This window comes from Roseburia sp. AM59-24XD, from assembly GCF_003478445.1.
Taxonomy (GTDB): domain Bacteria; phylum Bacillota; class Clostridia; order Lachnospirales; family Lachnospiraceae; genus Jutongia.
The window spans coordinates 1-82,724 of the sequence record NZ_QUET01000017.1 but is presented as its reverse complement, the minus strand read 5'-3'; the positions used below and the strand labels follow the sequence as shown (position 1 = coordinate 82,724).

General features: G+C 45.5%; 92 protein-coding genes and 6 pseudogenes. 7 read left to right on the top strand and 91 right to left on the bottom strand.

All coding sequences use genetic code 11. The annotated features are described in order from the left end of the window. On the top strand, positions 1 to 230 hold a 230-nt coding region (locus DXA20_RS16500; protein ID WP_207664220.1), incomplete at its 5' end, for a hypothetical protein. A gap of 108 nt (positions 231 to 338) precedes the next feature. Here the strand turns inward: DXA20_RS16500 and DXA20_RS09725 are convergent. The 48 genes from DXA20_RS09725 to DXA20_RS09505 form a co-directional block, all read right to left on the bottom strand. Then, positions 339 to 1,874: a leucine-rich repeat domain-containing protein gene (locus tag DXA20_RS09725; protein ID WP_022305898.1), complete on the bottom strand. Its 1,536-nt coding sequence runs from the start codon at positions 1,872 to 1,874 to the stop codon at positions 339 to 341. A 335-nt stretch (positions 1,875 to 2,209) separates the two neighbouring features. Beyond that, positions 2,210 to 2,911 (bottom strand): hypothetical protein, encoded by a 702-nt coding sequence (locus DXA20_RS09720; RefSeq protein WP_118560425.1) that lies wholly within the window; start codon positions 2,909 to 2,911, stop codon positions 2,210 to 2,212. A gap of 2 nt (positions 2,912 to 2,913) precedes the next feature. Next, on the bottom strand, positions 2,914 to 3,984 hold the full coding sequence (locus DXA20_RS09715) for a siphovirus ReqiPepy6 Gp37-like family protein (protein ID WP_207664222.1): 1,071 nt from the start codon (positions 3,982 to 3,984) through the stop codon (positions 2,914 to 2,916). A gap of 2 nt (positions 3,985 to 3,986) precedes the next feature. Then, a complete protein-coding gene (locus DXA20_RS09710) occupies positions 3,987 to 4,838 on the bottom strand; it encodes a phage tail domain-containing protein (RefSeq protein ID WP_118560421.1) in 852 nt (283 codons plus the stop codon). 11 nt (positions 4,839 to 4,849) lie between these two features. Next, positions 4,850 to 8,464: a hypothetical protein gene (locus DXA20_RS09705; protein ID WP_118560419.1), complete on the bottom strand. Its 3,615-nt coding sequence runs from the start codon at positions 8,462 to 8,464 to the stop codon at positions 4,850 to 4,852. Positions 8,465 to 8,700: 236 nt separating this feature from the next. Next, positions 8,701 to 9,021 carry a hypothetical protein gene (locus DXA20_RS09700; RefSeq protein ID WP_118560417.1) on the bottom strand — a complete coding sequence of 107 codons (321 nt, stop codon included), beginning with the start codon at positions 9,019 to 9,021 and terminating at the stop codon, positions 8,701 to 8,703. A 59-nt stretch (positions 9,022 to 9,080) separates the two neighbouring features. Further along, positions 9,081 to 9,773: a major tail protein gene (locus DXA20_RS09695; RefSeq protein WP_118560415.1), complete on the bottom strand. Its 693-nt coding sequence runs from the start codon at positions 9,771 to 9,773 to the stop codon at positions 9,081 to 9,083. Positions 9,774 to 9,785: 12 nt separating this feature from the next. Then, positions 9,786 to 10,064: a hypothetical protein gene (locus DXA20_RS09690; RefSeq protein WP_118560413.1), complete on the bottom strand. Its 279-nt coding sequence runs from the start codon at positions 10,062 to 10,064 to the stop codon at positions 9,786 to 9,788. Between the two features lie 82 nt (positions 10,065 to 10,146). Further along, positions 10,147 to 10,560, bottom strand: coding sequence for a hypothetical protein (locus tag DXA20_RS09685; protein ID WP_118560411.1), 414 nt, complete (start codon positions 10,558 to 10,560; stop codon positions 10,147 to 10,149). Further along, complete coding sequence (locus DXA20_RS09680; RefSeq protein ID WP_118560409.1) at positions 10,560 to 10,898, bottom strand: phage head closure protein; 339 nt, start codon at positions 10,896 to 10,898, stop codon at positions 10,560 to 10,562. Before DXA20_RS09680 ends, DXA20_RS09685 begins: the two co-directional genes overlap by 1 nt. Positions 10,899 to 10,910: 12 nt before the next feature. Then, the gene (locus DXA20_RS16410; RefSeq protein WP_199877068.1) at positions 10,911 to 11,063 is read right to left on the bottom strand and encodes a hypothetical protein; all 153 of its coding nucleotides are present in this window, start codon (positions 11,061 to 11,063) and stop codon (positions 10,911 to 10,913) included. Positions 11,064 to 11,200: 137 nt separating this feature from the next. Next, the gene (locus DXA20_RS17175; protein ID WP_279222366.1) at positions 11,201 to 11,335 is read right to left on the bottom strand and encodes a hypothetical protein; all 135 of its coding nucleotides are present in this window, start codon (positions 11,333 to 11,335) and stop codon (positions 11,201 to 11,203) included. Between the two features lie 53 nt (positions 11,336 to 11,388). Further along, positions 11,389 to 12,723 carry a phage major capsid protein gene (locus DXA20_RS09670; RefSeq protein ID WP_118560407.1) on the bottom strand — a complete coding sequence of 445 codons (1,335 nt, stop codon included), beginning with the start codon at positions 12,721 to 12,723 and terminating at the stop codon, positions 11,389 to 11,391. 12 nt (positions 12,724 to 12,735) lie between these two features. Beyond that, the gene (locus DXA20_RS09665; protein ID WP_118560405.1) at positions 12,736 to 13,383 is read right to left on the bottom strand and encodes an HK97 family phage prohead protease; all 648 of its coding nucleotides are present in this window, start codon (positions 13,381 to 13,383) and stop codon (positions 12,736 to 12,738) included. Beyond that, positions 13,367 to 14,599, bottom strand: a complete 1,233-nt coding sequence (locus DXA20_RS09660) for a phage portal protein (RefSeq protein WP_118560403.1) — start codon at positions 14,597 to 14,599, stop codon at positions 13,367 to 13,369. Before DXA20_RS09660 ends, DXA20_RS09665 begins: the two co-directional genes overlap by 17 nt. 1 nt (position 14,600) lies before the next feature. After that, the gene (locus tag DXA20_RS09655) at positions 14,601 to 16,322 is read right to left on the bottom strand and encodes a terminase large subunit (protein WP_118560401.1); all 1,722 of its coding nucleotides are present in this window, start codon (positions 16,320 to 16,322) and stop codon (positions 14,601 to 14,603) included. Next, positions 16,312 to 16,620: a hypothetical protein gene (locus DXA20_RS09650; RefSeq protein ID WP_118560399.1), complete on the bottom strand. Its 309-nt coding sequence runs from the start codon at positions 16,618 to 16,620 to the stop codon at positions 16,312 to 16,314. The genes DXA20_RS09655 and DXA20_RS09650 overlap by 11 nt, the downstream gene beginning before the upstream one ends. 3 nt (positions 16,621 to 16,623) lie before the next feature. After that, positions 16,624 to 18,147, bottom strand: coding sequence for a hypothetical protein (locus DXA20_RS09645; RefSeq protein WP_118560397.1), 1,524 nt, complete (start codon positions 18,145 to 18,147; stop codon positions 16,624 to 16,626). A gap of 10 nt (positions 18,148 to 18,157) precedes the next feature. After that, positions 18,158 to 19,084 carry a hypothetical protein gene (locus DXA20_RS09640; protein ID WP_118560395.1) on the bottom strand — a complete coding sequence of 309 codons (927 nt, stop codon included), beginning with the start codon at positions 19,082 to 19,084 and terminating at the stop codon, positions 18,158 to 18,160. A gap of 122 nt (positions 19,085 to 19,206) precedes the next feature. After that, complete coding sequence (locus DXA20_RS09635; RefSeq protein WP_158577193.1) at positions 19,207 to 19,863, bottom strand: HNH endonuclease; 657 nt, start codon at positions 19,861 to 19,863, stop codon at positions 19,207 to 19,209. Between the two features lie 44 nt (positions 19,864 to 19,907). Next, complete coding sequence (locus DXA20_RS09630; RefSeq protein ID WP_118560391.1) at positions 19,908 to 20,306, bottom strand: hypothetical protein; 399 nt, start codon at positions 20,304 to 20,306, stop codon at positions 19,908 to 19,910. 11 nt (positions 20,307 to 20,317) lie between these two features. Further along, positions 20,318 to 20,851: a hypothetical protein gene (locus tag DXA20_RS09625; protein ID WP_118560389.1), complete on the bottom strand. Its 534-nt coding sequence runs from the start codon at positions 20,849 to 20,851 to the stop codon at positions 20,318 to 20,320. Between the two features lie 3 nt (positions 20,852 to 20,854). Beyond that, complete coding sequence (locus tag DXA20_RS09620; protein WP_118560387.1) at positions 20,855 to 21,565, bottom strand: SH3 domain-containing protein; 711 nt, start codon at positions 21,563 to 21,565, stop codon at positions 20,855 to 20,857. Beyond that, complete coding sequence (locus DXA20_RS09615; protein ID WP_118560385.1) at positions 21,555 to 21,776, bottom strand: hypothetical protein; 222 nt, start codon at positions 21,774 to 21,776, stop codon at positions 21,555 to 21,557. The genes DXA20_RS09620 and DXA20_RS09615 overlap by 11 nt, the downstream gene beginning before the upstream one ends. Positions 21,777 to 21,778: 2 nt before the next feature. After that, the gene (locus DXA20_RS09610; protein WP_118560383.1) at positions 21,779 to 22,015 is read right to left on the bottom strand and encodes a hypothetical protein; all 237 of its coding nucleotides are present in this window, start codon (positions 22,013 to 22,015) and stop codon (positions 21,779 to 21,781) included. A gap of 132 nt (positions 22,016 to 22,147) precedes the next feature. After that, the gene (locus tag DXA20_RS09605) at positions 22,148 to 22,693 is read right to left on the bottom strand and encodes a hypothetical protein (protein ID WP_118560381.1); all 546 of its coding nucleotides are present in this window, start codon (positions 22,691 to 22,693) and stop codon (positions 22,148 to 22,150) included. 3 nt (positions 22,694 to 22,696) lie between these two features. Beyond that, positions 22,697 to 23,110 carry a hypothetical protein gene (locus tag DXA20_RS09600; RefSeq protein WP_118560379.1) on the bottom strand — a complete coding sequence of 138 codons (414 nt, stop codon included), beginning with the start codon at positions 23,108 to 23,110 and terminating at the stop codon, positions 22,697 to 22,699. After that, on the bottom strand, positions 23,104 to 23,373 hold the full coding sequence (locus DXA20_RS09595; RefSeq protein ID WP_118560377.1) for a hypothetical protein: 270 nt from the start codon (positions 23,371 to 23,373) through the stop codon (positions 23,104 to 23,106). Before DXA20_RS09595 ends, DXA20_RS09600 begins: the two co-directional genes overlap by 7 nt. A 12-nt stretch (positions 23,374 to 23,385) precedes the next feature. Next, positions 23,386 to 23,838: a single-stranded DNA-binding protein gene (locus DXA20_RS09590; RefSeq protein ID WP_118560375.1), complete on the bottom strand. Its 453-nt coding sequence runs from the start codon at positions 23,836 to 23,838 to the stop codon at positions 23,386 to 23,388. Further along, entirely contained in the window at positions 23,831 to 24,091 is a 261-nt protein-coding gene (locus DXA20_RS09585; RefSeq protein ID WP_118560373.1) for a hypothetical protein, read from the bottom strand. The genes DXA20_RS09590 and DXA20_RS09585 overlap by 8 nt, the downstream gene beginning before the upstream one ends. Further along, positions 24,088 to 24,372, bottom strand: a complete 285-nt coding sequence (locus tag DXA20_RS09580) for a hypothetical protein (RefSeq protein WP_118560371.1) — start codon at positions 24,370 to 24,372, stop codon at positions 24,088 to 24,090. Before DXA20_RS09580 ends, DXA20_RS09585 begins: the two co-directional genes overlap by 4 nt. Before the next feature lie 12 nt (positions 24,373 to 24,384). Then, complete coding sequence (locus DXA20_RS09575) at positions 24,385 to 24,690, bottom strand: DUF551 domain-containing protein (protein ID WP_118560369.1); 306 nt, start codon at positions 24,688 to 24,690, stop codon at positions 24,385 to 24,387. Positions 24,691 to 24,778: 88 nt separating this feature from the next. Further along, positions 24,779 to 25,474, bottom strand: a complete 696-nt coding sequence (locus DXA20_RS09570) for an SPFH domain-containing protein (protein WP_158577192.1) — start codon at positions 25,472 to 25,474, stop codon at positions 24,779 to 24,781. Continuing rightward, positions 25,471 to 25,650 carry a hypothetical protein gene (locus DXA20_RS09565; protein WP_118560365.1) on the bottom strand — a complete coding sequence of 60 codons (180 nt, stop codon included), beginning with the start codon at positions 25,648 to 25,650 and terminating at the stop codon, positions 25,471 to 25,473. Before DXA20_RS09565 ends, DXA20_RS09570 begins: the two co-directional genes overlap by 4 nt. 32 nt (positions 25,651 to 25,682) lie before the next feature. Beyond that, positions 25,683 to 26,063 (bottom strand): hypothetical protein, encoded by a 381-nt coding sequence (locus DXA20_RS09560; RefSeq protein WP_118560363.1) that lies wholly within the window; start codon positions 26,061 to 26,063, stop codon positions 25,683 to 25,685. 4 nt (positions 26,064 to 26,067) lie between these two features. After that, on the bottom strand, positions 26,068 to 26,235 hold the full coding sequence (locus tag DXA20_RS16180) for a hypothetical protein (RefSeq protein ID WP_158577191.1): 168 nt from the start codon (positions 26,233 to 26,235) through the stop codon (positions 26,068 to 26,070). A 22-nt stretch (positions 26,236 to 26,257) separates the two neighbouring features. Then, a complete protein-coding gene (locus DXA20_RS09555; protein WP_118560361.1) occupies positions 26,258 to 26,476 on the bottom strand; it encodes a hypothetical protein in 219 nt (72 codons plus the stop codon). A 139-nt stretch (positions 26,477 to 26,615) separates the two neighbouring features. After that, positions 26,616 to 28,073, bottom strand: a complete 1,458-nt coding sequence (locus tag DXA20_RS09550; protein WP_158577190.1) for a ParB/RepB/Spo0J family partition protein — start codon at positions 28,071 to 28,073, stop codon at positions 26,616 to 26,618. A 25-nt stretch (positions 28,074 to 28,098) separates the two neighbouring features. After that, entirely contained in the window at positions 28,099 to 28,800 is a 702-nt protein-coding gene (locus tag DXA20_RS09545; RefSeq protein ID WP_147403731.1) for a hypothetical protein, read from the bottom strand. 44 nt (positions 28,801 to 28,844) lie between these two features. Continuing rightward, on the bottom strand, positions 28,845 to 29,570 hold the full coding sequence (locus tag DXA20_RS09540; RefSeq protein ID WP_118560355.1) for a rolling circle replication-associated protein: 726 nt from the start codon (positions 29,568 to 29,570) through the stop codon (positions 28,845 to 28,847). A gap of 120 nt (positions 29,571 to 29,690) precedes the next feature. After that, positions 29,691 to 30,029 (bottom strand): hypothetical protein, encoded by a 339-nt coding sequence (locus tag DXA20_RS09535; RefSeq protein WP_118560353.1) that lies wholly within the window; start codon positions 30,027 to 30,029, stop codon positions 29,691 to 29,693. Then, complete coding sequence (locus tag DXA20_RS09530) at positions 30,029 to 30,241, bottom strand: hypothetical protein (protein WP_147403730.1); 213 nt, start codon at positions 30,239 to 30,241, stop codon at positions 30,029 to 30,031. Before DXA20_RS09530 ends, DXA20_RS09535 begins: the two co-directional genes overlap by 1 nt. 16 nt (positions 30,242 to 30,257) lie before the next feature. After that, positions 30,258 to 30,551: a hypothetical protein gene (locus tag DXA20_RS09525; protein WP_118560349.1), complete on the bottom strand. Its 294-nt coding sequence runs from the start codon at positions 30,549 to 30,551 to the stop codon at positions 30,258 to 30,260. 141 nt (positions 30,552 to 30,692) lie between these two features. Then, on the bottom strand, positions 30,693 to 31,109 hold the full coding sequence (locus DXA20_RS09520) for a hypothetical protein (protein ID WP_118560347.1): 417 nt from the start codon (positions 31,107 to 31,109) through the stop codon (positions 30,693 to 30,695). Positions 31,110 to 31,132: 23 nt separating this feature from the next. Further along, positions 31,133 to 31,363 carry a hypothetical protein gene (locus tag DXA20_RS09515; RefSeq protein WP_118560345.1) on the bottom strand — a complete coding sequence of 77 codons (231 nt, stop codon included), beginning with the start codon at positions 31,361 to 31,363 and terminating at the stop codon, positions 31,133 to 31,135. Between the two features lie 45 nt (positions 31,364 to 31,408). Continuing rightward, entirely contained in the window at positions 31,409 to 31,690 is a 282-nt protein-coding gene (locus tag DXA20_RS09510; protein ID WP_118560343.1) for a hypothetical protein, read from the bottom strand. A 135-nt stretch (positions 31,691 to 31,825) separates the two neighbouring features. Next, positions 31,826 to 31,993 (bottom strand): hypothetical protein, encoded by a 168-nt coding sequence (locus DXA20_RS16175; RefSeq protein ID WP_158577189.1) that lies wholly within the window; start codon positions 31,991 to 31,993, stop codon positions 31,826 to 31,828. Positions 31,994 to 32,044: 51 nt separating this feature from the next. Continuing rightward, positions 32,045 to 32,251: a helix-turn-helix transcriptional regulator gene (locus DXA20_RS09505; RefSeq protein ID WP_243100607.1), complete on the bottom strand. Its 207-nt coding sequence runs from the start codon at positions 32,249 to 32,251 to the stop codon at positions 32,045 to 32,047. A gap of 520 nt (positions 32,252 to 32,771) precedes the next feature. Between DXA20_RS09505 and DXA20_RS09500 the strand changes: the two genes are divergently transcribed. The 4 genes from DXA20_RS09500 (at position 32,772) to DXA20_RS09480 (ending at position 36,438) form a co-directional block, all read left to right on the top strand. Further along, complete coding sequence (locus DXA20_RS09500; RefSeq protein ID WP_243100605.1) at positions 32,772 to 33,167, top strand: helix-turn-helix domain-containing protein; 396 nt, start codon at positions 32,772 to 32,774, stop codon at positions 33,165 to 33,167. Between the two features lie 261 nt (positions 33,168 to 33,428). Beyond that, positions 33,429 to 34,337: a BRCT domain-containing protein gene (locus DXA20_RS09490; protein ID WP_243100604.1), complete on the top strand. Its 909-nt coding sequence runs from the start codon at positions 33,429 to 33,431 to the stop codon at positions 34,335 to 34,337. 330 nt (positions 34,338 to 34,667) lie between these two features. Continuing rightward, positions 34,668 to 34,850 carry an antitoxin gene (locus DXA20_RS09485; RefSeq protein ID WP_243100603.1) on the top strand — a complete coding sequence of 61 codons (183 nt, stop codon included), beginning with the start codon at positions 34,668 to 34,670 and terminating at the stop codon, positions 34,848 to 34,850. Positions 34,851 to 35,334: 484 nt separating this feature from the next. Then, positions 35,335 to 36,438, top strand: coding sequence for a tyrosine-type recombinase/integrase (locus DXA20_RS09480; RefSeq protein WP_118560338.1), 1,104 nt, complete (start codon positions 35,335 to 35,337; stop codon positions 36,436 to 36,438). Between the two features lie 193 nt (positions 36,439 to 36,631). On the opposite strand, the pseudogene DXA20_RS09475 reads toward DXA20_RS09480, so the two are convergent. The 28 genes and pseudogenes from DXA20_RS09475 to DXA20_RS09345 all read right to left on the bottom strand — a co-directional run bounded on the left by DXA20_RS09475 (position 36,632) and on the right by DXA20_RS09345 (position 64,097). Next, positions 36,632 to 37,641, bottom strand: a pseudogene (locus DXA20_RS09475) (GGGtGRT protein). 21 nt (positions 37,642 to 37,662) lie between these two features. Continuing rightward, positions 37,663 to 38,370 carry an iron-sulfur cluster assembly scaffold protein gene (locus tag DXA20_RS09470; protein WP_022305900.1) on the bottom strand — a complete coding sequence of 236 codons (708 nt, stop codon included), beginning with the start codon at positions 38,368 to 38,370 and terminating at the stop codon, positions 37,663 to 37,665. A gap of 185 nt (positions 38,371 to 38,555) precedes the next feature. Next, complete coding sequence (locus tag DXA20_RS09465) at positions 38,556 to 39,227, bottom strand: acyltransferase (RefSeq protein WP_022305901.1); 672 nt, start codon at positions 39,225 to 39,227, stop codon at positions 38,556 to 38,558. Between the two features lie 19 nt (positions 39,228 to 39,246). Then, positions 39,247 to 41,325: a DNA topoisomerase gene (locus DXA20_RS09460; protein ID WP_118560336.1), complete on the bottom strand. Its 2,079-nt coding sequence runs from the start codon at positions 41,323 to 41,325 to the stop codon at positions 39,247 to 39,249. A 6-nt stretch (positions 41,326 to 41,331) separates the two neighbouring features. Continuing rightward, positions 41,332 to 41,505: a hypothetical protein gene (locus tag DXA20_RS16170; protein ID WP_022305904.1), complete on the bottom strand. Its 174-nt coding sequence runs from the start codon at positions 41,503 to 41,505 to the stop codon at positions 41,332 to 41,334. A gap of 98 nt (positions 41,506 to 41,603) precedes the next feature. Continuing rightward, positions 41,604 to 42,239, bottom strand: a complete 636-nt coding sequence (locus DXA20_RS09455; protein ID WP_118560334.1) for a lactate utilization protein — start codon at positions 42,237 to 42,239, stop codon at positions 41,604 to 41,606. 108 nt (positions 42,240 to 42,347) lie between these two features. Then, entirely contained in the window at positions 42,348 to 43,589 is a 1,242-nt protein-coding gene (gene glyA / locus DXA20_RS09450; RefSeq protein ID WP_022305906.1) for a serine hydroxymethyltransferase, read from the bottom strand. Between the two features lie 62 nt (positions 43,590 to 43,651). Further along, positions 43,652 to 44,925: pseudogene (gene purD / locus DXA20_RS18415) on the bottom strand (phosphoribosylamine--glycine ligase). 5 nt (positions 44,926 to 44,930) lie between these two features. Further along, positions 44,931 to 45,566, bottom strand: coding sequence for a phosphoribosylglycinamide formyltransferase (gene purN, locus DXA20_RS09440; RefSeq protein WP_022305908.1), 636 nt, complete (start codon positions 45,564 to 45,566; stop codon positions 44,931 to 44,933). 34 nt (positions 45,567 to 45,600) lie between these two features. Further along, a pseudogene (gene purM, locus DXA20_RS09435) lies at positions 45,601 to 46,628 on the bottom strand (phosphoribosylformylglycinamidine cyclo-ligase). 88 nt (positions 46,629 to 46,716) lie between these two features. Then, positions 46,717 to 49,125 carry a DNA internalization-related competence protein ComEC/Rec2 gene (locus DXA20_RS09430; RefSeq protein WP_330420745.1) on the bottom strand — a complete coding sequence of 803 codons (2,409 nt, stop codon included), beginning with the start codon at positions 49,123 to 49,125 and terminating at the stop codon, positions 46,717 to 46,719. Positions 49,126 to 49,151: 26 nt separating this feature from the next. Beyond that, complete coding sequence (locus tag DXA20_RS09425; protein WP_158577188.1) at positions 49,152 to 49,637, bottom strand: GerMN domain-containing protein; 486 nt, start codon at positions 49,635 to 49,637, stop codon at positions 49,152 to 49,154. Beyond that, positions 49,634 to 50,131: a GerMN domain-containing protein gene (locus tag DXA20_RS09420; RefSeq protein ID WP_118560328.1), complete on the bottom strand. Its 498-nt coding sequence runs from the start codon at positions 50,129 to 50,131 to the stop codon at positions 49,634 to 49,636. The genes DXA20_RS09425 and DXA20_RS09420 overlap by 4 nt, the downstream gene beginning before the upstream one ends. Before the next feature lie 33 nt (positions 50,132 to 50,164). Further along, positions 50,165 to 50,752, bottom strand: coding sequence for a sensor histidine kinase (locus DXA20_RS09415; RefSeq protein ID WP_118560326.1), 588 nt, complete (start codon positions 50,750 to 50,752; stop codon positions 50,165 to 50,167). Next, the gene (locus tag DXA20_RS09410; RefSeq protein WP_118560324.1) at positions 50,692 to 51,168 is read right to left on the bottom strand and encodes a HAMP domain-containing protein; all 477 of its coding nucleotides are present in this window, start codon (positions 51,166 to 51,168) and stop codon (positions 50,692 to 50,694) included. The genes DXA20_RS09415 and DXA20_RS09410 overlap by 61 nt, the downstream gene beginning before the upstream one ends. Before the next feature lie 97 nt (positions 51,169 to 51,265). Continuing rightward, entirely contained in the window at positions 51,266 to 51,595 is a 330-nt protein-coding gene (locus tag DXA20_RS09405; protein ID WP_118560322.1) for a hypothetical protein, read from the bottom strand. A 57-nt stretch (positions 51,596 to 51,652) separates the two neighbouring features. Beyond that, a pseudogene (locus DXA20_RS18410) lies at positions 51,653 to 52,341 on the bottom strand (response regulator transcription factor). A gap of 26 nt (positions 52,342 to 52,367) precedes the next feature. After that, positions 52,368 to 52,979 carry a ComEA family DNA-binding protein gene (locus tag DXA20_RS09395; RefSeq protein ID WP_118560320.1) on the bottom strand — a complete coding sequence of 204 codons (612 nt, stop codon included), beginning with the start codon at positions 52,977 to 52,979 and terminating at the stop codon, positions 52,368 to 52,370. Between the two features lie 111 nt (positions 52,980 to 53,090). Then, positions 53,091 to 53,525 (bottom strand): DMT family transporter, encoded by a 435-nt coding sequence (locus DXA20_RS09390; protein ID WP_118560318.1) that lies wholly within the window; start codon positions 53,523 to 53,525, stop codon positions 53,091 to 53,093. A gap of 143 nt (positions 53,526 to 53,668) precedes the next feature. Further along, entirely contained in the window at positions 53,669 to 54,850 is a 1,182-nt protein-coding gene (locus DXA20_RS09385; RefSeq protein WP_118560433.1) for an aspartate aminotransferase family protein, read from the bottom strand. A 67-nt stretch (positions 54,851 to 54,917) separates the two neighbouring features. Further along, on the bottom strand, positions 54,918 to 55,835 hold the full coding sequence (argB, locus tag DXA20_RS09380; RefSeq protein WP_022305918.1) for an acetylglutamate kinase: 918 nt from the start codon (positions 55,833 to 55,835) through the stop codon (positions 54,918 to 54,920). 27 nt (positions 55,836 to 55,862) lie between these two features. Further along, on the bottom strand, positions 55,863 to 56,903 hold the full coding sequence (argC, locus tag DXA20_RS09375) for an N-acetyl-gamma-glutamyl-phosphate reductase (protein WP_118560316.1): 1,041 nt from the start codon (positions 56,901 to 56,903) through the stop codon (positions 55,863 to 55,865). A gap of 284 nt (positions 56,904 to 57,187) precedes the next feature. Then, on the bottom strand, positions 57,188 to 57,772 hold the full coding sequence (locus DXA20_RS09370; protein WP_022305920.1) for a Maf family protein: 585 nt from the start codon (positions 57,770 to 57,772) through the stop codon (positions 57,188 to 57,190). A gap of 32 nt (positions 57,773 to 57,804) precedes the next feature. After that, complete coding sequence (locus DXA20_RS09365) at positions 57,805 to 58,518, bottom strand: histidine phosphatase family protein (RefSeq protein ID WP_118560314.1); 714 nt, start codon at positions 58,516 to 58,518, stop codon at positions 57,805 to 57,807. Continuing rightward, a complete protein-coding gene (locus tag DXA20_RS09360) occupies positions 58,515 to 59,465 on the bottom strand; it encodes a DUF1266 domain-containing protein (protein ID WP_158577187.1) in 951 nt (316 codons plus the stop codon). The genes DXA20_RS09365 and DXA20_RS09360 overlap by 4 nt, the downstream gene beginning before the upstream one ends. 69 nt (positions 59,466 to 59,534) lie before the next feature. Next, positions 59,535 to 60,452 carry an SseB family protein gene (locus DXA20_RS09355; protein WP_158577186.1) on the bottom strand — a complete coding sequence of 306 codons (918 nt, stop codon included), beginning with the start codon at positions 60,450 to 60,452 and terminating at the stop codon, positions 59,535 to 59,537. A 19-nt stretch (positions 60,453 to 60,471) separates the two neighbouring features. After that, positions 60,472 to 63,105: an LTA synthase family protein gene (locus DXA20_RS09350; protein ID WP_022305924.1), complete on the bottom strand. Its 2,634-nt coding sequence runs from the start codon at positions 63,103 to 63,105 to the stop codon at positions 60,472 to 60,474. 89 nt (positions 63,106 to 63,194) lie between these two features. Next, a complete protein-coding gene (locus DXA20_RS09345) occupies positions 63,195 to 64,097 on the bottom strand; it encodes a YhfC family intramembrane metalloprotease (protein WP_022305925.1) in 903 nt (300 codons plus the stop codon). A 150-nt stretch (positions 64,098 to 64,247) separates the two neighbouring features. Between DXA20_RS09345 and DXA20_RS09340 the strand changes: the two are divergent. Next, positions 64,248 to 65,947 (top strand): annotated as a pseudogene (locus DXA20_RS09340) (ABC-ATPase domain-containing protein). On the opposite strand, the gene DXA20_RS09335 reads toward DXA20_RS09340, so the two are convergent. The 8 genes and pseudogenes from DXA20_RS09335 to DXA20_RS09300 all read right to left on the bottom strand — a co-directional run bounded on the left by DXA20_RS09335 (position 65,940) and on the right by DXA20_RS09300 (position 76,163). Continuing rightward, complete coding sequence (locus tag DXA20_RS09335; protein WP_118560308.1) at positions 65,940 to 66,563, bottom strand: HD domain-containing protein; 624 nt, start codon at positions 66,561 to 66,563, stop codon at positions 65,940 to 65,942. The pseudogene DXA20_RS09340 and the gene DXA20_RS09335 sit on opposite strands and share 8 nt — an antisense overlap. 113 nt (positions 66,564 to 66,676) lie before the next feature. After that, positions 66,677 to 67,582 (bottom strand): cysteine synthase A, encoded by a 906-nt coding sequence (gene cysK, locus DXA20_RS09330; RefSeq protein WP_022305928.1) that lies wholly within the window; start codon positions 67,580 to 67,582, stop codon positions 66,677 to 66,679. A 61-nt stretch (positions 67,583 to 67,643) separates the two neighbouring features. Beyond that, on the bottom strand, positions 67,644 to 68,516 hold the full coding sequence (gene metF, locus DXA20_RS09325) for a methylenetetrahydrofolate reductase [NAD(P)H] (RefSeq protein ID WP_118560306.1): 873 nt from the start codon (positions 68,514 to 68,516) through the stop codon (positions 67,644 to 67,646). 216 nt (positions 68,517 to 68,732) lie between these two features. Then, positions 68,733 to 69,680 (bottom strand): DegV family protein, encoded by a 948-nt coding sequence (locus tag DXA20_RS09320; RefSeq protein ID WP_118560304.1) that lies wholly within the window; start codon positions 69,678 to 69,680, stop codon positions 68,733 to 68,735. Between the two features lie 167 nt (positions 69,681 to 69,847). After that, entirely contained in the window at positions 69,848 to 70,504 is a 657-nt protein-coding gene (locus DXA20_RS09315) for an HD domain-containing protein (protein ID WP_118560302.1), read from the bottom strand. 28 nt (positions 70,505 to 70,532) lie between these two features. Beyond that, positions 70,533 to 71,917 (bottom strand): annotated as a pseudogene (locus DXA20_RS09310) (PhoH family protein). An 87-nt stretch (positions 71,918 to 72,004) separates the two neighbouring features. After that, the gene (locus DXA20_RS09305; protein ID WP_118560300.1) at positions 72,005 to 74,605 is read right to left on the bottom strand and encodes a cation-translocating P-type ATPase; all 2,601 of its coding nucleotides are present in this window, start codon (positions 74,603 to 74,605) and stop codon (positions 72,005 to 72,007) included. A 226-nt stretch (positions 74,606 to 74,831) separates the two neighbouring features. After that, the gene (locus tag DXA20_RS09300; RefSeq protein ID WP_118560298.1) at positions 74,832 to 76,163 is read right to left on the bottom strand and encodes an MATE family efflux transporter; all 1,332 of its coding nucleotides are present in this window, start codon (positions 76,161 to 76,163) and stop codon (positions 74,832 to 74,834) included. Between the two features lie 249 nt (positions 76,164 to 76,412). Here DXA20_RS09300 and DXA20_RS09295 point away from each other — a divergent pair, with 249 nt between their 5' ends. Then, the gene (locus DXA20_RS09295) at positions 76,413 to 77,660 is read left to right on the top strand and encodes an AGE family epimerase/isomerase (protein ID WP_330420738.1); all 1,248 of its coding nucleotides are present in this window, start codon (positions 76,413 to 76,415) and stop codon (positions 77,658 to 77,660) included. Positions 77,661 to 77,793: 133 nt separating this feature from the next. On the opposite strand, the gene DXA20_RS09290 is transcribed toward DXA20_RS09295, so the two are convergent. From DXA20_RS09290 to DXA20_RS09260, 7 genes are all read right to left on the bottom strand, one after another. Further along, a complete protein-coding gene (locus DXA20_RS09290; protein WP_022306813.1) occupies positions 77,794 to 78,060 on the bottom strand; it encodes a hypothetical protein in 267 nt (88 codons plus the stop codon). Positions 78,061 to 78,074: 14 nt separating this feature from the next. Beyond that, the gene (locus tag DXA20_RS09285; protein WP_118560296.1) at positions 78,075 to 79,064 is read right to left on the bottom strand and encodes an aldo/keto reductase; all 990 of its coding nucleotides are present in this window, start codon (positions 79,062 to 79,064) and stop codon (positions 78,075 to 78,077) included. A 31-nt stretch (positions 79,065 to 79,095) separates the two neighbouring features. Beyond that, complete coding sequence (locus DXA20_RS09280; protein ID WP_118560294.1) at positions 79,096 to 79,800, bottom strand: 5'-methylthioadenosine/adenosylhomocysteine nucleosidase; 705 nt, start codon at positions 79,798 to 79,800, stop codon at positions 79,096 to 79,098. A 27-nt stretch (positions 79,801 to 79,827) separates the two neighbouring features. Next, the gene (locus DXA20_RS09275; RefSeq protein WP_118560292.1) at positions 79,828 to 80,307 is read right to left on the bottom strand and encodes an S-ribosylhomocysteine lyase; all 480 of its coding nucleotides are present in this window, start codon (positions 80,305 to 80,307) and stop codon (positions 79,828 to 79,830) included. Positions 80,308 to 80,326: 19 nt separating this feature from the next. Further along, a complete protein-coding gene (locus tag DXA20_RS09270) occupies positions 80,327 to 80,629 on the bottom strand; it encodes a Dabb family protein (protein WP_158577185.1) in 303 nt (100 codons plus the stop codon). 137 nt (positions 80,630 to 80,766) lie between these two features. Next, complete coding sequence (locus DXA20_RS09265; RefSeq protein WP_118560288.1) at positions 80,767 to 81,321, bottom strand: GNAT family N-acetyltransferase; 555 nt, start codon at positions 81,319 to 81,321, stop codon at positions 80,767 to 80,769. 106 nt (positions 81,322 to 81,427) lie between these two features. Beyond that, positions 81,428 to 82,576 carry an aldo/keto reductase gene (locus DXA20_RS09260; RefSeq protein ID WP_243100600.1) on the bottom strand — a complete coding sequence of 383 codons (1,149 nt, stop codon included), beginning with the start codon at positions 82,574 to 82,576 and terminating at the stop codon, positions 81,428 to 81,430. Positions 82,577 to 82,724: the final 148 nt, after the last annotated feature.

Below are 82,724 nucleotides of genomic sequence, written 5' to 3'. Positions count from 1 at the left end.
ATGGGGCGTTATGTACCGCTGCGTGGTGCAGTGGTAGCGGGAGCGTGCCGTCCGAAATAGCTGAGCTCACCTACGGAGCTCAGTCGTACGGATGCGTATTTATCAAAGCATTGCAAAGCAAAGACTTTTCAGAAATCCTACTGATCTGCGTCAATTTTAATACCACCAGCTCACGGTTATTCAAAAAATCAAGGCAAAAAACCAAATTAGGCTTCGGACATAAGAAATAGTATGGGCGCAGTGATATATTTTATGTGCGAAGTTTGAGTATGTAAGAAAAGAAGGAGGCTGAACAATTCATGTCCGGTCTCCTTTTTGATGATTTCGTTTTAAAATTTCTATTTCTTTCTGAATACTTCAAACATCCGATCATGTTTTTTTGCAAATTTTGCAGCTTCGGAATGCTTTGGTGCATGGATCACCACATGTCGACAAAAGAGAAATGCCGATCTGCCAATTTTCGTTTGTTTTCCGGGAATGGTAGCATTTTTAAGTTTTTTACAGCCATTAAATGCTCCTTCTCCAATGTGTTTTAGCTTCTTCGGGAAAAACACATTCTCAATATGTTCATTGGCTCGAAATGCTGATTCCTGAATGTGGCGGACAGATTTTGGAACTACAAATGTTTGATCTGTCTTATATTCCGGGTAATTCAGGAGTGTTTTCTTGTGCCTGTCATATAAAACGCCGTCTTTGGAAGAAAATTTCTTGTTATGGGGTGAAACCTGTATGGCAGAGACTCCGGCAATCTGTGATTTTCTAAAGTTGGTAAATTGGGAACCAAGATACAGCGTAAGGGATTTGCATCCGCTAAAGGTATCCCAGTCAATTGCTTTTAACGAATTTGGCAAATGAAGCTCTTTAAGCTTCTTACAGTGTAAAAAGCTCCCGCTATACCAGAGATCATCCGGATACATGCCCATTTCTCCGTAGGGGCTGTCGATTTTGTAAAGCTTTGAGTGATTGCTCAAATGGACATATTCCAGATTACGGCAGTAACAGAAAGCTCCACCTTTGATCCGGCGGACAGAGTCGGGAATCGTCACTTCTTTTAATGGTGTATTGTAGGTAAATGCAAAGGTCCCGATACATTTTGTGTCAGGAGCTATTTCTGCCGTTTTGGTATGTTGATATTGAAAATAGAGACACTTCTGTTTCTTCTGGTACAGACCTCCGTATTTTGTTTCCAAATATTTATTTTCAGAGGAAAGCTCAATGCTTTGTAAGTTTTTACATCCGGCAAAGCTGCCATTTCCGATGGTACGCAGATTTTTTCCGATATGGATCGATCTTAACTGTCTGCAGTAAAAAAAGCATTCTTTTCCCACGGATACTACTTTGTCCGGAATGGTGAGTTCCTGCAGCGACTGGCAATTATAAAATGCATAGTCGTTAATTTTTTTGATGGTATTTGGCAGGGTGATTTTTTTGACATTGCGAAAAGCTGCAAATGCGCCTTTATTGATGACGGTAATTCCCGGTTTTACTACAATTTCTTTTACTTTTCGCTCATTAAAATTTAACTGGATACCATTATGTTCGTCGAATTTTCGTTCATTATCGATCCAGTCTTCTGTTTGTTCAGCATACATTTCCTCGGTTCCTTTAATAGTCAGAACGTGTGTTTTGCGATTATAGATCCATTTTGCATTCTTTGGTTTTGGTGAGGCAGATGGAGTTTTCTGTACCCTAGGAGTTGGAGAAATCGAAGGAGATAATTCATTGGCTGCCGGCGCTGTGCTGGAAGCTGTCTCTTGCAGTGAAGTGTCCGGAGATGTTATTGCCTGCTTTGTAGATGAATTTTGGGCGGATTTACAGCCGGAAATTAACAGCATGACTATCGAAAAAACAAGAAAAGATTTTAAAAAACGCATTATGATCCACTCCTTCCATTCATAATGGATTGTTTCATTTATTATATATCAGGGAGCAGGAAAACTCAAGAATGATCACGGAGATTTTGTTTTGTTGATTAAAAAAAGGAGTGCCCTTCCAATGAAGAGCACTCCCTGTATATAAAAGATTCATTCTAAATATGTCCGACTTCTGCGATTTCTTAGAACTTGCCAGCGTCAGCAGCTCCTGAACAGAAACGGCATATGCCCTATTTTATGTCATTCTCTTCAAAAATGTGTGCAACGTGTGTGCAGTATGAATTTCTTTAGATGTATTTCTACTTATTATATATTGTTATCCGTAGTGGCATTTTTTAATCGGCTATCGATTTCAATACCTCAACGGCAACTCTATTGCCCGGCTGTATGGAAAAATCAAAATCTATCTTTACCACACCACTATCATTATTCACTGTATATGCCGATTTTGCAAGAAGCATACCATTGATGTAAACATCAATAGAGTCTGCTTCCGGATCAACTTTGTTTCCAAGTGTGATTGATGTTGTTGCATCGCTGATCGTGACTTCCTTTCTAAGCTGAACCACATGCACCCCTATCAGCGGATGTATCCAGCTATCTTCTCGCACATCTTCAATATGCACGGGCTTTTTTGCGCCTGCTGCCATCGTGATATTTGCAATACGAATTTCTTTCATCTGTGCATCATCTGTTAGCACCGGAGCGGATGCGGCAGATCCTTTCTTGATTGCAAGTTCAATAAGTCTTGACACCATATCACAACGAAGAATAACGCTGTCAAATCGTGTTGTGCTTTCTTCCGGCGGCAGAGGATCAAGTGACTCGTTTGCTGTGTTTTCGATCCACTTATTTTTTACCATAGCCCGTCCGCTTCCGACAATGATTTTTCCATCGCTGGATATGCTTGTGTCAAATGCCTGTCCAATCTTTTTAAAAATGCCATCGCCGATCACACCCTCAAAAAAATTTGAGAAGTCATCTGCATTATAAACTCTGTCTCCTGATTCTGAATTAAAAAAGCCATATCTGATCATTTCTATCCCTCCACATTTTCAAATTTAGGAATGCATGTATATCCGTTTTCGTCTTCTGACTCAATCACTTCCGTGATTCTTACTCTTGATGTAAGTCCATACTCATTTTCTACTTCTACAATATCGCCCAGATTGTAATCTATGCCATATTGATAATTTCCTTCCGGATCTACCGTACTTTCATATGTCTCGCTTGTGCCATATTCCGCAAGCTTTTCCTCTCCTGCCGTCCGAAGCTGTATCATATAATCAATGTCTGATATTTCGCCATCATTCGAGGACAGGCTGGATTGATCAACAAACACCTCATACCGGCTACGACCACTTGCGTTGCCGACGGCTGCCATTTTCCGAGAAGCTCCCTCACCTTCTCCCGCAACCATTGCAACGTTTTTATAGTTGGTTTTATCAAAGGTATATGTTCCACTCAAAAAATTTCCGTATTCCGGAGAAAATAGCACAATTGGAAGCATGTTTTGCCCGTATGATCTGTCTTTTCCTTTATATAAATTAAAAAGAAGTTTCCCACCTTCAAAATAGATTTCCCATCCAAGCCCGAATGCGGTGCATATTGTTGTGACCGCATCGCTCAGGAGGTCATCTGTGACCTGTTTTTCGATATCCGGATTATCCCCTTCCCACTCGGCAACGATATTCGGACGGATCGCAAGATATTCAATTTTTCTTCCTTCAATCGTGGAATCATCGATAGCATTGTCCACAACAAGCCCAAGCAATATACAATCCAAAAGTGTTCCTTTGAGAATTTTCTGTCCCCAGACAATCCGACGTTTTAAAAATCCCTGATATGTTGAGCCGCTGATGATTATCTTGTCTCCATTTTCTTCGTCCGTGGTCAGCTGCACTTTCTCAACGATCATCCCTACGGGATCACCGGGACGCATTACATACCTCTCTTCGCTTGATTGAAAAAGTTGCAGGAGATACCTGCTTGCCGGAAGAACAATTTCAAAGTCTCCCACAGAAAAATACCTCTTTGTCCATATGACGCTTTCTGCATATGATATAATGTCCAATCTTTTAAAGTCTGAATTTAAAACGTACAGATCCATGATCATACCCCCGTATATAAGTTTTCATGCGTAATTCTCAGCACTGCATTTTCGAAACCCAGCTTCGGATATAATCCAAAGTGAAATGATCCTCGCGGAATTTGCAGCCAGACAGAGTCGTCTGTTACGTCATTGATGACATTGTATGCTATTCCTTGGTGATATAGCGTTATTGATTTTTCGGTTTCATAGGATACAATCACAAGGATATCTCCTTTTACCAAAGAGATTCCGACTGAAAAGCTTTCCAGCGTTTCTACATTTCTGATAACCGGATCAACCACATCACCCAATGCCTCTATCGTAAATACTCCCCCGCTTTCCAAGTCTCCGGCATTCGTTACATATTCACTATGCTTTGTCAAAATTTCTGAAAAAGCAACACCTTCCACGGGGAAAGTTACCGGAAACTCAAACAAACCGGCAATACCACGAATCTCTTCACAGGACTGTTCGATATCATGGAAATAGGGTTTCGGGCATATAATTGATATCTGCACCTCTGTTTTTTGAGAAAACGGGTTCAGCTCACATGTTTCAACATATCCCGGAATGTAAACATTGCGTCTTCCGTTTTCCAGATAAAAGGTAACATCGCGCTTGGGACGTATAATGCGATACAGATCCATTCTATTTTCTTCAACGGGTTCTTCCAGGGATACCGTGATCACAATATTTCTTGTTCCAAGTTTACTGGAATTATATCTGCTGCCATCATGGACTCCGTTTGAGGTCGTATTGATCACGGCAGCAACCGGATTTAATCCGGTTATATTGGTGAGGGAGTATTTTTCACTCCCCACCAGTTCCAGAATATCGCCCCTGTCATTCTTTATCCTGACAGATTTTAACATGACGATCCCTCCTATGCTCTTTTGATGGTTTCCATCAGGTTGTTTGTCTGACGGTATATCTCCAGCCGGCTCAATGCTTTCGGAGAATTGTTTGTCTGATTAAATGTATAATTGTTTGTTACGTTCTTTGACGTGCTTCCTGATCCATAACTGCCTGACAATGTGCCATCTGATTTCACGGAATCCATCGCACTCTTAAGCGGTAAAGTAAGCTGCGATGCCATTTCCGACATCGCGCGGACTGCTGTTTTTGCGTTTCCACGGATTCCTTTTGCCACGCCGGCAGGAAGAAAACGCCCCACCTGCTGCTCCATGACTTTTGAAGGAGAATGGATTCCCATTTCATCCTTGATCTGCTTGATCACTTTCTGCGAAAACTGCTTTACTGCTTTTTTCATGTCATCCGTATCCGCTGTAAAGCCTTTAATAAAACCGGCAACCGCATTTTTGCCGACATTCTTCATTGATTTCTTCAATGATTTCATTTTTTCCTCGACCTTATCAAGGAAATCTTCTTTGATTTTCTTCAGCTCATCTGCATAAAATGTCTTTGCAACTTTCCTGCTGACTTTCAGCTTCTCTGTATATGCCTTATCATATGCTTTCAGCTCTGACTCCGGCAGGGATAACAGCTTATTTGTAAATGCAAGACCTTCATCAATGTCCATCTGTGCGATTTCTTCTAACAGATTCTTTGATATTTTATTTTTCAGTACGCCGAGATTTGTACCAAATCTCCTGATATCCTGTGTCTGTCCCTTGATGTCGGATAATACAATGTTCCCATCTTCATCCGTGGAATATAAATCACCATAGGACTGCGCATTTTCCTGCAGCGTACTTCTCTTTGATAACACCTCCTCATATTTTTCCTGCGCCTTGGATGCCATCTTTTCAATTGCTTTTGTAATTTTGTTTCCGGCTTTTTCAGCCTGTTTTTCATATGCATCAGAAAAAGATTTGATCGCACTCTTTCCCATCTTCTTATACTCGCTGTATATTTTTGATGATTTCGTCTTTTTCACCATGGCATTGACCACTTTGGTGACGCTGGATTCTGCTGCAGACTGCATTTTTTCAACGCCCTTTGTGATTCCGTTTATCATGGTTGCACCGGCTTTTTCAGGAGATCCGCTCTTTAACTCCTTCTTCAATGCTTTCAGTCCATACTGTGCCATTCGAATCAATGAACCGGACATGACATCTCTACTGCCGTCAACGCCTTCAGCCATACCGAGGACAAGCATCTTTCCAACTTCATCCCTCATTACCCGTGAAGGAGAATGAATACCAAAGAATTTTTTGATTCCCTTTAATACTCCATCGCTGAATCCCTTGATCTTATCTGCTATCCAGCCAGACATGTTTGAGATTCCATTCCATAATCCCTGAATAAGCATCTTTCCAACTTTTTTCAAAGATTCCGGTTTAAACACATCAACGATAGTTTTTAGAATACTGCCGGCTTTCGATTTTACCGCCGAAATACCGTCACCCATGGCACCTTTTAAGTTGCTCATGGCATTTTTACCGAACTTTGCAAGATTACCGGGAAGTTCTTTTAATGCACTTGTCGCATTGTCCAGAACCTTTTTACCGGCGCTCTTGACGCCGCCCACCATTCCGACCATTCCATCTTTCAGAAAAGTGATTGCTTTTTTACCAAGACTCAGCCAGTTGAACGCCTCCCACACGGCTACGATCGCCGTAAGAATCTTTGGTATATTCTTTACCAGCACCGGAATGGATTTGATCAATCCTTTCGCAAGTGTCACGATAATATTTACCGCCGATTTTAAGATTGTCGGCATGTTGTCATTGATCAGATTTGCAAACTTCGTGATGATCTCCGGAGCCCGTTTAATAAACGTAGGCAGGCTATCCGAAAGTCCCTGCGCCATGTTCTGAACAAAGGACAATCCTGCTTTGATCAGCTTTGGAGCATTCGTAGTGAGCATGTCTGCAAACTTATCCAGGGCAGTCAGTGCGTAATCCGTCAGCTTTGGCAAATTCTTACCGATTCCCTCTCCAATTTTTGTTACAATGTTCGAGGCAAATTTCACCAGCGCCGGTATTCCGGTCGTTAATGCATTTTGTAACAATCCCCCTAACGATACACCTGCAGATAAAAGTTTAGGCAGCTGCTTTTCTATACCTCCAAGCACTTTAGAAATCACTTTTCCGATTGAGCCGATCAGTGTCGGAGCAGAAGATATTGCCCCCTGTGCCAGACTGCCGATCAAAGATACTCCTGTCTGCAAAAGTGTCGGTGCTGCCTTGCCAACTTCTCCGAGTAATGTAGTCACGATCTTAGAGATAGCCGATCCAGCTTTCTTTTCACCGCCTTCGTCCCCGTTCATGATCATCGTGATTCCTTTTCCGAGCTTCTTTACTCCCGGAATCAGGAGTGTCAGCATTTCTGCACCGGTCTTTTTCAGCCCGGTCATGACCGGCTCTGCAACAGCGCCCATTGATGCCATCGCATCCGTCAGCTGTGACTGAGCTTTCTGCGCATCCATCACATCGCCATTTAATTTCTTATACTTCTTTGCCGCATCGTCATACTGCACATTCAATGCATTGGTAATCAGCCTGGAACGTTCTTTTTCGCCGTTGCAGGCTGCAAGAGCAGCATTAAAGGAATCTTCCGCACTCTCTCCCTTTTGTGCAGATTTCTGGAATGCAGCAAGGGCTTTATCATTTCCCTTCAGAGCTTCGTTCCATTTCTCTGTGTCTGTCGTACACCAGTTAATCGCATCGGCGAGTGGACCCGTGACCTGTCCGACCTTAGCCGTTTCGTTTGCGGCTTCGGTCAAGCCTTCGATAGGAAGTGAATCGCCAAATGTACCCCATACGCCGGCGCAGATGTTAGACCACTTATTAAGATCCTTCTGGCTGTCTGTCAGCTTTGCAAGGTGCGACACTGCCTCAACAGACCGATCCTCTTCTCCAAGTACCGAAAAGAAATCTTTATATGTTTTTTTCGCCTGTTTCGCAGTCAATCCTGCTGACTGATATGCTGTCTGCAGCTTGTTGATATCCTCGCGGTATTCTCTTGTAGCTTCAGCAGTTCCTAAAAATGCGGTAACAACACCGGTCGCTGCAGTTGCGATTGCTGCAAGACCGGTCTTTGCAACACCTGCCAGTTTTCCTGCCAGTCCGGATGCTTTTTCAGAGAGGTTCGAAGAGGAATCTGCGACATCATCCAAACCTTTACTTGCTCCGGCGGAATCCTCTTCGATCTGTTTGGATCCATCCGAGACGTCCTCCAGAGCATTCTCGTACTGCTGCAGGCTTCTTTCCGCTTTTGCGACATTCGCCTTCTGATTGTTGATCTTGATCGCAAGTTCCTGTGCTCCCTTTGAACCCTCTCCCTGCTGCTCTGCGACAAGGGCATATTGTTTTTCTAAGGACTGCAGCTTCGCCTTCTCTGCATCAACCACGCCATTTAACTGTTTGATCTTTGCTCCAAGTCCATCGGCACTGCTGCCCCAGTCATCCATACCGGCGGTTGCTGCTTTAAATTCAGAATTGACCAGACGGATCTGTCGGTTCGCATCAGCGAATTGTTTTTTTAACTCACTGATGTCTACCTTAAATTTGGTGGTGGTTTCCTGCTCTGCCATCGTATCCCTCCTTTAAAACCAATTATCCCCGGCAGGACGCCGGATCACTTTTGTTCCGGTTGACTGTATCTTGTTTTTTCTGCGGTTTCGTTTACTGAGTCTCTTCATCAAAAGAAAAACTTCGTGCGACCGGTATGTCCGCAGCGTGATCGGGTTTAATCCTTGAAAACATTCACATAATGTCATTCCAGTCTCGAACAAAACGTCAAAAAGAGGGAGGTTTTCCCCTCCCTCATCTAGTTTTTTTCGCCGGTACCAATGCTCTTGATCTCATCTACAGAGTATTTAAACAATTCAATAAATACCTGTACCATCTCCTTGATCCTGGTATTTCGCAGCTCTTCGTCTGTCAGTCCCGGAAATACGTCTTTCAGGAATGGCTTTACCTTTGGCAGGATCTGCAGCACCATTTTGGCAAGCTCCATTTCATCATTCATTTTTTCAATGTCCAGAACTTCAAGAAGATCCTCGATCGTCCCAAATTTAATCTCATATGTTTCGGCTTTATATACTTTGGTAATGACTGCGTGATCGTAAATATTAAGTGTTAATTCCATAATGTCCTCCATAAAAACACCGGTGCAGACTGCCCCGGCGGTGCTTTGATCTTGTGCTATTAGTTGACACTCTTGCTGCTCTTAGCACTCTGTGTCTGTGGCTCGGATGCCGTCGTTGCTTTGATGGTATCCGGTGTCTGTACTTTCTCGAAGAAAGTGCTGACGTCTGCCTTGCCGTAACGTTCATCCACGACAATTCCCTTTGCACTGCCTTTCTCCCATTTCTTGGTAGTGTCGTTATATCTACCCTTATCAAATTCATGGGTTGTGTAAATTCCGGTAAATTCAACACTGGTGTTTGTCGTCTCTGTACCATCATCCTCGGTTTTGGTACTTTCCTCCGGAGTACCGAATCTTCCTTTCAGGCGGCTGACATATCTCCATGCTCCGTCTGTACCTTTTGTGCGGTACATGATCGCCCAGTAATCGTTTTTCGATGGTCCTTCAACCATCATTCCGGTTTCCGGATCAAAAGATTTTCCGGTGATTGCCGACAACCGCTCCAGTTCCGGCGGTGCAATCACGATCGTGATCTTGTCATCCGATTCGCTTGATACCACGATCATCGGCTTATTGTCATAATAGTGCGGCTCCGAGCTGGAGTCAGTTGTCTTACCAACTTCAGCAACATACGCAAAGTGTACCGGCTCATCGCAGGTAAACTCCTCCGCTGTATCTTTCAACACTTTTGCAAGATACAGACTGTCAACGCCACGATACTCAAATACTTCCTGTTTGATTTCTTTGTCCATGATCTTTTCCTCCTAATATTTCATAAATAATGCATTGACGCCCCTTCCGGTATGCGTCTTTTCGTCACTTGCAACATCATAACCGTCTCCGGATATGATAAAGCCATGCTCCTTCAGATGGTCAATGGCATCCTGCAGCATGGTATATGTCTTTTCCGGATCTACGGAATAAACATTCACATCAAAATCGTACACTTTGGAGACACATTGATTGTCATAATGACTTCGATCTGTGCTCTCATTGTTCCAAAATGTAAAAAAATGCTCCGGATATTCCTCTTCAGGATCCATTGAACCCTGCCGGATCACCGGGCATCCAAATTCTTCCAGAATTTCTATCAAAGATCTTCCGGTTTTATGTTTTTATTCATCTTTATCCCATCCTTCTGGCTATCATCTTCTGAAACACTTCTTTCTGCGTCTCAGCAATCAGCTTCTTTGTTTTTGATCCATAAACAGAACGATAGAGAGCCGTGTCTTTTTTGACTCGTGGTGTTCCATACATCAAAAATACTGATGGAAGACCTCCATCTCTGATATGAAAACCAATATCAACAGAAGCAGTCGTGCCGGTCCAGTTTACCTGCACCTTCCGGTCAAGAGATCTTGCGGTGTCTCCCGTAAGTTTATGTTTTGAGATTGCTTTATCAATCTCTGGAGTCACAGCTGCCTTACTTGCCTTTAATGCGTTTTCTGCTGCCGGTTTCACACTTCCTTCCAGTGCTTCAAATTTACCGGCAAGTTCTTCGAGTCCTTCAAATTTTAAACCGATTTTATTCTTAGCCATTATGCGCCGCCTTTCACAGCCCGTGCCTTGAACTTCAACCACTGATTTCTCCGATTGATATTCTCCGGCTCGCCGATAATATCATAAAGACACCCTTCAATGTCCAGTCTGCAGTCTGCTGTGATATCCGGGCGATACCATGTCTCTATTACCGCTGTATTTTCAACCACGACAGCACCGTTTGACGGCGATTCTGTTCCACCGAACGTCCGAAATGATACGAAAATATCGTCCTGCTTCCGGTATGATTTCACTGTTGTTCCTTTTACCGTTTTCCTTTCCGGCACCTGCAGCACCGCATGTACATTAAACGGCATATTAGGCTCATAGTCTGCCATTCTATCACCATCCTAAATCGTCAGCTGCATTACCCGCTCTTTAAAATACTGAGACAGCTGCCCCTTTCCTGATCCATAGTTCCAAAGATCCATCACACCTCTGGCAATAACGCCACACGCCTTATTGGAATCAATATACTCCGCTTCCACGCCGGCACCTGCCATATATTCCTTCACTTCGGAATATAGATTATCAGGGGAGCATTCTGATACTCCCCTGTGATACCAATTGCCTTTTTGACTTCTTCAAGAATCTCATCATCGTTTAATGTGATCTTATCCATCACCATCATGCACCTCCATTAAGAACCACCCGCCTGAGCAGCTTTCTCTTTAAATGCATTGATTTCTGCGATTGCTTCCGCAATATTTTCCGCCTCACTGTCTTCACCTGTGATATTCTTCACCAGGCGCTTCAATTCTTCCAACGTTGTCAACGGTCATCCCTCCTTTCAAGGGTGCATGCGTCTTCACACATGCACCCCGTTTCTTATTTCTTCTTAATGATCCAGCAGCCGGATGCATCAAGGATCTTACCATCTACGATCACGATTGCCTTGTTGACATATTCGTTGGTATCATCGTCGAAATACCGCTTCATGCCAAACTCCATGTTCGTATTGATCGCATAATCCGAAGGATTCCAGAACACGCCAACCACGTCCCCTGCAGCAGCGGTCTCAAAGTCCTTGATCGCTCCCGGTTCTACAAGCTGCGCCGGACGTCCATAGAATGATCCTGCAATCGCATCATTCTGCACATTGATTTCCGTTGCCTCCTTAAAGAGCGGGCGGTCGTTGTTATCCTTCATGGTCATGAGATTTGCTTCTAAGGTCGCATTGGTGAATAAGAACTCACCTTTACCACGCTTTGCAAGCGGGATTGCTGCAAACAGCTTCTTTCTCCACTCTGACCACTTTGCAAACTCTGCTGCCGTAAACTCCACCACATTTGTCACGCGGGAATCCTTCAGGATTCCAAGCGGCTGGTTTGTGCCGGTACCATTCAATATAGCCTCATCCATTGCTTTCATGAAAGCTTCTACCATGATCTTGGTCAGCTCTGACTCAAATACATCCAGTGAAGTGACTGACGCCAGAAGAGTGGTGGAAATGCGGATTTCACCAAGGTTGTAAGAAAACTCTACATAGCCATCGGCTTCCCCGGCTTTCACTCTGTCACTGACTTTTCCCTCACCAACCCACTTGAATGATGCGGACAGTTTAGAGATCGGCACCTTAACACCGCCCTTGATATTCAGCTTTCTTACCTTGGAATAGATCTGACCATGCACCTCTGACACTTCGCGGATCAGCTCGTTCAAAACGGTCTGCGGGATGAGTGCACCGATCTCCGTGGAAAGAGTTGTTCCCTTATCTCCAGCCGCTCTTGATGTCACGTCCTCCGGAATCATCTCTCCGGTCTGTACATACTTCTTGAACGCCTGACGGTATTCCATGGAGCTAAACGGCTCTTCGCGGCGCTGTTCCACCTGTGGATTTTTCTGACTGTATGTTGCCAGCGGATTTCCACCTCTCTGCTCTACAGTAACTCCGTCAGGTACATTGCTTCTGTCCTCTCCGTTTCCGGTGTTATCAGCACCATTGTCATCGTCCTTTCCGTCATCCTTTAATGCAGTCAGCTCCTCCTCGATAGCATCAAGCTCTGCTTTGACGTCCTCAATGTCATCGTTGATATCATCAATCTTTTCATTGATGGAACGAATTTCTGCAGCATCCTCGGATGCCTTTCCTCTTGCAATGAGCTTCTCTTTCTTTGCCTCCAGTCTCTGCATTCTTTTTAATAATACTTCTTTTCTTCTCATCTGATTTTCCTCCTAAATTTTTGATTCTAATTCCAGTTTTGCTTTTGCGAGTTCCAGATCAGTCTCCACTGACCTTTTCACGGAGCTCCGTGCCGTCTCCACTGCCCGGCGGACACTCTCCAGTGTCTCCCTGCTCCGTGCGTTTATTTCAGTCGAAGAATAAGCAGGAAACGTCACCGCTGATACTTCGTATACTGCTTTAATTTTTTTGATCCTGCGAAGAGGATGGTCCGAATCCAGATCTTCCCACTCCTCGGAATCAATAATGAACATAAAAGACATCCCGGAGATGTCTCCACGTTTCACCGCCGAATATAACGATCTTGCTTCTGCATTGTTCTCTGTATCCAGCAGCACCTCAATGACCAGTCCTTCTTTGTCAACGGTCAGCTGCATTGTGCTGCTGCCGTTGTTCCTGCGGCTCCTGGCAAGTGGGATCTTACTCACATCGTGATTGACGAGAAACCGGACATCTGTCAGATCTGTTCCTTCCAATGCATCTTTTTCAATGATCTCGTCAAAGTAACCCATATCGGTTTTGGAATCATACACAATGGGACGTCCTGTGATCACGTCACCCTTTTCTGTTTTCTCTGCGCGGACTTCGAACTGATAGCCGCGCTGTTCCATCGGTTTCTTCTTATCAGGTTTCATCTTCATTTGATCCTCCATCCTTTCCTAACTGATATTGCGGTGCCAGTGCGACATCCACATAATTAAGAGACTGCATTCTCTTTCCTTTCAGTTCCTGCAGTGGACGCATGCCAAAGGCAACTCGTTTTTCGTTTTCATATAAACTTCCGGAGTCTCCCAGCAGCCGAACCATCTCAAGCGTTTGGTCGATCGACATAAAGATCAGATCTTTCGGATAAAACACAATTTTATTTCCATAGTATCGTTCTGTCTGGGTAAACAGCGGACGTGTAAACGCTTCCCCGAATGATTTGATCATCGGCTCCAAAGTTTTCTGGTAAAACGCTTCATACTGCTGTTTTGTGTAATCGCCGATAAGGATGCAGAGCGGTACCCCGAAATTTCGTAATATCTTTTCGTCAATGAATTTCAGTGTATTAGAATCCACCAACTGAATGTCTCGCTTGATCGGCGTAAAGTCTGCTTTCAGATCCAGCGGCAGGAATCCGCTTTCTCCTCTGGATAACTTCTGCTCCAGCTCTTTCACATTTTCCAAAGTTTTTCCTTCATCGAGCAGTGTGTTGTACTTCACAACACCATTGATCGCATAAGACGATTTCATTGCCTTGGACACACCGTTTAACAGCTCATGGTTTAACTGCAGTGTTTTCAGCAATGCTTCATTATCCGGCTGACCTGACGCATTCCCTCCCATGAAGTCGTTCACGCTGTATTTATAACGAATATGGATCACATCATCATATGGCAGCGTTGTCTCAAAGTTATTCGCAAAGGAAAGCTTTACATACAATCTGCCTGCAGCGTTTTCCTGAAACTCTACCATTGTCGGCTGGACCGGGTATAATGCTTTATAAGACCGTCTCTCCTTCCCCTTATCATCTGTCCATACATCATAGGTCGGTATGATCCAACTGTTATAATTAAAAAACAGATTCCATGTAATCTTTTCCAGAAAGTCACTTGTGGACATGAATGCATTCGGCTGATTTAATACACGCTGCCGGTTTCCAGAAACCGGAATGACATCCTGTCCATCCTGCCGGATATGAGTCGGTGAAAGCTTTTTCATTTCTGATGTAATACAGACGATACACTGCTGCACGACATCACTCGCATAAATATTCTGGCCAAACTGGCTATAGATCGGTGTGAAGCCGTTTAGCATACTGGCATATCGGTTTCCTTTCGGCCTCAGCCGCTTTAAAGAATCTATCCATCCCATGTTATTCCCTCGCTTTTATCATCTCTAAAAAATCAGTGCGGTACCTTCGATACGTCTCCCATAAGATAATCTTCGTAACCGCACCATCAATCTTTTTCTTCTTTTCCTGCTTCACGCAAAGACACTGACCTCTTGCGTCTACCTGAATGCCTGCGTTTTTGAGACACCACTTATCAACTTCATTGTCTCCGTAATTGACAATCTGGCTCTTAAAATCCGCTTCGAGCAGCTTCATCGCATTGGACAAAGTCTGTGCATTCTGAAGAATCATGATCATATCGCTTTCATCGTCTCCCGTCCGATACCAGCCATAGTCTGACATCCTCTTCAAGAAGTCTTTTGAGAAGCGCTGATCATATCCACACTTCCATAATTTGATCCCGTGGTCTTTATAAAGCCGGTAAAACCAGTCCGCTACAACTGCAAGATCCACTTCATTTCCTTCGGTGATGGTCATAAGACCTGCTGTTGCCCATTTTTTATATTTCGCGCCGGCGGTAGAATCATCGTTGTCCCGCAGTTTTCCTTCCGGAATAAAATACTGTGTGTACACATATTTCGTGTGATCCTCCGGATGCATCAGCAAAATCTTGGCACAGACCAGATCCGTGGTCTCAGCAAGATCTACTGCGCCCAAACAAAAAGAGCCCCGAAACTCCTCCAGGGAGAATGTGGCTCCGTAATCATAATCTTCTAAGTTTAACCAGCTTTCCACGCTGTTCTGTTTGATGTTGAAATCTTTGGCCAGAACATACAGACGGCTGGATTTTGATGCTCTCGCATCATCAACCTGTCCTTCCAGATAGTCCCATCGTTTTACAACGCCAAGCGTTGGATTGCTTTTCATCCACGATGATCTGTTTTGCCAGACTTCCTGCTCACTGTCCTGTGTATAAAACCACGGGAGAAGTCTCTTGCCGGATGAGGTATCATCTTCGCCGCGGATCACCCGGCGTCCTTTTGCCAGCTCGTCATCCAGATAACCATTCACAACAAATCCTTCTGTGGTTATTTCAAACAGCTTTGGATTCTCCTTCAGCGACTGTGACTGTTCAATGGGCTTTCCGATGGAATTGTCCTTCATTTCGTGAACCTCATCCAAAATGGCGAAATCAATATTACGACCTTCTTTGTTACGGGTCGTCTCGGAAAGTTTAAATACCTTGGTGCTGGTATTTTTATTCATAATGAACCGCTGATTACGCTTGCTGTCCAGATCATCCGGATCTACCAACTTTCTCATCGTATCAATTGTGTCATACACAATGGATGCCTGATTGTCATCGTTGGAGCTGCAGACGATATCACTTCCCTCATTTCCAACAAAAAGCTCTGTCGTTGCCAGTCCGGAGCACGTTTCGCTTTTCGTGTTCTTCCGCGCGATCAACAATATGATCTTCCGAAACCGGTCCAGATGATCCTTCGACATTTTAAAGGAATATGAAGTCTCGATAAACGCTTTCTGCCATAGCATCAGCACCATCGGTTTGTTGTAAAACGGTGATTTAGTCAGCCGGACGCAATGCTCCATAAAATCCATTCGCAACAATGCATCCGATCTGTCGTAATAGAACTCCTCATTATGGAAAAGGTCCTCTTCCAAGTTGGAAAGCTCAATAATCAGCTCCTGTCCGGCAATGATTTCTCCGGAACGGATACGCTCTAAATATTCCAATAAAAATGAATTATCCGGCGTCCATATTTTATGTTCTTTAATCAGCATTGTCTGTCCTTTTCCTGAACCACTTTCGTAAAGGTGATTCTTCATCGGTGTCATCCTGTCCGGTAATTCTTGCAATTACCCGGATGCAGCTCGTATATTGCTGCAACATCTCTTTATATTGTCTGGAGGCTGGTGTGGCTCGCTGTTTCATCGGATTCTTGGGATTCACGGCAATGAACGGATACTGCTTTAATTCTTCAAGCCTGTCCTCCAGAAAGATTGTTTCATCCACAAGCTGAATTAGCAGTTCATTACGCTCTTTCCCGATAATATTCAATAATTTTTCTTTGCGATCCATGTGCTACTCCTTTGTTAATTCATAGGTGATCTTCATTGCCTGTTCATCCGTCTTTTCGATTGGTGTGTCAAGGTTATTGATTGTGAAAAACACGAACGGGTAAAGGTATGAGATAGCTTCCTGGTACATCATATATTTTCTATCTTCTGAAAATATTTCATAATCGTAAAAATATCCATATGATCCACTTCCGATTGAACCGTTATTACTCTTTATCTCAATGTTTTTTAAAGTACCGGTGACGCAATCTATGATGAAATATTCGGTTATTTTTGTAGAATCAATATAATTCCCTCTCGTACAAATCATCAAGTTGCCCGTTCGTATGCCATTATCGAAAAATCCATCGTTCTTGAATGGAATTGCACTACCATCCATCAATGTGATATCTTTGCATGCTCCCGAATTTTTATCGATACAACACAGCTTTTGCGTTCCGGTACTTTTGGGAATATACACGAGAATATAGTCATCTAATTCATGAATACAACGGCTGTTTCTGTATCTATAATTATCACTATTTCCGATGATATAACCGGTATTGTTGACGTATGTCTTTACAGTTGAGGTCATTTCATTCAGATTGATTTCCCATACATAAATGGTTCCATCCACGGGCACCGAACATTTTTCCTCAAGCAACAGAATAATCGATAAAATACCATTTTTATGATCCACTCTGGTGGAATAACCTCGACATATATTTGTTGTCGTACAAAGTGCCTGCAATTCTCCCGGCATACTCACTACATAAGTCTTATCCGCTGTCATATTTGCTCTTTCCGAGTAATTGTATGAATCAAATATTGATCGGGTGTTAATCGGCATCCTGTATTCCGACAAGGTTATACTTTTATCCACGAATAAATTTCCCGTAGCTTTTGGATCATCTGTAAATCCGCTCGTCGCTCGTAATAATCTATTTTTTGAAAAGTCAACCCATGTGATATTCTTTTGGTCACCTGTAGCATTGTATTGTGGATAACATGTACCATTGGAATAGTTTGCATTTAGTCTTTTTGACCATAAGGAGACCCCATTATTGTCCAGAACCACATTGCTCTTTCCAAATCCGATTTTTGCCGAATCCGTCGGTGTCAAACAAATACTCTTAATTTTTCCGTTCGCCTGTTGCGTTGTAAAATCCCAAACATAACGATATCCTACATTTGTGCCATCATTTTCGATGACAGATTCCGATGCGTTATAAGATCCGAGCGTGGTGTCCTGACCATTATACGCCGCATCTGTTCCACGTCCGATCATGTTTACTCCCGCCGGTAGTGTGTATTGATCAGGATCATCAGGCAACGCAGAATCAAAAAAAACAATTCCTCTGGTCATTTCTAATAATGTATTTTTAGCAGTTTTTTTGTTCCCGAAAAAATACTGCTGCAGATCTCCATACACTCCACACGGCTGCATTGCATCCCGGAAAAGATTTGTCACAAAATTATCTTTCTCATACGTCTTCTTTTCTCCTGTTTTAACATTCGTCAGTTCAATCTTCGTATGTCCTTTCAGCATGTTATCCCTCCTATGATTCTGTATGCGTCACTGTAACATTCAACGCATCCGTTATATTTATACTATTTTGTACTGCGACCAACAGATTGCTGCTATTAAGGCTCTCTGATAATGCATAACGGCTTGGTGTGAGTAGGTTCTTTTCAACTTTGTCCGTTAATTTATCAATTACTTTCACATCCGCATCAACCAATACCTGCTTGATTTCTTCAGACAACTGTATCTGCAGATCTACCTTCTTCAATTTGCGAATCTGATCGGCATAATCATCGATGTTGTCTTTCGGAAACATCAATCCGCGGCTGGCAATTGCATCATAAATATCTGATAATACCTGACGATAATGATCCAGAGTCTTTGCGACCTCTTTTTCATAATATTCTTTGTATTTGTCGATCAATTCTGCAATAGTCTGGCAATCTAAGGTGTCGATCCCATTGTCCTGCAGCTCTTTTGCCGTTGTATCATATGTAGCGAGTGCTGCATAATAACAATTTTGCTCGGTTGCTTCAATGGAACGTCTGGTCAGCAGTGCAAGCAGCTTCTCGAGCCATGTCGGTTCATGCTTTTCTATCGGGATTCCTTTTTTTACCTGCATGACGCAACCACTTAACTGTTCCAGCTGGATTTCCTGATATGCACTTGCATCACCAATGATATGAATGAACTTGTGCCATGTTCTATCCGTTCCAATTACCCTGCCGGACACTCGAATGTGAAGGAATCGTCCATCCTTCAGATACTCGGACGGGATTTCAAAGGAATCCGACTGCTCCGGCTGGATCTGCAGAGCAAGTTTCTCTGTTTTAAACAATTCGATCAGTCCGATCTCAATCGATTCCTCTGATCCGGTGCGAAAATACATGCATATTACATTGTTTTCCGAGGATTCGTAGTCTATTTTCGTGATTTCATCACGATCACAGTCAATAAACACATTATTTCTCAGTTTTTTCGCCCCCTTTTTCAATTTTTTCGATTTTTCAAATCCAAAAATTTTGATTTTTGACTTTCTGTGAGAACACCCTTCCCCTTAACAGTTCCACAAGCCACAAAAAATCAGCCGACCTCGGGGGGCTCTGAATGAAACTGAAACCATTCGTTGATGAATTTCGTCCAAAGTTTTTCGTCCCGTCCATCTGCTGATTCTTTTAAACGCTGCAAACATTCTTCTTTGCTTGTGTCAATCAGGATACATCTTGCACCCAACTCCCGGCTCATCCTGTCTCGATCAGATATCAACGGATATCCACCGATGATATATGCTCTCTGCCATTTTCCTCGGCGATATCTGATGTCATCGATAAGTTTATCTCTTACGCCAAACACGACACTTTTCAGCCGGTTCGGCTTTACATATCGCTGACAGCCTGATACACACTGCCATATAGCATCGATATCAACGATCAGATCCCCCTCCTCATGAATCTCTTCAACGTATGTATTCTTTCCGGAAAGAGGTGCACCATAGATCAGCCACACGTCTCTATGGTAATAATCATATGACAGCTTATGATGGATCCGATTGTGGCACCTGTGATGAACAAGCTGTATATTGTCCGGATTCAGAGCAACGCACACATCATTGACGTTCTCTTCCGTCAATGGGATTTTGTGATGTCCAATACAATCATAAGCTTTCACGATCGGCTTGCCGCAGTGTTCACAAACAATAAAGCCGTCTTCATTCTGACGATCGAGTTTGATCTGTTGCATTAGTTTGCACCATGCTTTGCTCTGATAAAAATTCTCCAATGTAATCATAAGAAATCCGGATAGTCCTTAATGTCTATGGACTCTTTCTTGTATTTATCTAAGATTGCTGTAAAATCTTTAGAAATTTTCTGCCCATCAGCAATGTCTTTTTCGATTTTAGTTGCGATCTCATTATTTGTATCTTTATCAACCAGCCTAAAAAAATCATATGACGTTGCACTTATGTTTTCCAGCGCCGCCACCATGACGTCCATCATATCCTGCAGGTTACTCATTTTATATTCTATCAGTTCCAGACCGGCAACCTCTTTTATCGGCACGACTTCCGTCCGCTGTCCATGTTCATCGAAACCATACACCGCATTTCTTGGTTTTGTTAAACCGTATACTCCGCGATAACTTGAGCCATCACTGCTGCCCTTGTGGTATGATTCATCTGCCATAATTGCCCTCCTTACCATTCGTTCTGTTCAATCTGCCGCTCTCTCAGCTCAATCTCTTTCTTGCGAAGTTCAAGCATCTGTGGATCATTCGACCAGTTATCCTTATCATAATTCTTTAATGCAAGATTGATCGCAGCCACATCCGGATGTGCCTGCTTATGCTTAACCTCACGTTTGACAAGCTGCGCTGTGCAGAGTTCTTTTAGTTCTTCCTCAGATACGCCGCTCTTGAGCAATTTCATCTGCAGATCTGTCGGAAGTTTTATTTGCGTTTTTGTTTCGTGGATCTCGGTGTAAACATATCCTTCCGCACGTTTGATCAGTGCAGATCTCAGATCTGCTACAAGATTACGTTTTCCCTTTTCCAGCACTTCCGAAAATTCCGGAAATTGGTCTTTGTATTTTGAAAAGGTACTATATGCAATCCCCAGCTTCTCGGCAATCTGGCGTTCGGTCATCGTTCGGCGCATCTCTAAAATAGCCGGAAGAAATGGTTTGATATGTGTTTCATATTTCCCTTTTCTTCCAGCTTTCTTTTTCTGCATAGGCTACACCTTCTTTGCATATTTCAGACTGATCCAGCCCTCGGAATATTTCCCCCATTCATCCTGCTTTTCAGAAATCTTCACTTCTGCGCCTTTCCGTAACACTTTCAGAATCCGGTATTTTGTACCAGGACCTTTCCGGACATTTAACATATCCGCGGTTACTTTATATCTGCTGCCGTAGTCGCTGGCATTCTGGGTCTTTTTTTCAAGCTGCTTACTTCCTTTTCCAAGTGCCATTACAACATGATGACCTTCTGACAGATACACGGCGCCGCGCAGTGCATAATCTGATGTTTTGATATGCGCAGCATCTTCGTATGCCTTAAACTTCCCTGTTGCAAGAAGTGCCTTTCGAAGATTCCTTGTTGTGCAATTCACATTGACATCTAATCCGGCAAGATTATAGCAGGAAGCAATAAGACTGCTGCAGTCAAATTCTCCCTTTCCTTTCGCTACTCCATTCTTTTTAATTGATGTATAGCCGGTTGTTCTCTGTCCCTGATCGTATCCATAATTGTCATTCTTACAGATAGTCTCCATATAGTCTGCTGCTTTATCTGCAATCTTTTCATCTGTGCAGATCAACATCACATTCCAGGACTTTTTATACCATTCGCGGATACAGATCTCTTTGCCGGTCTGATCTCCGACTTTCCCTCCGACAATTCTTCCGTTTTCATCGATTGATGCATGTCCAATTTTAACTGCCATTTTTATCATCCTCCAAATCCGCAATACGATGCTCACATACTTTCAGCTTTTCCTCAACGACCGGTATGCGCTCTGCAAAGTTATTATGCTTATCCACTTTTTTCTCAAGCTGCTCTATTCGATAGCTATTAAGCTTTAATCCGCCCCATGAACCGACACATGTTCCGGCAAATCCACATAAGGCTACCACTACCGTGTTCCAATCTATCATATTTACTCCTCCTTATTCCCTTCACTTGTAAGTTCTGCCACCTCATAGGATGGAGAACTGTCGGCCAGTCCCTCTCCGATCACATATCCGATTACTGAAGCACCTGCCATGATCAAAGCGGCAATTCTCTGTGCTTCACTGTCTGCTGTACCGAAATACACGGCAATCATCGATGCAAAGCTGGCAATGCTCATCCACATTTTTCTGCTGCAAAGTTTTCTTCTCATCTTATCACTCATAGAAATCCTCCTAACAAAAAAAGACGCATTTCCTTCAAAGAAAATACGCCTTAATGAATTATAACAAAAAACTAATTGTAAAAATTTTAACACGTTAAAAAGCATATGTCTAGGGTCGCAATTCGGGCAATATTATATCGCATCGGACCCAAATAAATAAACTGCCATCTCCTTGATCAGCTTATTCTTATATGCCCGGACCGTCTTTTCATTCAGATTCTCTGAATATCCGTCTGATCCGGCCAGCGTCCCGGCAATTTCTTCCCAAGTGTAATTATCGCCACCTGGTTTACGATTAAAATATCTTGCCTCGATGACTTCATAGCCTTTCATGCCCCGGATATGCTCCAACGCTGCTTCTACTCGCTCCACGTCGTTTAGGCTACGCCGGTAGGAATCCATCCTGTCACGCAGCTTCGTATCATCATCAACCTGTCCTCCGCCGTTTTTAATGGAGGTGATTGATTTACTTTTCCCGTGCAGTGCAATCTCAAGGTACTCCTGCTCATTCGAGACATGCTCCTTCAGAACATTGAAACAATACAGGATCTTTTCTGTGTTCTTAAATGCTTCCTTGGACATTGCCTTTTGACGATCAATCCATGAGATGGAATTCATCTTTTGGAATACTTCGTCTATCGTGGCCAAGATCGTTTCCTTTGTCTCCTTACTTACCATTGTCTACTCCTCCATCTGTTTTGTGGTATCCGTCCTTTCTACCCTGATACCGCCTTTTGATCCCGTTTTAATGTCTGCCTTTGTTACATCATCAATCTTGACCGTGATGCTGCTGATGTCTTCATCCGCGATCAATTCCACTGCTGCCTGCAGGAAGCTTTTGACAGCATCAGACTGATCCCGTTCAAATAATGATCTGACTCTCTTCCGTCCTTTTTCTTTCTTGAGCTTGTTCAGTCGATACCAGTCTGCTTCCGGACACTTACACATTTCTGTCGCATATTCGTTTTTCTCTTCGTCCAGCCAGTCCTCTGGTACCTCTATGGCTGTGATCTGTCCACAGAATTTACAAGCTCCCTCTGTCGGTACCAGAGACATATGCTGCAATCTCATCTTCTTTACTTCCTCGCTTAACATCTGCTGCCCTCCTGTTCCCATTTTTCGATAATCACATCTATCACTGCCTGCTGCTTCTTTTCGCCAATACCTTTGATCTTACCTATCTCGTCACGGATCCGATCGATCGCCGGCATTTTGTTGTGTGTTGGATCTACCGGCTCTTCTCTTGCCCCGGCATCATAGCCGGACTGGTAAACACTTTCTATGTAACACTTCATTGCGTGATGATCCATGCGCTTAATCTTCTCGTATTCTTTTCTGGTTAATTCTTTCTTTGCCATGCGACCCTCCTTTTAATTGAATGGCAGCTCCTCCTCGATTGCATCCGGAATATCCATGAAGCCGTCTCCCGGATCAGACGCCGGCGCCTGCCGTGGTTCGTTTCTTGTACTGCTGCCGTTCTGGGTATTTCCATTCTGCGCTGCTTTGCTCTCAGCAAACTCCTGTTCCTCAATCACCACCTCCGTGGTGTATACCTTGTGACCGTCTTTGTTCGTGTAGCTTCCGGTCTGGATCCGTCCACTGGCCACGATCTTGGTACCCTGATGAAGATAATTCTCCGCAAACTCTGCTCCCCTGCCGAAGACAACACAATTGATAAAGTCCGCTGTCTGGTCATCTCCCTGACGCTTATATCTGCGGTCGACTGCAAGGGTATATCTTGCAATCGCTGTTGGTTCATCGCCGGAGCTGTATCTGATCTCCGGATCACGGGTCAGACGACCCATTAAGATTGCTTTATTCATGATTAATATTCTCCTTTACTATCTCAATTGCATCATCTATTGCTTCTATTTTGTAGCCGTATCCTATAAAATCTCTGTCTTTTAGTTTTTGCAATCTTTTATAAAGTGATTTTCTTTCTTCCAACTTTTTCACAACCTTGTCAACATCATAGGCTGTAGGTTGTGCATCCAAAAAATCAAGAATCGCTTTCATCTGGCTTTTATTGTAATGTTGTTCTAAAAAATTCAACTTATCCGCATCAATTAACCTCATTCTTTTTCGCTCCTCTCAATTCTTTTTCCTGTCACTGTGTCAAAAATCTCACGGTATGGATTTTCACTAATCACCTCTCCAGTAGCTTTCCGCTCCCGAAGAACGATGTCGGCAATAGAGAAACGACCGCCTTTTTCTGTAATTGAAAAGCCATTCTTCCTGTTATAATCAGCCATTGCAGCAACAGCCAGTTCTTTATCCTCGTCATAAAAAATACATACGTCAGACCTTGAACTGCCATTATGTCTCTTCAAAATTACATCGTAAATAATATCACTCATTATCCTCACCTCTCAATTTTTCCAGTTATCCGGCAACGGTTTCCATGCGCTTACAATCAGTCCAAACGATTTATAACTTCTTTCCTCATCGCCCGGATAGAATGCGCCGCCATTTTTATCCTCTTCATATCTTGCGATATCAGGCATATTGCAGTTCTCAAAGGACACCAAAATGTATGTGTCCGTTTCTGGCTGCCGCTCATCTATCGGAATCCATCTGCTGCCCTCCAGCTCATCAATAAGCTTCTGCTGCGTTTGAATCGGCATGGTGCTGTTCTTGATTTCCTGTATTACTTCTTTTAATTCCTGATCTGTCATAATTACCTCTCATTTCGTTATTGCAGTTTATATTTGCCGGATCCTTTTCAGGACCCGGCTGTGATTCTCCTGTTGATCTGCTGCCAAATTATTTTTCTTTCACAATGGTATTATCTGCTCCGGAAATTGTAATCCATCCGTGCTTGAGGCGGGCTTCCGCTTCTTTCATTTTAATCAGCTCGTCCGTAATGGAATTACTGAGCTTCTTGTTTGCTTTGGCCTCCGCTTCTGCCGATATCAGCTCCGCATTTGCCTTTGCTTCTGCTTCGGTCTTCTGTACTTCTGCATCTGCCTTTGCCTTATCAATGGCAGTCTGATTATTAATTTTCTGGGTTTCTGCTTCCTGCTGCGCCGTAATCTTAGCGTTGATAGCTTCTCTGGTCTTTTGGTCTACTGTAATATCGATCAAAGACACGTTGCTGATCGTGATGCCATATTCTTCAAACTTATCAGCCAGATATTCAGTCAATGCCGTATTGACATTTGCCCTCTCAGATCCTAAAATGTCCGATACCTTATACCGTGAAATCACCTCTTTGGTCCAGGAAACAATATTCGGCTTGATAAACCTGTCTCGAACATCTTCACCGTTCTGTCCCTTAAATCTGGTAAATACTTCGCTTACCTTATCAGCCTTAAACTGATACGAATATGTAAGATCAATCTGCAGAGCTTTTCCTTCTGAGGAGCTCGCCGAAAAGCTTTCGTCCTTTTTGGAGTCACCTTTCTTCTCCTTCGTCAGGTATGACTGCTCCAGTCCTACGGTATACGTTTTTACTTTCACTGTCGGCGCAGTAATATGCCAGCCTGTCCCAGAACCTTCTCTTCCACGCCTTTGTTAATGTTGTACTGCACGCCCACATATCCGGCCGGAATGACCTGAATATTAATCGCAAACATTACAACCACCAGCACCATAATAATTCCTGCAATAACTCCTCCAGTTTTTGTGTTATTCATTGTTTGTCTCCTTTTCTTTTTCTTTTATATTTTCATCTGCTAACCTCTTTTTCAGCATCAGGTAATATTCCCCGATTGCCGGAAATAAAGGTAACAGGAGAATCCATGTTATCGCCATAATGCATATGACTAATATTCCCAGTGTTAAATACATCTTGTTCTCCTTTCTCTGCTGCCCTTGGCAGCGGATGTACTATTCTTGCATATATTTCGTTTGCCATCACCTCCGGATGACGGTTTTCATACGCCTGCCTTGCCGTTACACTTGCTTCGCAGGCGTGCTGATATTTACTCCATAAAATCAGCTTGTTCAAATACTTACCATCCTCTTTGATCGTTCCGTTGTATTCGCAGTCCGGGCGATCACAATGAAAGCAGTCCGGCCACTTGCAGTCTGTTAATTTTCTGCTCATGTGATCACCTTTTCTTCCTGCTGCCGTCCATGTTGTATTCTGACCGGCTCTTGTAAAAGCTGCATTTTTCCTCGCAGCTGCAATAAAGCTTCTTCAACGCTCTGCACCGGCTCTGGATCGGCTTGTTGCTCATACCGTCATAAGAGATACAGTCCATTTTGATTTTTGCCATCGTTTTTCTCCTCTCAATAATTTCAATAAAGTCTTCCGCCCATTAGCCGGCGGATAATGTCCTCTCTATCCATGGTGCCGTCCGGATTCTTTTGGACCTTCGAGAAATACTTCTCTGCTTTTTTCTTGCTCATGCCGATCCGGTCAGCTACCAGATCCACTGGCTGCTCATTTTCCGGAAGTAACACTTCGTATTCCCGCTGCAACACACACTTCAAACGCTTGTCCAACGCTGGATTCATATGTACCCCTTCCGGAGACATGTTATGATGATACGGGCAAAGCCGTATCAGGTTCATTGTAATGTCCGGTCCGCCCTGGGAGCGGAACACGATATGATGGCTATGGCATCCTTCATGGATGCAGCCGGGGATTTCACATCTATGCACCATATTCCTCCTTCGTGTACAATGGACTGCTGCCATCCAGAACACTCTGTTCGGTTTCGGTAAGGCTGAATCCGTAATCTTTCAGGATGGCTGCCATTTCCAGAAGTCCCCCGGCAGCTTCCTTATTGTATCTTCCGTCATAGTATACGGAGGTAGTATGTTCGAACTCACTCCAGACAAAGATCAGCATCTGTTCTCCTCGCAATATGGGTTCTGTTTTCTCTTTCATCACCTCTGCATATTTATCCGGATTATCCCTGATTTCCTCCAGAATATCCCAGTCAAAGAAATCCTCCAATGCCACATAAGACACGCTTAGTTCTTCTTTCAACAAAAAATTCCAAAGGGCATCCGTTATTTTTCCCGTCCCTCCTATGCTGTTGACCCATCTCTTTTCTGTGATCGTTCTGTAAATAAGTGCTCTCATGCTTTCTACGATCTGCTTGCACTGCTTCCGGATCCGTTCTGTATTCTCCCCCTGGAGCTGTGCTTTTGATCGTGCTGCATTCTGCTCCGCAGAGGTTTCTGTGCTCTGCTCCTGCAGTTCTCTCTTCTCCATCACATAAGCCCATCCATATTCCTCCTTCCACCCCATTTCCTTGTCTGTCTCTAATAACTCCAGCTCCTGCAGTTCCTGTTCAAAGTTTTCGTCTGTTTTAAACTTCGCCGACAGGTTTATGCTCCTTGTAATCTTCCATCCATTGGACCATGCTGCTGTTCCCTTTGGTGCCTTTTCAATGTCAAGTGCCTGCATACACTCTGCAAATCTCTCCAGACGTTTTTCTTCTTTCTCCTCATCTGCTGCCTGATCGGCAAGGTATCGGAGGTTGCTGCTGCCGGTTGCTTTCTTCAGTACCTCATTTCTTTTCTCTACACTCTCAATCTTCTCCAGGGCGTACATATCGGCCATGGTGAGCTGGAAGCTTTCGTCCTCCTCTTTCTCCTGCAGAATGTCCCCGTCCAGCTTGGCGATATTGAGCCGATGGTAGATCGTACTCTTGCTAAAGCCGGTCTTTTCCCTGATATCCTCCACGGAGTCTCCGAGATCCAACATGAGCTGGAAGCTGTCCCCCTGCTCTTTGATGGTCAGATCATTCCTCTGCATATTCTCCTCCAGCATGATGGCGATCTGGTCTTTCTTGGAAAGCCCTGTGACGATCCGGCAGGGAAGAGTCTTAAGCCCCGCCTGCTTTGCCGCCTCCATCCGTCGGTTGCCGATCAGCACATAGAATGTCGCATCCATTCTGATCTGTGACATGCCCGGCTGCTGCTCCACCGGAAGATCTCTGCATTCCTGCGGGATGATCGTCAGATTCTGCATGACGCCCTTCTTGCCGATGCTGTCCGCCAGCTCCGTCAGATCTCCCAGCTCCTTTCGTGGATTGTCCGGATGATGCTCAAGCTGGCTTACCGGCATCTGCAGCACCATCATTTTTATATTTTCTGTCATATGATTTATCCTTTCCGCCCTTCGGCTATCTCTTATCATCAATGGTCTTTTCCCACATCTTCGGGTCACTTTCGCCCTTCTGCCCTTTTTTCCGTTCCTTGCGCATCCAGTCTGTATAGGCGTGATGCTGCTCCGGCACTATGCGAATGGCATGACCTGCTGCCGTTTTGAGAAGCTTATCGATCAGGTCAGCGTTCTTCGTTGCCTGATACTCCCGCTCTGCTGCCGACTGGAACCGGCAGAGGTTAAATCCTCCAGCAAGGTACCCACTGGCCGCATGAATCTCCAGATTATAATTTCCCCTCAGATGGGACAGGGCGATCCTTGAAATATGCAGAATCGCACGGTTTTGGGTGGTGTTTACCACCTCGCCGTGATGGACTGCAGTATAAGTCCGTCCCTTGAGCGTCGTCTCCAGTACGATGGAGTATACAGCACTCCCCTTTTTCAGAGACCCCTTCCATTGCATATCTATGTATATTTTTACTTGTTTCAAATTGCTGTCCGCTTTAGCATTTGCTTTATCGGACGTCGTTTTTGTCTCCATGGTTTTCACCTCTTTCTTTTTCAAACGTGAATATATGTAAAATCCTCCCGTCAGGTCAGATATATAAGTCTTGGAATCAATATACCGGCAGGAGCCCTGAAAGATCTTCTCCATCATCGGACCCATATCGTCGCCGGCAATAACCAGATCCCGCATCTTCCGGCGTGTGAGCTTGGTCACATTCTCCCGAATGACCGGTTTCTTTAAATTCCGGGAATGCTGGATCAGATGTCTGCCGTTCGATTCCAGCTTGCAGATGTATCGGGCAAAGCCTCCAGTCCAAAGTCATCGTCTGGATCGGCATACTTACTCTCTGCTCTGCCTTTTGTCCATTTGCTTTCCGCCACATCTCTGTCCATGGCAGACATGATCAGATGGTGATGGATCCGCACCTTGTTCGTGGGTCCATCCACATACTCGATCACATATATATATTTCAACGGCGTCATCCCCTGCTTTTTACGATAACGGCCGATGGCTGCTAAATAATTCTTGATATCTTTCCGGGCACGATCCAGGGTCGGATACTCTCCATCCTTATATGTCAGTGTGACGATCAGATCACCGGCACGGAAATTGGTGTTGATGATCCGGATATATTTCTTCCGGCGGTTCTTCTGATTCAGACGCTTCTGTGCCTCCCGGCTGGTCCGATACTTCTCCACCCTGGGTACATCCTTCCGGTTCAGATAGACCGGATAGATATTACTCTCCACATAATCCCCGGAAATGATCCTCTGCAGCATAATCCGACAGGATGCCAGCGCCTTCATGCGCCTATCCACCCTCTCTGCTGCCGTCTCTTCTCCCAGCACAGAGCTGTCATAACAATCCTCTATCTTTAACTGCCCGTCTCTGCTGACCGGCAGGGGGCTTATTTTCCATTCCTTTCCATACACATCTTCGAAGTCATACTGATGGTACGTCTGCTTTTTCTTCATACGGCTCATAGAATCCTCTGTGCTTCGTGCTTCGTTTTATAATACTCATTACAAGGTCGCCAAAGGGCTTATAACCCTTGGCTTTCCTTGACTTTTCACCACTTATGCCGTATGATTAACTTGTTGGTGTCATACGACATTTTCCGAGGGCGGCTCTGCGATAGCTGCTCTCTTTTTTCTTGTTCTCTGCCGGACGTGCTGCAGGCTCTCCTCGTCCCGGTACGACAGAATAATGTCCTGCTCCGGGCGGCGGTACTCCTGCCGGAGCTGACCATCAGGCAGGATATAGTAATCAAAGCATATCTGCCCTTCGACCACGGTGCCGACATACTCCAGTTCTGCAGGGATGTGCGGTCGCACTGAAGGGACGTCCTCCTGATCTATTCTCTGCTGCCATTCCGGCGGAAGCTTGTCCGCCTGCTCTGCCGGTTTGGTTCGGGCAGCGTAAAACAATCTGAAATCTTCCATTATCCCTCCTCAAATTCAGGCGGGATCTGTATCTGCAGAATAGCTGCGATCCTGGTTACCTTGGATGCATCGTCACTCTCATCCACCACTACCTTTGCGACTGCCTCAAGCAAGTATTCCTTGCACTGCAGGTTGCTATAATATTCCGCATCGATCTTCACTTTCTTTCCTGTCGTTCTCTCCGCTTTACTATTTCTCAATAAATTCATCATTTTTTCCTTTCTTTGATCAAACTTTCATTTCCTGCAGTCTGCCGGCATAAAACTCCAGATTAAATCTTGTTGCCTCCTGATCAAACTTCAACGCCTCCTGATTGATCTGTTTCACCATTCTCATAAGACGTTTATCGCGGAAACCGAATTGATCATAGAGGACATTGATGATAATGCAGGCAGCCAATGTCCTTCCGTCCATTCTGCCCTGCTCTGCTGCCCTTCTGGCTTCTCCGTCCGGAGCCTTTCGGTGTTCCGCTTTCCGGCGTTCCTTTCTCTCCCGGCGGATCGCTGCTCTCTTGGCGCTCATTACTTTTCCTTTCCTCGCCGGGCACAACAAAGGATATATCCATTTTTGTTTATGGCATTAAACTTGGTCTTTTTGTTGTAAATTGTTGTTAAACTATAGGGAGGTTTTGGATATATCCTCTGTTGTACCCGGCGTCGCATTTTATATTTCTCTTGTCTCCGGATCTGCTTCACCGAACTGAACGCCTGCGCTTCTCTTCACTGCATGAGGATAAAAAATCTCGTAAAGATCCAGCCATTTATCTTCGGTCACATTTCCGATTGTATGAATCCCGCCGTTCATCTCATCCTCTAAGATGCGTACAGCTTTGTTCTCCAGCCAATCCCAGCTGGATACTCCAACCACATCCATGATCCGCATAAGAGCTACCACTCCTCTGGCTTCCCCTTCAAAGATCGTCGCCCCAACATGTCCTCTTCCGAGCGGATAGCCGGTCATTATTTTTGTAAAGTGTTGGTTTTCTCTCCATCCCTGCAGCCACAATTCAAACTGCAGGCGACCGTAATCATCAAACTCAATGACGGCTTTTGTGATAACTGCCATACATGTCTTTTTCATATGCTCTTTCCTTTCCTGCATTATTACTTTTCAATCTGCTTAATGCGCTCACTCAATTCCTTATCTGTTGCACCGATATACTGTGCAAGCAGGTGAGGACTAATATGGTAAGTCCAGCAGGTTGATCCGGAATTTACCCAGGCGCCACCGATTGGCAGCGCTTTCACCTTTAAGCTTTCCTGTACTGTCAACTGCGACAGTCCCAAAATAGCTGCGGCAGTCTGAACAGATACTCGTTCTTTTCCTCCTATCATATTGCGTTCACCTCTTTCTTTTATAACTTCTGACCACCCATATCTTTACTCATGGGGACTTTTTATCAACTTGATATTTCGCTTTGGCTGATCCGGATTTGCAAGTTGTATAAAATGCATCAACATTTCTTCGGGTACCAATATGCTCCTTGTACTCTCGTCATACTCTAAACGAAATGGTTTAAACAGATCAGGTCCCCACTCAAAGCAATTATACATTCGCATTGCTGCATTCATCTTCAGACATCTCTCACATACACCGGTGGTACCTCTCTTCCGAAGCTCCTCAATTATTTCTGTTACTTCCTTTAACTCGTCAAGTGTCATTTTCTTTAAGATTTCCTTTCTCCTTATATCCCAAGGAGCTGTACAGTCAATCTTTTTGACATACCATTCTTTTTCTGCGTCATCTTTTTTCTTTTTTCAAAACATTATTTGTGTTCACCTCCTGACTGTGTCTTATCACAACGGTTTGTTAAATGCAGACTCGTGAACTTTGCGTCTAACTGCTTCCAGAACGTTCCATGCTTTGTCAGCAGTTAGATGCTCTTTTTTTAAGATCTCCATTATCTCATCTGAGATTTCCCTTACCGTCTTTCTTGGAGTAGTTTTCTGAGTATCTGTTTTCATTCTTTTTGCCCCCTTCCGTAAAATTTTTCCTCTCTCGCTTTCACAGTCTCGCTAAAAGCGAGATCTTTTGCCAAAAAAAATATAGTCTAATGGCATATTATACAGTTGAGATAACTTCTTAGATTCATCATATCCTGGAATTTTATCGCCCTTTTCCCATCTTCGTACCGTAGATCTATCAACATTCATTTTTTCAGCCACCTGTTCCTGTGTCATTTCAGCATTTACTCTTGCCGCAGCTAAACTAATTTGTAACACCTTGTACTTTCCTTTCTCCCCGTATAGCCGCTAGGTCAGCTTTTTTTGCTTATCTGTTGCAGAATTTCCGTATAATCATTACCAAATCAATGATTGCTACCATAATTAACACAGCTTTCCATCCTGTATTAAATCCCATTGCAACCGCCAAAACCAGTAAGATTACAGTTAATAGTGTCATTCTTTTAATATTTTTCATTGCTCTCTATATCATAATATGCTAGAATCAAGGAGTGAATGGGGCTTTCGCCCCTCCCACCCTTGGGTTGTCCTAAGACTTAATTGCTGTAATTAACGTAGCGAGTGCGATCACTGCATCAATTATCAGTTCAATTTTGTCTTTTGTGGTCAACCCTTTTTTCTTGGATTTCTTAGACATATTATTTTCCTCCTTTCCTTGTTTCTGAATATATTATATCTCGCTTTAAGGGAGAAGTCAACCCTTTTTGCGAGATTTTTTTATCTTTTTGTTGCTTTTTTCTCGCTTTTGTGATATTTATATTATAAGGGGGTGAACATAATGGCAGACGATGAATACAAAAAAATATTTGCAAAAAATCTAAAACATTATATGGTTGCAAGCGGAAAAAACCAAATGGATCTTATGCGTGATTTAGGATTAAGTTCTTCAACTGTATCTAACTGGTGTACAGGGTCTAAACTTCCACGTATGGATAAAGTACAAATGCTTGCTGATTATTTTCATATATTAAAATCAGATTTACTGGAAGAGAAATCTCCAGCAGATAATAACACATACTATCTTAATCCTGAAACAAGTAAAATCGCACAGGAAATATACGATAACAAAGAACTTTCCCTTCTTTTTGATGCGGCCAGGGATGCTGATCCTGAAGATTTGCAGACGGTTCACAGTATGCTAATGGCTCTGAAACGCAAGGAAAGAGGACAATGATATAGGGGGTGAGGCTTCTGGATGATGTAAATGTTCATGTTTTGGACTTTGGAAATTCTATTCCAGCAACTGTAACTATCAACGAAGATGGGAGTTTTAGCATCTTTTTGAATGCGCGGCTTTCCTACGAACAGCGTATGCAGGCATATCTACATGAAATGCAACATATTCAAAAAGATGATTTTTTTACTCACAATACTGTAGAAGAGAAGGAATTGCATAATACTTATTAATAAAAATTATAACAGGAGGAGTTTTATAATGAATGTACACGAAATCGAGGAATATCGGAAATTTACAGCACCAGCAGAATTACATAAAGCCGTCAATACATTGAAAGGAATGGTTGCCGGAATTACTACCGATCGAAAAATTAGTGAAGACGAAGTTAACGAATTAAGTCATTGGTGTTTATGCCATGCCAATTTAATCGACCGGCATCCTTTTAAGGAATTAATTCCACTGATACAGTCTGCCTATGAGGACGAAATTCTTACATCTGACGAAGCAGATGATATTGTTTGGCTTTGCAATAATTTTGTATCCGATTCTAATTATTATGATTTGGTAACTTCTTCCATCCAATTTCTATCCGGTATGATCCATGGTATACTGGCTGACGGCGAGATAACAGACGATGAAATCCATGCTTTAAGATCATGGATTCAAATGAATAGCTATTTATCTGGTTGTTATCCTTTTGATGAAATCGAAAGTATCTTAATTTCGATTCTCGAAGATGATGTAATTACTCAGGAAGAACGAGAGATGCTTAAAGCATTTTTGAGCAATTTTGTGGATCTGAAATCATCATACAATTTAAACGATAGAGAACTAGAAGAATTAAAAGAAAAATATAGTATAGGTGGCATTTGTGCCATCTGTGAAAATATGCAGATTGCCGATAATGAAATATGCTTTACAGGACAATCACTTAAAGCTTCCCGAAAGGAAATTGCACAGATTATCACAGATCTTGGTGGTATCTTTAAAAATAGTCCCACAAATAAAACCCGCTATTTGGTAGTAGGAAAAGCTGGTAATCCTTGTTGGGCATTTTCATGTTATGGTCGTAAAGTGGAGGATGCTGTACGTCGTAGAAAAGAAGGGCAATTGCTTACCATTGTGGATGAAGAAGATTTTTGGGATGCAGTAGAAGATGTTAAATAAAATTAACAACATGTAATTTTAAAATATAATAACCTTACCCAGGGAGCCAAAGGGTGCTACGTCAGCTGCCGGACTTTTACAAAGGAGGGAGCTGGTGCCAATGGTTACATACAGTGATCTATTCACATTTGTAATTATGCTTTGCGCAGTGATCACACTCGTTTTTTCACTTACACGCAAAAAGTAACGCCTCTGCTCGGGTAAAGTAAGGCGTTACTTTCGTAATAACATATTTTGCCGGCGGCTAGTTGCACCTAGCGTTTGGCTCTCTCGTTAAGGTTATTATATCAAATACACCTCAAAAGTCAATATCGTTAGAAAGGAGTTTTTATGGAGGAAAAGAAAACCGGCGGTACTGCTGCCACCAGAGCAAAGAATAAATACAATGCTAAGAATTATGATCAGTTTTTAGTGACTGTCCCGGCAGGCAGAAAGCGGAAATCGACAAGCTTGTCAAAAGTCTTGGTTACAAAAGCCGGAATGAATTTATCATTGCTGCTATTGAGAAAATGAAGTCTCAGGAAATGTAAAAAATACTTATATAAGTACAGAAAAGTATTGACATTATACTTATATAAGTATATAATATAATTGTAGCAAGGGAAAGGCAGGAAAGGAGTTAAACATGGAGGATCAAATGACAAACAACCAATTCAAAGGAATCATAAAAATGATCATCGCACTGATCAGAAACGATACACCAAAGGAAGAACTTCTTGAATATCTTACAGAACTGATTAAAGATTAAATAAGGGACAACACCGAGGGGGCGGATACCGAAACAATCCTGCCGGCCGCCCTGGTGCCTTATATAGATAATAGCAGGATTAAAGAAACACGTCAATAAAAATCCCCGGCAGTGCTGCAACACCACCAGGGAACAGGCTGAAATACGTGAACGCAATATCATTTATTTCCTTGCCATATTCTATTTTATCACAGATCGGTCAAGGAAGTCAAAATGCTTGTAGATGTTTTATAGCAAGGAGTGATTTCTATGGCAAGAGGACGTAAGAAAACAGTTCATAAAGAGATGCGCCGGGGCAACAGCACCGGATCCATTTATAAGATGTCCGGAAACCGGCGCAGACCATGGACAGCGCAGATCTCAGACGGTACAGTCAGAAGGGCTGACGGTAGTTACATTATGAAACGCATCCGTCTCGGATATTATGCTACCAGAGAGGAAGCTACCGTTGCGCTGGCAAAATATCTGGAAAGCCCATACAAACTGCAGGATAAATTTTCTTTTTCGGAAGTATACGAACTCTGGTCAAAACAGTACTTCCCTACCATTGAAAAATCAAGTGAGCGGACTGTAATATCTGCATATACTCACAGTGCTCCACTCTATCATCGTAATTTTGCCGCAATAACGATACAGGATATGCGGGAAACCATTGCATCTTGCAAGTCTCCTCATATTCAGAGCCGGATGAAATCTTTATACAATCTCATGTATGATTTTGCGGTAGAGGCTGAAATTGTAGAAATCAATAAGGCAAGACAATTTTCAGTTAAAGGATTGGAAAAAGCGAAAAGAAAAGTGGAAAAAGAAAAGATTCCAATATCAGATGAGCATGTCCACGCACTGGAGTCCGACTATGAGTTTGGATACAATAGAATGATCCTGATCGGTATATACAGTGGATTCCGACCAAGTGAGTTGTGTCAGCTGCAGCGAAAGAATGTGCATCTGGAAGAAAACTATATCATTGGAGGAATGAAAACGGAAGCCGGCGAGGATCGTTATGTACCGATACATCCCAAAATCAAAGATTTTATTCGATATTATTATGAACGGACGAATGTGTCCGATGAATTTCTGATCAAGGCAGAGGATGGACAAAATGATACGGTGATGACATTTGATAAATATCGTGCCCGGTTTAATAAAACGATGAAGAGAATCGGTGCCACAGGCTTATATACGCCGCATTGTACCAGACATGCATTTATTACTTCCGGAAAAAAGAATGATATGGATGAATATGCTTTGAAAATGATTGTTGGTCATGAAATCAATGATGTCACAGAGAGAGTTTATACACATCGTGACAGTGATTTCCTGCAGAAAGAAATATTAAAGATTAAATATTAAAGGAGTGCTCTTTCGAGCACTCCTTTTTGCCTGAAATGATTTATCTCTCAACCCTGTCCCACTTTAAAAAGTGTGTGCAACGTGTGTGCAATAGGTTGTGTGCAACGTGTGTGCAGTATGTGTGCAACGACCACGTTTTTATACCATTTCATAGGAATTATCAATGTTGAGAACGCCCTGTTTCTGCGGTTTCTTAGAACTTGCCAGCGTCAGCAGCTCCTGAACAGCTACTGCTACAGCAACTGTCATACCAACCATAGGGTTGTTACCTGCACCGATCAGACCCATCATCTCAACGTGAGCCGGTACAGAAGAAGAACCTGCGAACTGTGCATCACTATGCATACGGCCAAGTGTATCAGTCATACCATAGGAAGCAGGACCTGCTGCCATGTTATCCGGGTGAAGGGTACGTCCTGTACCACCACCGGAAGCAACTGAGAAGTACTTCTTACCCTGCTCCAGGCACTCCTTCTTGTAAGTACCTGCAACCGGATGCTGGAAACGTGTAGGGTTTGTAGAGTTACCTGTGATAGATACGTCTACGCCCTCTTTGTGCATGATAGCAACACCCTCTGGTACAGAGTTTGCACCGTAGCAGTTAACCTTTGCACGAAGTCCCTCAGAATAAGACTTACGGAATACTTCCTTAACCTCGTTTGTATATGGATCATACTCTGTCTCAACGAATGTGAATCCATTGATACGGGAGATGATCTGAGCAGCATCCTTACCAAGACCGTTTAAGATGACACGAAGTGGCTCTTTACGAACCTTGTTAGCCTTCTCTGCGATACCGATAGCACCCTCAGCGGCTGCGAATGACTCATGACCTGCAAGGAATGCGAAGCACTTGGTATCTTCCTCGAGGAGCATCTTACCAAGGTTACCATGTCCTAAACCTACCTTACGTGTATCTGCAACAGAACCAGGGATACAGAAAGACTGAAGTCCCTCTCCGATTGCTGCTGCTGCTTCTGATGCCTTACGGCAGTTTTTCTTGATTGCGATTGCTGCACCTACGATGTATGCCCAGCAAGCGTTCTCGAAACAAATTGGCTGGATTCCCTTTACCTGATTGTAAACATCAAGTCCAGCATCCTTTGTAATTTTCTCTGCTTCTTCAATGGAAGAAATGCCATAGCTGTTCAACACTTTGTTGATCTGGTCGATTCTTCTCTCATATGATTCAAATAATGCCATGATTCGTTTGCCTCCTTTTCTTTATTTTGCGATCTCTTCATCAGTTCTCGGATCAATGAGCTTCACTGCGTCAGCAACACGTCCGTACTGTCCGGATGCCTTGTCCCATGCAGTATTAGGATCATCACCCTTCTTGATGAAATCTGTCATCTTACCAAGGTTTACAAACTTATAACCAATGATCATATCCTCATCATCCAATGCGATTGCAGTAACATAACCCTCTGCCATCTCTAAGTAACGAGGTCCCTTCTTCAGAGTACCATACATAGTACCAACCTGAGAACGAAGACCCTTTCCAAGATCCTCAAGACCGGCACCGATAGCAAGTCCATCCTCAGAGAATGCACTCTGGGAACGACCATAAACGATCTGAAGGAATAACTCTCTCATTGCTGTATTGATCGCATCACAAACCAAGTCAGTATTGAGTGCCTCCATAACAGTCAGACCCGGGAGAATCTCAGCAGCCATAGCTGCGGAATGTGTCATACCTGAACATCCAACAGTCTCAACGAGAGCCTCCTGAATGATACCTTCCTTTACATTAAGGCTCAGCTTGCAGCAGCCCTGCTGAGGTGCGCACCAGCCAATACCATGTGTAAAACCGGAAATATCCTTAACTTCCTTTGCCTGAACCCATTTTGCTTCCTCAGGGATTGGTGCAGCTCCATGATGCACACCCTGGGCAACAGGGCACATGTTTTCTACTTCCTGTGAATAAACCATGATTTTGCTCCTTTCAATATGCTTTTTATCTGCGGCATCACCGCAGTCCTAATTACATTTTCGCACAAAATTCCTATTTAGTCTACACTTTTTGACAAAAAAACTCACCAAAAATTTTAATAGGTGAGTTTTCATTAATGTGAAAAGGCATCTCCGGGTGGAAATGACTGCTGTAATCGGTGTGATTAAATGGACTTTTCGACAATCTCGCCCTGACGCTTGTAGATACTTCCTTTCGGAATATATCCTCTGACCATGGATAACGGATAAACATTGGTGTTGCTTCCGATGATGGTGCCCGGATTTAATACGCTGTTGCAGCCGACCTCAACAAAGTTGCCAAGAATCGCCCCCATCTTCTTGAGTCCGGTCGCAATCACGTCATCGTTGTAGCGGATCGTTACCTTTGTCTTGTCGGACTTGACATTGGAGGTGATCGAGCCAGCTCCCATGTGTGATTTGTAGCCGAGAATGGAGTCGCCAACATAGTTATAATGCGGCACCTGTACATTATTGAACAGGATCACGTTCTTTAATTCGGTGGAGTTGCCGACAACGCAGTTCTCTCCTACAATGGCGTTACCGCGGATAAAGGCGCACTGACGGATCTCGGCATTCTTTCCGATGATACATGGTCCGTTGATGGATGCGGTCGGTGCCACGGTAGCGGATTTCGCGATCCAGATATTCTCCTCTTTCTGCTCGTATTCCTCCGGAGACAGCGTAGCTCCAAGTGTCAGAATGAACGCTCCGATGTGAGGAAGTACCTCCCATGGAAACTCGCGGTCCGTAAAAATATCACTTGCGATCGTCTCATCAAAGTTAAAAAGATTCTTGTTTTTTAATGCATCGTACATGATAATCCTCCCTATTGATTTACTTCTTGTAATAAACAGCGGCTTCGTCGAACTTTTTGCGCAGATAGCTCTGGTTATTCAGTCCCTTGACGCCGTTGACCCATTTGGCAATGTAATTTTCGAGCTTCTTCATATATTCCTCTTCCGTGATGGTTCCCTCTGCCATGTAGGTAAGACCCTTCTCCCAACTTGCGGTAAGCTCAGGGTTAAGCAGGGAACGGATGGAGGAATCAACGACATCGTAGACCATTTCTCCGAGAAATTCCGGCGTGATGATCTGTGTCTTTTTGTTGAGCTTTAAGTATTTCTTGGTGACAAGCTTGCTTAAGATCTCTGCACGGGTGGCACTGGTGCCGATACCGCTTCCTTTGATCTGGGAGCGAAGCTCCTCATCCTCGATCAGCTGACCGGCATTTTCCATGGCAAGGATCAGCGAACCGGAGTTGTAACGTTTCGGCGGAGAGGTCTCCCCCTCCTTGATCTCGAGTCGGTTCAGATCGATCACGGTTCCTTTGCGGATCTGCTTCATCAGCGCGATCAGTGCCTCATCGAAGGTATCCTTTTCTTCCTCGGCGGATGCGTTGTCCGCATTTGCTGCGTCTGCGTCACGGTTTGCCTGCTTCTTTTTGGAAAAGGAGGCGTCTGCGATCTCCAGATAACCCTGCTGCAGCATGATTCGGATGCCGGAGAAGAAGCGTTCGTTTCCGCAAACGGCAGTCAGACTGATCTTCTGATATTCTGCCGGTGGATAGAAAATACAGAGGAAACGCCGCACGATCACCTCATAAACGCGCTGCGTTGTCAGGCTTGTGCTTTTCAGGGCACCAAAGCCCTGTCCGGTCGGAATGATCGCATAATGGTCGGTGATCTTTTTGTCATCACAGTATCTGGTGGAGGCAATCTTCTGGTAGCTTGTGCCGGATAAGATCTTCTCTGCAATCTCACGCACGATCGGATAATTGCGCAGTCCGCCGATATTTTTGTGGATCTCCTTGGAGACGGCAGTCGAGAGCACACGGGCGTCTGTTCTTGGATATGTAACCAGCTTTTTCTCGTAAAGCTCCTGAACGATCTTTAAGGTTTCGTCCGGGCTGATCTTGAAAAGCTTGGAGCAGACGTTCTGCAGCTCTGCCAAGTTAAATAATAACGGCGGGTTCTTTTTTTCTTTCTTGCGCTCGATCTTTTCGACAACAGCGGTGCCAGCTTCGGCAGGCGGCTCCGGAAGAAAGCAGCCATCTCCGTCTTCCTTCGGATAGCCTAAGTTCTGACAAAGGATGGCGGCATCAGTCCGTTCCTTGAAGCCGTTTTCTTTGTAAAGCTTCGGAGACTGGTAGTAATCGGAGCCATCAACGCTTCGCCACTCGCCGTCAAATTCCTTTCCCTCGTAGGAGAAGTGACCGATTACACGGTAAAACGGTGTCTTGACAAAGCTTCTGATCTCCCGCTCCCGCCGCACGACCATACCGAGAACGCAGGTCATGACACGACCGACCGCGATGGCGGCGTACTTGGCACCTTTCCGGTAATTCATAATGGTCTGGCTGTATTTCAGTGAAAGCACGCGGGAGAAATTGATTCCCATCAGATAGTCTTCCTTGGCGCGCAGATAAGCGGAGGCTGCGAGATTATCATATTCTGACAACGGCTTTGCCTCGCGGATCCCGCGGAGGATCTCCTCCTCTGTCTGGGAATCGATCCAGACACGGCGCTTATCCTTGGTGTCCGGCACCTCTGCCATCTGATCGACAAGGCGGTAGATATATTCTCCTTCGCGTCCGGAGTCGGTACAGACATAAATTCGTTCCACATCGGGACGGTTTAGCAGACCCTTGACGATATTAAACTGCTTTCGGACATCCGGGATCAGCTCGTAGAGAAACTCATCCGGCATAAAAGGAATGGTGTTTAGTGACCACTTCTTCAGTGCCGGATCATAGACCTCCGGATAACTCATCGTCACAAGATGTCCCACACACCATGTGACTACATAATCATTGGATTCCAGATAACCGTTGCCTGCGTTGCCGTTGACGCCGAGCGTTTTGGCAAATTCTCTCGCAACACTTGGTTTTTCTGCGATAAATAACTTTTTTCCCATAAGTAACTATTCAGCGTGAATGCTGCTGTTTCCCTTCTGAACCTCTGCCCATGCATTGCAGCCGAAAATGATCCCGACGATCGCGATTCCGGTCAGGCAGACATATTTTACAATCTTGGTGACATTAACTTCAACGTGGACGGATGATCCACTTGTCTGTTCTGTTTTATTCTTGCACATAATATCCACTCCTTTTTAAAACTGCAGGCTCCGGGCAATCAGCATAAAACGCATCATTTTCCTTTGTTATGCGTATACCCGGTTGCAGCGCCTGTTAATTAAAATCCTAATTCCTCACCGACCAGAATAACTTTGATCCGGTCCGGAATGCGTGAAAATCTGGTGACAACCGTCTGGGCGCAGATGCAGTCGCTGCTCAGACAGTCTGCACAGCGTCCGTACTGGGCGCATGGTGTCTTCAGACCAAGACGCAGAGAGTTTGGCGGGGCTGCCATGTTATGTACTCTGGCAATGCCGCTTCGCACATCGGGAACGATCTTATTCATGCCTGCGATCACGATAACCTGCTGTGGTCCGTGGCAGAGACAGGCAACACGGTTGCCGGCGCCGTCAATATTAACAAGCTCTCCATCCAATGTGATGGCATTGGAACTCATAAAATAGACATCGGAGGTCACGATCTTGCCATACATCTCCCTTTTCTCTTCGGGAGTGACTGCGCTGGCACGGTCATACAGGGTGTAGTCGGATTCCATCAGATCGTCGATCAGACCGATTTCAAGCAGCGTTTCGGAGCCGCCCCAGGAAATGGTGCAGCCGGGTGTCAGAAAACGTTTTGCCTTGGCATTAGCCTCCTCGCGGTCTGTACAATAGTATCCCTCGATTCCTCTTGTGTTAAACTTGCCGATGATATTTTCTGCGATATTTTCATAGTATTCCTGTTTGTATATCATAAAGACCTCCCTTTCTATCTGCATCCGGTGACATACGCTGTACCGGATTAGAAAAGCATAGGCACCTTTTGATAAAGGTGCCCCGCTCATGTATTGCTATGGAAGAAATTACTCGTATAATGGGTATTTGTCGGTCAGTCCCTTTACGATTGCTGTTGCTTTCTCCTTATTGCCCTCCGGATCATTTACCATCAGTGCAATTGCCTCTGCAACCTGATCCATATCGTCAGTATTGAAGCCTCTTGTTGTTACGGCTGCTGTACCAAGACGGATACCGCTTGTAACAAATGGAGACTGTGGATCGTTCGGAATGGTGTTCTTGTTGCAGGTGATATGAGCTTCATCAAGCCACTTCTCTACTTCTTTACCGGTCAGCCCCTTATCGGCAAGATCAACTAACATCAGATGGTTGTCTGTACCGCCGGATACGATCTTAAGTCCACGGCTCTGAAGACCTTTTGCCAGTGCCTGTGCATTGTCAATGATGTTCTTGCCGTACTCTTTAAAGCTTGGATCAAGTGCTTCCTTGAAGCAGACAGCCTTTGCGGCGATCACATGCATCAGAGGTCCGCCCTGGATTCCCGGGAAAAGAGCCTTGTTAAGCTTATGCTCCTCTGCAAATTCCTTGCTGGAAAGGATCATACCACCTCTAGGTCCGCGCAGTGTCTTATGTGTTGTGGTTGTTGTAACATGTGCATATGGGATCGGACTCTCATGATAGCCTGCAGCGACAAGTCCCGCAATATGAGCCATATCAACCATCAGAAAAGCACCAACTTCATCGGCGATCTCGCGGAAACGCTTGAAGTCGATCTTTCTGGCATATGCACTTGCACCGGCTACGATCAGCTTTGGCTGGCATTCCTTTGCGATGCGCTCTACCTCATCATAGTCGATGAAGCCTTCGTCGTTGACACCGTAAGGAACACAGTGGAAGTATTTACCGGAAAGGTTAACAGGGCTTCCGTGTGTCAGATGTCCGCCGTGATCCAGGTTCATTCCCATGAAAGTATCACCCGGATTCATGAGTGCAAAAAATACAGTCATATTTGCCTGAGCACCGGAATGTGGCTGTACATTTGCGTAAGTGCAGCCGAACAGCTTCATGGCTCTGTCTCTGGCAAGATCCTCTACTACATCAACGTGCTGGCATCCGCCGTAATAACGCTTGCCCGGATAACCCTCTGCATACTTATTGGTGAGAGTGCTTCCCATAGCAGACATTACTGCCTTGCTGACAAGGTTCTCAGATGCGATCAGCTCGATGTTTTCGCGCTGTCTGTTGGTCTCAGCAGTGATCGCTGCTGCAATTTCAGGATCAAAGTTTTCTACGTCAGAAAATGGATACATGTTTTCTCCTCCTTATGATTTGAGTATGTAAATAATATGAGTACTGTTTCATTCAGAAAGAATTATTCTGCATCGTCAATCGCCTTACCGATGTCGTGACGCATATATTTGTTTTCGAAAGAAATCCATTCGGTTGCTTCATAGGCGTTCTTTCTGGCTTCCTTTAAGTCTTTGCCTTTGGCGGTCACACCGAGAACACGTCCGCCGTTCGTAACGATTCCCTCGTCTGTAAGCTTGGTGCCTGCATGGAATACATAGTAACCGTCCTTGTCGTCAAACTTCTCCAAACCGGAGATCAGCTTGCCCTTCTCGTAGTGCTCCGGATATCCGTCAGATGCAAGCACAACACAGACTGCCGCATTATCCTCGAACTGCAGATCGATCTGATCCAGCTTGCCGTCGATGCAGGCGTCGATCACATCAATGATATCGTTTTTCATACGCGGAAGAACAACCTGTGCCTCCGGATCGCCGAAACGTGCGTTGTACTCGAGTACCTTTGGACCGTCTGCGGTCATCATGAGACCGACGAAAAGAATACCGACGAAATCTCTTCCCTCTGCTTTCATGGCGTCCATGGTTGGCTGATATATCTTCTCTTCACAGAACTTCTGAATCTCCTCTGTATAGAACGGGCTTGGGGAGAAAGTTCCCATTCCACCGGTATTTAAGCCTGATCGCCGTCCTTTGCTCTCTTGTGATCCTGCGCACTTGTCATTGGCTTGATATGTGTGCCATCGCAGAAACAGAGAACGGAAGCCTCGCGACCAACCATAAAGTCCTCGATGACAACGGTATCACCGGCATCACCGAACTGCTTGTCTAACATCAGTGTAGCAATTCCTGCCTCGGCCTCTTCAAGATTCTGACAGATCAAAACACCCTTTCCGAGTGCAAGACCGTCAGCCTTTAATACGATCGGGAAATTACATCCGCCAAGATACAGAAGCGCCTCTTCCGGGGAGTGGAATGTCTCGTAGTGACAGGTTGGGATGTTGTATTTCTTCATCAGATCTTTGGAAAAGCTCTTGGAGCCTTCGATGATCGCTGCATTCTTGCGTGGTCCGAAGACACGAAGTCCTCTCTCCTCAAATACATCAACAATACCGCCAACTAGAGGATCGTCCATACCGATAATGGTCAGGTCGATCTCATTTTCCTCAGCGAAATCTGCAAGCTTGTCAAATTCCATCGCTGTGATATTAACACACTCTGCAATCTGGGCGATTCCACCGTTGCCCGGAGCACAGTAGATCTTGTCTACTCTCTTACTCTGGCACACACTCCATGCAATGGCATGCTCGCGTCCGCCGCTGCCTACGATTAATACTTTCATAATGTCTATGCCTCCTGTTCCTTGATGTGTGCAATGCCGTCTTCTACAGTTACTTTTCCGGCACCGATCAGATCAATTGCCTTTGGAAGAATCTTCCACTCTGCCTGTTCCATAACACGGCGCTGGAGGATCTCAGGGGTATCTCCCTCATGAACCTCAACAGCCTTCTGCAAAATGATCGGACCATGGTCTGCCTTTTCATCCACGAAATGAACGGTTGCTCCGGTTACCTTGTTGCCCATGGAAAGGACGCTCTCATGAACCTTAAGACCGTAATATCCCATACCGCAGTGTGCCGGGATCAGGGATGGATGAATGTTAATGATACGGTTATGATATGTCTCGATCATTTTGGCAGGTACGATCACCAGATAACCGGCAAGTACCACCAGATCGATATGATATTCGTCTAATGTATGTAACATTGCGTCTGCAAAGTCGTCCCTGGAATCAAAGGACTTTGGATTGATGCATTTTGCCGGAATGCCTGCGGCTGCAGCGCGCTCCAGAGCATATGCGTTTTCTTTGTTGCTGATGACAACAGCAATCTCTGTATTATGAATGGTGCCGTCTGAAACAGCATCGATGATCGCCTGAAGGTTTGTTCCTCCACCGGATACACATACTGCAATCTTCTGCATAAGTCTCCTCCATATTGTGCTGTCTGCGGGAATTTTATACCAGATCGATTCCCTTTTCGCCCTCTGCAATCTCACCAACGATAAATGCCTTCTGACCGGACTTGTTAACAAGCTCAACTGTTTTATCAGCGTCTGCTGCGTCTACAGCGAGAAGCATACCGATACCCATGTTGTAGGTGTTGTACATCATCTCTTTGGCGATGTTACCATCTTTGGAAAGCATATCAAAGATCGGAGGGATCGGATAGCTGTCTGCCTTTACCCTGGCACGAACGCCTCATGAAGCATTCTAGGGATATTCTCATAGAATCCGCCGCCTGTGATGTGGCTGCAGCCCTTGATCGTTACACCGCCCTCTTTGACGCTCTTTAATGCCTTAACATAGATAATGGTTGGTGTGAGGATCGTCTCACCCAGTGTCTTGCCGCCGAGACATTCATAAGAACGGTTCAGATTGTCTTTCTTGATATCGAAAACCTTACGAACCAGAGAATAACCGTTGCTGTGAATTCCGGAGGAAGCGATTCCTACCAGTACGTCTCCCTTTGCGATAGTCTTTCCTGTGATCATCTTGTCTCTGTCTACGATACCAACGGCAAAACCGGCAAGATCATACTCGTCAACCGGATAAAAGCCCGGCATCTCTGCTGTCTCACCACCGATCAGCGCAGCGTCAGATTGACGACACCCTTCTGCAACACCGCTCACGATTTGTGCAATCTTCTCGGGCTCGTTCTTGCCGCATGCGATATAATCTAAGAAAAATAATGGCTCTCCACCGGCACATGCAATGTCGTTTACACACATTGCCACGCAGTCGATGCCAATCGTGTCGTGCTTGTCCAACTCAAAGGCAATTTTTAACTTGGTTCCTACTCCGTCTGTACCGGAAACCAGAGTCGGATGCTCCATCCCCTTAAAACTGTCCAGGGAAAATGCCCCCGAAAATCCACCAATATCTGTCAGCACCTCACTTCTCATTGTGCTGGCAACATGCTTTTTCATAAGCTCTACTGCCTTATAGCCCGCCTCAATGTCAACGCCTGCATTCTTGTAGTCCATGATAAGCCTCCTCTGTTTGTATTTATATCTTCACTTAATCAAAGATATTATTATTGTAGCACAAAGAAAATTGTTTGTCATTTATTTTTTAAGGAAACAATATACGCGCAAGCTTTGATGGCGTTTTATCGAGATATCCGCGAATTGTCACCCGGCGCTTGACAGTGACAGTCAGTGCACCCGACTGATCGGTACGAAAAATCCCGGCATGGCAATTTTTCAGACGCTGCAAAAGCTCCTTGTGGGGATGTCCGTACCGGTTATGTCTGCCACAGGAGATCAGGGCGTATTCCGGACGGATCAGGGACAACAGTTCTTCATCGGAGGAGTTTTTGGAGCCGTGATGCGCAATCTTTAGTAACGTATAATGCTCCGGGATGTTGTAGGCTTTTCGGAGGGAGGCAGACGCAAGGATACGGCGTACCTCCTCTTCTCCTTCTCCGGCCAGGTCTCCGGTCAAAAGACAGGAAAAGTCATTATAGCGAAGACTCAGAACAATGGATTCGTCATTGGCGGAGGAAAAGCCGGAGCCGGAGGGGGGATTCAGGCAGAGCAGGGAAAGTGCTCCGTATGTAAGATTTGCACCGGAGGAAAGATAAGCAACAGTAATATTTTTGGTCTGCGCCGTCTGTATCAGAAGCTGATATCCCTCCTGTGCTTTGTCTGCTACATCCGGCAGAAGAAGTGTGCCGATCCGGTAGCTGTCCCCGCTCATCTGCATAAGCTCGGCAAGACCGTTGATATGATCCTCGTCCGCATGTGTGGCGATCATATAATTGATATAGCGGATTCCGCGGGTCTTGAGAAACGGAAGGATCCGGTACTTCCCTACCTGGTTTTCGCTGGTACTTCCGCCGTCCACAAGAATGTTCTGCCCGGATGGCGTATGAAGATAGATCCCGTCTCCCTGCCCGACGTCAAGAACCACAATCTCAAGAGAGCCTGACGGAACCGGCAGCAGGACAAGAATAAGAACGAATGGAATAACCTGTCCGGCGAGGCGGCGGTATCTTCGCACGGAGGTCGCAAGGGCAGCGCTGTGCTGATACTCGAGCTCATCAATCTGCTTTGACCGCCGCCGCATCCACAGCAAAAGACCGCATAACAGAATATAATACAAAATAATCTGCCAGACGGCAGGACGACCGAGAATCAGGACGTGACCGGGCAGTCTCTTAAAAAGCTGGCAGAGCTTTTCGTATAGTGAGAGCAGCCAGTAAACTGTCGATAAAAGAAATGTCCCAAATATCGGACAGATGCATCCGGTAAGACCTCCGAGAAAGGAAAGAATTACCAGTAAGGCGGCAAGTGGAATCACAAGCAGATTGATGAGGATTCCATACAGGGGAACCTCTGAAAAAAAGTAAAGAATCACCGGTAGTGTCGTAAGCTGGATGGCGCTGCTGATCAGAAGCATCCCGGCGGCGGTCGACGCTCTCTGTCTGATAAAAAGTATTCCTGCACCGATCCGGGGATGGTTGGCGCAAAGCTCGCGGTCGGAAAAATGTCTTTGACGTCTTTTGCGGTGCTTTTGCCAGGAATCGCCGGACCAGATCTGTACCAAAAACGGGACAATGAAATAGATCCCTGCCATGGCTCCGAAGGATAAAAGAAAACTGCAGGAAAACAGAGCAAAGGGCTTTTGGAGCAAAATGATCACGGCGGCAATCGCCAGAGAATTTTTGCCATCGTAAGTCCGCTCGAACAGATCTGCCGCAAGAAGCAGGATCATCATGATCACGGCACGGCTTGTGGAAATGCTGAAGTCGGTCATCTGTCCGTATGCAAGAACCAGTCCGATACCGGCAGGAATAAAGATGCGTTCGGAAATGCCGGTATGTTTGAAAAAACGGATCAGTGCCATGCACAGAATCGAGACATGAAGACCGCTGATCGCGAGCAGATGACCGATCCCGCTCTCCTGATAGAGCTGTCGGATGTCAATATCAAGTAACGACTTGTCGCCGAGGATCATTGCTGAAACAATGCCGCTTTCCTTGGCGGGCAGCGAAGTCGTGTAAACCTCTCCCATCCGGTTTCTGAGCCGGTACAAAAGGTCTTTGACCGGATTAGTCCGGGAAGAGGTGATCTGCAGCGTTGTGGCACGAAGCTCATAGTAAACACCCTTTTCTTTGTAATATTCACGGCGGTCAAACATGCCGGGATTTGTCGCTGTCATAATCTCCTGCAGTGAACCGGTCAGTGAAGCGGTATTGCCCGGATGAAGTACCGTTTTATCGTTTAACACGACATAGAGTTTTGACTGGTAATAGATTGTATTCTGACCGTCCAGCCGGATCCGGCAGTCCTTCAGATAACAGGATGTCCGGTCCTGTCTGCCCTGCTCCGGACAGATCTGGTCGATACATCCGGTGACGTGTGCTCGGGCTTGTTCTTCAAATATGCCCTGAAAACAATAATACCGGGCATCATCCCTCTCGGAAGCAATGGTCCGGTATAAAAGAAATAATAATATCGTTCCGGATAAAATCCAGATAAATGGTCGTTTGATAATCTCCCCTCCTAGTTCTGGATCACAATGTCCAGATTACGTTCAAAGGCGGAACCGAAATCAATCGTATCGTTGTATAAGAGTACCTGTTCACCGTTGATGCTGAACTGCACCTTGTTGATGTTGGATAACCCAACAAGGGTGTCCACCACCGAGTAGATCGTGGCTTCGGCTGAAATATTCGTACGTTTATTCAGAAATTCCTCGGAAAAGTCGACATAGCAGGTGTTTTCCTTGACGGAAATCTTATTGAGCTGTGTCTTCTCAGGAATTGTTGCCTTGATCTGATCCGAATCAACGACGTCAATGGAATATGGTCCTCGGATGAGCTGCTCCACAGCAAGCTGCTCTAACGGAATCGTGGCATCATAGGTGATATCTACAGGAACCTTGACAAGATGGTCGCCCGCCTTGTTGCCAAAATACATATTCAGTGTTGCTTTTTGTTTGTAGGTGGTCTCGCCACCGGTGTTATCAATGAAGCTGTCTGCGGTCATATAACCCACGGCTTCAAGATGGAGTCGGTGAGTGGCTGACCGGATACATAGAACTGAACGCTGCTTACACCACGGATCTGACATAGGGTCTTAACGATGGCGGCACGCCGCAGTATCTCGGAAACACCCTTTAGCTTGCCATAACCGGAGCTTAGATACAACGTGAGCTGACCGGAATCTTCGAACATAAACTCGTCCACTTTGACATCGTCCGGCAGAGCCTTTCGCAGACCGATATCTTTAGGCTCAGACTGCAGCCGTTTCAGAAATTCGCTGACGAGATCATCCCGCTTGCGCGATGTCGGTGTGTACTTTTCATATCCCACCTTTGTCTCGTTGGCATCCGGACAGAACACATAGTAGCCGGTATATTCTTCTTCCTTGTGGAAAGAACAACCTCCACAGAAAAGGAGTACTAAAAGAAGGACTGCGGCAGTCGTGCCGAGTCGAAGTATGGATTTATATTTTGCCGGCATACACATGTTGCATGACATATCTTCTACTCCTTTGTGGGTGGTTATTGATTATTATGGAACATAGGTCAGAGGAATACGAACAGTAAACGTAGTTCCTTCCTTCTCTTTGCTGTAAAGTTTGATCGAACCACGGTGCAAAAGTACGGCACTTCTGGTCAGGGAAAGACCAAGACCGGTACCTCCGGTGTCTCTGGAGCGTGCCTTGTCAACACGGTAGAAACGTTCAAAGACATTATCCTGAACATCCTCAGGAATACCGACTCCGGAATCCTGAACCGTCACATAGAAAAATTTGTGATCGGCATTTAATGTTACACGCACCCAGCCATCGTCGTAGTTGTACTTGATGGCGTTTTCAATCAGGTTATTGAGGGCGATGGACATTTTCGTCTCATCGATATCTGCCATTACAGGTCGATAGCTTTCGTAGATCAATTCGATATTGCGCTTGGCAGCAATCGGACGAAGACGTTTTAAAAGCTGCTCTAACAGATCGTTGATGCTGGTGTTGACGACCTCCATCTGCGAGGTATTCTTGTCCATCTTGACCATGGAAAGAAGGTCGTTGATAATCTTGGTCATACGCTCGATCTCGTTGGTGATGTCTCCCAGAAACTCACGGTAAATTTCCTCCGGCATGCTTCCTGGGAAAGCAGGGAATCAGCAAGTACCTTCATAGATGCGATCGGGGTTTTTAACTCATGGGAAACGTTTGATACAAACTCCTGTCTCGCCGTGTCCTGATTCTGGATAACATCAATCATCTGGTTAAAGGAGTCGGAAATACTGCTGATCTCCGAGAAACCATGCATATGCAGCTTGACGTTCATATCGCCCTGAGAGATCTCGTTGATTGATGACGTGATCTGCTTGAGCGGACGTGCCAGAAGGGTGGAATAAAGAACGGCACCGAGAACGATAAGGATCGTTAAGATCAACAACACGATGTAGACCTTACGCTTGACGGTATCTGCCATCATGTGAAGGCTCTTCATGGAAAAGCTCATGATCACAACGCCATCGGTCGACTGCTTGCCGGAGTTGACGATCGGCATTGTAAGCTGGACATACTCTCCGAGTTCGTTTATGTACTTGCCGTCGGAGCCGCCGAAGCATTTGACAACCTCGGTCGAAATAACGGTTTTGCCGTCCTCAAGACATATGTGTCGTGAATGATCCGAAGATTCTGATCGACCAGAATAATGCGTCCCTGATAGATCTCTGCAATCTGTGCAACCTCCTCCCTGACCTCCTCGCTGTCGTGATCGACAGGTAACCGGAGGAAACGACCAGATTGGAGATCATGGTTCCGTAAGACTGCAGTTCATCGACACGCTGGGACACCAGTCTGGATTCATATGCATTTGTTATAATAATAGAAAAAAGATATAAGGGAACCAGTCCCATCATCAAAAATACAATCAGTACCTGTACCCGCATACTACGCAGAAAATACAGAACTCTGCCCAGAAATTGTTTCAAAGCGCACCCTTCCCTGCCACTTAAGGCTATAGTTTATTCTTGCGAACGTCGCCCAGGCTACTTCTGAAAATAATAGCCGACGCCCCATTTCGTATGTATATACTTCGGGTCGCTTGGTTTGCTTTCGATTTTTTCACGCAGACGGCGGATATGCACGTCAACAGTTCTGACATCGCCCGGATAATCATAACCCCAGACTGTATTGAGAAGCTCCTCCCGGCTGTATACCTTATTCGGATGAACCATGAGCAGCTCAAGAAGATCAAACTCCTTTGCGGTAAGATTTACTTCCTTCTCATCAATATAGGCTCTGCGGCTGTCACAGTCTACCTTTAAAACATCATATGTAAGCAGCTTCGGGTTCTCGTCATGGGAATGCCCTGCACTACTCCGGCGGATGATCGCTTGATGCGGGCTTTGACCTCGAGAATGTTAAAGGGTTTTGTGATGTAATCGTCTGCGCCATATTCAAGACCAAGGATTTTATCCATATCATCGCCCTTGGCGGTCAGCATAATGATCGGCACATCAGAAAACTCCCGTACCTGCTGACATACCTCAAAACCAGTCAGTACCGGCAGCATGACATCTAACAGAACGACATCATATTCATTCTTGTGGATCAAATCCAGTGCCTCCTGTCCATCATAGGCACAATCCACTTCCATTCCGTCCTGTTCCAGACTGAAACGGATTCCCTTTACAATAAGCTTCTCATCGTCAACAACCAGAACCTTTCTCGCCATAACGCTTCCCCTAAACCTTTCATTTATTATATTGTGATCTGATCTTTGATCCGGTTATAAATCCCCTCTTTGATCCCGGATATCTTCATAATGTCCTCGATGGAAGAAAAGCTTCCATTCTCGGTACGGTAATCGATGATCAGCTGTGCTTTCGCCTCGCCGATCCCGGCAAGCGTCATCAATTCCGCAAGATCCGCCTGATTAATATTGACAAGACCGGATACTTTGTCATCGGTGCCGGTGCGTCCCTTTGTGGAAGATTTCTTTCCTTTGCGGGGAATTGTGATCTGTTCCCCGTCTGTCAGAAGACGCGCCTGATTAACTGCGAAAGCATCGGCCTTACGGCTCAGACCTCCGGCAGCATCTACGGCATCACAAACACGGGCATCCCCGTGTAAACGATAAACTCCCGGGTGCTTCACGGCACCGCAGATATAGACTGTACACTCCCCAATGCCAGTCTCCTTCTTCTCAGAAGCGGATGTCTCTGAGGCAGAAGGCGGTGACTCACTTACCCTGCCGGATGCCCATTCCTGTGCCTTTCCGGAGGCGTCTGTGCCGGTCCTCAGATAAAGAAAACCGGATGCCGCCAGAATACAGGCACAAATGATGATTGTAATAATTGTATGTCGTTTCATAATACCTCCTACGAATGAAATCGCAGCAGATATATGTCATGATAAAATGCGAATCTATTTATATTCTAACGAATCCTGCCAAAAAAACAATAGCTCCACCCTAAAAATTTCTTAATTTTTCTTAAAAATTATAATACCGGCGAGAAACAGTGCGGTTCCTAAAAGCTTCAGCCAGTCAAAACCTGCCTTTTCAACCCCGAACATACCAAACAGCTCGATCAGATAGGCGGCAATCAGCTGTGCGGCGACAATCAGCATAACAGCTCTTGCCGGTCCGAGCTGATTCATGCCGATGATCACGGTGTAGGTGATAAATGCACCGATCACGCCGCCAAGCAGCATATAACGCGGATGTACACGCATAAGTCCGGCAATCTGTCCCTCTCTTCCGGTGACAAGCCAGGCGGCAATGCAGACGATCAGTGCGGTGAGCTGCACAAAGGCGGCAGAGATCCAGACACTTGTCTGCTTGGTAACCTCGGTATTAAAGACACCCTGCACACTCATCAGTATTCCGGATATCAGTGAAATGATCATTCCCCACATGGAAAAACCTCCCTTCGTTTTGGTTAGTTTTCCCGTATCCATTACTTTTATACAGCAATAAGGCGGACAGACCTACTATATTGCTGTACAAAAAATAGTGAGCCATTCGGCTCACTATTGATATATGCTTTTCTGGTAGTGTTTTAGATACCTTTCTCCGTAAAAATTTCATCTAAAATACGACACATTTCGTTGATATGCTCCTTCCCGGCAACAAGAGGAGGAACGATACGGATAATATTGGTTCCGGCTGAGATCAGGATCAGTCCCTTTGATAAAGCTGCACCTACAATCTCTCCTGCCGGTACGTCAAGCTCAATTCCCTGCATGAAGCCAATTCCGCGGACATCCTTAATGCAGGAATGCTTTGCGGCAAGAGCATTTAGCTTATCGATCAGATATGGGGCAAGCTCATTGACATGTTCTACAATATGATCCTTCTTGTAAATCTCGAATACCTTGCAGACTGCTGCGGTTGCAAGGGGATTGCCGCCGTAGGTGGTGCCGTGGTCGCCCGGAACAAGTGCCTGTGCGATCTCTTCCTTTGCTGCGAATGCGCCGACCGGTACACCGCAGCCGAGTGCCTTTGCACTGGTTATGATATCCGGCAGGATACCGTAATGCTGGAATGCAAACATCTTTCCGGTTCTTCCCATACCGCACTGGATCTCGTCGAGGATCAGAAGAATGCCTTTCTCATCGCAGAGTGCACGAACGCCCTTCATAAAATCCTCAGAAGCCGGATGGATACCTCCCTCTCCCTGTAAGGATTCCATAATAATGGCACAGGTGTCCGATGTGATCAAAGCCTTCACGCTGTCCAGATTGTTGTATTCTGCGAAAGAAACGCCGCCGATCAACGGTTCAAACGGTTCTCTGTAATGCTTTGTTCCTGTGACGGAAAGAGCTCCCATAGTACGACCGTGGAAGGAATGCTCCATCGCAATGATCTCGCCGCCGTTGTCCGGATTCTTGGTGCGTGCGTATTTTCTGGCAAGCTTTAACGCACCCTCGATCGCTTCTGCTCCACTGTTGGTGAAGAAGACACGATCCATTCCGGATGCCTCACAGAGATAATTGGCCGCCTTTACGGCAGGTTCATTAAAGTAGAGATTGGAGATGTGGATCAGCTTATCGACCTGATCCTTCAGTCCCTGCTTGTACTCCTCGTTACTGTAGCCGAGTGCAGATACGGCAATGCCGGCACCCATGTCCAGATATTTCTTTCCTTCGTCATTGATCAGATACATTTCTTCACCCCTGACGAAGGTAGTGCTTCTGTTGTAGGTATGTATAAAATGCTGGTCAGCTTTCCGAATATCCATAATCATCCTCCGTTCCTGCCATGCCGAGTGGATGGCATATCTATATTATACTGGTGCTGATGTATTGCTATGCACGTTCGTTGTCATATAATCCGCCCTCAGTATCAATGATTGCGGTTCCTATACCCTTCTTGGTAAAGAACTCAAGAAGCAGGCAGTGTTCAATACGTCCGTCCAGAATATGGACTCTGCCGACACCGGCGTTGACTGCATTGACACAGTTGGTTACCTTTGGAAGCATACCACCGCTGATCGTACCGTCTGCAATCAGATTGCGTGCATCGTCAAGGCTCATAACTGAGATCAGTGTGGATGGATCCTTTGGATCCTTGCAGACACCTTCAACATCTGTGAGGAATGCAAGTTTCTCAGCGCCAAGTGCTCCGGCAATGGCACATGCCGCATCGTCAGCGTTGATATTGTAGGTCTCACCATCCTCGCCAAGACCGATCGGTGCGATGATCGGGATAAAATCGTTGGCAAGCAGTGTATCGATCACGAGTGTATCGACCTTCTTGACGTCACCGACATATCCGATGTCCTTTCCGTTTGGTTTTTTCTGGTCTACCTGAAGAAGACCACCGTCCTTGCCGGAGATACCGACTGCCTTTACACCAAGACGTTCGATCATCTGAACCAGATACTTGTTCAGACGGTTTAATACCATCTCAGCGATCTCCATGGTTTCCTTGTCTGTTTTACGGAAACCATCGACAAATTCCGTTTCCTTGCCGACCTTACCAATCCATTTGCTGATCTCCTTACCGCCGCCGTGAACGATGATCGGCTGCATACCGACAAGCTTTAACAAGGCAACGTCCTGAATCACGCTCTCCTCGAGCTTTTTGTCCAGCATCGCGCTTCCGCCGTATTTGACAACGACGATCTTATTATTAAAGTCACGGATATACGGAAGAGCCTCGATCAGAGTCTCTGCTTTTCCTAAGATTTCATTCATATATGCACTTTTCTCTTCTACACTCATTTTCTCTCTCCTTATCTTGCGTCTGCTTTACGGGAATACCGGAGGCATGGTAAGACCGGTGTTTTCCGGAAGTCCGAATAAAAGATTCATATTCTGTACTGCCTGTCCTGCGGCGCCCTTTACCAGATTATCAATGGCGCCCATCATAATGATTCGGTTGGTTCTCGGATCAATCTTGAAGCTGACATCAACGAAGTTGCTTCCCTCAACCCAGCGTGTCTCCGGACACACATCCTTATCAAGAACACGGACAAAATACTCATCTTTATAATATTTATCGTAAATGCTTCTGACCTCATCGTATGTAACATCCTTTGTCAGGGAAGCATATGCGGTTACAAGAATACCTCGGTTCATCGGAACAAGATGTGGGGTAAAGTTGATAACAACGTCCTGACCGGAGGCATAGCTTAACTGATCCTCAATCTCCGGTGTGTGGCGGTGTGTAGCAACACCGTACGCCTTGATACTTTCGTTGACCTCACAGTACAGATTGGCAACCTTGGCTCCACGACCGGCGCCGGAGGTGCCGGATTTCGCATCGATGATAACTGTATTCATGTCGATCAGTCCCTCTTTGGCAAGGGGATAGACAGACAGAACGGAGCAGGTTGGAAAACAGCCCGGATTGGCGATCAGACGCGCCTTTTTGATATCCTCACGGTTGATCTCACACAGTCCGTAAACAGCTTCTTTGATAAAGTCCGGACTCTCATGGTGGATTCCGTACCACTTCTCGTATTTGTCAACATCCTTGATACGGAAATCCGCACTTAGATCGACAATCTTAACCTTGGATAATATTTCTTCGTTGACAAGGGAGCCGCAAAGTCCCTGCGGGGTTGCCGTGAAGATAACATCAACCTGGTCGGCAAGCTCCTGCATATTCTCTCCCTTACAGACGTCCTCTACGAGCCGGAACATATTTCCAAATACTTCACTGTATCGCTTATCGATATAGGAGCGTGAGCCATACCAGACAATTTTAGCCTCCGGATGGCGAAGTAAAATACGCACGATCTCCTGTCCTGCATATCCTGTTGAACCGATAATTCCTACTTTGATCATAGTCAAACCTCCTATATCATGTCTTCTTATTGATATATAAATCTCTCATTATAAAACCATAACGTTGTTTATTATACGCCTCCATCCACGATTATGCAACAAAAATCACAGGCGTAAAGACGACGTTCCGAAAATGCCTCCCGAAATATACAGCGGGAAAATATAGCAGAACACAGAAAAAGGCAGAGTGCAAACTGCATCACTGCCTGTCGTTCATGAAATGATATTAAGACAGATAAGCTCTGTCTGCAACAGATCACTGCCTCACGAAATAAAGTCGTCATTTAGTAAAGATTGACGCCCATATGCTCCAGACGGGATAATACGGTGGAGATCGGAAGTCCGACAACGTTGAAGAAATCGCCGGCAATATCACGGATATATGCGGCTCCGCGTCCCTGAATGCCGTAGCCGCCTGCCTTATCCATCGGCTCACCGGTCTGGATATAGGATGTGATCAGCTCCGGAGTCATCGGGATCATATCAACGATCGTTCTGACATGAAATGTATCGATCAGTCCCTTGCCGCCTGAGACCGAGATCAGAGTCACCCCGGTAAAAACCTCATGACGGTTGCCCTGAAGCATCTGGAGCATCTTATGAGCTTCTGCCTCATTAGAGGGCTTTCCTAATACCTTGCTGTCTTTTACCACAACGGTATCCGCACCGATCACAACAAAATCGTTTTCAAAGTGTGCGGCAACATCCTCTGCCTTAGCCTTGGAAAGTGCTTCGACAAGAGCTGACGGGCTGTCTGCCGTAATCAGATCCTCATCGATGCTGCTTGGGATCACCTCACAGGAAATGCCGACCTGTTCTAATATATCCTTCCGTCTCGGGGAAGCAGATGCCAAAATAATTCTTGCCATATGTACCTCATATCCTTTCCGGTCGATGCCGATTATTTAAAATGATTTCGTAACAGGGACGGATCCTGCTCCAGATGCGCATAATCATTAAAACGATCCAGATAAAATCCGTTTTGATCTTCGTCATAGTGAAGCTGTGTGATACTGCAGTTTTCGAGAGAGGTTCCAAACATCAGTCTCTTTGCAAAATCACCACCAAACAGAGCGGTCAGAAGAATGCGGATCACACCGCCGTGTGTCACAACAGCAATGTTCTGATATTCGGATTCGATCCATTCCCGGATGATCGGCATAACTCTTGCAAGAACGCTCTCGCCTGTTTCACCCTGCGGATACCAGATCTCCTCGGTCGGTACAAAGAAATCTCCGATAAATTCATTCACCTCATCCAGCGCATTGCTCTTTTGGACGCGTCCTTCGGCAAAACGGTCGAGCTGCTCCTGATAATAATCCGCATAAAAACGCTTCACAACTGCATCCGGCTGACCGGTAAGCTCACCGAAATCAACCTCTGCCAGCCCCGGACGAATCTGCAGATTGTCAAGAAGCTTTTCCTGTCCGCTAAAGGCGATCTTTGCGGTCTGTTCGGCACGGATCAGGTCGCTGCAGTAAACAATATCAACGGGATAAAGCTTCATGCGCTGTCCAAGCAGGGCAGCCTGTCGTTCTCCCTCCGGTGCAAGATCTACATTTACGTTACAGTCAGAACTGCTTTGTCTGCCATGACGTATCAGATAAATATTCATTGTGTTACTTCCTCACTATCCTTCCCTTGTTGTTTCTTTTTCTTGATGACAGCCTTTGTGCGGGCTGTCTTTTTAGGTTTTATTTCATCCATCAGGGAATCGTAGGTAATGGTTCCGAGTGGAATGATCTCTGTGTGAAATAAATTGTCATCGAACAGAGGATCGGATTCCTTCTGATCTGCCACAAGCTTCTCATAGACATTCTTACGGCTGGTGTAGTCCGTCTCCTCTACGGAACGGATCGGAACAGAGCTTGCATATGCGTAACCGTCGAGCCAGTTTATCACAACGTCATCCCAGTTGTCAAACTTCTTCTGCAGCCGCAGTGCAGCCGGTTCCAACACAGCCTGCGCCTCATCGAGATTGATATAATCAGCGATATAGCCCCACTGTGCCAGATGTGAAATGCGGCACAGATCCCAGGCAAGAAGTCCCTTGTTGCCCCAGGTATCCCAGATATACTGAAGGTTATCGTAATGTGTCTTAAGATCACCGCTGACCTGCTTTAATGCCTTTTTGCGCTGGGCTTTGGACATTTTGTTCAGATCATGTGCTTCTCTTTTATAATCTGTGCGGCTTCCGGTATTGTAAAGTGCGTCTATCTGCTTTAATAACTGTTTGCGGTTGGAAATATTCCAGCTGGAACGTAAGATACTTTTGGCTGCTTTTGCATTGGCATCCGTGGTATCATAGCCGCCGAAATAATAAGGACTGCCATCATTGATTGAGATCAGGACCGCGCCCATGGCTCGTCCCCAGGCACCGAGGTTTGAAGCTTCATTTTCATTGTGTCCCTTTAATACCTGTTCCTTTGCTGTGCTCTGTGCAGCTTCCTCTGAGCCGGCAGTGTCCGCCTGCTTTGAAGTACATCCGGTTATTCCGGTTACGGTCAGACTCACAGCAAGTCCAAAAGCCAGAAAACGATGTCCCGCAATCTTATTATTCATTGTATTAACCATGCCTTTCCATAATCTGCACCTATTATATATCGAATCGAAATGCGTTTCAACTATGTATTATTCTGCGCTGTAATCGATCATAAACTGAAGCTCACTGCCCTCTTCCGGTGCCTCACCACAGTCGCGGTTGGTGCCATCCGGCAATGCCTCAAACAGATGCATCTCACCCGGTTCGTCTCCTTTTACAACAGCAAAATATTGCAGATCCTCTGTCTGAGGATTAAAACGCAGCAAGATGACCGGACAGATTCCGGCGTACATGTGGGAGGAAGGCATCGTGATACGGATCACAGAAAGATTCTCTCTTGCATTGATCGAAAGAAGATCAAAATCATCCTCTGTATACGGACAATCGATTTCCTTGGGATATGCCTGCTCATACAACTTTAAAAGCTCTGTGGCACAGTCCTTACGGAGACGTTCGACCATATCCGTCTTACCGGCAAAAAGAGCCTTCGGAAGAAGTTCTGCTTCCACACGCTGACGAGCCATGGCATGAAGCTGTGTCTCTGTGAGCGGTGCAGACTGACCGCCGTTACCGTTTGCCTTGCGGTTGACCTTTGTATTCAGAGGAATATTCTGGTCGAAAGCGTTTAAGATCACGCCGGAAATGCCGCCGTCTGCGGCAACCAGATCAAGACAGCTTGTAAATGGCATCGTTAAAAGCAGAGGAAACTGCTGGTCTCCCTTCTCTGCCTGCTTCTGTGTTGTAAATACAGGAAGATAACGTCTGCCCTCCGCATTCTGTAATACGGCAGGACGCGGAGAAAATCCCTCAGGGATCCCCTGCTCCATACCGGAGCCGGAAATAAGCTGACGGATCAGAGCCGGATCTGTTCCCGGAGGAATGGCTGCAGGCACGTAGAGTGTACCCTGCTCCAGCTCCTTAACCAGAAGATTTAAATTATCTTTGTTATTGTCGTTTCGTAAGCGATCGGCGAGCTGCTCGATCTTTCTGCTGTTCTGATTGTCCACGCCTTTTGTCCTTTCTAATCTAATGCTTCATTTGAAACAATTCACTCATTTTATCTTTATTCATATCGCTGTAATAGCCATACTGTAATATCTCGTAATCTTCCAGAAGCTTCTTGACCGTATCGGTTTCATCACTGTCGTAATTATGCCATTTGCCCTCGGTATCCATATAACCATTGACGTTCATGGCCGGAATATCGGCAGAAAGCTTCTCAAGATACTGGTTATAGTGCGGCAGATCGATGCCTGCCTGTTTTAACAGCATATTTTCGAGATAGTTATTACTGATTACAGCATTCTGCTCTTCTTCAATATCGTAATTTGCCCAGATAATAAACGGAACGGCATAACGCTTCTGGATATCCTCCAGGTTCCATTCGCTCTGAGGTTTGCCAAGCAGCTCTTCATAAAAGGCGGTCTCGATTGACGGAAAATGATCGCCGAACATACAGATGATCGTTGGCTCGGTCTGCTTGGAAAAATAATTGAGCAGATACTGGAATGCCTGATCGGAAACATGTGTTGCAGAGAGGTATTCTTTTGCCTCGGTATAATAAGAGCCCTCCACATATACAGGTGTTTTCCAGTTCGTATTCGTCAGATAACCGCCGTGATTCTGAATCGTCATATCGAACAGATAAAGCGGCTTATCACCCTTGTTCTCGTAAAGCTCAATGACTTTCTTGTAGCTTTCCTTATCGCTGATATAACGGACATACTCCGGCTTCTTAAAGTCATCGATCGTGATAAAATCATCAAACTTCATACTCTTATAGGTGGCAATACGGTTCCAGTTTGCACCACTGCTCGGGTGGACTGCTTTGCAGCTGTAGCCCTGCTCCTTCAGATAAGATGGCAGTGAGAAGGTGGAGTTATGCATAAACTGCTGATAAACGTTACAGCCACTCGGGAAGAATGCCATGGTGTTGCCGGTCATGGCTTCAAATTCGGAATTACTGGTGCCGGCACCAAAGACGGATACATAATCTCTTCCCTTAATCGTGTTCTTTGTGAGGCTGTGGATATAAGACAGAGGATCTCTGTTATAGCGCACATCTCCCACCAGAGAAAAATCTGCCAGACTCTCATTCATGATCAGGATAATGTTTGGCTTTTTACCGTTCAGCGAAGTGTTTTTTGTGAAGGAGGCGTTGGTGGCCATCTTCTGTGTGGTTCCTTTGCCGTCAGTCAGAGGTACCGATGTGGTGGCTGTGGTATCTGATCCTGTGGTTGTCCGGGTAGAGTCGGCTTCCTTCAGAATATCGGAAACCTTGTCCTCGGAGTAACCGGATGGTGTCGATACGCGCAGATAATGCAAATTGATGAAATAATTCATATAAAATCCATTGGCCTTGCAGGAAGAAATCTTGTTCCATACATTATCCTGAATACCGCATGCCGGTAAAATGTTTGTATTGTATAATACAGCAATGATCGCGATGCCCGGTACAACCGTAGCGGAAAAGCGGATCAGTTTCTTTGGAATCGGGCGTTTTATTCCCTTCCTGCGTGTCCGGAAGATTAAGATACACCATATTGCAAATGCAGGAAGCACTACAAACTGTGCCGGTGTAAGCGAGAAGGTGTAGGTGGAAGCTACCTCTGTCGCTGTCGCTACACCAAGGATATCTGCCGGAAGAAACGGTGTTCCGCGGACATTCATAATGAACAGATTGGCAAGTCCGATCGGGAACAGCAAAAGATCCATCACCAGCATGGCAATGCCGACGTTACCGATCAATGCTGTAAACAACAATTCAACCGCGCCTAAAAGCAGCCATGTAAACAGCCATACATTCGGCAGAATCGTTAAGAACGTGCCGTTCATCATTTCCAGCATGGATGCCAGGAATAACGGATTAAAAATAATGATCAGTATTCGCGCTGTCAGTAAAACCTTCGGCTCACTCAGAACCCATTTGACAAAATTACGCGGTGACTTTCTCGTGGTACGCTTATGCTTTTTGCTGTGTTTAAGCTCCTTCTGACGCATCTTGTAGTATCGTGTGGAATACTCTGTCATACGCTCGAAGACAATCACAAACAGCACAAGGATCTCAAGTACAAAGACCACCATCGGGAAAAGCTGACGGTAGCTGTAGGAATATGAGATATTCATGGACTTGGCATGCGTCTGCATCTTCAACGTCGACATATAGGTATTCGGATCTGTCCGGTTGGTCGTATTGACGGTTGGAATCAGTGCATATGGTGTATTCTCGCTGCTGCAGGTCATACGGATACAGCATGTAACTCCTTTTGGAATGACAACGGCATGATCCATATTAACAACAAATTCTGCGTTCGGCGTGATATCCTTCACGTCAACATCCTCGCTGAATACAACGTCATTGTTGCCGTCCATCACCTGAATGTGAAGCGTATCTCCGACCTTGTTCTTTTTGAAGGAACCAAAGCTGATGGAGAATGAATTTAAAACGACTCTGCGGTCGAAACAGAACTTTTGGCGGATCACCTCTGTGTCCGGCAGAATACCGATCACGGCACTGTTACTGTTGCCTGCCTCTGTGGTTACCTGCTGCAGGGATACAAGCGATCCCACTAAAAAATACTGCAATGTAAAGATTGCGATCATTAATATGGCAAAAAAAGCCATTCGTTTTCGTGTCAATTTAAAATATTTCCGAAACATAGTTAAAATTATCCTTCTTCCGTATTTATAATTTCTCAATTATGAAAATATAGTCCATCTTTTATGATACTGTTTTCTTGTTATTATTGTCAATGATCATCCTTGTGATCCTGTGCTCCTGCAGATTTATAATTTCCATTGGCAATTTCACTGAATGCCTTTTGGTTTTTCTTTTTCTGAACATCTGCAGGCGTGCCGCCGGTCTTTAAGCCCTGATATATCTTCACGCCGAGTGCAAGGACAAGCGCTGCATAGACAAACAGAATGATCTCTGTCGGTAACAGCTTAAGAACACCCTTCTGATACAATGCAGCCGGTACATCCGTCAGAAAATGAAGTGCCACGGCAACCCAGTACATGTATTTCTTGCCGGCAACATAGACTGCCTGGAAAACAAGGATCGATAATGCGATCTGCACCATCATCGCAGAGATACGCTCGAGATCTGCCATATAGCAGGTCATCTTTGTTACCCCCTTGATATTGGTGATCAGCTGGTTTAACGCATCCACAGACTGTGAGCTGTCCTTGTAGGCAGAAAGCATCTTGTCCATGGAACCACTGTTAATAAGCTGTCCGTACGCATAATACTGAATATAAGTAACACCAAGCACAAGAACGCACTCAATACCGCCATGGCCGATACCATATGTGACAGCCGTCTCCTTATTCGGATGCTTTGTCAGTACAAAGCGGAATGCAAGATAACGTCCGGTCTCCTCAAAAAGTGCGGCAACGGTTGCCGCATAGATCACATATAAAACAACATTGCCGTTGATCGCTTTTGATACCGGGTTACTTGATAAAAGAAAAAGGGAATGCGGGATCATTTCCAGCATTCTGGAAAATGCGATAAATACCATAATACCAACCCAGAACGGAACGAGACTGCGCTTGGTATACATCTTCCATGCAACAATAAGTACGACAGGGATCGTAATTGCTAAAACTCCTGTCTGAAGCATGGCATTTAATATGTTTTGTTCAATCATTCTATTGTTCTCCTTAATACAAATTGATATGATTAAGTATGATATGCTTTAATCATTTATTTAGAGTAACACAAGGGGCTTTTTATTGCAAATCATATTGGGATCGTTTATGATTTTTTCAGTAATATTTAAGAAATGGAGTGACAGATTATGAAAAGCAGTGCAGAACTTAAGAAAGATATTTTGGCGATCGATCATCGTGGATATCCCGGTTATAAGGGACTTCGCGGCAGATATCAGTTTAAAGATCATGTATTGTCCATCGATCATGTGCAGGGAGATCCGTTTGCGTCTCCATCTCATTTGTCGGTGCATGTTGATGGACATAAGGCAGGTTTTCCGAAGGATTATTATCAGGATGATATTTCCAGGATTACGCTGCAGGATCATCTGACAAGATGCTTTGGAAAGGCACTGGCACCGTTTAGCTTTAAGGCAAAGGGCTCCGGTAAAAGCGGTCTTTTATCGGTATCGTACTGCGGACAGCAGGTGCTTGAGCGCACTGCCTGTGAGGTGTCGGCAGACGGCTCGGTGACTGTTCGGTTTGAGGCAGGCTTTCCGGCGAACGGGCGAAGTGTCAATGCAGGGGAGCTTGTTAAAATGTTGTTTCAGTTTGTGCCGGAGGCAGCGCAAATCGCATTGTTTTATGACAGACTTAACAAAAATGCATTGAAGCGGCGATCGAACTTGCCCGTGACCAGCAGTTTATCAGGGAGCATTTGAGTGAACAGGGACTGGCAGCATTTCTTGCAGACGGCTCGGTGCTTCCGAGAGAAAGCGGAATCTCTGACCGCCCGATGAAGGGTGCTGTGCCGTTTCAAAGTCCGGCAGCCTGTAAGGTAACCGTTACTCTCCCATATCACGGTCCGATCACCGGTATGGGGATCAAGAAGGGCATTACGCTTTTTGTCGGCGGTGGCTATCATGGCAAATCGACGATTTTGCAGGCACTGGAGATGGGTGTTTATAACCATATCGCCGGAGACGGCAGAGAATATGTGATCACGGATCCGAGTGCATGGAAGCTTCGTGCGGAGGACGGACGAAGTATTTCCCATACGGACATCTCTCCGTTTATCAATCATCTGCCAAATAAAAAGGACACAGTTCATTTCTCCACGGAGGATGCCAGTGGAAGCACTTCGCAGGCGGCAAATCTGAAGGAGGCTGTGGAAAGCGGCTCTAAGCTGCTTTTAATTGATGAGGATACCTCTGCCACGAATTTTATGATCCGCGATGAGCTGATGCAGAAGGTGATCTGCCGCGAGGAGGAGCCGATCACGCCGTTTATTGAGCGTGTCCGCAGTATGTATGACGATCTTGGCGTCTCTTCCATTATCGTTGCCGGAAGTTCCGGCTCATTTTTCCAAATTGCAGATACGATCATTCAGATGAAGGAATATATTCCGTATGATATTACAGAGCGTGCCAGAGAAGCGGCTGCCTCTTACCCGGCACTTAAACAGCAGGAGCACTTCCCTGTCTCAGACAATATGCGTGCACCGAAGGCAAATCAGGCATTAAAAAAAGATCCCCGTCTCAAAATGAAAACGATGGGGACCAATGAAATGCTGCTTGCAAAGGACGCAATCGAACTGCGCTATCTGGAACAGCTGGTCGATCCGGAGCAGACAAATGCACTTGCTTATGCCCTGAAATATCTGGAATTGAACCGTATGAACGGATCAAGAACGGTTCCGCAGCTTCTGGATGATATCGAAGTGCTGACTGCCTCCAAAGGCTTAAGTGCTTTGTATGATAAAGAATATGTCCGTTCCGGTCTTGCCATGCCGCGTCGTCAGGAAATCGCAGCATGTCTGAACCGATACCGGAAATTATATTTTAATTAGTATTCTGTCCGTTTAATGGAACATCCTCCACGATGCGTCCCTTGTCAAGATTCGGCTGCAGAAAGTTTTCTTTGGCGTATTCCCAGAGTGCCTTTGAACCCTTATCGGTATTGCGGTTGCGCCCAAGGATCTGGCTTAGCCGGATCCCGCGGTCAGCCCAGCTTTTGCCGTCTGTCGCATTATTTAACATCATCGGCTGCAGATTGTCCATGGTTCTTGCAAAGCGGGATTCCGGCGTGTTCTGGGCTTCAAATTCTTCCCAGATCTCGCGGAATTTCTTTCCCTGATCCGGTGGAAGTATCTGAAAGATCCGGTCGGCTGCGGCAAGCTCGCGCGCCTTTTGCGTTTTCTTGCCCTCCTCATCGTAAGCGTAGGTATCTCCTGCGTCGATCTCAACAAGATCGTGGATCAGAAGCATCGTGACAGTGCGAAGAACATCGATCTCTTCGTTAGCGTATTCACTCAAAAGAATTGTCATGATTGCCATATGCCACGCATGTTCTGCGTCGTTTTCCCTGCGGACGGCTCCGGTCAGATACGTCTGTCTGCCGATAAATTTTTCCTTGTCAATCTCCAGACAAAATGCCATCTGCTGCTCTAATCGTTCGTTATCCATAATGTTCCTCCGTTTCTGTGATTATCTATCTTTTGTCACAAATAGAATTGCTTTTTTCATGTTTGTAAGAAAGCTGACAGATACATAATGCTATCTGCCAGCTTTTCATTTTCTTATCCAAGAAGTCCTGTGCTAAAATAACGTTCCATGCGGTCGGCAAGTACCGTAGCAATCACCTTGTCTTTGCCGTATTTTTCAGCCATTCTCTCACATGCCCAGATATTGGCTCCGGAAGATGTGCCGCATAAAAGTCCCTGTACACGGGCAAGCTGTCTCGTCCGTGCAATCGCATCCTCATCGGATACCTCCACCACATCATCGATCAGCGAGGTATCAAGAACAGCCGGAATAAATCCGTCGCCGATGCCCTGGATCTGATGGATGCCCGGTTTGTCACCGTGCAAGGCGGAAACGTTTTTGGGCTCTACCGCAATGACCTTAACCTCCGGATTATGATCCTTCAGGTAACGACCGATGCCTTGAAGCGTTCCGGCACTTCCGAGTCCTGCCACAAAAATGTCGACCTTGCCGTTTAACTCTTCATAGATCTCAGGTGCCGTCGTCTGATAATGAATGTCCGGGTTTGCCGGATTTTCAAACTGCTGTGGCATAAAGCCTCTATCACCAAGCTCCTGTAAAAGCTCCTGTGCTCTGGCAACAGACCCGCCAATGCTCTCCTTTGCCGGGGTGAGCACAAGCTTAGCGCCGAGACTCTGTATGATCTTTTTGCGCTCCTCACTCATATTCTCCGGCATGACAATGATGACTTCATAGCCCTTCCGCACACCGACTAAGGAAAGACCAATCCCGGTGTTGCCGGAGGTTGGTTCCACGATCGTCATTCCCGGCTTTAAAAAACCGTCCTTTTCTGCCTGCTCGACCATGTTTTTGGCAACACGGTCCTTGATGCTGCCGCCGGGATTTAAAAATTCTGCCTTGGCATAAATATTACAGCCGGTGGACTCCTTTAAGCTGATCATCGGTGTGTTACCGATGCAGTCAATAATGTTATAAATCATACTATTCCTCTTTTCCGGGCAATGTCCATTTTATTTATAAATATGCATTGTATGCTGAAAATCAACCAATGATCTCGGACAGATTACGCTGAATGCCGGCTGCGACCTCCGGATCATTCATTGTATAAACATGAATATGCTTTACGCCATTGGCGATCAGATCAATGATCTGGTCCGTTGCGTAAGCGATACCGGCCTGTTTCATCTTCGCCGGTTCATCCCCGAACCAGTCTACGATCGATTTAAAACGTGCCGGCACACAGCTGCCGGAAAGCTGGATGCTTCGTGCAACCTGATTCTTCTTGGTGATCGGCATGATACCTGCAATGATCGGTACCATGACCCCCGCTTCGCGAAGACGATATAGATAATTATAAAAAATGGAGTTGTCAAAAAACATCTGTGTCGTCAGAAATTCACAACCGGCATCTACCTTTTCCTTAATATGGAGAATATCCTTTGCCTTGGAGTTTGCTTCCGGATGCCCCTCCGGATAACATGCGCCGCCGATGCACATTTCCGGTGCGATACGTTTGATCTCACGAACCAACTCAGCAGCGTAATGAAACTGTCCCGGTAATGGAAACTCCGTCTCCTTTGGAATGTCACCACGCAGAGCCAGAATATTTTCAATGCCTGCTTCCTTCATCAGCGTGATCTGCTTTTCGACCGTCTCTTTTGTCGAAGAAAGACAGGTCAGATGCGCCAGAGAATTAACACCGTAGGCATCCTTGATATCCTTGGCAATCTGGATCGTATACTTGCTGGTACCGCCACCGGCTGCACCATATGTAACGCTCATAAAATGCGGCTTAAGTGCAGCGATATCGCGCACTGCTTCATTAACCTTCTCGGCTGCTGTCGTTGTTTTCGGCGGAAATACCTCCATGGATAATGTTACTTTATCAGATTTTAATACCTCTGTAATCTTCATTTTATTCCTCATTTCTGCACACATTTTCTGTATATACATATGTCTGTGTCCGGTGTGTGCGAAGGACACGGATAAGGCACTCCTAAGAATACCATAAACCGGAAAAAATCTCAAACCAAAATGAGATTTTACGTTACGAGCATTTTCCTATACCATAAAACAATCCCAGGCCGGCGATATATCTCAGACCTGGGATATCAACATTAACAAATCAAACTATGCAGTGTATTGTTTCAAGCTTTCCTCCTCGGAAAGAGCTGCCTCAGCACATGCGTCGTACTTTTTCATGACACCGACGCCGATTGCATATGGACCGGTATGAACACAGATTGTTGCACCGATCTGGACAAGATGTGACGGCTCAGTAACGCCAAACGACTGAAGCTCTTCATCGAGGAGCTTCTTAAACTGCTTTCCCTCTTCCTCATCATAGCCAAAGCCCAAGGAATAAATATAATTCTTCGGATCATCGTTGTTCTCCTCAAAATACTGCTTTAATAATTCGAGAATCTTTGCCATGGACTTCTTACGGCTGCGTGCCACACCGGAGGAATCAATCGATCCGTCCTTTAATGTGATCATCGGCTTTAAACGCAGCATGGAACCGGCCATACCGGCAAGCTTGCCGATCCTGCCGCCGTGCTGCAGATATGTTAAGTCTCCCACGGTAAAGAAAATGCGCCCGCGGTCCATCATCTCTCCGGTCAGTACGGCTACGGTCTTCTCATAGGAGTAACCTGCATCCCGCATCTTTGCTGCCTCGATTGCATAAATTCCCTGTGTAACCGTTGCTTCCAGAGAATTGATCACGGTAATTTTCGCCTCCGGGTAATCCTCAAGCACGATCTCCTTTGCATTGGCTGCGGCATTGTAGGCACCGCTTAAGGTACTGGTGATCGTCATGCAGATAACGGCTCTGCCTTCTTTGACATGTGGCAGAAACGCATCGACAAAATTCTGAACGGACGGCAGAGACGTTTTCGGATATACATCCGGCTCTGTCACCATGCGCTCATAGACATCGCGGATACCGATCTCATCAATCTCCTTCTGATAGTTCTCGCCGTCGAAGGATACATAAAACGGGACCACCTGAATATTATATTTCTCTCTTAACTCCATTGTCAGATCACAGGATCCGTCGCTGATAATCTGGAATTGCATAATCATTCCTCACTCTTTCCAAAAGGTTTTTGTTTCTTTACGACACAGTTTACATGTTCTGTTCCACATAGTATCAATAACTACATTCTAACATATACAAAACCCCTGTCAATAGTATTTACAAATTAATCATGGAAAATTCCAGAAATATTAAGAATTGGATATGCTTATAAAATCTTGCTCCCGTTGGCGGTCAGGCGGAAGCGCGCACCGAGAATATCAGCAGCTTTCCGACACATCTGCATCCGTCCGAGGAAAATGTCAAAATATTCGTACATGGTACAGATGTTTTCATCAATCTGCAGGTTCAGGGAAATCTGTTTCTTGGGAAGACTGATCTTGAAATGAGACTCTGTCACGGCAAAATTAACACGGTCGTGCATATCGTAGGTGGCACGCTCCTTGTCGCGGACGCGGTTTCTGCGGACGTCAGTTTTATCGGCGAGAATCAGTGCTGCGGATAATGCATCGAAAGCACTGCCGGTTGATTCATCGTGGCTTGCGATCGCGGACATGATCTGAATGCGGTCTTCCAGGGAAATATCCGTTTTCTTCATCCACTCATTGGCAAGCAGTGCTCCATATTCCGCATGGTGGCTCCGGTTGACGCAATTGCCGATATCGTGCATAAAGCCGGCGATCTTTGCCAGCTCGATCGTATGCTCCGGATATTCAAATTTCTTCAGGATCATTCCTGCCCGTTCAGCGACCAGAATACAATGCTTTTCGGAATGATCGGTATAACCCATGACACCTAACTTTTCATTGCCGCGGGCGATATATTCTCTTAATTCTCTGTCTTTTTTGATTTCTTTATATTTCATTGGATTTATCACCGTTCTCTCTGATTTGTTATAACCGCGTGATCGCGTCCATGGCAAGCACGGAGCGTTCGCACTCTTCTGCCGATAAGGTAAGCTGACAGCAGTAAGGACTGCCCTTCATGTACTTTGCTGCGTAGCTGAGTCCGTTTGTTTTCTCATCCAGAAACGGCTTATCGATCTGCATCGGATCGCCCAGCAGGATGATCTTTGTCCCCTTGCCGGCGCGGGTGATGATGCCCTTTACCTGATTGGGTGTCATATTCTGTGCCTCATCGATAATCAGATAAGTACCGACGATCGAACGACCACGGATAAAATTCAGTGCTTCGGTCTGGATGATCCCACGTTCAAAGATTTCCTGGATCTTATCCCGAAGTGCTTCTTCGTCCTCGTAGCGGTTCTCCTCATCGGAATCCAGGATCTGCTCCAGATTATCAATGATCGGACGCATCAGCGGCGCAATCTTTTCTTTCTCTCCGCCCGGAAGGAAGCCGATGTCATCATCAAATTGTGCATTCGGACGGCACACAATGATGCGCCGGTATTCTCCCGACGGATTGTTGTACACCTTTTCCATGCCGACGGCAAGCGATAGAAGGTTTTGGCGGTTCCGGCCATGCCCTTGATGATCACAAGAGGGATTTCCTTTGCCGGAAGCATCAGTGCCTCCTGCATAAAATACTGTCCCAGATTCTGTGGCTTTATCCCATAGGGCTTTGTCTTCTTATAGCGTAAAGGGACAACCTTCTGACCGGTCACCCTGCCAAGTAATGTCTTACCGGAGGACTGATCCGGGGTAAGGATCAGAAATTCGTTTTCTGCCGCTTCGACCGGACTTGTTTTCCCATTTTCATCTGATATATAAAGAACGTCTAACGGGGCTCCGTGCTTTTTGAAGAGCTTTACCTGATCCTCCGGAATGTATGCCTGCGACCTGCCAGGATACATATTGTCATCCCCTGAGATCTGTTCCGTGGTAAAGTCCTCTGCGCGCAGTCCAAGGATCTGTGCCTTCAGACGAAGCACAATATCCTTTGTCACAAGAACGATCTGCTGACCGCGCTTTCGCTGCTGAAAAAGACCAAGGCAGACCTTTAGGATACGGTTATCGGCTTTGTCATCCGGGAGATCCGGAGGAAGTTCTACGTCCTTAAAGTTTTTTTCAATACGGAGGGTACCGCCCTGCTCCAGCTTTACGCCCTTTAAAAGATCTCCTTTGTTACGGTAGCTTTCCAGAATGCGGACAGCACTTCTTGCATTGGAGCCATTCTCACCTTCGTTTTTCTTCAGACCATCCAACTCCTCTACAACAACAAGCGGCAGGATCAGAGTATTATCTTCAAAGCAGTGAAGGGCGTCCGGATTTTGTATCAGCACATTGGTGTCGATACATATGTTTTTTTCAAGTATCATTTCCCTCTTTCGTTTGATTTATTTTCATATATTTTAAGCGCTCCGTGTAAAATCTGCTATCGTGGTACGGTAAAGGAAATGTAAAACTTAGTGCATATTCTCCCGAAGCAGCCGTACAAGCTGGATCAGGATGGTTGGTAGTGCGGAAAGCAAAAGGATTATGCCGTATGCCGTTATGTTCAGCTTTGCCACCGAGAAGATACCGTGCATGCCGGGAACAAGCAGGACAATTCCAAGCAGGAAAACGCCTGCGGCAAATGCCCAGAGACTGTAGCGGTTTCTTCGAAAACCGATCCGCACGATTGAATGATGGCTGCGGCAATTAAAGCCATGGAACAGACGCGCCAGAGACAACGTAGAAAATGCCATAGTCATTGCGGTCATATGATCGGTACGGTATCCGTAATGGTAAGCGATCATAGTTGCGATTGCGATCAGAATACCCTGTCCCAAAATCTGGACGCAGAAGGTCCGCGTTAAAATTCCTTCCTTCTGGTCACGCGGCTTTCTTTTTAATAGATCCTTCTCCGGTGGTTCCATGCCGATCGCCAAAGCTGGAAGTGAATCGGTCAATAGATTGATAAACAGAAGATGTACCGGCTCGAACGGAATCGAAAGCCCTGCCAGTGAGGTGTAGAGCACGGCAAGTATTCCGGCCATATTGCCGGACAGAAGAAATCCGATCGCATTTTTGATATTGCGGTAAACATTGCGTCCGTTTGCAACGGCTTTAATAATCGTGGCGAAATTATCGTCCCCGAGAATCATCGAAGCGGCATCCTTGGCAACCTCGGTGCCGGTGATTCCCATGGCAACGCCGATATCTGCTTTTTTAAGTGCCGGAGCATCGTTGACACCATCTCCGGTCATGGAAACAATCTTCCCCTTTTGCTGCCATGCATCAACGATCCGGATCTTATTTTCCGGGGAAACGCGCGCATAAACAGAGATCTGTTCGATCTTATCCGCAAGCTCCTTATCATCCATATGGTCTAATTCCATTCCGGTAACGGCAAGATCTCCCTCTTTAAAAATACCGATCTGTCTGGCAATGGCTGTGGCAGTAATACGGTGATCGCCTGTGATCATGACAGTGCGGATACCGGCGGAATCAGCGTCCTTTACCGCTTTAACGGACTCCTCTCTCGGAGGATCGATCATTGCGGCAAGACCGAGAAAGACCAGATCACGCTCTGTTTCCTGTGTCAGTGCGGTATCATCGGGAAGTTCGCGGCAGGCAAATGCCAGAACACGAAGTCCCTGCATTGAAAAGGACTGATTAATCTCAAAAAGCTTCTCAGCCTCTGTATGATCAAAGGGAACCACGCCGTGTGAAGTGGCAACCTTTACGATGCGGTCCGTCATGGTATCTAAAGCACCTTTTACAAAGACAAGGTTTTGATCCTCTACAAGATAGCGGCTGCTCATCCGTTTACGGTCGGAATCAAACGGGATTTCCTCCAGTCTTGTATATTGACGGCGCAGCTCCGGATAGTCGTGGCGAACCTGATCGGACATTTCAAGCAGTGCATATTCGGTCGGGTCACCAATCCCCTGTCCGTCAATAATATCGGAATCATTATTTAAAACAGCATTGAGAAGAAGCAGCTTGTGAACCGGATTTTCTTTGGAAAGCTCCGATGGAGCATATACATTCTGATCTGCGAAAAGCTGGCGCACCGTCATCTTATTCTGTGTCAGTGTGCCGGTTTTATCTGAACAGATCACAGATACACATCCAAGGCTTTCTACGGCTTTTAAATCCTTGATGATCGCATTTTCCCTTGCCATTTTCTGTGTTCCCATCGCCTGAACGATCGTGACGATCGAGCCGAGTGCTTCAGGGATCGCCGCAACAGCAAGCGCAACAGCAAATAACAGTGAATCTAACAGCCCGCTTCCACGGTACAGGCTCAGTCCGAAAACAAAGACACAGATCACCATGATCGCCATGGCAAGCTTTCCGCTGAAGCGGTCTAAACTGACCTGCAGAGGTGTTTTGCGTTCGCCGGTGTCATTCATGAGACGGGCAATCTTTCCCATCTCGGTGTCCATACCGGTTTCGGTGACAATGACCTCTGCTCTTCCGTAGGTGACAAGACTGCCGGAATAGACCATATTGATCCGGTCACCGAGAGCGGCCTCACCGGTTAAAACAGTTTCTTCCTTATCGATATTGGTGGATTCTCCGGTTAAAGAGCTCTCATTGACCTGCAGGGAATAATTGTTCAGGATACGTCCGTCTGCGACCACAAGATCGCCGGCTTCCAGTAAAAGAATATCACCCGGAACAATATTCTGGGCGTCAAGCTCTGTTTTAATGCCGTCCCGGAGCACTTTGGCAGACGGGGACGAAAGCTTTTTCAGACTGTTTAAGGATTTGCGGGCTTTGCTGTACTGTACGGTTCCAAGCACTGCGTTCAGGATCAGAACGACGATAATAACCGCCGTGCTTTCCGGATTACCGGATATCGCCGATACGACCGCGGCAATGATCAGAATAATGACAAGCAGATCGGCAAACTGTTCGCCAAAAACGCGGAGCAGACTTTTTTGTTTCGCACAGTCTAACGTATTTAGACCGTGTTCCCGCAGCCTGTTATCCGCTTCACTTCCGGCGAGTCCCTCCATGGTCGTCTCCACTTCGGAAAGAACCTGCGACGTTGTCTGTTGATACCAGTTTTTCATACCTTTTTACCTCTCTCTTTCTGATAAAATTTTGTAAAATAAAATGAGACCTCACATGCAGAATAAGATCCATTAAATGATCTGACTCTGCATGAAAAGTCTCATAACCGAACAAATATTAAGCGGTATGCATCACCAGGCGCGTGCGCCGAGATTGTTGACAATGCATTTAAATTACTCCCCTTACATGCGTGTTTATTAAATTAAAATCAGTATAACGGGCGTATCAGGATATGTCAAGACGTTTTTGTTCAACAGACATGTACAAAATCCCGACAATATCTGCAAGAACCCATCCGATCGGAATCGAGATCCAGATTCCGGTCACGCCGATAAAGCCTGAGAACAGGTATGCCAGAGCAACACGAAGCCCCAGAGAGATCACGGTAAGCACCACGGACATTTCTGCATGGTTGACGGCGCGATAATATCCGTACAGAAGAAACAGACAGCCGATCCCGCAGTAAAAGCTTCCCTCGATCCGCAGATAACGGACACCTGCAGCGATGACGTCCTGTGCGGAGTAATCCACGAAAATTTCCATCAGCGGTGCGGCAAATATAAATACAAGCGCCGAGATCACAAGACTGAACAAAATACTCATTTTAAATGCCTGCTTTGTTCCAAGACGGATACGGTCTTTGTTGCCGGCACCGTAATTCTGTGCCACAAAGGTGGAGAAGGCATTGCCAAAATCCTGCACCGGCAGGTACGCAAACGTGTCGATCTTAACGGCAGCTGCAAAGGCTGCCATGATCACAGAACCAAAGCTGTTGACCAGCCCCTGCACCATCAGGATACCAAAATTCATTACCGACTGCTGCAGACAGGTCAGTGCGGAAAGATTGATGATCTTCTTTAAAATCTGTCCATTAAATGGGACATTCTTCCATCCGGAAACGATATCACGGCAGCACCGGAGAGCGTAGAGCACAATGCCGATCCCTGCAATGTACTGAGCTATAATCGTTGCGATCGCAGCGCCGCTGATACCCCAATGAAACCCGATGATAAATAAAAGGTCGAGACCGATATTCAGGACAGCAGACACCGCAAGAAAATAAAGCGGAACGGCTGAGTTGCCAATGGCACGCAGCATGCATGCAAAAAAGTTATAAACCGAGGTTGCGATCAGTCCCGCAAATATGATCCGGAGATACTGACGCATCGGCTCGATCACTTCCGCAGGCACGCACAAAAATATCAAAATCGGCTCTAAGAACAGATATACAAATGCGTTTAATACAACCGTCACTGCCATGATCAGCACAAAGGCATGAAAGACTGCCGCTTTCAGAGCTTCCTTCTCTCCCTTTCCACGGTAGATTGAGAAAAGCGCACCGGCCCCCATACTGAGTCCTAAGAATATGGATGTCAAAAACGTCATCAACGTGTAGGCAGAGCCGACTGCAGCAAGTGCATTGGTTCCAAGAACACGACCGACGATCAGAGTATCTGCGATATTGTAAAATTGCTGCAAAAGATTTCCTGCCATCATCGGAAGGGCAAAAAAGAAAAGAGACTTCGATATGCTGCCTCTTGTCAGATCATAATACATATTCCTTCACCTGTCATCATATAGTAAATGTTCCCTGCAACCGCGCATTCCTCCTGCACTCTTCTAAATATAAATAAAACAGAGATGCCGGTTATACAAAGTAAATGAAATTACTCCGCACTCTTCCCAGAACAGGGAACAATTCTATTATAATACACTTTATCCAAAAATCAATGATTGAGATTTCATGGTAAGAAACGTATAATAAGAAGCAGCAAAATACAAGGCATACAGAAAGGCAGGAGTACGATGAATATGGAGAGGCAATATCAAATTGACACTGCGCAGAATAGCGACTTTTTAAAAAAGGCACGAAATGAGCTTCTGTCCTTTGGGCACAAGTTTCCTTCTTCGAAGGGAAGTTCTTATTATCTCGGCGATGACGGAACCCCATGGAAAACACGAAACCGTGAAACATGGATCACAAGCCGCATGGCGCATGTATATTGTCTCGGAAGTTTTCTTTCACATCCGGGCAGTAAAGAACTTGCATCCGCTGCGATCAAAGGACTTTGCGGGGAACTGCACGATGACAAAAACGGTGGCTGGTATGCGGGACTTACTGCAGATGGCTCCATTCTTCCGAACAAGCAGTGCTATGCACATGCGTTTGTTATTCTTGCTGCATCCTCCGGTGTGCTTGCAGAAATCGATCAGGCAGATGCACTTCTTCAGGATGCACTGGCTATTTATGATAAATACTTCTGGAATGAAACAGAGGGACTTTCCTGTGATACCTGGAATACAGAGTTTACAGAGCTTGATGATTACCGTGGCTTAAATGCCAATATGCATACGGTGGAAGCATTTCTTTCGGCTGCGGACGTCACCGGCGATGAGAAATACCGTATGCGTGCCGGACGCATCATTGATCATGTGATCGGCTGGGCTGATGAGAATGACTGGCGTATTCCGGAGCATTTTACGTCTTCCTGGGAGGCAGATTTAGAATGCAACAGGGACCATCCGGACGATCCGTTTAAGCCGTACGGCGCGACACCGGGACATGGTATCGAGTGGGCGAGACTGATCTCGCAGTGGGCACTGTCCACTTTTTCGGACAACACTACAGCGGCTGCCAGCTATCTGACTGCCGCAAAGAAGTTATACCGCCGTGCCGTAACAGATGCCTGGAATGTTGACGGTGCGCCGGGACTTGTCTATACCACAGACTGGAATGGAAAGCCTGTGGTGCATGACCGGATGCACTGGACTCTTGCAGAAGCGATCAACACCTCTTCTGTCCTCTGGCATGTAACCGGCGAAGCAGAATATGCCGAGGATTACAGCATGTTTCTTCAGTATCTCGATGAGATTGTCTGGGATCATAAGACAGGCTCATGGTTTCACCAGCTTGATCGTGATAACAAGCTGCTTGACACGGTATGGCCGGGAAAATCCGATCTTTACCATGCGGTGCAGGCAACACTGATCCCTTTATACCACCCGAAGCTTTCGATCGCTCCGGCTGTAAAGAAGCATAAGCTGATCGGATAAAGATAAGTAACAGATCTTTGAACACTACATTATGAGCATTTTCCTATACCGGAACAAAAACTCGCTTAGACCGTAAGGCTTAAGCGAGTTTAAAAATTATATTCATAATGCGGTAAGCAAATAACTTATATTATCAGGAATTCGATTCCCAGTATGGCTTCTGATCCTTATGTGAAAATCCCTTGAGCGTCTGCTTGTAGCCCACCAGTTTATCGGCATACTCCTTCTGTGATTTCGGCTTTAAACTTCCCTGTGCCGTCAGGTCGCACATCTTCTGTTCAAACCGGGCAAGTGCCTCCTGGGCGGCGTCCTTATAATTGTTCGCAAGATTGGAATCAATCTCCTGCATCAGCGCTTCGAGTTCTTTATTCTTCCCAAGATGAGTCAAAAAATCAAACATTCTCATTCCTCCTGTTACAGCAGGGCACGGATCTGCACCTGTTCCTCATCGGTAAAATCAAGATGCTTCAGACATGCTGTGTTTGTCCTGATCTGCGCCGGACTGCTTGCACCGGCAAGCACTGTTGTGACCGCTTTATTGGATAGACACCATGACAATGCCATTTCAGACAACGTCTGCTCTCTGCTTTTTGCAATCTGATTGAGTGCATTTAAGCGGGTAAGCATCGCATCGTCAAGCTGGTCACCAAGCCATGTATTGCCCTTACCGATCCGTGAATCAGCCGGGATCCCGTTTAAATACCGGTCTGTTAAAAAGCCCTGGGATAATGGGGAGAATACCGCAAGTCCAATCCCGCTTTCGTAAGCATATTCATCCAGCCCATCCTCTTCGATCCAACGGTTCAGCATTGAGTAAGACGGCTGATTGATAATAAACGGTGTTTTAAGTTCTGTTAAGAGTTCCTGCATTCGCTTTGTCTGCTCTTTATTGTAATTGGAGACGCCGACATACAGTGCCTTACCCTGACGCACGATCTGGTCAAGGGCACAGGCAGTCTCCTCCATGGGCGTATCCGGATCATACACATGATGATAAAAGATATCGACATAATCTAATTTCATCCGTTTCAGGCTTTGATCCAGCGAAGCAATCAGATATTTGCGGGAACCGTTACGGTCGCCGTAAGGTCCGTCCCACATCTCATAGCCTGCTTTTGTGGAGATGCACATTTCATCACGAAACGGACGCATCCCACGGTCAAGGATCCTGCCGAAATTCTCCTCGGCACTGCCGTTGTATGGATTGCCATAATTATTGGCGAGATCGAAATGTGTGATACCAAGATCAAATGCCGTATGTACCATCTCTTCCATATTCGCAAAATCAGACCGGTACCCAAAATTCTGCCAGAAGCCCAGTGAGATCTTCGGCAGTTTCAAACCACTTTTACCACAGCGGCTATAGATCATATTGTCGTAACGCTTGTCATTTGGTGTATACATATGTGTGCCCCCATTTATCCATTATTGTCTTTTACTTTGCCTGATAGCTTTTGACGAATGCAGATACCAGATTTGCACAGTGCTTTGCCGCCTGCTTTTCAAAGGTCGGATAGTCCATCTGTGCGGAATGATCTGCCTTGTCGGAAATTGCGCGGATGATCACAAACGGCAGTTTGTTCAGATAAGCTGCCTGTGCGATGGCAGCGCCCTCCATCTCTGCACAGTCGCCGTGGAAATCCCGGATCAGATGCTCTCTGACAGACTGCTCTGCAATAAACTGATCACCGCTTACCACAAGTCCTTCCATCACGTTGATATCCGGATTAACATTTTTACAGCAGGCGATGGCATCATTCTTCATTTGCGTATCTGCCGGGAAGGAAAGCGTATCACCCCCCGGAATCTGTCCCGGTGCATATCCAAGCGGCTCAACGTTCATATCATGCTGCAGGGCTGCATTTGAGATAAGAATATCTCCAATGTTAAGTCCGGCATTTAAGCCACCGGCTACACCGGTATTGATCACATGGCTTACCTGATAAACATCATTTAAGATCTGCACGCACATGGCGGCATTGACCTTTCCGACACCGCACCGTACAACAACGACCGGTACTTTATCAAGCAGTCCGTCATAAAATTCCATACCGGCCACGTTCTTGCACACAACCTGTGTCAACTCCTGCTTTAATGTGGCAACCTCAAGCTCCATTGCTCCAATAATTCCAATTTTCAATGCTCTACCTCTTTTCTTTATGTCTCATTACTTTGGATATACCAGTCTGCTCTCGTCAATGTGATACAGGACTTCGTCCAGATACTTCTTTGCCAGATAATTTGCCATGCCAAGATTCATATCCAAATAATTGCCGCAGTCCTTTGGACTTGCGCCCGGTACTTCATCGTGAAAATCACGGATAAATTCAAACATCTCGATCATTAACGGCACGATATCCCCGGATTCGTAGTCGCCAGCCAGCAAGAGATAAAAGCCGGTGCGGCAGCCCATCGGTCCGAAATAGATCGTCTTGCTGCCGTAATTCGTATGATTCCTCAAAAATGTTGCTGCAAGATGTTCGATCGTATGCATCTCTGCCGTGTTCATGACCGGCTCCTCATTCGGGGAAGTCATACGCAGATCGAAGGTTGTGATCGTCTGATCGCCGACCGGATCCTTTCTGGAAACATAAACCCCGGGCTGCAGCTTAATGTGGTCAATGGTAAAACTTGTGATCTTTTCCATGATAATATTGATTCCTCCGTTATATTGTTGTGATCAGGTCTCCGCAGAGCCTGTCTGTTACGATATCCTTGCATCTTTCCCTGTGTGCGGCGTGAAGCGGATGATCCCGGAATGCATTTAGTGCATCTGTATCTTCTAGTTCCGCATAAAATACCAGATCGTATCCACCGGCAAGATTTGTTCCAATCTCTGCCTTTAAAAGTCCGTCAATGTGTCCGTTCATGGTTGCAACAGAATCCTGCAGAAACTGTAATGCTTCTGCTTCTCTGTGCTGATTCTTGACGGTATCGGTATAGTTCCAGAACAGAATATGTCTTATCATAATATAAAACCTGCCTTTCCGTGTCAATCCTTTTGCATGAGATCTGTAATAACAAACCAATAATCCCATCAAAAGAACATACAAATTGATTATACACCATCTGATGAGAATAGGTAACTAAAACTGATCGAAATATATCATCGGACAGTATTGGTTTCCGCCATTCGTTCATAGGTATATTCGAATGCTTGCTGACCGGTTCTCGGATAGATCCGCTTCCCCGGCTCTTCGGTTCTTTTCATTCCAAGCTTAATCATCACTTTCTTAGACGGGATGTTTTTGCAGTCACAGTGCGCGGTAAGCTTTGTGGCATGCAGCTTTTCAAAGCCGTATTCGGTAAGCATCTGCGCTGCCCCTGTGGCAATCCCCTGATTGCGCTGGTCAGGACGTAAAAGCCATCCGATCTCAAAAACGTCCGGTTCTTCTATTGTCTCCAGATCAATGAGACCAACGATCTGATCCGACCGGATGATGACAAATATACGGTCCTTCGGAACCGGATAATGCCATTGTCTTGCTGCCCAGTCAACAAAGGTTCTGGCTTCTTCATAATCCCTCTTCGGAAAATCCAGCATCATCGTGATCCCCGGATCGGTCACGATCGATTCGATGGCACTGATATCTGATTGTTCCACCGGGCGAAGCATAAGCTCACCCCGGTATATGTTCTGATCGTGATATATGTTCTTCATACATCTCCTTATATCTGTGATAAATGATCTTATAGATAAGCGATTTATTCCCCTGCTTTTACTTCGGTGATCAAAGAGCAAACTGCTCTCTTACCGTATCGAGTGATCAGAAATCAAAGGTCAGCGGATCAAAGCTTGTTCGTTTCCCCTGATTCATCTGATTCAGAGTTTTCATATCTTCTGCAGTCAATTTAAAATCAAAGACAGCGATATTTTCACGCAGTCTGTCCGGATTCTTGGACTTTGGAATCGGAATAATACCCTGTTCGATATTCCAGCGAAGCAGGATCTGTGCCGGCGTTTTCTGATAGCGTCCTGCCATTTCTGCCAGTGTATCGTTAAATTTGCCACGCTGCAACGGAGCCCATGCCATAATCCGGATATCATGCGTCTTACAGTAATCGGTAAGCTCTGTATCGTGCATCAGCGGACTGTTCTCAATCTGATTGATCATTGGAGAAATCTGGCAGTGTGCCAGAAGAAATTCGAGCTGGCAGATTTCAAAATTGCAGACACCAATGCTGTGCACGAGTCCCTGTTGATAAGCCTCCTCCATGGCATGCCAGGTGCTTAACATTCTCTCTTTATTCTGCCCTGGCCAATGGATCAGAAAGGAATCCAGATATGTTGTCTGCAGCTTATCCAGTGTCTCATGAAGACTTTTCATGGTCTCCTGATACCATTGATTGCCGTTATCCACCTTGCTTACCAGAAAAACTTCTGAACGTGGAATTCCATTGGCGATCAATGCATCTCCCAGAGCCTTTTCATTACCATACATCTGTGCAGTATCGAAAAGCCGGTAACCGGCATCGTATGCAGCCTTGATAGCGTTATTCATCTCGTCTCCGGCGTTCATTTTATAGACACCGAGACCAATCACCGGCATCTTAATCCCATTACTTAATGATATCATTGTGACATCTCCCTTCGTGTTCTCTTCTACATTGATATGACTGGCAACGATCTCATGCGCACGTTTGCAGTCGACACGGCTAAACTCAAAGCGGTATGGAACGTTATCTTTGGGTGTGGATACCATCAGCACCTGCGAAAGCTCTCCGTTTGCCGGCTGCTGCCATGCAAAGTCGAACTTCTCCCAGCGAAGAACGGCGACACTCGTCATCACGCCTTCCGCGGTCAGATAGCTGTACCGGTCATGAAATATCATGGTGACATACGACACAATGTCCAGAATAAAGACCACATAGACACCAATATAAATTCCGAGAGTCCATATGTCATCAAGTAGCATGATAAACCGGAACACCCGTGCGATCAGGTACCAGAAAAATATAATGGCTCAGTTGTCAAGACAAAAATTTGATATTTTTATAATGAACTGATATGTTGACGGTTGCATGGGAGAATACAATGCAGTATTTCCCAGAATTTTATATTAT

Excerpts from the sequence above, each read along its gene's own strand:
- DXA20_RS09635 (WP_158577193.1), bottom strand. The coding sequence starts at position 19,863 with ATGCAACAGATCAAACTCGATCGTCAGAATGAAGACGGCTTTATTGTT.
- DXA20_RS09725 (WP_022305898.1), bottom strand. The coding sequence starts at position 1,874 with ATGCGTTTTTTAAAATCTTTTCTTGTTTTTTCGATAGTCATGCTGTTA.
- DXA20_RS09420 (WP_118560328.1), bottom strand. The coding sequence starts at position 50,131 with ATGTCATGCAACATGTGTATGCCGGCAAAATATAAATCCATACTTCGA.
- glyA (WP_022305906.1), bottom strand. The coding sequence starts at position 43,589 with ATGTATCCATTTTCTGACGTAGAAAACTTTGATCCTGAAATTGCAGCA.
- DXA20_RS09345 (WP_022305925.1), bottom strand. The coding sequence starts at position 64,097 with ATGATTGAACAAAACATATTAAATGCCATGCTTCAGACAGGAGTTTTA.
- metF (WP_118560306.1), bottom strand. The coding sequence starts at position 68,516 with ATGAAGATTACAGAGGTATTAAAATCTGATAAAGTAACATTATCCATG.
- DXA20_RS09370 (WP_022305920.1), bottom strand. The coding sequence starts at position 57,772 with ATGGCAAGAATTATTTTGGCATCTGCTTCCCCGAGACGGAAGGATATA.
- DXA20_RS09710 (WP_118560421.1), bottom strand. The coding sequence starts at position 4,838 with ATGTTAAAATCTGTCAGGATAAAGAATGACAGGGGCGATATTCTGGAA.
- DXA20_RS09550 (WP_158577190.1), bottom strand. The coding sequence starts at position 28,073 with ATGACAGAAAATATAAAAATGATGGTGCTGCAGATGCCGGTAAGCCAG.
- DXA20_RS09365 (WP_118560314.1), bottom strand. The coding sequence starts at position 58,518 with ATGAATATTTATCTGATACGTCATGGCAGACAAAGCAGTTCTGACTGT.
- DXA20_RS09575 (WP_118560369.1), bottom strand. The coding sequence starts at position 24,690 with ATGACAGATCAGGAATTAAAAGAAGTAATACAGGAAATCAAGAACAGC.
- DXA20_RS09605 (WP_118560381.1), bottom strand. The coding sequence starts at position 22,693 with ATGGTAAGTAAGGAGACAAAGGAAACGATCTTGGCCACGATAGACGAA.
- DXA20_RS09455 (WP_118560334.1), bottom strand. The coding sequence starts at position 42,239 with ATGATATACAAACAGGAATACTATGAAAATATCGCAGAAAATATCATC.
- DXA20_RS09270 (WP_158577185.1), bottom strand. The coding sequence starts at position 80,629 with ATGATAAGACATATTCTGTTCTGGAACTATACCGATACCGTCAAGAAT.
- DXA20_RS16170 (WP_022305904.1), bottom strand. The coding sequence starts at position 41,505 with ATGTGCAAGAATAAAACAGAACAGACAAGTGGATCATCCGTCCACGTT.
- DXA20_RS09300 (WP_118560298.1), bottom strand. The coding sequence starts at position 76,163 with ATGTATTATGATCTGACAAGAGGCAGCATATCGAAGTCTCTTTTCTTT.
- DXA20_RS09715 (WP_207664222.1), bottom strand. The coding sequence starts at position 3,984 with ATGGATCTGTACGTTTTAAATTCAGACTTTAAAAGATTGGACATTATA.
- DXA20_RS09415 (WP_118560326.1), bottom strand. The coding sequence starts at position 50,752 with ATGCCGGAGGAAATTTACCGTGAGTTTCTGGGAGACATCACCAACGAG.
- DXA20_RS09520 (WP_118560347.1), bottom strand. The coding sequence starts at position 31,109 with ATGAAAAAGACATGTATGGCAGTTATCACAAAAGCCGTCATTGAGTTT.
- DXA20_RS09720 (WP_118560425.1), bottom strand. The coding sequence starts at position 2,911 with ATGATCAGATATGGCTTTTTTAATTCAGAATCAGGAGACAGAGTTTAT.
- DXA20_RS09305 (WP_118560300.1), bottom strand. The coding sequence starts at position 74,605 with ATGAAAAACTGGTATCAACAGACAACGTCGCAGGTTCTTTCCGAAGTG.
- DXA20_RS09465 (WP_022305901.1), bottom strand. The coding sequence starts at position 39,227 with ATGTACGATGCATTAAAAAACAAGAATCTTTTTAACTTTGATGAGACG.
- DXA20_RS16175 (WP_158577189.1), bottom strand. The coding sequence starts at position 31,993 with ATGAAAACAGATACTCAGAAAACTACTCCAAGAAAGACGGTAAGGGAA.
- purN (WP_022305908.1), bottom strand. The coding sequence starts at position 45,566 with ATGCAGAAGATTGCAGTATGTGTATCCGGTGGAGGAACAAACCTTCAG.
- DXA20_RS09650 (WP_118560399.1), bottom strand. The coding sequence starts at position 16,620 with ATGGATCGCAAAGAAAAATTATTGAATATTATCGGGAAAGAGCGTAAT.
- DXA20_RS09490 (WP_243100604.1), top strand. The coding sequence starts at position 33,429 with ATGAATGTACACGAAATCGAGGAATATCGGAAATTTACAGCACCAGCA.
- DXA20_RS09645 (WP_118560397.1), bottom strand. The coding sequence starts at position 18,147 with ATGCTGAAAGGACATACGAAGATTGAACTGACGAATGTTAAAACAGGA.
- DXA20_RS09540 (WP_118560355.1), bottom strand. The coding sequence starts at position 29,570 with ATGAGCCGTATGAAGAAAAAGCAGACGTACCATCAGTATGACTTCGAA.
- DXA20_RS09295 (WP_330420738.1), top strand. The coding sequence starts at position 76,413 with ATGAATATGGAGAGGCAATATCAAATTGACACTGCGCAGAATAGCGAC.
- argB (WP_022305918.1), bottom strand. The coding sequence starts at position 55,835 with ATGAGTGTAGAAGAGAAAAGTGCATATATGAATGAAATCTTAGGAAAA.
- DXA20_RS09265 (WP_118560288.1), bottom strand. The coding sequence starts at position 81,321 with ATGAAGAACATATATCACGATCAGAACATATACCGGGGTGAGCTTATG.
- DXA20_RS09410 (WP_118560324.1), bottom strand. The coding sequence starts at position 51,168 with ATGCCGATCGTCAACTCCGGCAAGCAGTCGACCGATGGCGTTGTGATC.
- DXA20_RS09260 (WP_243100600.1), bottom strand. The coding sequence starts at position 82,576 with ATGCTACTTGATGACATATGGACTCTCGGAATTTATATTGGTGTCTAT.
- DXA20_RS09625 (WP_118560389.1), bottom strand. The coding sequence starts at position 20,851 with ATGCAGAAAAAGAAAGCTGGAAGAAAAGGGAAATATGAAACACATATC.
- DXA20_RS09610 (WP_118560383.1), bottom strand. The coding sequence starts at position 22,015 with ATGAGTGATAAGATGAGAAGAAAACTTTGCAGCAGAAAAATGTGGATG.
- DXA20_RS09695 (WP_118560415.1), bottom strand. The coding sequence starts at position 9,773 with ATGGACAAAGAAATCAAACAGGAAGTATTTGAGTATCGTGGCGTTGAC.
- DXA20_RS09590 (WP_118560375.1), bottom strand. The coding sequence starts at position 23,838 with ATGAATAAAGCAATCTTAATGGGTCGTCTGACCCGTGATCCGGAGATC.
- DXA20_RS09580 (WP_118560371.1), bottom strand. The coding sequence starts at position 24,372 with ATGAGTGATATTATTTACGATGTAATTTTGAAGAGACATAATGGCAGT.
- DXA20_RS09685 (WP_118560411.1), bottom strand. The coding sequence starts at position 10,560 with ATGGCTAAGAATAAAATCGGTTTAAAATTTGAAGGACTCGAAGAACTT.
- DXA20_RS16180 (WP_158577191.1), bottom strand. The coding sequence starts at position 26,235 with ATGGCAAAAATCAAAATGGACTGTATCTCTTATGACGGTATGAGCAAC.
- DXA20_RS09460 (WP_118560336.1), bottom strand. The coding sequence starts at position 41,325 with ATGGGAAAAAAGTTATTTATCGCAGAAAAACCAAGTGTTGCGAGAGAA.
- DXA20_RS09360 (WP_158577187.1), bottom strand. The coding sequence starts at position 59,465 with ATGAATAATAAGATTGCGGGACATCGTTTTCTGGCTTTTGGACTTGCT.
- DXA20_RS09515 (WP_118560345.1), bottom strand. The coding sequence starts at position 31,363 with ATGATAGGAGGAAAAGAACGAGTATCTGTTCAGACTGCCGCAGCTATT.
- DXA20_RS09390 (WP_118560318.1), bottom strand. The coding sequence starts at position 53,525 with ATGTGGGGAATGATCATTTCACTGATATCCGGAATACTGATGAGTGTG.
- DXA20_RS09705 (WP_118560419.1), bottom strand. The coding sequence starts at position 8,464 with ATGGCAGAGCAGGAAACCACCACCAAATTTAAGGTAGACATCAGTGAG.
- DXA20_RS09385 (WP_118560433.1), bottom strand. The coding sequence starts at position 54,850 with ATGGATATTCGGAAAGCTGACCAGCATTTTATACATACCTACAACAGA.
- DXA20_RS09680 (WP_118560409.1), bottom strand. The coding sequence starts at position 10,898 with ATGGCAGACTATGAGCCTAATATGCCGTTTAATGTACATGCGGTGCTG.
- DXA20_RS09320 (WP_118560304.1), bottom strand. The coding sequence starts at position 69,680 with ATGCAATTCCAGATTATCAGCGACGGATCCTGTGATCTGACAATGGAG.
- DXA20_RS09470 (WP_022305900.1), bottom strand. The coding sequence starts at position 38,370 with ATGGTTTATTCACAGGAAGTAGAAAACATGTGCCCTGTTGCCCAGGGT.
- DXA20_RS09700 (WP_118560417.1), bottom strand. The coding sequence starts at position 9,021 with ATGGAATTAACACTTAATATTTACGATCACGCAGTCATTACCAAAGTA.
- DXA20_RS09485 (WP_243100603.1), top strand. The coding sequence starts at position 34,668 with ATGGAGGAAAAGAAAACCGGCGGTACTGCTGCCACCAGAGCAAAGAAT.
- DXA20_RS09600 (WP_118560379.1), bottom strand. The coding sequence starts at position 23,110 with ATGTTAAGCGAGGAAGTAAAGAAGATGAGATTGCAGCATATGTCTCTG.
- DXA20_RS09615 (WP_118560385.1), bottom strand. The coding sequence starts at position 21,776 with ATGATAGATTGGAACACGGTAGTGGTAGCCTTATGTGGATTTGCCGGA.
- DXA20_RS09670 (WP_118560407.1), bottom strand. The coding sequence starts at position 12,723 with ATGAGAAGAAAAGAAGTATTATTAAAAAGAATGCAGAGACTGGAGGCA.
- DXA20_RS09665 (WP_118560405.1), bottom strand. The coding sequence starts at position 13,383 with ATGAAGATGAAACCTGATAAGAAGAAACCGATGGAACAGCGCGGCTAT.
- DXA20_RS09565 (WP_118560365.1), bottom strand. The coding sequence starts at position 25,650 with ATGAATAACACAAAAACTGGAGGAGTTATTGCAGGAATTATTATGGTG.
- DXA20_RS09395 (WP_118560320.1), bottom strand. The coding sequence starts at position 52,979 with ATGAAACGACATACAATTATTACAATCATCATTTGTGCCTGTATTCTG.
- DXA20_RS09425 (WP_158577188.1), bottom strand. The coding sequence starts at position 49,637 with ATGACCGCAGACAGCTTCATTGATAACACCGGTGGCGAGACCACCTAC.
- DXA20_RS09525 (WP_118560349.1), bottom strand. The coding sequence starts at position 30,551 with ATGAGCGCCAAGAGAGCAGCGATCCGCCGGGAGAGAAAGGAACGCCGG.
- DXA20_RS09660 (WP_118560403.1), bottom strand. The coding sequence starts at position 14,599 with ATGGGATGGATAGATTCTTTAAAGCGGCTGAGGCCGAAAGGAAACCGA.
- DXA20_RS09620 (WP_118560387.1), bottom strand. The coding sequence starts at position 21,565 with ATGGCAGTTAAAATTGGACATGCATCAATCGATGAAAACGGAAGAATT.
- DXA20_RS09630 (WP_118560391.1), bottom strand. The coding sequence starts at position 20,306 with ATGGCAGATGAATCATACCACAAGGGCAGCAGTGATGGCTCAAGTTAT.
- DXA20_RS09510 (WP_118560343.1), bottom strand. The coding sequence starts at position 31,690 with ATGACACTTGACGAGTTAAAGGAAGTAACAGAAATAATTGAGGAGCTT.
- DXA20_RS09555 (WP_118560361.1), bottom strand. The coding sequence starts at position 26,476 with ATGAATCCAGCGTTGGACAAGCGTTTGAAGTGTGTGTTGCAGCGGGAA.
- DXA20_RS09480 (WP_118560338.1), top strand. The coding sequence starts at position 35,335 with ATGGCAAGAGGACGTAAGAAAACAGTTCATAAAGAGATGCGCCGGGGC.
- DXA20_RS09585 (WP_118560373.1), bottom strand. The coding sequence starts at position 24,091 with ATGAGGTTAATTGATGCGGATAAGTTGAATTTTTTAGAACAACATTAC.
- DXA20_RS09315 (WP_118560302.1), bottom strand. The coding sequence starts at position 70,504 with ATGAAATATAAAGAAATCAAAAAAGACAGAGAATTAAGAGAATATATC.
- argC (WP_118560316.1), bottom strand. The coding sequence starts at position 56,903 with ATGATCAAAGTAGGAATTATCGGTTCAACAGGATATGCAGGACAGGAG.
- DXA20_RS09690 (WP_118560413.1), bottom strand. The coding sequence starts at position 10,064 with ATGGATCCTGAAGAGGAATATCCGGAGCATTTTTTTACATTTTGGAAC.
- DXA20_RS09560 (WP_118560363.1), bottom strand. The coding sequence starts at position 26,063 with ATGAGCAGAAAATTAACAGACTGCAAGTGGCCGGACTGCTTTCATTGT.
- DXA20_RS09500 (WP_243100605.1), top strand. The coding sequence starts at position 32,772 with ATGGCAGACGATGAATACAAAAAAATATTTGCAAAAAATCTAAAACAT.
- DXA20_RS09530 (WP_147403730.1), bottom strand. The coding sequence starts at position 30,241 with ATGATGAATTTATTGAGAAATAGTAAAGCGGAGAGAACGACAGGAAAG.
- DXA20_RS09595 (WP_118560377.1), bottom strand. The coding sequence starts at position 23,373 with ATGGCAAAGAAAGAATTAACCAGAAAAGAATACGAGAAGATTAAGCGC.
- DXA20_RS09350 (WP_022305924.1), bottom strand. The coding sequence starts at position 63,105 with ATGTTTCGGAAATATTTTAAATTGACACGAAAACGAATGGCTTTTTTT.
- DXA20_RS09655 (WP_118560401.1), bottom strand. The coding sequence starts at position 16,322 with ATGCTGATTAAAGAACATAAAATATGGACGCCGGATAATTCATTTTTA.
- DXA20_RS09535 (WP_118560353.1), bottom strand. The coding sequence starts at position 30,029 with ATGGAAGATTTCAGATTGTTTTACGCTGCCCGAACCAAACCGGCAGAG.
- DXA20_RS09290 (WP_022306813.1), bottom strand. The coding sequence starts at position 78,060 with ATGTTTGATTTTTTGACTCATCTTGGGAAGAATAAAGAACTCGAAGCG.
- DXA20_RS09335 (WP_118560308.1), bottom strand. The coding sequence starts at position 66,563 with ATGGATAACGAACGATTAGAGCAGCAGATGGCATTTTGTCTGGAGATT.
- DXA20_RS16410 (WP_199877068.1), bottom strand. The coding sequence starts at position 11,063 with ATGGCAGGTGCCGGCGTGGAAGCGGAGTATATTGATTCCAATAAGGCG.
- DXA20_RS09285 (WP_118560296.1), bottom strand. The coding sequence starts at position 79,064 with ATGTATACACCAAATGACAAGCGTTACGACAATATGATCTATAGCCGC.
- cysK (WP_022305928.1), bottom strand. The coding sequence starts at position 67,582 with ATGATTTATAACATTATTGACTGCATCGGTAACACACCGATGATCAGC.
- DXA20_RS09275 (WP_118560292.1), bottom strand. The coding sequence starts at position 80,307 with ATGGAAAAGATCACAAGTTTTACCATTGACCACATTAAGCTGCAGCCC.